This is a genomic window from Clostridium saccharoperbutylacetonicum N1-4(HMT) (assembly GCF_000340885.1).
Taxonomy (GTDB): domain Bacteria; phylum Bacillota; class Clostridia; order Clostridiales; family Clostridiaceae; genus Clostridium; species Clostridium saccharoperbutylacetonicum.
Map to the genome: position 1 here is coordinate 5,534,060 of NC_020291.1, position 115,343 is coordinate 5,649,402.

A 115,343-nucleotide genomic window follows, 5' to 3' on the forward strand; every position below is an offset into this window, starting at 1 on the left:
GAGTTTGAATTAACTCAAATGTACTGCTTTTAGGCCACGAATGAGCTTGACATATCTCATTTAATGTCAAATGATTGTTGCTGCGAGCCATTAGTATTAGTAAATCCACAACTCTTGCAGCTGATTTATTTTCTTTTGAAATAGCCATTTAACCGCCTCCAGTTCATATACGCGAACATAATTCACATCTTTAATTAAATTTAATTATCTGCCTACACATTTTTAATATTGAAATAATATATTTCCTAAGCATAATATTAAAATATAGGCTAATTTTATTATACATTTTTATTTTTTAATTACTAGATGTTTTCTAATTTGACTTACTTTTGAATACTATACTAGTATTTATATCGTTAGATATATTCGTATATACGAACCAAATTCGCTATTTGCATGTTTATGTTTTCATTATAATCAAACAGCATGTATTTGTAAATATTTTTTTATATAATATATATATAAACTCTATGTAATTTGTAAGAAAATAGGTAGCAATTTACTTTTTTAGATAGGTAATTATACTTTTTTCTTTTATTTAAATGATAGTCTTCTCCAAATAAAATCTCCTCTTACAAATAGGTTTGTCTTATTTTAAATATTCGCCACTCTAAAATTTTTTATAAGTGAAAAAAACCACGAAAATCCAAAAAAATGATTTTCGTGGTTTTCATGGTGGAGGCGAAGCGTGACCCTTAAAATCCACCAAGTACGTTAATTGTAATAGATATCTAAATCAACTTCTCATTAATAAATTTAGATGAAATTCTCTTTATTGATATATAATCAAGTATCAAGAGAACACCACCAGCTATAAACATTACAAGATTACTGAGCAAAAGCACACCTGTCATTTGACCTATTAATACAATAATCACTGGAAGTACAAGAAGACCGCTTACCTGCTGTGCCTCTTGGAAAGTTTCTGACTTTGCTGATACCCTCACAGTAAATACTAAGGATAATAAATTGATTGCAGGTGAAATCCAAAATATAATTATAAGCCATTCTACATCTGGAAAAATGAGTCCTCCAAAATACATAAAGCCACCTATATTACATATAACTCCAAAGACTGCGAATGAAATCAAAGTTATGATATAAGATGGTATAAGCACGCCTAAAATCTTAGCTCTAAGTAATTGTTCCATGGATATTGGAGTGTAAAGAAGAGATTCTAGAGTTTTATGCTCCTTTTCTCCTACAAAACTGCTGGCTCCAATTACTCCTGAACACATTATAGGAATTATAAGAAAATATGATGGAAACATAAAATTTATCATTACTTTTATTAAAAGTTGAGCTTGAGAATATGATCCATATTCAGAAGGCAATTTTTTTATAAGAGGTGCCATCTTTGTAATCATACTTGAATCATTTCCAATAAAACTTACACCTATAAAAAGCGCAATTGGCATAATTATAATTAAAATTATTGGTACTATAGTCATAGGTAAAATAACACGTTTGGAACTTGTTATTTCATTTATATCTTTATATATCAATGCTTTTTCACTTCTATTCATATTCAACCCCCTCCAAACTTATAATGTTATATCATTGGACTGACCTTTTATATATTTAAAGTACAGTTGTTCCAAAGACCATTTCTGCTGAGTTGCCTCAAAGATCTCCCCACCACTTTTTAGTATGCTTTGTATTAGATAATTTACCTCTTCATCTCCTGAAATAGATTTAACATATACATCATTACCTTCATGGATAAAATTAAATTTCTCTGAAATATTATTGCCTCTAATTTTTAATTTAAGAGTTGCATTTTTCCTTGAAGCCAGTTCATCAAAGGTACCTAAACCAAGGATATTGCCATTATTAATAAAACCGTATAAAGTACAGATATCTTCAGCATATTTTAATTGATGAGTACAAAGAAAAATTGTAACCTCATTTTCCTCTGCAAGTTCTTTTATAAGTTTTGTAACATTCAGAGCATTCTCTGGATCTAAACCTGAAGTTGGTTCATCGAGGAATAACACTTTAGGATTATGGATTAATGCCACTCCTAGTGATACTCTCTTTTTCATTCCTGTACTTAAAGCTTTCACCTTTTTATTCTTTACCTCTAGTAACTCAAGTCTTTTCAAAATAAAATCAGCACGTTCACCAAGTTGATTTTCATCCATTCCATGCATTTTCCCAAAAAATATTAGGTTTTGTTTCACAGTAAGGTTCTCATAACAGGAGGAACTTTCAGTCACAACTCCACATAATCTATGAATCTCAAGATTATTTTTTCCAATAGGTATCCCTAAAATATCAGCATGACCTGATGTTGCTAAAAGAATTCCATTAAGAATTCTAACGGTTGTGGTCTTACCTGAACCATTTGGGCCCAGAAAGCCAAATACCTCACCTTTTGGTATACTAAGACTTATATTGTTCAAAGCATCAATCTGTCCATCATAAGATTTTTTAAGATTCTCAATATTTATTGCATTCATCTTCTCCATCTAACTTCCCTTTCAATTTTTTAACAAGCAAGTTATATCGTTCATCTTCTTTTAATGATATAAATGCAGGATTTTCAGTAATAGAACTAACAAGTTTTTCCTTAATGGTTTTCTCGTCAACTGGAGTATTTGCTCCAATAAAATTACTTTCCTCAAGCCATTGATTAACCTTAGTAAAGTATTCATTTCCTTTAAACGTTAATGGGAACTTAATATTACAAACAGCATTTACATATTGCTTTAGTGCATCTATGGCCTTTTCTTTCTTTTCTTGAATTAAATATCCTTGGGCAGCAACAATATGAATTCCTAAAACATCATTTGTAAAAATCTTATTAAGCATAAAAGAATCAATAATTTGAATGCCTTGAGAATAAATTTTTTCAAACAAATCTAGTTCCTTTATATTTAAATAAAGATAATTGTTTAGCAGCGTCAATATATTTATTACCTTATTGAAAATCAGTATTTGATTCACTTCATTTGCCTTAGAGGTTTCTCCCTTCATTTGATAAGCATTAATCAAAATGACATCATCGCCACTATACGGTAATAATTTATTATCTAATAGTTGAATAACTTTCTCGTTATTTCCAAGTGTCATCTCTGCCAATGCTTCCATAGTATTTGCATTTTTTATGTCAGAAATGCTATCCGATTCTTCCTTTATTCTTTTACTCAACACAATACATTGCTTAAGGATTTCTTTTCTTATTTCACAATCTTTTTCTAAGATTGAATAATTTAATAACAATTGAATCATAGAAAGCAAAAATGGAAAGCAGGAATAGTATTTTTTTATTAATTCTTTACACTGATTAACTACTTCATCAAATGGCTTTACAGCAAATTCATATGAAAGTTCATTATAGATTTTTTTAATATATTCCTTTGTAAGCTGAGGAGAATAACCCAATAATTCATCTACTGAAATGTTGAAATATGTTGCAAGCTCTGGAAGAAGTAAAATATCAGGGAAGCTTACTCCTGATTCCCATTTTGAAACAGATGCTTTAGAAACTCCAATGTAGTCTGCCAGCTGTTCCTGTGTTATTCCCTTTGCTTTTCTCTTCTCAATAATGCATTTGCCTATATTTAATTTTTTCATATCTATCACCTACCTCTAATTACATTTTATGATGCGACCTACTCTGTGTAAATGGATTCCTAGTTGATATTTGTAGAAAAAGTTAACTAACAGGAAACTTTATTTTAAAATTAAAGCCTTGCTTATTTTAATTAAGCAAGGCAACAATCATATCTTTGTTGAATTATCATTACAACTTATATTGCAAAAATGTATATATTCAAATTTAATCTTTATCAAGGTTGTTTATTAGATTTTATATAATTCTCTCCCCAAATATTCATAGAATCTAAAACTGGCTTTAGGCTCTTCCCTAGCTCTGAAAGTGAGTATTCAACCCTAAGTGGCACTTCTGGGTACACCTTTCTAATAATTAATCCATCAGCTTCCATTTGTCGAAGTTGTTGAGTTAACATTTTTTGGCTTATCCCATTAATTCCTCTTTCGAGTTGGTTAAACCTTTGTGTTCCATCATCATGTAGATTTCTTAAAATAAGAACTTTCCACTTGTGACCAATAAGTTTAACAGTCTCTTCAATTGGACATAACTTACCGCAAGTCATTAGCATTCACTCCTATCATATATATATTAATACTTACTATTTAGTTAGTACAATACAAAATAGTGCCTTCTTGTAAAAAATTAATAGTGCTTATATTATAATACTATAATTCATCAAAACATAGGAGGAAAGTTTTTATGAAAATTTTAAATGTGTCTTTACCATAAAGTAGAACTTTAATAATTAACTTAAAATAAATATCATAAATTAAGGAGACGTATGACTATGAAAATTTTAAACATTAACGCTATTACAGAAAAAATCAAAAGGAAAGCACTATTTACAGAGGGCACAATGGACTCAGGCATTTTATTCTACGAACCTGGTGAAACAATGGTTCCTCACAAACATCCAGATTTAGATGAAATATTTTATGTGATTAGTGGAAAGGGAATAATAAATATAAACGGAAAGGATTTTTTAATTAAAGAGAAGGATGTAATGCTATCTCCACATGAAGAAAGTCATGGATTCACAAATAATGGAGATAAAAACTTAGTAATCTTACAAATAAAAAACACTATTATGATGTAATTTCAATATTTATAATCATTAGTATAAGGGATTTTGAAGCTTTTATTCTAATGATTACTACTTCAAAACATATAAGAAAGGATGTATTATTATATGTACTATATATCTATGATAATCACAGTTTTAGCAACTGTAATATATAATATTAGCCAAAAATCTATTAATCAATCAATAAATCCATTTATATCAATGATAGTCACGTATATTACCGCAATAATATTCTCTATATTGGCATTAATTATTTTACCAATAGACCGAAATATTATAAGCTCTCTAAAACAATTAAATTGGGCAAGTTATGTATTAGGGCTATCTGCATTAGGCTTGGAGATAGGATATTTATATATCTATAGAAGTGGATGGAATATAGCTGTTGCTCCTCTTTTTGTAAGTATAATTTCAACAATAGTGCTAATTGTCGTTGGTATTTTTATTTATAAAACAAAAATATCCCCTATGAATACTCTAGGAATATGTTTAAGTATAGTTGGATTAATTCTAATGAATAAAAAATAATTAACTTCTTTTTTCATTCAGTTAATCGTATTTTTAACAACTATATCTAAATCAACAATTTGAGTACTTTATAAATTTGGTTCTAATTCTTATCAATTAAAAGCATAATTAATAGACTTATTATCAATTGATAATAAGTCTATTAATTATGGAGGTGTATTTTATGAATACAAAATCTAAAGTTGCTAGACTATCTTTATTATCAAATAGTACTCTAATAATTCTTAAATTATTTGTTGGACTTGTTACTGGTTCAGTAAGTATAATATAAGAAACTATACATTCAACTATGGATTTGCTAGCGGCTATAATAGCATTTTTTACTATAAGAATATCAGATAGACCCGCTAATGTTTATTTCTTCTGCAGTTAACTTAATAGTATCTAAAAAATTATATAAAGTAGCTAAACAAGAATTATCATAAGTACCTTTTAATTTTAATGATCTAAGTCCTTTAACAGCATCTTCTAATGTGTTATTATCAACTTCAAATGTAAGGTATGCATAGTCTAACCCTAATTTGGGAAATGTTGCATTATGCATTGTTTTAATGACGAATTGGGTAATCCATAATCCCTATAAGTCCGTATATCCCATAATTCTTTCTGCCATAATCCTTGCCTCCTACTTACCTTGTTGTTCAAAAATATTTGCAAATGCTTGTAATCCTAATGTATAAACTTGTGATCCAAGACCTACAATGATTCCTGTAGCTAGAGGCGAAATAACTGAATGGTGACGGAATTCTTCTCTTGCATGTACATTTGACATATGCAATTCAATAACTGGCACTTCTAAAATTGCAAGAGCATCAGCCATACCATAACTATAATGTGTCCAAGCACCTGCATTTAGCATTAAACCATCATAACCTTCAAAATATGCTTCATGAATTTTATCTACAAATTCTCTTTCACTATTTGTTTGAAAATTAGTTACTTCAATACCTAATTCTTTTGCTAAAGTATCTACACCTTGATTAATTTCATCTAAAGTAATAGTTCCATATTGCTTAGGATCTCTCTTTCCAAACATATTATGATTAACACCGTGTAATAACATTACTTTTTTCATTTTAACCATCCTTTCTTTTATAACCATGGATCAATATCCAAATATTCTTGTACTCCATTTTCTTTTACTTGAATTACTTCAATACATAATCCGTCTGATACCTGAAACCAATTATGCCCTTGAGGTAATTCTTTTACATTTCTTGCATAAGCTTTATCTAAAACTTCTTTTTGATTTTCTGTCATAATTCCTAAATGAGCACATCTTCCTTCTGGTCCATCAAAAGATAAATCTTCAATAAGCTGAAGCCCTCCATATAACCACACTTGTCTATTAGGTGCTTCCTTCTGATTTGTCATACGTACATCCATTCCTAACACTTCCTTAAAAAATTCTAAATGCCAGTCTAGATCTTTAACACGTAAAGCCATATGTTCTAAATAAGATGCCATAAAAATCCTCCTTATTGCTTATTAGCATAATCTTTTAACCAACGTTCAATTCCTGTTACACAAGCTACAAGAGTTTCATTTACAGGTGTTGGAATTCCATATTTTTTACCCCATTCAACTACTGATCCATTTATAAAAGTAACTTCTGTAGGACGTCCCATTTCAATACTTTGTAAAATAGATGCTTTAAATGTAGGTGGTAATCCTTCACTTGCTGCATTCCATGCATATTCTGGATCTTCACTTTTTAGTTTTACTCCTGCTGCCTTTGCCACATTTATGCCTTCCTGTACTGCTGCAACTGCACAAGCTTTTATTCTAGGTTCATCATAAAGACCACCATATGGCAACCTTGTTATACCACTTAAAGCTCCTGTTGCTACATTTATAAGAAGCTTATCCCAAATCATACCTGTAATATTATCACTAACTTCACATAAAAGTCCTGCTTTATTAAATTCATCTGCAACTGCTTTTACACGCTCTGTCATCTTACCATCTAATTCACCGATATAAGTGTATTTTCCTTTCACTCCTGCACTTACATATCCAGCTTCTAGTAGAACGCCGCCTACATAAGTTTTCCCCCCTAATACTCTTTCTTTTCCTACTACTTCAGCAATAACTTCTTCATTACCAAGCCCATTCTGTAAAGACATAACAAGTGTATTTGGTCCTATAATTGAGGAAGCATTTTCAATCGCTGTTTTTGTTGCAAAAGATTTTACTAATACAATAACTAAATCTGCATACCCGATTCCCTCAGGACTTGTCTTACCTTTTACATTTACAAAATAATCTTCTTTTCCGTCAGTTAATTTCAATCCATTTTCATTAATCTTATTAATGTGTTCTTCCCATTGATCAATAAAATAAACTTCTGAACCACCTTTTGCTAAAGTACCTCCTATTGTGCTACCTAAGGCTCCTGCACCTAACATACAAATTTTCATTTATTTATTCTCCTCTCTATACTTTTAATCTTTTTAATACATGTTTATCCTATCAAAATCTACATTATTTAAATAAATCTCCAGATAACGTTTTCACTAATTAAATCTTATATTTTAAGATTTAGATAACTATTACAATAATGTAAACTTAAGTGAAATGAAAAATTGTTTAATAAAGCTATTATTATTTATTTTCCATTAGTTATTTTACGTTTTTTTCACAAATATAGTTATGCTCTTTCTTATTCTGATAACTAAAATCACACTCCCGTTATCAATTTATATTATACTTATTACGTTAATGTTTTAACATAAAACAAATTGATTTGTATTCAAATTATCTTGCTATTTTATTAATAGGTTTATGGGCTTTTTTGAGCATTCTTTATAAGACACCATAATTATATTGCTTTTTCCTCAAATTATATTGTTGTTTAATAAAAGTATCTTGTTATAATTAAGTTACCTAATCAAATAAAGCAGGAGGTTATCATATGTTTTCATATAACTTTGACCAGAAGTTTGAAGATATTTTTGAAGATAATAAATATCCTCAAATGGTAAGACTATGTCATAATTATAATAATCCTGGCTGGACTTATAACTATCACATTCATAAAGATGCAACGGAAATTGTTTATATTGCTGACGGAAAAGCAGAATATACAATAGATATGACAAAATATACTTTAGAAAAAGGACAATTACTTATTCTTGAAAAAGGTATATTGCATTCAATTGCTTCTGATAAAAAAGAACCTATTGATGCCTGGACATGTATTATAAATAACTATAAATTAAAAGCTTTTACAGATGATACACGAATGTTATTTTCAGATATGCACCAAATTATTTCAGCTGGTTCAAATGAGAACTTTATAAAAAGTGTAATGGAAGAAATAAGTTTTTTATGTTTACAAAAAACTCCTTCTGCTAATTTTATATGCAATCTTCTTGCGACTTCATTAGCCTCTGTAGTCTTTGAGCTATTGCCAAAAGAAAAAAAATCTGATAGAAAATTAGAATCTTCTTTTGTAAGAGATATCCTTATATATATTGGTGAACATTACAGAGAGACTATCACAATAAAGCAATTATCAGAAATTTTTCATATGAGCCCAGGACACATAAGCCACTCATTTGCAAAGGAGTATGGAATTTCCCCTATTAATTACTCAATTGATCTTAAAATGTGTGAAGCCAAGTGGTTATTAATTAATACAACAGAATCCCTCACTTCTATATCTGAAAAAATTGGTTACGATAATGCTACTCATTTTACTAATATGTTTATAAAGCGGCTTAATTATTCACCTTTGGAATATAGAAAACTATTTTCATCACAAAATGCAATAAGCGAATCTTATTGTAATGTATAAATATTTAGTGAAATTTAAAATATAATATTAAAAAACTTGTAAATGAAAAGGGTTACTCATTTTATTAAAAGTAACCTTTTTCATTTACAAAAATAATATTAGATAAAGAACAATTCAAATATGACTTATTCTGGTAAATCAGTAGATTTTGCAAAATTTTCTCGATATTGTAATGGTGAATAATTCGTTCGTTCCATGAAAAGATTTGTAAAATGATTAGGATTTTCATATCCTACTTTATTTGCTATTGAAATAAGAGAATCTTCTGTATTAATAAGGAGCCATTTTGCATCACTTAAACGACGTTCAATAACATAGTTAATTGGAGAAATTCCATAAACCTTTTTGAATTCATGGCTGATATGATAACTACTTATATGAAATTGCTCTGACAGTTTCTTTAAAGAAATATGTTTTGAGTAATTTTCATTGATATAAATAATAATGTCCCTAATAAAAGATGATTTTTTCTGAGCTTTAATTTTAGATGAGTCTTTAAATATATCATAGTATATAGTAATTAAGGTAGAGGCAATCATGTTACATACACATGAAGTGTAAGGTGATTTTTGAATTCGTGCCAAATTCATTTCCACCATGGATCTATGAATAAATTCCCCATGTTTACCTGCTTGAGCAACTGGATGAGTATCCATATGTAAAAGTTGATTAACTTCATTTATGTCTTTAATTGTATAGTCAGTAACACCGCATGTCCATGCATCAATTGGAAATTCATTATTAGAAGCAATTGAATGAATGCATCCACGATCAATTACAAGCACATCTCCTTTTTTCACAGTGTAAATTTCATTATTGATTGAATAAATTCCCATTCCATTTAGAATATATACTAATTCCGTTTCACATTTATGAAGATGATAGTTATAAGTCCAGTTAGGATTGTCATGACTGTGTGATAACCAAATTGCTTTTGGAGATGAATTGTCTTCGAAAATATTAACAATTTCTTTATCAAAATTATATAAAAACATACTTCCTCCTATCATAAATAACAATATAATTAGTAAAAATAGCAAGATAATTTACTAGATAAATGAATTCTATAGCTTAAATAATATATGAAGCAAAAAGAAATAGCAAGATAATTAATAAAGTTAACAAGTCACCTTGTGGTTAATATATTAAATAAATTTATAATTATATATAACAATCCAAAAATTAATTTTTTTAGATTATCCAACAACTAAATCAAAACAAATTATTTAATAGATTAAAAAAACTTATCAAGGAGGAATTAGAGCCATGAAAAAACCAACTAAGATAGAAAAAAAGGTTCCAATTTTAACTGCCGAAGAAGCTGTTTCATATATTAATGATGGAAATACATTAGCAATATGTGGTGCTGGTGGTGGTATTATTGAAGCTACAGAACTAATATCAGCATTAAGAAAACGTTTTTTAGAAACTGAATCACCAAAAAATTTAACTCTTTGGCATTCTAGTGGATTAGGCGATAGAGGAGAACGTGGAATGTCACCTCTTGCAATTGAAGGAATGGTAAAACGTGCTATTGGTGGACATTGGGCACAATCTCCTAGATTAGCTGATATGGCTCAAAACAACTTAATTGAAGCTTATAACTTTCCACAAGGAGTTATGAGTCAGCTTTCTAGAAGTATTGCTTCAGGTCATCCTGGAATTCTTACTCATGTAGGTCTTGGAACTTTCATTGATCCTAGACAAGATGGTGGAAAATTAAATGAAAGAACCACAGAGAATTTAATTAAATTAATGGAAATTAACGGAAGAGAATATTTATTTTATCCATCTATTCCGCTAGATGTTTGTTTCATTCGTGGAACAACAGCTGATGCAGAAGGCTATATTTCATTAGAAGATGAAATATGTTACATGGATGTACTTTCAACCGCTCAAGCAGTTCATAATTCTGGTGGAATTGTAATAGCACAAGTTAAAAGAGTGGTAAAAGAAGGAACAATTCATCCAAAGAAAGTTAAAATACCAGGATATTTAGTTGATGCATTAGTCGTTGTATCAGATCAGAATCAAATGTATAACGGTTCTGACCGTTTCTTATCAGGTGATTATATTGCCGTTACTGGAGAATCAGAGCCAATAAAGCTTGATCAAAGAAAAGTTGTTGCAAGAAGAGCTTTAATGGAAATATTGCCTGGTAATGTAGGTAATGTTGGAGTAGGAATTGCTGATGGAATTGGAGTTGTAGCTAAAGAAGAAGGTATAGATAAAGAATTTACACTAACCGTTGAGACAGGACCTGTAGGTGGAACAACTGCTCAAGGTATTTTCTTTGGAGCTAGTATCAATGCTCAAGCAGTAATGGATATGCCAGCACAATTTGATTTCTATGGTGGTGGTGGATTAGACGTTGCCTTCTTAAGCTTTGCTGAAGTGGATATGAATGGTAATGTAAATGTTCATAAATTTAATGGCCAAATTGTAGGTACAGGTGGATTCATTGACATTTGTCAGAACTCTAAAAAAGTAGTATTCTGTGGAACATTAAGAGCAGGAGGATTAAAAACTTCCATTGGAGAAGGCAAAATGATTATTGAACAAGAAGGTAAGTTCGAAAAGATGTTAGCTAAGTTAACAGATATTACGTTTAATGGTCTCGATGCTGTAAAACGTGGACAAGAAGTTGTGTTTATTACTGAACGTGCTATTTTCCACCTGGAAGAACACGGTTTAGTATTAGCAGAAGTAGCACCTGGTATAGATATGGAAAAAGACATCATTGAACAAATGGGCTTTAAACCAATTATCTCTGAAAATTTAAAAGAAATGGATAAAAGAATATTTATAGATACACCTATGAATATACGTGATGAATTTATAAATCGCTAACAATTAAAATTTTAATATAAAAAGGATGAGGAGAATAGCTATGAATAATTTAAAAGTACCTTTCGAAATTGGAGACACAATATCTTATACAAAAACAATCAGTGAATCAGATGTATATCTTTTTGCTGGTATCACTGGTGATTTTTCACAAATGCATATGAATGAAGAATTCATGAAGACTACAATGTATAAAACAAGAATAGTACACGGAGTATTAACTTTTGCTCTTGGTTCTACAGCATCTACATTAATTCAAACACAAGCAAAAGCTGAGATTCCAAGTGTATCTTACGGATATGACAAGCTTCGTTTTATCAAACCTGTTTACATGGGAGATACTGTAACAGCTGTATACACAATTAAAGACATTGATAATGAAAACTTAAAATCTTATGCAACTGTTGAAGTATACAATCAAAATAAAGAAATAGTAGTTGCTGCAACACATATTTTAAAATTCTTTCCTGTAGAAGGTAACTAGATATAATATGCCATTATTGAACAAGCGTTGTTAAAAAACTAATTAATTAGTTCTTTAACAACGCCCTTTTGATTTATAAATAACTATCTAGCGACAATAATAATTAATCCATAATATGTAAACATAAGTTTTAAATCTAGATATATAGAAATACTTATAATATAATATCCTTATACGAACTAAAATTTGAAGTAAATGAATCATAAAGTTCATCATATTGTTTATCAGCACTAGACCACCATGGGCTTAAAGCTTCCTTATCAAACCTTCCTGATTCATTTTTGTATTGCATATTCTCTGCTGTATCTTTGCTCCATAACCATGAAGGTAAAGGTATATTTACTGTATCACCTGCATTACCACCACATTGATGGGTAGATATTATAGGTACCCACTTTAACCCTGATGCTCGTACTACATCTGCATAAGTCTTATAATAACTCCAATCAAACTGGTTATCCCCTTTACTCTCAACATCTCCCCACCATACATCTGTTGTAATTCCATAAACTCCACTATTCTTTAAAGTTATTAATCTATTTTTAAAACTATTCCAATCCGTTATTTTTTCTAATGGTGCCATTACAAATGATTTATAATCAGACTTTATTGTTGATGCACTTACTTTTATATTAGAAGCTACCACTAAAGTAAATGTAAGCAATATAGCTAAAAAGGCACTTCCATATCTTTTAAGGCATTTACTAAGATGTTTCATAAATTCCCCCCCTTTTATTTTGTTTTGTTCAATCATTTACATAAAATTGTTTAAATCTTTTCTACAACTGAAATAATTTTGCAGATATGTTTTCTGAAGATAAGTAATGATTATGAATCAATTACTTAATAACTACATAATTTAATTTATGCAAATTTCCCTCGTAGTATGTCTTTTTCTTCTTGAATAAGTTTAATTTTATAATTGGGCCTGAACAACTAGGTTGTTGTTTAACTTACTAAATATATCAGTATATTCCTAGCTTCTTTTACAAAGATAATACACTTGAGAATATTATGAAAAAAAGAGTTATAATCAGAAATTAATGAAATGTTAAGTATCTTAAAAGAGAAGGATAGAGAATTGTTTTACAAATTGTATATAGAAGAAAAAGATATAAGTTTTGAAACTGGACTTAAAAGAGATGTTATCTATAATCTTAACTAAATTAAAATAATGTAAAAATTATTTTCCAAAATAAAAGACCCACGAAAATAATGATTATATTTTCGTGGGTTTCATGGTGGAAGCGAAGCATTACCTTTGAAATCCACCAATAATTATTTGTACATTTCGTATTTTCTTATTTATCAATATTAGATATTATATCTGTTTCATTTTCTTCATATGCAGTACCATTAAAGCTATCATTTGGATTATGCTAATAACTTACCTTCTAAATACGAATACTTTAAATATTCTGGACTACTGTAATATACTGATGAATTAAAATCTGAGATTTCATCACTAATAAATGACTCAAATACTGAATATAGTACATCTATTACATTATTTTCTTCTGAAAGAACATCAATTATTAATCTCTGATATTCTTTACCTATAGCTTGAACACTAGGAACAGCATATTTACACAAACCTACCGAATCAAAACTGCCTTCCTTAATATTAAACTCTTTTATTATCTCATCTGACACCTCTTCAAATGATAAGCAATGATTAACTTCTGCAAGTTCTAGCTGTCTTTTTAGTTCCTTCTTTCCTATTATTTTCACTATAGTTGATCGTCTATTTTTAGTTTTCCTCCCCATAAACTCTATAAGTGAGCAAACATAAAATAAATCATTTTTTTGAATTTCATTCATTTATAATTTCACTCCTCTCAAACTTAAGACAATCTAACGCCTTTAAAGTATGAAAACTAATTTGATGGGTAGGATATTTAAATTTTGCTAACTCCCAAAAAATACTTCTAGTAATTTCACCAGCTAAAAAGTCATTTACATAATTCCAAACAGTATCATCAGCCATAGGCCCTTCTACTATATCATAATCATGAATAAGTCCTTTTCTACAAGCTGCAATAAAATCCAACCATTCATCTGTCATATTTTCAAATCTTAATATATTTAAATTTTTATTTTCTGTGTAAGTATAATGATTAACTGTAGCATGCTCTCTATTTCTTTTAGCCCATTTTTTAGCTTGTTCAAAATCATTTGTACAATAAAATCCCCATGAAAAATCTTTAGTATATTTACTTTTTCTTATCTCTGGAAATTCTACAACTTCTCCTGATGCATGATACAACATAAAATACTCACCTTACTTTCTCTAATTTTGTACTATAATTATATCATTTTCAAAACTTTTCTTCTATCAATATAACCATTTCATCAGCATTTATTCTATACTATTCTCTATTTTTATTATATTATTTCTGCTAAAAGGTGCACACCCCAACTAAAATATACATCCCTAATTCAAAAAACTCTTGTTCTTTAGTCTATTACACTCCTATTTGTTATGGCACCTTCACTAAACATTCAGCATATACTAATAAATAACAAAATCAGAAAATATTATAGTGATAATTCTACCGTAGGTAATAAACAAACTGGAAAATACCATATGATATTTTCCAGTCTAGGTGATACTATTAACGACTATAGTATTAATACCGAAAATACACCTGACGGGATACTAGGATATCTATATGATAGTTCTACAATTATTATTACAACTGCTGATCAATATATTAATCACCAAGTGCGAAAGGCTTTAATTAATGCAGGATTTAGCTCTGATATCATGAATAATGATAATATACCAAAGTATCTTGTAAACCTAGGACTCGAAAGAGGTAAAGACACCTTTGTCATACTCATGAGAGCATCAATATGGGAGAATAAGGAGATTGGGCAAGAGTATTTAGATCATATGTAAATCAAAAAATATTAGTTGGTCCAGCACCTTATGATATCATTTGGGATCAGGCTATTTTGTTTAAGAAAAAGAGAGAGTGTCAACATTAATAGCAATATCAAAAAGTTAGAAATGTAGAGCAATTTACATTTCTAACTTTTTGATAGTACTTAAATTAACATCAAGAAAATCTTCTAATTCTCTTTGTGGTGGTAATTTATCTCCTGGTTTTAATATCCTTCTTTTTATGTCTATTTCTAATACACTCACTATTTCAATATATAGACTTATTTTTTTCAATATCTTAGCTTTCCATGACATTGGATAATTTAAAAGTAAAGAATCCTTGATATTACTTTAAATGTAACATCTAGGATTTATATGGTGGAGGCGAAGCATGACCTTTTAAATCCACCAAAAATCTTATCATATTTTAATTCAAAATAGATTACATATTAACAACTTTACTTATAAAATCAACCTCATTATTTATCAATGTATATGGAGAATACTCATTATAACTTTCTAAGTCATTTAATGTTACTATTTGAACACCACGTTCTAATGTTGTTAATGTTAAATATTTAGATATTGAAGCTAATCTTTGTCCTTGCTAAGCTTCTAATACTAAACTACCTTCTTCATTAAATTTCTTTGCTATTAGATAACACATGTTCTAGTACCTCCTTAAAATCTTCTTCATCTTTAATCTCGCCATTATCATATTTTTCTCTTAATAATTTTCCAATATTATTATCTTTAATATGTTTATATAAATGTATGTGAAGCCAATCATTTATTATTCTATCGCTTTTAGTATTTACTTGTATTTAAATCGGATAATGCTTATTACTATTTTGATAATATAGATGTACTCCCCTATATCCATCATCATTAACTTTTCCATTTCTCATATCCGCAACTTTAAAGATTTCTAAGTCCTGATCTAAAATTTCTTTATAGTTTGAAATAATTATCCTAATTCCCAATAAATCATTATAGCACTTATTAACTTCTATGCTTGGATAATATTTATTATATTTTAAAGTACATGAATGTAGTGACTTTATTCTATAACTAAATTTAACACCTTTAAGCAAATCAGTACTTTCGTAAAATTCTTTTAAATCTAATATTTCATTAATAATGTCATCTTTTTCAAATTTTCGTAATGTAATCTTTAAACTTTTACCTAGCTTACTTTCATAGCTTAAATTCTGCAATAATTCTTGAGTTATTCCATAAAATTCAAAACTAATTTATATCACCACTTTCATCACTCTTAATTTCATCTGTGAATTCTGGAATAATGTCCTTCAAAATCTCACTTTGAATTGATTTTACTTCCTCTTCATTATCAATTAGTATCACATAGCCACCTAAATCTTCATCTACATTTCCAAACTCCCCTCCGTAATTTTCATTAAGTACTGTAATAACCTCTTCAATACTTTGTAACACCTCTTTTTCATATTTTGATTTCACTTCTTCTAACTGCTCTAATTCCCATAATTTTTTTATGATTAACTCCTCCTTTAAAATAAAAAAGGAATATCTAAAGCCTTATATTGCTCTAAATATTCCTTTTCTTTGTTACACAAATATAATATATATTTAACTTCTGTTTTGATTCTTTATTATTTTTACTAGAATTCCTTTATTACCTATGGTATGCTTCTCCGTATCAGTATTAAGTGATACCCCTTTTTATCGAAAAAGCAATGCACAAAATTCTTATTACCTACTGAAAAATAATCATGGCAACTTTTGACTTGTTATTTATTTTCATGTGCTTTACTGTAGTTTATATACTACTACTTACTTAACAATTACTTTTATCTGTTTTTACTTATCACCTTGATATACAATCTTTCCTCCAACAATAGTTGTAATTGCTTTAATCGATGGTATTTCCTCAGAAGAAATTGTTAACAAATCTTTTGATAAGACAACCAAATCTGCAAGCTTGCCTTTCTCTATAGATCCTAATTTTTTCTCATTACCTTGAGTATAAGCACTTCCCATTGTCCAAAGATATAAAGCTTCTTCACGAGATATAGCCTCCTCTATGCCTTGTACTTCTCCATTTACAGTAGCCCTAGTTATCATCCACCAAATTGAGATAAATGGATTCCATGGAACTATAGGAGCATCTGTTCCTCCACCCATAATTATTCCTTTATCAAGCATTGTACGCATAGGAATGGCAGCATTTGCACGTTTCTCACCCCAAAAGCTATTCATATTTTTCCCTAAAAGGTATGGATGATTCTGAACAGTTGTGAAAATCCCTAATTTCTTAATCTTATTTAAACTTTCTTCTGTTGGGTACATAACATGCATGGCAGTCCATCTTAAGTCTTTAATTGATGTTACTTTATTAATTTCTTCATAGCTATTCACTACAAATTCTATTGCAGCATCTCCTGCAACATGTACTTGAATCTGAAACTTATTTTCTGCTGCTAACTTCAATATATCAATAAATTCTTTTTCTCTTGCTGATCCTTTATAAATTGAAACTCCACGATATTCAGGGTCTAGCTGCATACCTGGAACTATTTTATATGGTTCTTTCATCCAAGCTGCTTCCACACCACCATCTGCCATAGTCTTAATTCCACCAATACAGAAATAGTCATCTCCTTCTAACGGCTTGTATTTTGAAACTGCATGTAATGTCTGCTCTAAATTCATTACTGGATATAATGCTTGGGTACGTACTGTCATTTTTTTATCTGCATTCAATTTAAAGTATACATCAATATCACTATCATCCGCCCAAGCATCAGTTATTCCTGTAATTCCATATGAATTCATTTGCTCCATAAAATCTATAGAATTTTTAACTATTTCTGTTTCTGTATAATTAGGTATTAAAGATTTAACTAAAAATGCAGCATTTTCTAATATAGCTCCTATGGGTTCGTTTGTCTCTGCATCTTTTATAATAACTCCCCCCTCTGGATTTATTGTATCTTTAGTAATATTAGCTAATTCTAAAGCCTTTGAATTTGCAACTACCACATGGCCACCACGAGGTATCATTACAGGATTGCTTGGAGATACAGTATCCAATTCCCATCGAGTTGGGATGCGGTTTTCAACTAATTGGCTTTCATGCCATGCACTTGAAGAAACAACCCATTGTCCTGCTTCAACCGCTTTGACACGATTTCCAACTGCTTTTAATAATTCATTGATAGTTCAAACTTCTGAAATATTAAGATTATTAATTTCTTTTGCACACATGCTCGCGTGGAGATGACTATCAATCAGTCCAGGAATCACAGTTTTTCCTTGCAAATTAATTATTTCAGTTTGAGGACCTTCAAATAATTTCATTTCCTCATTTTCTCCAACAGCCAATATAGTATCTCCTATAATAGCAACAGCTTCAGCTATTTTAAATTCATCATCAACTGTAACTATTTTTCCATTACATAAAATCATATCTGCATAAGTTGGACTTTGAGTCGATTTTTTAATACTCATAAATTATCTCTCCTTCAATATTAATTAATTATAATAATCTTATAAATTATGTATATTTCTATTATATTCTTGATTATAAATAATAAAAAATATATAATTTAATATAAATTAATATCAAAATTGTTATGATTGCTAGGAGGATTGTAATGGATTTGTTACAGTTACAATATTTCAAGACTGTCGCTAGATTAGGGCACATGACACATACTGCAGAAGAATTGCATGTTGCACAGCCAGCATTAAGCCGCACAATATCTAAATTAGAAAAAGAACTAGGTGTCACTCTCTTTGATAGAGTAGGCAGACAAATTAAATAGTTTTGGAGAAAACTTTCTATCCCATGTTGATAAAATATTCAGTGAATTATCTGAAGCAAAACGCGAACTTTCAGACTTATCTGATATTAGAGAAAGCACACTTTCATTGGCTGTTAATACAACTATTTTTATGCCAGATTTGCTAAAAAAATTCCTTTATCAATATCCACATATTAAAGTTCATCAAACATTTGCTACTACTTTAAATATTCAGCATTTACTAGAAACTGAACAAGTAGATTTCGGAATATCTGTAACTTCTATTATTTCTTCTGAATATACTAATATTCAAGGTATTCCTATAATTACAGCAGAAACATTCTTAGCTCTTCCTCCTCAACATCATTTGCTTAAGCATAAACATATCTCTCTTTACGATGTAGTAAATGAACCTTTTGTTAGTATGCCAGTAGGATATGGCCTTCGTGAAATGACTGATAATTTTTGCAATCAAGCTGGTTTTAAACCCAATATTGTTATTGAAAGTAATTAACCTCACTCAATTATTAGTTATGTAGAATATGGATTAGGACTCGCTTTTATTTCTCCATTAGTATTAGAAATAAATTCAAATTTAAAAATGCGTCTTATTCAAGTTGAAGATGCAATTTGCGAAGGAACAATTAATTTATATTGGAAAAAAAATCGATATATATCTAGAGCATCGCATCAGTTTAAGGAATTTCTTATTAAGTATTTTAATGATTTAAAAGACTGTCAATTGGGAAACTCATTATAAATTTTATTAATCTTGACACTTTTCATAATAACTGTACAAATATTATACTTTTTGACTTTATAATAATACATATTAGTGAAGCTACCAGCAACAATAAATCTCTTGTTTCCATTCCGTATTAGCTCTAATTAGATTTAGTTTCAATACAGATACTATAAATAAAATCCTTTGATTTACCGTGCGATATCATAAAAACAAGTATTTCTCCCACTGTTCCTATTCCTGTAAAAATAGCATAAACGTTGAAACTAGCAATTTTTTGTAGCTTCAAACAACAATAAAAATGTCAAGCAGATAAGAGCTCCAACACCAATCCATCTGATGAAACTATTTGAGTGTTTGAATCCTGTAGCTCAAAATACTTCTATAATTACTGCAACAATTATAAATGTCCAACTTCTATTCATTAGATTTAGCTATCTTAATATATTTTATGTTATATATTTCTCATCATTAAAGTATAGCTTCACATTTCATTAATTTCATAAAATTAATAGTTAATTGATAAAACTTTTGAATAATTGTTTAATGAACTACTATAAAAGAAAATTTAATGTGTTACTTGCCATATCACTCCTAATAAATTGTTTTAATAAAGACTACTTTCATTAAAAATAAAAGAACCCACGAAAATCCAAAAATTAGATTTTCGTGGGTTTCATGGTGGGGACGAAGCGTGACCTTTGAAATCCACTATAAATTAACATTTACAACTACCATCAATAGAACAGCTATTTACAACCTTCTTAGGGTTTTCTATATCCAAATGATCAAATATGTCTAAAGTTTTTGTTCCATCTTCTAAAATAAAAAATGGGGTAATTATACCCAATTATATATCCTTTAATTTTTTCTTATCTATTTTTCCAGAATCATTTAAAGGAAGGCTTTTTACAAAAAACACCTTTTTAGGAATCTCTACTGGCATAAGCTTATTTTTTAACTTATTAAGAATATCTTCTTTATTAATATCTTCATCGATAATTATAAATACAGCTATTTCATTCCCCTTCAAAGAATTATCATAAGAAGCAGCTACACATTCTATTATTTCTTTTATTTTTTTTATTTCTTGTTCTATTTTTAAAAGGCTAATCTTTATCCCATTCTTATTTATTATATCTTCTTTTCTCCCTTGAAGAAACAAATATCCATCCTTATCAATATATCCCATATCATTAACAGTGCACGGAACTTCTACTCCAAAAACATGGTATTTTGTATCGACATAAATACAATCCTTTTTGATAAATACTTTGATTCCTGGGAATGGCCTTCCGACACTTAGTGGCTTTAAATTCATTTCTTCATATGTTATATATGTAATAAAACTCAACTCACTCGCACCATAATAAAGTATTATTTCAGATTTAGGGAAATTATTTTTTAAATTATGTGCTATATCATTAAAAAGTAATTCTGACCCTGTGAATATACTTTTAATATTACTTATTTCTTCTTCTGCCACTTGAGATAACAGTTTTAATTTAGAAGGAATAAGATATATATTAGTTACAAAGTTATCTTTCATTGATTTTATCCATCTTCTTGGTGATAAACTCTCAATTGTGACTATTGTTCCTCCTTCATATAATACTGACAATAATGTGTTTAAATTTCCTGTAAAACTTAGACTTCCATTCATAAATAATATGGACTTTAAATCTATCTTAAATATATTGTTTTGTGTATAAAAATAATCTGTCCAACTTTCATATGATCTATACAATACTTTAGGTGTATTAGTTGAACCTGATGTAAAAGCTCCAAAACATATATTTTTATGATTTAATATTTTATCTTTTGAATTGAATTTATATACATATATGTGTTTAATTTCTTCAGATAAATCTTTTACAATTTCTTCCTCATCGAATTCTAATTTTTCATCACTAATAACGTAGTTTATATTATTTTTTGATATTATCTCCTTAAGTAATTTATAAGATAAACTGTGGTGGCATATAATAGGAATATTATTAAGTGCATTAGAAACAAAAAAACTTATTACCTGAAAATAAAAACTCTTAGAAAAAATCAATATATTATAGCCATCAAATTTAATACTATTTTTTAATATTCTTTGTATGTTGTCAATTTCTTTATAGATGTAATTATAGTTATATACCCTTTCATCTATGATTAAAAAATTTTTATTTCTGTTATTTTCTCTAATATCACATAATAAATTAAAATAGTTCATCCTTAGCTCCTTTTAATTAATATTGAAGATCCTATTCCACCCGCTGCTGCTACTGTTGTAATTCCATATTCTCCATCTACATATTCTAAACTTTTTAGAAGATGTAGCATTATTATTGCTCCAGATGCGCTATATGGATGGCCGTATGCTAAAGCTCCTCCTAAAGTATTATATCTATCTATTAATGTAGGATTTTTTCTTTGAAACATGACATCAATAACAGCAAAGGCTTCATTAAATTCAAATGCTGAAATATCACTATACTTCATTTTTCGTGATTTTAGCAATTCATCTGTCACTATTATTGAACTTTCTGGACTATATAAAGGATTGGCTCCCTTTAATGCAGTTTGTACTATTTGTGCTTTCTGCGTTATTTTATTATTTTTTATGTATCTTTCTGAACATAAAATTACAAATGCTGCACCATCATTAGTCAAACTGGAATTTGCTGCAGTAATAAATCCATTTTCACTTACTAGAGGTTTTAATCTGTCAATAAGTCTTTGGTTAATCCTATTTCTTATACCTTCATCATAATCACTTTCACCTATAGAACAAATAATGTCATTTAGAATTCTTTTATTTCTTGCCTTAGCTGCTCTTTTATGACTTTCTAAAACCCAAAAATCAAGTTCTTCCTTTTTCATATTGTACTTTTGTGCAACTCTTTCTGCTCCCATTAACATCACATTTTCTTGATCTTCATAAGGTGAAAACTGTGCTACTTGAAAATATGGTTTTTCATCACTATATCGTGGATCATTTTTATTATAATATCTTAATGGTTGTAATGAACTACTTTCAAATCCACCTGCAATAATTAAATCACACATACCACTTCTTATTTTAGCAAATGCCATGTCTATACTCATACTTCCAGATCCACATTGCATATCAACAGTATATGCTGGAACTTCCTCTGAAACTCCTGCATATAAACTCATCAGTCTAGCAATATTTCCTCCTGTACCTACTGCATTTCCACATATTATTTCATCAATATTATGAAGGTTATATTTAAAAATTAACTCTTTTAAAACTTCTGCTCCTAATTTTTCTGGTAATATATTTTTAAAAACGCCATTTTTAATTCCTATATGACTTCTAAGTCCACCTAAAATATATACACTTTCCACTTATAAAACTCTCCTTAAAATTGCTGTGATTTTACAGATGTATATAAAACATTATTTAATTTTACTGCTAAATAAGAACCCACAAAACACTTACAAATATCACCAAATACAAATGGAACCACTGCTAAACCTAATGCAGATATAAGAGTAATTTTTAATACTAAGCACATAAAAACTGCTCCAAAAATATATAATATAGGTATTCCAACAAATATTGTTATAGCTAAATATCTTTTAAAGCTATTGTTTTTTCCTTTTAAATAGCTCATTATTGGGGCAATAGCTAAAAATCCTAATATAAAACCACCTGTTGGTCCAAATATTTTACCAAATCCAGATCCCCCTCCTGAAAAAACAGGTAATCCAAATGCCCCTAATAAAATATAGCCTAAAACAACTATAAATGATTTTTTAGGTGTAAGTATTAGTGCTGTTAGATTAATTATAATTGTTTGTGCAGTTATCATTGCAGGCGTAAAAGGTAGTGGAAAAGAAATATATGCTGATATACAACTCAGCGTTATACAAAGAGACATCTTTGTTAATTCTCTTGTTTTCATTTTAATTCTCACCTTTCCATATATTTTGTAAAATTACATTTAAAACATAATGCATTATCAACATATCCTAAAATAGTATCATGTTCTTTTTTTATATAAATATCTTCATCTGAATAAATAGGATTAATAAATTTTATTGTAATCTCACTTGATCCTTCTACTAATCTAGATAAATGCATTAAAATAATAAGACCTTGAACAATAGGTTTATCATTTAAGTGAATCAAATTTTTATCATTAGTATATTTACTAAATTCAACTATTTCTTCTTTAGAAACAGTTCTGCAAAATTCTAACGAATCTATTCTTTCCTCCTTCCTAGTTATAAATTTGCCATTATTATCTTTAAAATTAACTAAATTAATAGTTAAACTTGCTATAAGAATATTATTGGAATATGCTTCACTTATAATTTTTGAAAACCTATAATTAGATTTCTCAACATACACTTTGTAATCATATTTTCCATTACATTTATTAAATATTTGTAATTTTACTTTTACCATATAGCATTTTCTATATTTCTCATCGTCTATTTTTGTTAAAGATCTCGCAAAATCTTTTACCATATAATCAAACATATTTTATATAATAAGCTTTATCTTAATAATTGTCAACCAGACTTAAAAACACAGGTTAACAATAAAGGTATCATTCATGCTATCATATTTACTTACACTATCCATTTATAACACTGATTTTTCACTTTATTTATCATTACTTATTCTAAATCCTTATAAAATGAAAAATCCTCGACAATACTACATTAGTATTGTCAAGGATTTGAATGGTGGAGGCGAAGCGTGATCTTTCAAATCCACTAATCCATTTCTATTTATTACCAAATATACAACTACTAATCCAAGGTCTATAATATCTTCATAACTAGATACTAGTTCAATTCCGTTTACATCTAGAAACACCATCATTACGAAAATTCTTATTCTCTTGTTTCCATCTAAGAAATGATGGTTATTAATAATAAACCCTAATGTTACAGCTTTAGACTGTATATATGGATATAATTCTTCGCCTGCAAATGACTGAAATGGAGAATTTAAAGTTGGCTCCTATAATCTATTAAAACATACCTTGGCGCATTATTTTTAAGAGTTATATTTCATTATTTCTCTCGAAGATGATAATTTCACATCCTTTAAATGATTACTCTATTAAATTTAATTCTTTTGCCTTAACGACTGCTTTTGTCTACTATGAACATCAAGCTTTGCATATATGTTTAAGATATGAGTTTTAACCGTATTTATGGAGATAAATAATTCTTCAGATATCTCAAAATTCGAAGCGTCCTCCTGTATAAGCTTAAGAACTTCAATTTTTGTAAGTCCACTTGGTATTCCTCATATATACTAATAGGTCTTTAAATTCCCAACCTAACTCTCTTGCTGCAATCATCACTAAGCTATCTTGATCTCTACGATGACTGCGACTTGCTCCTGTCATATTTGGCTTTAAATTAACATCAAACAAATAGAACTTACCAGCTTCATCTGCCCTACAATCAATTCTAATTAAAGATTTCACATTTAATATTTGAGCTGCTTTAGCACACTGTTCACAAAGGTTATCTAGAATTTCATTTTGCTTCATAACCCTACTATTTTTTACTACTGGTACTGTACCATTATATGGAGCTATTCCATTAATATGATCAAATCGTTCTACAACTGGCAAGCACCAATAAGCCTCTTTTTTCACAGCTACTCCATTAATATCATATGTGCCAGGTAACATAACAGCAATTGTTACTTCTGTACCTGTTAGATATGGTTCTAACATAAAACTTGTACCATATACCTTTGCATTAGTTAGCTCTTGTATTTTTTTATTATATTCCTCTTTATGTTTAGCAATAAAGACACCTTGACTTCCTCGTCCTAAAATTGGCTTAATAACAATAGGAAAACTTGGTAAATCATTTTTAAGTGAAGAGGTTAAACCTTCTTTTACCACATCTAAACCACCTTCTCTTAATATCTGATTTACGAAATATTTGTTATCATATAAGCTAACAGCTTTTGGATCTTGTCCAATCACTTTATATCCCTTAGAAAGAAATTCTTCAATTGGATGTCCATCATAAATAACAGTATTTAACCAAAAAGTATCTGCGCCTTTTGCAATTGCTGATAAAATACCTTCCCTATCATCTGGAAAAACCCACTCTAAATCTTCTGTTTCTCTCGGAGCATCTGATGGAGTAATTACGTTTATTTCAGCTTTTTTTAATGTAAAAGCAATATCTGCTCCACTGTCACTATAACCACCTTTTTTCATTGGTTTGCGAAGACCATCTCTTTCAGGTGGTTCTTTAATTTGATATAACACCGCACAATTCATATATCTTTTCACCCCACTAATTCTTTTAAATTTTCACCAAAGTTTTGCTCATATCTTGTACATCCAAATCGTTTTTCAAACCATTCCCCACATATACAAGCTACCACTACTATTTGTTAATGCTCAAAAAAATGCCAAGCAGCTAAAATCAAATAATCCATTATACCCAAAATAACAAAATATGCAAGTAATAATGGTACTATCATTTTTTCTCTTGGAATTTTCTTTATTTGCTTTAATAATTTCATTTTTTCTCTGCTCCTCCTACTTGACTAGTCTTCGAAATTAGTATATCATTCCAATACATAATAATCTAATTTATATATTTATATATATAGTATTAGCTTTTACTTATATAATTATTTTCTTTATAAAGTCGAAAGGAAGAAAAAGCTATGACAACACAGCAATTAAAATACGTACTAACACTAGCAGAAACAAAAAGTTTTTCTATGGCAGCAAAAAGACTATATATTACACAACCTGCCCTTAGTCTTTACATTATGAATTTAGAGGTGCAGTTAGGCGTAAACTTATTTGATCGAAGCTCTTCCCCAATTAAGCTAACTAGTGTAGGAGAAGAATATATTAAAACAGCTCAAAAAATATTAGATTTAGAAGCAGAATTAAACAATAAAATATCTGATATTTTACAATTGAAACAAGGCTTGTTATCCGTTGGAGTTACTCCTATAAGAGGCTCCTATCTGATTGCAGATGCCCTTGCTCTATATAATCAAAAATATCCTGGCATTAAAATAAATATGATTGAATATGAAATGTCAAAGTTACAGGATTCAGTATTGGATGGTAGTATTGACTTTTTTATTGGTAATGCTCCCATTCAAAATAACCTGTTAACTACGACCACTATCGGAACAGAACATCTTTTTTTGGCTGTACCAAAAAATAATCCAAATAATAAATTCTTAGAGCAATATCAAGTACCTTTACAAGAAATTATTAATAACAAATACACTGCAAGAACTCCTGTTGATTTTTCTATCTTTTCTAATGACCCTTTTATTGTATTACAACCAAGCCAGCGTATTCATACTCTCATGTTAGATTTGTGTAACAATTCAGGATTTGAACCAAATGTTGTTTTGCAGACCAACAAACTAGAAACTGCCTATTCTGTTGCACAAAAAGGATTAGGTTCTACAATTGTTTCTGATACTTTGATTCGTCATGCAGCTTTAAAAGAGCACCCTATTTACTATGCTTTGCCCGAAAAATCATCTGTTAGAAATATTATTGTAGTGTATAGAAAAAATAGATATATTTCTCATATGGCAGAAGAATTTATTTCTATTTTAAAAAAGAATTTGGTTTAGAATATATTTAAATATGCAAGGAAGAAGCATGAAAGGTATTTTAATATACAATACTTATCATGCTTCTTCAATATTTTCCGTCTCATTTTCACTGATTTTATTTTGAAATTCCTTTATCTTATTATCATTGATTTCATCTTTTAATTTTCATTTACTTGAACTTCTAGTTTTCTTATATTAATCTCTTTATCTTCGGTTTTATTTTTCCCATTAGCCTTTATATTTTGGTGCTTTGCAAAGTTGTTCACGCTATAAATATTATGTTCAAAAAGCTCAACCATTTTTAATTCCATTAATACATCTAAGACTAATTATATTTCTGCAAAATAAAAGACCCACGAAAATCAATTTTAGATTTTCGTGGGTTTCATGGTGGAGGCGAAGCGTGACCTTTAAAATCCACTATCATTAAATTTTATGATATTTGTGCTGTGGTCTACCCACTTTACCGTATTCCACCAACCTTTCAACTTTATGTTCCTTTCCCATATATTCAAGATATCTTCTTACTGTTACTCTTGCTATCCCTAATTTTTCTGCTAGATTCTCCGCTGTAAAATCCTTGCACCTACTTTTTTCTATTTCTCCCCATATAGCTCCATATGTATATTTATTAAGCCCCTTAACAAAATCATCTTCCTCTTGAGAAATATTAGCGCTAGATATCATTTTATCTAAATCCTTTTGTTCAATTTCATAATTTCTTTCAAACTCATAATACCTATTTTTAAATTGAATAAGTGCTTCTTTAAATCGTTTGAAACTAAAAGGTTTTATTAGATAATCCACAACCCCATATCTAAAAGCTTCTTCTATTCTTTTAATAGACTTGTCTGCTGTAATTAAGATAATATCGGTATCAATCTCTTGTGCCCTTATCCATTTTAATAAGTCAATTCCGTTTTCTTTAGGGAGATATACATCAAGTAGTATTAAATCTGGCTTATTAATTGATATGAGTTTTTTTGCTTCATTAAGATTTGAAACAGCTTTATATAAAACAAATCCTTCAACTCTTTCTAAAAACCTAGAATTTATTTCCCTAACCATAGGATCATCTTCAGCAATGATTACTTGAATCAACCTTCTCACTCCCAATCATTGGTATTGTTATATTCCAAAGAACACCATCATTTTCCTCAAAATATATTGTACCATTAAACTCATCAATTATTTTTTTTATAATATACATACCTTGACCACGTTGGCCTTCCTTCGTCGAAAACCCTTGCTCATATATTTTTTCTTTATATTCTTCTGGAATTTTACCACCGTTATTTTTCACTTTTATATTTAAAAAATCATTATTTTCAACTATTTTTATAAATATATATCCGTTTCCATCATTTTCAACTGCATCTATAGAATTTTCTATTAAATTTCCTACAACTGATACAATTTCTTCAGAGGTCATATGCTGTGGAAGTTTTGTAAGTGTTGAATTTTCATCTATTTTGAGCTTAACCCTAAACTCCTCAGCTTTATTATATTTTGACAATAACAGTGCTGACAAAGAAGCATCTTTTATATTCTCTGTTAATATATTATTTATATTGTTTCTTACCTTTGCCACATGTGATATAAACTGTAATGCTTCTTCATACTCTTCTAGCTGTATAAGTCCTGCTATAGTATGAAGCTTATTCATAAATTCATGATTTTGAGCTCTTAATGACCAAGCCATCTTTTGAGCTCCAGTAAGTTCTTCTGCCATTCTTGTAACCTCGGTTTTATCTCTAAAGCTGGCAATAGCTCCTACAATTCTTCCTCTACTTATTATAGGAACTCTATTGGTCACTATAATAGTATTATTAATTCTTTGCTCTTCCTCAAACTCTGATTTCCCAGTTTCTAAAACATTAATTAAGCGGGTATTGGGAATAACAACTTCTGCGTTCTGCCCTATAATCTCTTCCTTATTAATATTATTTTCAAAACGTAGTATATTTAAGGCAGAATCATTTATAAGAGTTATTCTAGCTTCATCATCAACAGCTACTAATCCTTCATGAATAGCATCTAACATTCCAATTTTTTCATTATAGAGCTTCGAAATTTCATCAGGCTCAAGTCCAAGTAAAGTGTTCTTTATGTTGCAGGCTAATAAAAAAGCTCCTATTACACCTGCCATAAGCCCTCCAAGAGCAATTAAAGCTATATATAAAACAGCTGTTTTCTTAGATGTCTCAATGCTTTGTGTAAGTGTGCCCACACAAACAAAGCCTATTCTTTTACCATTTTCTGAATCATATATTGGTGTAAAAGCTCTCAAAGATTTCCCTAGTGTCCCAGCCGCCTCAGAAATATATGTTCCTCCATTTTCGACTACTCTATACTCATCTCCGCCCTCAAACTTTTCTCCAATCATTTCAGGATTTGGATGAGCATATCTAATTTCTTCGTTATCTGCTACAATTATATATTCAACTTGTTCTAACTCCTTAAGCTGCATATTAACATAACTTTGAATCTCTCCACTCGTATCTCTACTCTCTAGAGCCTTTACTATCTCAGTAGAATGCGCTTCCATCTCAGCTACATTCATAATATTAGTCCTAGCTTTACTTTCAATATTTCCAGTCATCCAAGGAACAACGAAAGAAACGATTATAAAGATAGAAATAAAAACTACTGTGATAACTAATAAAGTAATTTTTGTTTGAAGTTTCATTGCTTTTTCCATATTCTTCATCTCAACCTTAATATATCTAAATTTAAGTTTTAAATAATGTAATTCTAGCTAATTACTCATAAAAATTATGATAAAAATTTTTATGTTCATCTTATAATAAAAAACTATAATACCAAAACCTTTAGAATAACCTCTATAAATATAGAAACAATAATGTGGGAATGATACATCTTAAGCTATTATATATCACTCCTTGATTATTGTCTTTCATTTTTTTGTATTTAATTCAATCTCTGTTATTAATAAATGTATAAGCTCCTCTTAATCGATAGTCCCTTTTATTACGCTACAGCCTCTTTGTTTAACTGTTTAATTTTACTCTTTTTAAGAAATCTAAATGCATAAGTAACAACAAACGGACAAACAATAGCTGATATTACACAAGATGCTGCCACTTGTGCTGTAGCTGCTGTAGCAATAGCAACTAGCGTTGGGTCAGTCGCTGCAACTGCAAGCGGTGTCGCTACTGCATTTCCCGCAGTCGACCCTGTTGCAAGTCCAAGTACTGGATCCTCTTTGAATAACTTCATGAGAACAAAAGAACCTATTCCGGTAAATGCTGCTATCACTCCTAATAATATACCAGGACCTCCAGCAGTCACAATATTTTCAAGATTCATTCCTGCACCTAATGGAAATGAAAAGAATGGTATTAATAATAATTTACTTCCGCCAAGAAATTTTCTCATGTCAGCATCAAGATTTCCAAGTATCATGCCTATCAATATTGGAACTAATACCGCCACAAGTGCCATAAAAGGAATCTGGGCAAGCCCTGATGCACCTAATGCAACTAATGTAAAAAATGGGCCATCTTTTATGGACAAAATAGCATACGCCCCTACATCAGTTTCGTCACCATATTGTGAAGCAAGTGATGCATACAGTCCACCATTGCAATTTGTTAATGCTGCAAGAATGGCAAGTGGTGACAACCCTAATACTCCGGCAGGTCCAAAAACTTTACCTACAAATATACCAATACCAGCACCTACTATAAATTGTCCTAATACTAATAACACACCTTTTTTTATTGCCTTTGGTGCTAATTTGAAATTAATCTGTGAACCAATTAAAAACATGAAACAAGCCAATATTGTTGATGATGCTTTCGGTCCAAATAACGCTGTTGTAAATCCGCCAATCTGTAAAAATTGTGGGCAAAAGGTATTAACTAAAACCCCTAAGAAAAGTGGAACAACCATCATTCCTCCTGGAATTTTATCAAGTGTCTTCTTAATTGGAATTTGCATTTTTATACCTCCATTTCTTTTTATGTGCATGAAAGAAGAAAATACCTAATCCTAATGGTGTATTATTTTCTCTTATTATGTATTAATCCTTGAGAACATTTAGCACAATTTTTATATTCTTGCTGCTCCGCTTTCTCTTGCTGCTTTTTTTATTGCTTCAGCTACATTAGCTGCAACAGTTCTATCTAATGCGTAAGGAATTACATTGTCTTCATTTAAATCTTCATCTTTTATCATAGAAGCTATAGCATAAGCTGCTGCAATTTTCATTTCTTCATTAACTTCTTTTGCTCTAACATCTAAAGCACCTCTGAATATTCCTGGGAATGCAAGAACATTGTTAACTTGGTTAGGAAAATCTGATCTTCCTGTACCTATGACTTTTGCTCCAGCTGCTTTAGCTTCATCTGGCATTATTTCTGGAGTTGGATTTGCCATTGCAAATAATATGGCATCTCTATTCATAGATCTAACCATATCTTGGCTTACTATTCCAGGCGCTGAAACCCCTATAAACACATCTGCACCAACTAGTGCATGCGCTAAATTTCCTTTAATATTATCCGGGTTAGTTACCTTTGCAAGTTCCTTTTTAGCATCATCTACCCCTTCAATCCCTCTGTAAAGAATCCCCACTTTATCACATGCAATTAAATTCTTTACTCCTGAAGAAAGTAATAATTTAGCTATAGCTGTTCCTGCTGCCCCTGCCCCATTTACAACTACCTTTAAATCTTCTATTTTCTTATCAACTACTTTCAAAGCATTTATAACACCTGCAAGTACAACTATTGCTGTTCCATGTTGATCATCGTGGAATACAGGTATATCAAGTTCTTTCTTTAACCTTTCTTCAATTTCAAAGCATCTTGGTGCTCCTATATCTTCAAGATTAATTCCACCAAATCCTGGTGCTATAAGCTTTACAGTTTTTACTATCTCATCAACATCTTTTGTGTCTAAACATATTGGAAATGCATCAACATTTGCGAATTCCTTAAATAATACTGCCTTTCCCTCCATAACTGGAAGTCCTGCCTTTGGTCCTATATCTCCCAATCCTAATACTGCTGTTCCGTCAGTCACAACTGCAACTAAATTTCCTTTTGAAGTATACTTATATACATTTTCCTCATTTTCATAAATCTTCCTGCATGGTTCGGCAACTCCTGGAGTATAAGCTAAACTTAAATCATCTCTTGTTTCAACTTTCACTTTTGATACTACTTCGATTTTTCCTATATTTTCTTCATGTAATTTTAAGCTTTCCTCAAAATAATTCATTTTCATGACTTCCCTTCATTATTAGATATATTTGTACTGATTTCCTCAATTTTTATAATAGCATCCAATTTTATAAATTAAATCTTATGGACTTAAAAAATGTATTATGGTCATAAAAAATAATTTGTTATATATTTAACAAATTATTAAATCACCTATATTTACTGCTTTCCTTCTATTTCGTTGTTTCTTTCAATAATTTCACTTCTACTATCTGTAGAAGTTCCCCATGATTTTTTATTATTATCCTTTTGAGGTATGTAAATTATATTACCACCCACATATTTTTGTATCTGAAGAGCTAATTTGGATACCCGTAGCAATAAAAAAAACACGACCACATGTAAGCAGCTATTTAAGCCACATACAAATGGTCGTGGATTTTATGGTGGAGGCGAAGCATGACCTTTAAAATCCACTTATTTTTCCACAAATTACATACACCAATTTTGTGGATTATAAAATTAATTTATAGATTCAAATAAATCTATACACCGATTATATATTAATCTTGTTCTTTCTTGATCACTCAAGTTATTCCTTTCAATTAAATTCATTGATATCAAATTCTCATAACTGTTTAATAAATCCTTATTTATTTCATTTTTATAAAAATATATTACTATATCTACTAACCCATTTTCTTTCAACTGTTGTATTTCATTTATATGTAATACCTCTGTTATTAGAATATCTGGATTTGTAAATTTATATAGCATTTTTACTTTGTCTAGTATGTATATATCTGAATCATTTCTTTCTAGCACATAAATACCATTTTCAATAGAACTTTCTCCAATCCTTGATATAGCAATACTATTATAGTTATCTTCTATAAAATAAGTACGCAATGATTCTATTATTATATTTATATTTATCTCTGCTTCATTATATATGACTATATTAGGCATTTGTATTTCCTCATCACTGTCCAAACAATAATCTTCCCCTAAAATTATAAACTTATCTATAGAATCATTTATATAATTAGCATTAACCAACAATTCATGTTTAATATCTTCTACTCCTCTTATTCCTCTTTTGATAAGTTCACATACCTTTGCTGTAATAAATGGTGCTGTAAAGCTATTACACTTAGTCATCTCACTCACTAATAAACTCCCATCTGTTAGTTTATGCTCTAATTCTTTTCCACCATAAGAACTAAAAGCTATAACTTCAATACCATCTATAGCTTTTACATTATATATATATTCATTTGGTCTTAAGCCAACGCCTCTTGAACATCTAACACCAATTACTTTAGGCAAGCATGCTGGATATGTTAATCTGTTCTCATTACTCTCTGCTGCTACAATAATTGCTCCTTGTTTTACGAGTAATTCTATAGCTTCCTCTATTATCTTAAAATAGGCAAAATTAGTAGTACCTATACTCATATTAATTACCTCTACTTTGTTCTCTATGCACCATCTAATTGCCTCTAATAAATTGTCTATAATATTTATTTCACCTTCGCACTCAAAAATATTTATACTATATAAATCATATTCATATGTATGTACAAAATGTGCAAACACTTCCTCGCACAGCGTTCCATGCCTAAAACCTGTTGAACTTCCACTTATTTCTTCTCCATGTTTTCCTAAATAACTAATTTTTTTGTTTTTTACGTTGTAGCACTCTATAATCCTATCTTTATTAAAATCTACCCTATCTATTCCGTCATCAATTATAACAACTTTTATTCTTTTCATATTTCCACCTAAATTATATAATTAAAACTCCCTTTAATTTAAATTAAAGGGAGCCTAACACATATAAGTAACTGTGTATTAAATTACCAAATTAATTTCTTAACTTAATTAATGTAAATTTAATTTTATCTACCGTTGCCTAAATGTGAAGCACTAATACCTCTTCTTAATGATAGCATAGCATTACTTCCGCAGCTACAGCTACAGAATAAGCCATACATTTCAATTGTATTTTTTGATACTTGATTTTTTTTAACTAATTTCTTCATTCTTAATCCCCCCATAATTTTTGAAAATATTTTATAAATAAATATAGTTTACCTATATGTGCTTCATACTGCCATATGCTTTTTTATCCCATCCGCTAAATTACTAATTGTCATGATACCAATATCTTCTGTTTCAAATACAGATACAATCTCTTTTCCTAACTTCTTTTCTATATCAAAAACAATATATGTCATATCTCTTGGTGTAATGTGGTATTCATCACCAAATAAATTTAAATTTCTATCAGTAATATTTATATCTACTATATCTTCAATAACATTAATTATAATATTCTCAATTTGCTTTTTTTCCATTGCATTTACACTCCTTTTAAATTTGTACAATTCCTTCTGTTAAGTCTGAAATTATGCACTCATAACCACCAACAAACGAATTTTCATCTAATATGCTGAACAAATTTAAATTATGTGCCTTATATATATCCTTTTTTTCAGAAATAAATTCCATTACTTTACGATTAGATATAGTTGTAAAGTAAACCTCTCCTGATGAAGACTCTCTTTCATATTTTATATTGGCTAAATTAAAATAATCTACATCACATTGCAACGCATATTTACAATATTGTTTAATATCATTCAATGTTTTTATTTCAATTTCTTTTGTATAATATATACTGAGAATGCCAATATCAATTGGTACAGCCTTACTCATTATAAGTGCCAACTCACCAAAATAATTCGTATACTCATTTGACAATGGCATAATCCCACCTGGTATTCCTAGTATTATAATGTCTGGCTCTTCATTTATTTCAATATTATGAATATAATGATTAAAATTTAATATTTTATTTTCCATGCTCATATCAGAGGCAAATAGAAATTCTGGCAGGTTGTAAATTCCAAATAATTCACTATACTGCTTTGTACCCAGCTGACTTACTTTATAACCATCTTTTTCAAATTTACTTCTAAGTCCTAATTGAATATCAAATTTATTACAATAATCCCCTACCCCAAAAACACCTAAAATTGGTGTATCAATCTTATATAATTTATGTTTAAATTCTCTAATTACAAATTCACTAAAATCAATCATTGTTGTATTTATAAAATTTACATCCACATTTATATTTTCTTGTAAAGACAATTTTTTATATAACTCCTTAGTCATTACAATTTCCTTATTCTGTCCATTTGCCATATTTATTTTATTTAAATATGTATCAAAAAGAGATTGTTTTTTAGTATCAGAAAAAAATACAGCATCACACTTTTTTAGTGCATCTTCAAATTCTTCTGAAATTATCATTCCTGTTTCTTTACCACCATCCAATTTATTTGAATCCTTGCCATTAAGTCCCCATCCCTTAGGTGATACTACATTTATAAGCTGATAATTTTTTAGATTTTCTCTATATCTTGCAATATCTGTTACTTCTTTATCAAAAGGATATATCATTAATTTTTTCATCAAAAACATCTCCATTAAAATCAAATTTAAAATTCTTTAACATACAAATATCTTTAAAATCTTCTAATATACTATTTCTGCTGTCTTTACATTTAGATAATCTCTTACTCTTTGATATTTCATCAATATCATCAGCAAATGCAGCGCACATATCGCAATAATGAAAAGCCCAGCAACTCTTGCATTCATTTTCAGTTAATTTTCCTATATTAATCAACTTAACAGCTTTTTCTATATCTATTCCTTTTTCTAAATTACCTATATTCATTGGTTTAGAACTTTCGCTGACACGCTCGCATGGATAAATATCTTCATTAACATTAACAAATATGCGATGAACCCCTGGTATACATGGACCTCCTGGGTGAGCTCTTCTAGGCATCTCCCCCTTATCAACTAACCCTTGATAAGTTTTTAGAGTATGGTTAAATCGCTCTTGAAATATTTTAGACGCAAATTTTTTATCTAATCTTCCTAAAACAGCCAGCAACAATTTAAATTCACCATAACTATTTGCAATATAAAATTTTTCATCATAATTGCTGTAATCATTTGAAGTATATAAATCATTAACAGTATTTGCACTTACAAAACTATTTCCTATAACCTCATCATGCTCTAAAAAGTTTTTTACACAGCTAAAATCACTTTTAGGAGCTATTACTGTATTAAACATTATTCTATTTGCAAACTCAGGATACCAGTTTTTAATGTCTTTAATATTATCCATTATCATATCAAAAGAACCTTTACCATTTACAAATTTCCTGTTTAAATCATGCATTTCCTTCGTTCCATCTAGACTAATTACTATCTGAAAATCGTATTTATCAAATAATTCAACTACTTCTCGATTAAATAAAGTGCCATTAGTAGTCATACTATATGTAATCTTCTTTCCCTCTACTTTTTCTTCTGCGTACTCAATACATTTTTTTATTAAGTCAATCTCTAATAGTGGTTCTCCTCCATAAAATGATATGTATACATTTTCTAAATTACTTGAATGATTTAATATATAATCTATTCCTTTTTTAGCTGTTTCAAAACTCATTCTTTTGCTACTATGTGTCCGATTATTATAATTACCTTGTCCATAAAAACAATAACTACATCTTAAGTTACAATTTTGTGTCACTTGAAGAATTAATTGTTCTGCTCTATTATCTATAAGTTCTTCTATACTATCAGTTAGAGGATGTTCAATTTCAAATAATTTTGTCCTTTTAAAAAATCCTTGTTTAATATATTTATCAAGCTTATCAATATTTTGTTCAAATGATTCATCATTTCTTATTGTAGCTAACAAATCATGGTCGCACCTACTTACTTCAAATATTGTATTTTCTTCTCTATCATATACATAATACTTTTTATTAACTTGAAAACATTTATATACTCTATTCATCTAATATTAACTCCTTTGTAGACAATTGTTTTGCAATATCTCTGGCATTATCTGATCACTTTTTAATAAATTCTTATAACTATCTACGCAAATAATATGCCCTTGATCTAATACAACAATCTTATCCATATGTTCTAAAATTTCTGGTCTATGCGTAATAATAAATACAAATGGATATGTATCATAATCACTAACTAATCTATTAAATAATTGCTCAGATTCCATATCATAATTGGAAGTAGCCTCATCTAGCACTAGTATTGGACTATTTTTTTTAAGTAACGTTCTTATGAGTGCAACCTTTTGCTTTTCACCACCAGATAATTTGCTGCCCCTAATTCCTGCATCTGTTTGAAATTCCTTAGGCAGCTCTTCTATAAATTTCAAAAAGGATTCAATCTTTTTATCAATACATTGCTTTTGAATTTCTTCAACACTCAACGTATTTTGAAGTGATATGTTGTTCTTAATTGTAGTATTAAATAAATAACTATCTTGACTCATTACAGCAAATAAATCTCTATATTTATCAATATCTATTTTTTGAATATCTAAATCATCTATGTAAATTGCACCCTCTGTTGGATCATAAAATCTTAACAATAAATTAAACAATGAACTTTTACCACTTCCATTTGCACCTACAAATGCCACTTTTTCACCTGCAGTTAACTCTAAATTAATATGTGATAGAACTTTTTTTGAGTCATAAGTTAAGCTAACCTCATTAAATCGTATTACCTTCGGTTCTTGTAAATTTTTTAACTCTTTGATATCTTGATTTTCTTCTATGCCACTTATAAACTTAAAGTAATTTTCAAAAGCAGGTTTTATATTAGCTATCTCATATTTAATTGTCATAAATAATGAAATAGGTGTAATTACAAATTCACTATAGGTTACAAACGTAATCAAAACGCCAATTGTAATTTCTTCCTTAATAATTAAAGCGATTCCTAATATATATAAATAATTAAATATTATATTTTGTAAAAGGCTTCCACTATTTTCACTTATTTGATCTAAAACTTGAAATTTATTACTAAGTTTAAATCTTTCACTTTGCAATTTTCTATATTCATTTTTCTTAATTTGATATAGGTTCCATAACTTTATTTCCTCTACTCCATTCATTATATCCCCATACCACATACCTATTTTTTCAGTAACTAACAAAAACTTATTAAATACATTAGTCTTAATCTCAGTTAACTTGTTTATTATTAAATACTTTACTGGAACTATTATCAAAATGAACAATGTCAATTTATAGCTAATTAGCATCAATCCAATAATTCCACCTATAACCTTAAAAATTTGCATTGCTAAAATTAAAAAACTCTTGTTAGCTACTTGAGCAATTGTGTCAATATCACATGATATAGTACTAAAAATTGATGCAAATCCTTCATTTTTTAGATACTGAACTTTCATTCTAAGTATTTTGGAAAAGGATTCCACCTCTAAATCAAGATGAACTTTATTTTGCATATTTATATGTATAATACCTTGAATGAAACTTAATCCTTCTTGAATTAAAAATAGTATTATTATGTAAACAACATATTGTGTTGTTACTTTTATATTTAATAGCATGACTCCTTTATCCATCAAATTTTGAGTTAAAATAGGCGCACATATGCTAGCCAATGCTAATATAAAGGTACAAGCAAAAGAGAATATTATAGATAATTTATGTGAACTTAATAAAATAATTATATTTTTCATAATTCCATTTTCTTTATTTATTGCACTCACCTCTTTTTACTTCATATGCATTAGCATTACATTTACCCATAAATGTTTAATAATAATGAATTTTAAAATTAAATTAATTTGTAATTTATATGATATTTATGTCATCTCTAATAACATGACCCAATTTTACCTTATTTTATTTCAATAGTTAAATAAAGTAAATACATATTTCACTAAATGTATACAATCAGTCATAAAGACAAAATTATATACAGTATATACTTTTATTCCCAAAAACTTACTTTTTACGATAATACACTTGACTTTTATTAAAGATTCGACACATTTAATAAAAAATACTCCATCATCTCCTTATAAATAGACCTAGAGTATTTCTTATAACACCTTGTATATAATAAAAATAACCCAAGACAATTAAACATAATTGTCTTGGGTTTCATGGTGGAGGCGATGCGTAACCTTTAAAATCCACTAAAATATTACTTCTTCTATTGCTTCCTTACATATTGAAACTGCTTTATCTATTTCTTCCTCATTAATGATTAATGGAGGATTAAAATATAGCACATTGCCAAGCGGTCTTAGTATTAACCCTTTATTTAATGCCTTTTTATACACTTCATACCCAATCCTAATCTTAGAATCATAACTTTTTTTGTCTTTTTTATTAGTTACAAGTTCCATTGCATTAATTAATCCAATGTGTCTGATTTCACCTATATGTGGATTTTCTATTAAAGCATTATTTAATTTATTATTTAAATATTCTGCTCTTACTTTTGCATTTTCTAAAATTGCTTCTTCCTTTAAAACCTTTTGAACTGCTACAGCTGCAGAACAGCCAAGAGGATTTCCGCTATAAGTATGACTATGCATAAATGCTTTTCCTTTATTGTAATCATCATAAAATGCATTATAGATTTTATCTGTTGTAATTGTTATTGCCATAGGCATATAGCCTCCTGTTAATCCTTTTGATACACACATAATATCAGGACTGACACCTGCATGTTCAAAAGCAAACATTTTTCCTGTCCTTCCAAAGCCAGTGGCAATTTCATCTGCAATAAGAAGAACATTATATTCATCACATAGTTTTCTCAATTTTTTTAAATATACAGGAGGATAAATTCTCATTCCTGCACTACCCTGCAATAGCGGTTCAACAATTATTGCACAGGTCTCTTCACCATACTTTTCAAAAGACTTTTCTGCATTCTCAAAGCATTCTGCATTGCAACATTCTCTGGCTTTACCATAAGGACACCTATAACAATCGGGAACTTCCACATGAATTGTATCCATTAACATTGGTTTATAAATTTTTGCATATAGATCCATACTTCCAACAGATAATGCTCCAATAGTCTCTCCATGATAACCTTCACTTAAACACATAAACTTTGTTTTCTTCTTATTTCCTGTTTGATATTGATACTGAAAACTCATTTTTAAAGCACATTCAACAGACGCAGAACCATTATCAGAAAAATTAAATTTTGTAAGACCTTTTGGAATGATTTTGCTTAACTCTTCACAAAGTTTTATTGCTGGTTCATGAGAAAAATTAGCAAAAATAACATGTTCTAAATTATTAAGCTGATTTTTTATATACTCATTTATTGTCGGATTACAATGTCCAAGCAAATTGCACCACCACGAACTTACTATATCTATATATTCTTTACCATCTTTATCATATAAATAAATACCTTTTCCATGATCAATTATGATAGGCTTCAAATCTTCATAATCTTTCATCTGAGAGCATGGATGCCATATATATTTTAAATCTTTTTCAACTAAACTCATATTCATTCTCTTCTCTCTTTTATTTAACGCATATTCAAAAAATAATAAGTCAGTATTCTAGTCTATTTTCCGTATAAGGAAGCTCGACTCGTATACACTCCCTGAGTAAGTGATCCACACAAAATCATATATTATTTCATCATGGCTTATTATTTTCTTTAATATGCCTAAAAGTTTACTCATATATTTCTAATAATTTATTAATATCAATATTTAATTCTTTATCATTTTCTTTTACTACTCCTATTACCGGGATTTTTGTAATTGCCTCTATCATTTTTTTATTATCTTCATGCAGCAGATTACCTTCATTATAATAATTTAATATAATTCCTTTTACTGATATATTTCTATTCTTTAAATATTCTGCAGTAAGAACCACATGATTAATTGTTCCAAGGCCTGCATCCGCAATAATTAATGTTGAAAGTCCTAATTCTTTTATAATATCTTCAAGCATGATTTTTTTATCATCATACCTTATAGGACATACTATTCCACCACTGCCCTCCATAGTTAAATAATCATACTTTAATAAAGAGTTATTAAAAGCTTCTATAACTTTATTCATATCAACAGGATTTCCTTCTATTTTTGAAGCTAAATGTGGTGATACAGATTCTTTATATACGTATGATACAAGATTGTCCATAGTTTCATTAATATTAGCTATTTTATTTACATAATAAGCATCACCTGGTATAAGTCCATTTTCTGAAATTTCTGCCCCGCTTAATGCTGCTTTATAATAACCTGCATTATATCCTGCATCTCTTAATTTTTTTACTATAAGTGCTGTTACAAAAGTTTTTCCTATATCGGTTCCTGTTGCAGTAATAAAAATCTTCTTACTCATTCCAAAGTTCCACCTCATATCCAAGCTCATTAATCATTTTCATATCTGTTTCTATTGATATTCCAGATGTAGTTAGCATATCTCCTGAAATTGCTGCATTAGCACCTGACAAAAAACATTTTCTACCTTTATCAGACAATAGTCCTCTTCCACCTGCAAGTCTAATTGATGCATTAGGTACTAAAAACCTAAATATTGCAACTATCCTACACATCTCATCATTAGTGAGTTTTTTATTATTTTCATATGGTGTACCTTTAATTGGATTTAACATATTTACAGGAATTGAATGTATACCTAAATTTCTTATGTCAATAACCATTTCAATTCTGTCTTCCATAGTTTCTCCAAGTCCCATAATTCCACCACTGCAGATATTTAACCCAGCACTTTTTGCGTCATTAATTGCATTTATTTTTTCATCATATGTGTGAGTTGTACATACATTTTTAAAATTATTTCTTGAAGTCTCTAAATTGTTATGCACTCTTGTTAATCCTACTTCTTTAAGTTTTTTGTATTGTTCCTTGTTTAAAAGTCCAAATGATCCACAGACAGCTATATTGGTTTCTTTTCTTATCTTTCTTACGCTTTTACATACATTATCCACTTCATCATCATTTAATTTTTTTCCTGAAGTTACAATTGAATATCTAAGTACTCCTCTATCATCGTTATATTTTGCCTGTTTTAAAATTTCCTCCCCATCTAGCAAAGAATATTTCTCAATGTTTGTATTATAAAACGAAGATTGTGCACAAAACTTACAGTTTTCTGAACACTGACCACTTTTCCCATTTATAATTGTACATATATCAAAAATATTACCGCAGTAATGCTTTCTTATTTCATTTGCTGTACTGCATAAATTTTCTAATGGCTCATTAACTAAAAGTAATGCTTCATCTTTTCCTATCATTTGTCCACTTAATACTTTATTTTTTATTTCTTTTAATGTATCCATAATACAATTTTCCTTTCATCATAAAAATTCTATCTAATAAATTTAATTGTAGGAATAAGACGCTTATAAAGAAGTGCACTTAATATACAAAGTAAAATATCTCCTGGAACTGCTAAAATAAAACAATATAAAAACAGTGGCCATACACCTATTGGAGTGTTAATTACAAAATTGCAAATTATATAATAATAAATCATTCCCAGACTATAAACAATGGCTAGTCCAATAAAATTAGCTGTTAAGATCCTTTTATATGTTGGATTAGATTTTTCATTTGCAATTTTTCCAGTAACATAGCTTGCAATCCAAAATCCAATTATATAACCAAACGTTGGTTTAAATATATAACCTAATCCTCCCCCTTCAGTAAATATAGGCAATCCTATAAACCCAAGCAGAATATATATTAAAACACTGTATGCACCCATTTCCCCCCCAAGTAGAAGACCTGCCATCATAGTAAATAAAAACTGAAGCGTAAATGGCAATACTGGTATTGGAATCTTAATAAATGCTCCCACTGCAATTAATGCTGTAAAGAGCCCACATAAAATTAACTGTTTTGTTGTCATCTTTTTTTTATTTCCCACTATGCTTATTTTTTCATTTTCCATTGTTTTCCCTTCCTTTAAAATCCAATATATACCTTCATTCTAGAATTGTCAACCTTATTTTTTTCATCAAGTTTACAATATAGTTTGCAAATATTTATTTAAGATCTAATTAAAATTGTACATTTTATACATAAATTAAAAATAACCCACAAAAATCTAATTTTTAGATTTTTGTGGGTTTCATGGTGGAGGCGAAGCGTGACCTTTCAAATCCACTATTAGTTCTATCCTTTAATTTGTCAACTCTTCTACAAACATATAAAAATAGCCTAAATGTTTTTCTATACTTTAGGCTATTTAGAACACTTATTTATAAATTTAAATTCTAACTCTTAACAAATACTCTTTACATGTAATTAAATTATAATTTTAGAGTGTACTCTAAATAAACATTCTTCTCATCTATCATTTTTTATACTATCTACTTCTTTAATATATTTTATTTTTATTTACATAATTCCACTCTTTTATGCGAACCTTATGTGAATCATACATTTATCGTCCAAGTATTCAAATATATACTTTTTACATTTTCTACTCCTTTATTTGTGTACACTTAAATACCAGTCACTATCACATAATAATTAATTCATAAAATTTCACCTTTTACTATTTTATCCCTAATTTCTATTGACTTCTGTGCAAATTTATATTATCATTTTCATAACGAGACGTTCTCGTTTTAAAAAACGAGAAGTATAAGGAGGTAATATTTATGTATCAAGAAAGTTTATTAACATCTGATATAGATGTTAGTTTAATAAAAAATTGGGAAGTTAATTCTAATACTAGTGACTATAATTTAGATAGAATACGCTACGAAATTGAACTAGGCAATAAAAGTCAAGGCGGTATAAACTTAAAGCCCTTTTATCAAAGAGAATATAAATTCACAAAAAAAGACGAATCATTATTGATTGAATCTCTACTAGGTGGTATACCTATACCTGTTATATACTTAGCCTCTGATACAAGTAAAATACCTCATGTTAGCAATGTAATAGATGGGCAACATCGATTAATGGCTGTATATAGATTTCTGAACAATGAATTTGCTCTTACAGGATTAAATAAATTTACCCAATTAGATGGTCTCTTTTTTAAACAATTGCATCCTACAATTCAAAATAAACTTTTATATCAAATTAGTCTAACTCTTGAATTTATACACGTTCAGGATGATCCTGAATTAGAACTTGAAATATTTACAAGATATAATCAAGGCACTAATCCATTAACTCCGCAGGAAATACGCCATGTTGTCTTTACCTCTATATTCAATGATTGGCTGGTTAATAAACTTGATAATTGGAAAGACCTCAAGTATATGCGAGAAATTTTTAATTTATCTTCTAAAAGATTTAATGATAAGAGTACTCACCAAGAATTCTATGTTCTACTAGGTATATATAAAAACTTAACTGAGCCTAATTACGGAATTAAGCTATCTAAAAATAAAAAAACCCATGTACTACAAGTTGGCATTAATCAAGATTATTATAGCTCTACTTCTTATGTAATAGAATTTATGAGTTATGCTAGAAAGCTTGATGAAATTGAAAGCCAATCACTAATATCTGAATGTGAATCTTTTATTAATAAATTCTCGGCATTTCTTAAAAGTGTATATTATGATACTGGATTGTATTATCCTTTATCAAAAGAAATATTTCAAATTGAGAAAACTAGAAATTATAAAATGCAGACAAGCATATTGATGATTATGACATCTGTTTTTAATTGGATTTTAGAAAATAATATATCATATTTTTCTGAATCTGATAAACTTAAATTAAAAGCAGTTATTTCAAAGGGATTTAATAATAGTGAATTTCCTACTACCACAAGTTCTACTACAGAACCTAAATTCCTTGTTAGAACTATTTCAACAATAATTAACGAAATAGAGTTAGCTTATTCTATAAGATAATTTACTAGAAACATATATAAAAAAAGAAATTGCAAAAGTTATGCAATTTCTTTTTTAATATTAAAATAAATTTTTGACTTCTTCTTAATTTAATGTTTATTCAAAAAAATACTCTTATTCTCTGCCATTAACCTCTTTTCACTAAAAAGTAAGAACCATGTTCAATAATTACTCCATTATCTCTAAACATAGATAATTTTTTCATTGCATAATTTTGAATTTGAATTTCCTCGAGTTTCGAATTTAATTTTTTATAAACTTCTTTGCAAATATCTTCTATTGTAAAATCACTTTCTCTATTTAAAATAGCAGTAAATATTATATAACTTGGACTTTCTATTAATTTTTCTTTCGAAATTTTTTCAAATTTACACATGTAAATCCTCCCCATTATATTATATTTGTTTTATTATATTATATTTTAATTAGTCACATTTTCAAAAAAATTGTTTAATTCAACTGCAATATATCTTGCTAACCTATCTATAAATTCACTATATTTAAATTCCTCTTTCTTCTTTATATATATATGTACTACTGGGAAATTTAATCCATCGCTTTGTAACATACTATGAATATTAGAGACTTCATCTAATATTTTCACATCCCCATCTATAACTATATATGGCATATTTGCTAACCCATAATTGGGTGATTTGAACTCTATAAAATAATGTTCTACTTTATCTTTGCACTCCGTGGTAAAAAAGTCATTTATAATTTCTTGCATTATACTATTAAAATCGCACACATCAGCAAAAAATGCTTCTATTAACATCTTAACATTAAACAAAAAAGAACCTTTTTTCATGTTGTCTTTATCTTTACATTTTTCTTCTATGTTACATACTAAATGATTAAAATAACTATTCAAACCTATACCATATTCTTTTAATTTTTTAAAATCAATATGTATGTTTTCTACTATCTTTTTATCCATTCTTATAAAATGATTTGCATCTTTAACTATTGAATAAAATTGTTTTTTATTAGAAAGTAACTCTTCTAATTCATATTTTAACTTATTTTCAGTTTTATAACCTTCTAAATAAAAATATTGTTTCATTATTGATAATAACCATCCATCATCCCATTGTATTAATGCATTAAAATATTCTCTATTTGAAATAGTGATTTTTAATGGTTTCCATAATCCTGAAATATCATTCGCCAGTCTATAATCTCCAGCTGGAACAATCGTTTCTTTTTTACGACTTCTTAAATAATTCATTATCATTTCATATATGCTATCTTGTAATAAATGATCAGTCTTTATTACTCTATTTTAATATATCAATTCCCTTATTAATATATAACACAACCATAACACAACATGGGTAAAATTTTATATAATAATACACAATCAAATAAAATTAAGAAACCTTCATACCTAGTAAAATAAAGCCTTCAAAAGCACTATAATATATGTTAAAATTCAAATCCAAGAACTCCAGGAACTTCAGAATTTTAAAAACAGTAATTGTTATTTTATGTATATTGTGCATTATCATCTAATTTAAATTCATTATTGGTGGCGCTACCCCGTAACAACAAAAAAACACGACCACCTGTAAGCAGCTATTTAAGCCACATATTACTGATATCTTTTATTTTATGTACTCTTAATAGAATTAGCAATTTTGTTCTTTCGATGAACTTCTAAATTTTTATTATTCTAGTAATCAATGCTGTTATCAAATAAGTTAGTATAAATCGTTATATTTTTTATTCGTTAATATATTGCTAAGTGTAATATCCCTAATATTATCCTCACATATACTTCAGAAAATTGAGATAATTATAATCCTTTAGGAATTACTTTGGTAATAATCTCCAAATAATTGTTATTAAAACTCAAATCATTTTCTAACCCATTAGGATTTTCTATAATATATTCTGGATCATATATAAAACAATATAATTTCTTACAGTCAGGATGAGTTTTATATCTCTCAATATCTATTATCAATTGATCTCCAATTTCTTTTGCTCCAAGACCTATTCTTGTTTTTTTAACCTCTATTACTGTACTTTCCCTCTTAAGTAAAAAATCAACTCTTGAACTTTTTCCAGCGTAACTTGGAGTATATTCCTCTACTCTAATATCATCATAAGCCAATTTTAAAAATGCATGTAATAAGTCTTGTACATCATATTCATCCCTAATATTAAATTTATCTCTTGAAGAATATCTATTTTTCATTTGATTTGCTGCAATATGAAATCTAGACATTATTCTATCTAATGTTAAATCAACTTCATTATACGAATAGATCTTATTGGTATCTATATTTTTTATTTCTGAATTATTATTTTTTTGATTATTTAACAATTTATTTTTTTTCAAATCAACTAATGGTATTTTTATTCCATCTCCTGCACTAATTAAAGAAAGTAAACATTCTCCCATATACCATTTTAATTCAGTATAATTATCACTTGATAATCTCGTTTTTATCCATTGTATTCCACTTTCAACAATTGGATCTTCCCTTCCACATACAGCACCTATTGCTTGTACTGCTAAAGCTGTATTTATTTCTTGCTTATAATCGCATTTTATACATCCATTTATTCCAAATCCCTCTTTTAGATCATTCGCATATCTTTGTAGTAACTCTTCATAATCATAATAATTATATTCAAATAATGATAATATACCTATTGCATTTTCTACATACTCTTTTGGATTATAATTTTCAATAAAATATTTAACTGCAAGTTTTGTATATTCTGATTTTGGTTCTATCTCTATTAAAACTCTCATCGGTCCAACATGATCATAATTATTACTATGAATATATCCACTTAGTCTTTGTTCATTCTTTATGAATTCATCGAAAGCATCTTGGAAAAATTCATATCTTCCTAATCCCATTTTACTTAGATAATACAACTTATGAGAATCCTCAAATAACCATGTAATATTATATGCATCCATCTTTTTAACTTCCTCTATAAAGTCATCGGTAATATTATTTTCTAATTCAAACATAATATAAAATTCCTCAACATAACCAAGAATTATATCTATGTCCTGTTTATTTCTACTTTCTTTTATAACATTTTTTAATTCTTGTTCAAGGTATTTCACTGCATTTTTTAATTCAAAACCGCAATACTCGATATTTTTAAAAAAATTATTCAAAACTATACTCCTCTACTAAAAAGTCTTATACTATATTATTTATTATTGATTTTCTAAATTTATTTTTAATATAAGAAACCTTTAATACTTATACTTTAAAATGTTTAGTTATTTATACCATCTTGAAAATCCTCTAAATATTTTAAAATCACTCAATTCTACACTTCTTTAATCACAGGAATTTTAAATAGTCTTACATCCATTCCCAATTCTCTAATTCTTTTGACATGTTGTAATAAGTTTACCTTACTAAAAAAAGGAATAATGTTTCTAATGTCTCCCTCTTTACTAGTAGAAATTGCATAAACTACAATTGATTTATCAAATGGGAAATTATCAATACTATAAGATTTATCACTAAATTTATTCTTAATATGCTTTATAAGCTCTCCCCTATACTCTGGAATATTTTTTAGTAAATCCATTGAAACTGACCCTTGTGAAAAAAGATGACTTAAAGTAGCAGATGAAGTATCTTTTTTTACACAAACAAAATGATTTTCTCTCGAAAATAAATCACAAATTTCTATCTTACTTCTAGAATTTGGCACTTGAAAATTCTTTTTATCCATTAGTATAAAAAAATCATTACGCTGCCTTTCATTATAAACTCCCTCACTCTCACCTTCTTTAATAGGTTCTAAAAAGCTCCCTTCTATTAATTTTATTTGATTTACACTTTCCTGGATCATATTGTAGTAATTATCCTCAATGTAATACCAATTGTTCAATGTAAATATATATAATTTACCATCATAATTGATTTCACACACGATAAATTCTTTTATACTTACAGACGTGGTAATAGGATTTCCGAATTCATCCAAGCCTATTACCTTTATCTTTTCATAATTATTAATATGGAAATTGTCCAGAAAATCATATAATTTTAGTATATCTAATTCTTCAATTTCTTTTATTTTAGAGTTATATACTATTCTAAAACTATTGCATCTTTCATATTCAATCATATCTGGATATGTTAACACTATATCCTCTTCTCTTTTCTCTATTTTTTTCCATATCGTTTGGAATAATGTATTTTTTATTTCTTTATTCTTTATTAATGTCATATTATCAACAAAATCAAATTCATCTTTATAATCTTTACTAAAATATAGATCTAATAAACTACTACATTTCTCACCTAACTGTACAAATGTAGTATCGCTGTCTAAACTTAATGATGATGTTCCCCTTAAGTTTTTACCAATCTCCTCTATCTTACTTTTTCCTGACACTAAATTAATAATATCTTGTTGAAAGTCAAAATCAAATTCCCCTATTCTACTCCCCTTATTAATATGAATTCTTTTTTGTCTAGTCTTAGTGTCAATGTTTCTTACATCTAAAGCTTTTAATTCCAATGGATTGACACAGTTTAACGTTACCTTTAATCCAAAATCATTTTCTAATTTATCCTTATTAATTCCTGTAAACCCCATGCCTCCAGTAATCCCAAAGAAATATGCATCATTATCTTTATAAATCTTTATTAAAATTATAAATGAATTAACTGTATTTTTTAATTTTTCTTTATCTACAATTTCAACATCATTCTCAAGAAATTTTAGCCATTTTTGTTCTCTAGTTTTATTTCTTTGAATATACACTTTAGTTTCAAAATTTAAATTTTCATTTAGTATATTTAATTCTTCATAATTATTCTCACTATTAACTTTTTTATCAATTATAATCTCTTTAAAATCTTCTACTGTATTCTTAAATAAATAATATGATAATTTCACCCAATCTCACCTTCCCTTATATTCCATCTTATATAATAATTATACAGCAAAATACTATTTTTAAAAAAACTATTTTGTATTAATTGATAAATTTCATTTTTATTATGACACTCTTATATAAAAGCTCTGACTATATCTATCATACAAATCATACCTGCTGATTTCACTTACAACTTTAACTCCTTGGCTGTTTTTGAGCAAAGAAAAAGACACATTGAAGATAACTTCAATGTGTTCTTTATACACTATAACTTCTTTTACAAAGTCTCTTATGAACTTTTTGCATTCAGGAACATTCCTGCTAATTACATAGCCACTAAAATTGCTTAACAGACTTCTTACATCTGTTTCTGTTACTAATTGATTAATATCCTTAGCTTCAATTTCTGACAGCTTAGCTTCTAATTCACTCTTACAATTCTTAAGCTCATCCATTTTAGCTTTAAATTCTTCTTGAACAAATCCGTTTGTTATAGCAGTTACTATATTACTAATTTGCCCTTCAACTTCATCTATTTGTTTTACTAATACTAACTTCTTTTCATCATCAACTTTATTTTGCTTTTGAAGGTTCTTATTAATACCTTCTGCTATATAAATTATTGCCCTATCATTAAATGTTTTTCTTTCTAATTCAGACAATACATATTCTTCAATATACTCCTTACATATTTCTTTATTGTCACAAACCTTAGAGCTTGTCTTTTGTCTAAATGAGCATCTATAAGACACATACATAGGCTTATTTTTAGCATGTCCACGATTTCCTTAATAAGCATCCACAGCGTATTAATCCGGTGAGTAAATAATTTTCCTTTGCCTTATTAGTTCCTGGTTTCTTTCTACGCATTTTTAGAATTTCTTCAAAGTCTTCCTTAGAAACTATTGCTGGTATGCCACCTTCTATTCTTATTATTTCACTTTCATCTTTATAGGCGTGCGATTTTTTTCCCGAAAGCATACTTCTTCGCTGTTTTATTGTAAGTATACACTCCAGTATATTTTTCATTAGTTAATATGCTATGGATGCTATTCACTTTAAACATTGTACCAGCTTTAGTCTTAAAGCCTCTTTCATTTAATTAAATGAAACTTATTTTAATATCTACAATTGTATCTTATACTTTTCATTTTAATCTCTTTTTTAGTTCATTCGCAATTTCATTCAAAGTTAATACTGAATTTATTTTTCTTTCTAGCTTCTTAAATTTAATTTTACGTTTATGTACATAGTTTAAATATCTATCAATTGAATTCAAATAATTTAATCCTTCTATCCATCTAACCCTAATTACATTTTGAACATTTTCTATAAGTTCACTACCTTTATAACTTTCAAATTCTCTATTAATGGATTCAACTACCTCTGTTTTATCTACGCAATAAATTTGTTGTAATGAATTAAATTTCATACTGCTGTTTGCTATATATAGTTCAATAAAATCTCTCCATATATTTTTATGATATTCTATATAAGCATTTCTTCCGCCTAAGTCTTCTATTACCTCAATTTTTCTTTTTATTAATTCCATTTTATCTTTATAAGATTTCAATCCATCTAAATATCCATAAATGTCACTTCTAATCTTAAAGTCATTATGTTTATATAACTTTTTATCAAATTCTAACCCCCTTACCATTCTTCTCAAAACCTCATTATTGTTGTAAACTATCACAGCAATTTCACTAATTATATTTTGAATGTCATTTAACTTTTCAGCTACTTTATTTACATTTTCCTTTTCCTTATTTTCCCAAACCTCTTCAATAGTCAATTCTTTTTTCCTTTTATTTAAATTAATTCCATATAGCAATACGGTAATAATTATTATTATTAGAATTAAGTTTTCATATTTTTGTAAAAATTCCATAAAAGCTACAAAATTATCTTTCATGGAGTAAACCACATCTTTTATATTTACTAAATTAAGCATAATATAATTAATTATTAAATCTTTATAAAAACATATAACCATATATATACAAAACAGTATGTAAATAATTCTTATTTTTAATATATATTTTACTATTGAAATAATTCCATTAATAATCATCCACACTTTTTCTCTTATATTTGGAGAACATTTAAATTGATTTGAATACTCACTAATTATATCTCCTAAAAGTTCGTAATTATCACATATATTTTTATTATTAAAAAACAAATACGGTGTTTTTTCTAATATTATCAAAAAAATATTTAAAATTTTTAGTGCTCTTTGTACAGTGTTATAATTGAAAGTCTTAATACTATAAATCACCTTATAATAAGAATATATCTTCATTCTCATATGCACATAATCCATAAAAATAGACAATATTAAAAACACTAGAAATTGCATAATATAATTCATTGAGCCCTCTCTTTTACATCCTAATTATACATATTACACAAAATTATACCATAAAATACAATCTACTAAAATATATTTAATAAATTAAAATCAAACTATAATTTTTTATAACAAAACAACCCACGAAAATCAATTTTAGATTCTCGTGGGTTTCATGGTGGAGGCGAAGCATGACCTTTAAAATCCACTAAAGCATAGCTTTCTTCTCCATATTCCTTAAAAGATTTTATAAGAGTTCACTATGTTTATTTTAAGTTTTCTAAATACCTTAAACTTAGCTAGATTCTATTTAAATTCTATTAAAGGACTTTCCTTTGCTTTCATATCTTTTCCAACATTGAAGTTCGTTATTTTATTATCATTGGCATTTGATATTATAAGCATAGTAATATCATCCAATCCTTTTTCTTTAATAAAGTTCCTGTCAAAGCTTATGAGAAGATCACCTTTTTTTACAGCTTTTCCTTCTTCACAATGCAGTTCAAAACCTTCTCCATTTAAAGTTACAGTATCAATACCTACATGAATAAGAGATTCTACTCCATCTTTTGTTTTAATACCAACTGCATGCTTACTTTCTTTCATAACTACAACGATAGTTCCATCACAAGGAGAGTATATTTTTCCTTCACTTGGCTTAATTGCAATTCCTTCCCCCATCATCTTCTGTGAAAATACTTCATCCTGTACATCTTTTAAATCTACACTTACACCAGTAGCAAATGCATACAACCTTTTATTCTTTTTTTTATTAAATATATTAAACATAGATTCACCTATTTTAAATCTGGCCAATATTCTTTATTAGCCTCAATCATATCATCTAAAATCTGTTTTGCTACAAATGCAGATGGAATTGTTTTATTCATAGTAAATGCCATAAGTGCTTTTTCATATGAGCCTTCAATAGCAGCCTCAACTACCAGTTTTTCTGATGCTTCTTGTTGTTCAATTATTCCTTTATAGAAAGTTGGGATTTCTCCTACACGCACTGGTTCTGGCCCATCTTTAGTTATATATGCAGGCACTTCTACCATGGCATCGTCAGGTAAGTTTTTTATTGCTCCATTATTTTCTACCATAACTAAGTGTCTCTTTCTTAAATCAAAAGCTAAGCTCATAGCAACTTCAACAATAAATTCTCCATGCACTCCAGTAAAGAATTGTGTAAGATCAATTTGCCCTGTAGCATTATATTGATCTACAGCATCAAATATCTTCTTCTCTCTTCCTTCCATTACTTCATTAGCTCTAGTATGATTTTTATCTGCTTCTTTTACAATTCTATCTCCTAAAAGATAATATTGCATATACGTATTTGGAAGATATTTAGGGAACATTTGCACTATATGTTTAGCATTATCAAATGTATGAAGCCATGATGCATCATTATGTCTTACTTCACTTCTTGAATCAGGTGGAATATAACCATGTTCCTTTACATATGCTTTTAACTCCTCAGTTTTATCTTCACCACTAACTCTAATTTTTGTAAACCACCCAAAGTGATTTAATCCAAAATAATCTGCTTCTATATCATGTCTATCACAATCTAAGATATTAGCCATATTTCTCATAATTGCAACTGGCATATCACATATATTTAAAATCCTTGCATTTGGTCTTAACTTATACATAGCTTTTGCTACAATAGCTGCTGGATTAGAATAATTAACAATCCAATAATTTTTATTTGCATATTTTTCGCAAAAATCTATCATTTCAACCATAGGATATATTGTTCTTAATCCATATGCTAATCCTCCAGGACCACATGTCTCTTGACCAACCACATCATATTTTAGTGGAATTTTTTCGTCTTGTTCTCTCATTTTATATAATCCAACACGCATTTGAGCAAAAACAAAATCTGCATCTTTAAATCCTTCTTCTGGATCAGTTGTAAGAACAAGTTTTACCTCTGGATCAAACATTTCTACTACTTTCTTTACTATCACTCCTACTTTATTTTGACGTTCCGCATTTATATCATATAATCTTAATTCTGATATTTTAAAATCCTCTTTCTTTGAAAGTAAACTCTTTACAATCCCTGGTGTATATGTGCTTCCTCCGCCTACTATTACTAATTTAAATTTTTTCATTTTAATAATTCCTCCTTAATTTTATTCTACTCTGTCTAATGCTTCATCTACTATTGTTCTAATTTTATTAATTGAAAGGCCATATACAACTTGTATATTATTTCCTTTTTTCACAACACCTGCTGCACCTGTTCCTTTTAAAGCTTCTTCATCAATTAAGCTATTATCTACAACATCCACTCTAAGTCTTGAAAAACAATTTTCTACTGTAACTATATTTGCTTTTCCACCTAATGCTTTAATTATTGTTAACGCCTTTTCATCATCGTTATTAGCTTTGCTATTATTTTTATTTGCTGATTTCATATCTTGCTTAACTTTTGCTGCATTCTCATTTAAATCAATTACAGCATCTGCATCATTCTCTTCTCTTCCAGGTGTTCTTAAATTCATCTTCTCAATCATAAATTTGAATACTAAGAAAATCACAACTATTTCAACTAATCCTACTAGTATATACACAGGCCAATGAGTTTTGCCTATACCCGCTGGCAAGTTTATTACTAGAAAATCTAATATTCCATTAGTTGCACACACTCTTACATTTAATAGGTATACAAACATTTGGAATAATCCATCAATCACTGAATAAACAAACCATAATAATGGTGCTGCAAAAATAAATGTAAATTCTAATGGTTCTGTAATACCTGCGATTACGGCTGTTAATGTTGATGGTATTAATTGTGCCTTTAAATTACTGCGCTTTGCTTTTTTAGCAGTGAAGTAAAATGCTAAGGCAACTCCAATTACACCAAAAGTTTTAACTAATCCATATGTTAAAAATCTTGCTGAATCAGGCATAATAGAGATTGTTGAATCATTAAGCAATGCTAAGAAAACTGGTTTTGCTCCAATTACATTTTGGCCATTTATTATCATCTGATCACCAACTGCTGAATATAGGAATGGAGACCAAATTAAATGATGTAAGCCTGTTGGAACTAAGAATCTATTTAAAAATCCATAAACAAACACGCCAGCTGCCCCTGCAGAACTCATAAATCCAGTAAGAGCTGTGATTCCAGCTGCTATTGTAGGCCATACATATGTAGTACCAATACTTAATATAGCTACTACAGGAATCATGATAACGAATACAAATTTACTATTACCATATGGAGCCATAGCGCCACTAAATTCTTTATCTATATATTTGTTATGAACTATAGCAACTAGTACTCCTAGAATCATTCCTAGAAACACTCCCATATCTGTCACATGGAATCCTAGTTGGATTGTCTGCCCTGTTCCATATAAAGCTGATGCTGTATCACCTTTAATTATTTTTCCAGATAGCTCTAACCACTTACTATTCGCACCTAAAAATAGAATATATGACATAATAGAAATGAATGCTGCTTCCGCTTTTTTCTTCTTTGACATCCCCATAGCTATTCCGACACAAAACAAAATACTCAAGTTCCCCATAATCGGTGATAACATTCCATTAAAGAATTTTCCTGTTACCCAAATTGCTCCGCCTTCTTTTACAAATGTTGTATTAGTGAAAACTGCTGTTAATGCAATCAACATACCTACAATAGGTAAGAATAAGACCGGTCCAATCATAGCTTTGGCAAATTTCTGCATACTATTTAAAATCTTATCTTTCATTTAAATATTCCCCTTCACTATTTTATAATTTTCTTTGGGTAATTACCTGTGAGAATAGGATATCATTATTAATAGATATTGTTAATAGTTTTAAACGTTTCAGCAACATGTTGACTCAAAAGTAAACATGTTTACCTTTACACCAAAAAAAAGCTATCTCATTAGTTAACCTCGAGATAGCTTTCTATATATTTTATAAATTACTCATTACCTTGTCTAGCAAATATTCCATTACAATCATTACCCTAGAATAAAAATAGTTCGCAGTAAGATTTCTATCATCTAATTCTTTATCATCTAATATCATAAAATTTAAGGTTGCCTTTTTAGCCATATGATTCTCTGACTTGCCAGTAAAAGTTATGATATCCAATTCATTTTTTGATGCATAATCAATCACTTTTGTTATACTTTCCGTTTCTCCACTTTTAGATATTCCAATAACTAAGGCACCTCCTATTTGATTGCTGTCATATACTCCATACGAATTTGTTTTAATGCATTTAAATCCAAGCACTAACATCTTTCTCCAAAAGAAATCTGCAATCGAATCAGAGAATCCAGTGGCTGTTATAAAAATTATATCTTCTCTATGTTTAATTAGCATAGAAATGAAATCTTCTATTTTCTTATTTTCAATTTCTGATATGAAGCTAGTAATATCAGAGGTATGTTCTTGATTGTTTTTATGATTTTTTACTATGAAGTTTAGGCGATATATCATATCTACATAGCCTGTATAACCTAGCTTCTTTGATAGCTTTATTATTGTTGCCGCCGATGTATAGTTAATTGTTGCAACATCTCTTACACCTTTAGTTAAAACAGAATCAATATTAGTCAATATGTATTGCAAAACCTGTCTCTCTGTCTCTGAGAGCTTATAATTATCAGCTATTTTATAAATATCAAACTTCATATTATACCTCCACAATTATAAATCCATTTTAATATACTTGCTTTTTATATCTTAATTCAATTTATTAGAAATAAACATAATAGAATCAATAGATAGCATATATGTCACAAATTGATTTCCACATTCGAACGCGTAGACTTTCTATTGTTTGAGTAAGAACCATATTTATCGTTTTGATAAACTTTTGAACTTCAATTCTAACACTTACCAAAGAATCATAAAACACATTATTGATCACAGAGGGTTTTAACCATTCTCATACCCCTCTATTAAATTAATTTCTGGATTATATCATGGTAAATTAATTCAAATCTATCCTCATTAACTTCATCTAAAAACGGTTATATAAGCTTTGCATAATGAATTTCAACAGTATCTAGAATTACAATAAATTTCCAGCTAGGATGTTCTTATAATATGTTATTTAAAAAGTTCTGAAATACTTGTTCATCATATCTCTCGCGCTCTTCACAATAAACTTTACCAGTAGCATAGTCCAATATACATATAAGTTTCATACCTACAATTTTACCGTATGTAGGTATTTTTCTTTGATGACCTTTTATAAATCAATTTTTTTGTATTGCTTGATAATCTCTAATCATTGACTCATCTTCAAATAAAATAGTATCAATTAAGCCATTATGGCATTTTTATACCCCATTGTCTTACTAATTCAATATCCCATCAAGAGTTTTTATGATAATAATTCTAATATTATACTTTCTTGTTCTTCATTAATTTTTATACTAGCTCCGCCGCCGTAGCCAATAGTTAATCCATGAATACATTTAGACTTATTTGTTTTTTTATTATTTTTATTTATATTATAGATTGAGAAAGTGTCCATAGTATATACTTTGTATTCTCCCGAAAATATAATTTCTTAATTGCTGATTCTTTTCTGCTTTCTAAATCTATACATATTTAACTTAAACTTTCTGAAAGGTTATCCTAATGCTAAAATAGTTTTAATGGAACTTTAGCAAAGTTTACTGCTGTATTTCTCCTGCAAAACATACTGTTATTGCCCGTTAAGCTTGAAACCAACCTTACCTGAGCATCACATTCTGCTTACTTTGTATATTAATATGTTATGTTATATTGAAAATTTCTTTTCTCAATCAAATTTAACCCCTTGTTCTACTTGACTTACTTGTGAAGCTAAGATAAGAATTTCTTCTAAAGTTAAAAGTATTTGTTCTTTTTGATGTAATGGTAACTTTTTAATATCTTCTAATATAGAATCCACGCTTGGAATAATGCAACATCCTAAAACCTATTCCATCTATATTATAATCTATTTCTTTAATACATATCAATTTTCAACACAGTTTCAAAACCTATCCATTTTTTAACTTGTATTACATAAAAAATTAAAATAACCCACAAAAATCCAAATTTTAGATTTTCGTGGGTTTCATGGTGGAGGCGACGGGTGTCGAACCCGTGTCCGAAAGCAGCTGAATTTATCTTTCTCCGAGTGCAGTCTAAGTTTTAAGATTCCCCCAAAGTATCGCCCTTAGACAGGCTATACTTCTCGGTAGCTTCATAAATACCCCTCTAGCTCAAAGCTTTGCTAGGCTTCGTTTCCTACTTAATGACACCAGTGATCCAGGCCGTAGGCAACCTGGGCTGATGAACAGCTTTAAACTAAGCTGCTATTGCAAAATTATCTTCTGCGTTTACATTTAATGCATACTTTATTAACGAGGCACCATGCTTCCCTCGACTCGCTTAATAAACTCATCCCACCCCCGTCGAAGCCAAAACGCCCCCATAGTTTAAGATGGTTTAATAACATATTCTATTTTCAAAGAATGTTCATCTTGCATAGTCTATTCTATCTCAATCAGCTTAGACTGTCAACTGGAACATTGTAACTCTATATGAAATCACTAAACGCATTATAATACTTCAATTGCGATCATTGTTGAATCATCCTTTAGTTTACCAACTTCTAATATAGTGTCTTCTAAAAATTCATTAATATAATTTTTAAATTCTTTTATTCCAACGTCTTCCATATACTTCTCTACAACCTTATCTTCATCTAATATAAAATCTAAGCCATCTGTAAAAAAGTAAATTTTATCGCCTTTATCAAAGGAAATTACCTGTTCAGAGAATTCACTGTCTTCAAACATTCCCAAGAAAGTTCCTTCTGCAATTTTTTCTTCTGCTTTTTCTCTTTCAAAAACAAACTGATTTATTCCTGCTCCAACTACCTTAAGTTCTTTCTTTTTAAAATCCATACTAAAACAGCATACTGCAATATAATTTTCTTCATAATAATTTACTAATTTCTTATTTAAATTTTTCACTATTTCCATTGGCTCATGGGTAATAGCTATTTCTTGAAAACATAATACATCAAAGGCAGATATACTTAAGGCTGCTGATATTCCTTTTCCTCTAACATCAACAATCATACCAACAATTAAATGTTCATTTATTTTATATATACGATAAAAATCCCCACTGATTGTATTTGCAGGCACATATACTGTTTCAATATTAATAAACTCTCCTGCAGGGAAATCCTTTTGAAGAGTTTTTCTTTGAAATTCTGCTGCCTTATTTAACTCCTGCTTAATATCAGTTATGTCCCTAAGCACTGATATAATTGCTGGCTTTCCTCTGTAAGATATATAACTATTTGAAATTTGTAATGTAGCTGCTTTCCTATCAGAAAGAATAAATTCATATTCAGAAATATCTTTAACTTTTTTATTAGCTATTATATTTCTAAATCTTTTATGCAGCATCTTTACATATTTCTCTTGAAAATGCTTATATATATTGCTTCCAATAAGTTTATCATAGCTTAAATCAAGCAAATTACATGCTTCTCGGTTTCCTAAAACTATAATATTATCCACAATTATTACTACTGCATCTGGTATACTGTTGATAACTTGTTTATATCTGTCTTCATTTTCTTCAAGTATTTTATGAAGGATTCTTTTTTCCGTAATATCACTTAGTCTTTCAACAATATATATCATTTTACCATTATCATCAAAGACAGGATTATAACAAACATCCATAAACTTATTTAATTCAGCCACATATTTTTCCTGGCATATCATCTTTTTTGTCTTAATAACTTCATCAAAGGCACATTCTGGGCATTTTTCATTTCTACCCAGAACTTCATAACACATTTTACCTTTGACTTCTTTTGCTTCTTTTCTATAAAAATTATATCCAGCTTCATTAAAAAAGCATATCGAATAATCCAAATTATATACTTTTATTACATCAGGAATTCCATTTAATATTCCATTAAGCTCTTTTTCTAATAGTTTATGTTCTGGTTTATCTATTGTAACTTTGTTTAAAATCATATTATTTTGCAACATTTCTACTACTTCTTCCTCTTTATACATAAACTGAAACTTCCATTCATTTTTAATAACTATTTATATAAGTTCTAATTTAAATTCTAAATCTCAATTGAAGAAATCCCGAAGGTATTCCCCCATTAATTAAAAATTTATAATTAAATCTTATAGATATCAAATTTAAGAATCAAACTTATAAATGGAATATACATGCATCATTAAGAAATTATAATCACAACACCACACCACACTAGAAATCCGATACATTTTTCTGGAGCAGGCATGTGAAATTGAGCTGATGAAGGTTCTTAATGGGAGCTTGTTTCATTTAAGTTTGTCCAAAAGTGAATGTCCAAATTTTATATTTGGAAACATGAACTTTCTCCTTGGGGATTTTACATCTGGAACACGCTAAAATAGTGATAAGCTCCCATCTAGAACCTTCCAGCGAAAATTTCACTAGTCCTGCAGAAGACAAATGCATTGGATTTCGGTAAGTTACCACATAAGTCTAATTCTCGCTTTGGATATCTATATATATTCAAAAATTAAAAACTATATTTATGAGCCACTTATGGATTTATTTCAAAAACCTTATCTAATCGTGTTAATTTAAATAACTTTTCCACTTCTGGTTTTAAGGCTTTTAATTTTATAGTTCCACTTTTTTCAACACATTTTTTGTAAATGGCAACTAATGCCCCAAGGCCTGTACTATCAATAAAATCGCATTTGCTAAAATCAAAAGTAAAGTTCCTTTGACCTTTTTCTATTAATTTGTTTATCTCTAGCCTAAAAACTGCTACTTCATCTACTGTAAAATCTTTTGCTATGCTAATAGTCGTGTTATTTTCCATCCTCATCACCTCATACTTTAAACTTTTCAACAAGTCTAGTTAATTCTTCTGCCATAGCACTTGTTTCTTGTGCTGTTGCTGTGAAGTTGTTTATTACATTTGCTTGCTCTTCCGATGCAGCAGATACATTTTCACTACTTGCAGTATTAGATTCAGTTATTGTTGCTATTTCATTAATTAGCTTAACAACCTTATCTGATGATGCAACTTCATCTCCAGTAATATCAAGTATTTCATTAACATGCTTAACTATATTTTCTATTGCCTTCATAATATCAACGAAAGCTTTATCTGTTTCTGATACTATCTTAACTCCATTATTAACTTCAGATTTTGACTTATCCATTGATTTTACTGCATTTTGTGTCTGTTTAACCATTTCACTAACTAATTCAGCAATTTCCTTTGATCTTTCATTAGTTTCTTCTGCTAATACTCTTACTTCCTCAGCAACTACACTAAAGCCTTTTCCATGTTCCCCTGCTCTAGCTGCTTCTATTGAAGCATTTAATGCTAAAAGATTTGTTTGTTCTGCAATTTCATTTATGGTGCTTACAATTCCATCTACTTTTCCAGACAATGCATTTAAAGCATCTAGCGCTTCTGCAGTCTCATCACTTCCACTGCTGATCACATTAATAACTTTTACTGTTTCTTCTACTTTTTTTCTTCCGAATTCAGCTGCACTCATTGTATTTCCTGCATTTGTACTTGTTGCATTAGCTCTGTTTTGTGCTAACTGCACAAGGCTTGATAATTGCACTAATACCTTTGAAATATCGACTATAGATTCATTTTGCCTTTCTGCATCTACAGCCACTTGATTTATAGTTGCACTGATTTCCTCTGTAGTTGCACTAATTTCTTCTGACGAAGCTGCCATTTCTTCTGAAGCCGCTGTTAATTGTCCAGAAGCACTTAGTACTTTTCTAACTATTTCATCTTGATGTTCTATCATATTATTAAAAGATTTTCCAAGTTCACCAATTTCATCTTTTCTCTTTAGTTCAAATCTAACTGTTAAGTCTCCATCTCCAGCACGTTTCATTAATTTTTCTAATTTCTTAATTGGATTACTAATTCCCTTTGTCGAATATATAAATGCACATACCATTGCAATTATAATTGATATTAATACTATGACCATTGTATAATTTCTTATACTTATTGCTGGTGACATATAATCATTATAATCTGCAGTTGCTGCAATTGCCCAATCACCAACGGGTTGATAAACTACATATTTCTTCACATTGTCATAAGTATAAAATCCTTCTGAAGCTTTTCCTGCTTTCATATTTTCAATTATATTCTTAAGTTCTTCATTTGTTGTATCTCCAGCATTATCCTTTAATATTTTCGAATTATCTGGATGGTAAACAAATAATCCAGTTTTTCTATCAATCATATAAGCATATCCACTTGTACCAAGTTTAATTTGTGCTGCATAAGATGAAATACCAGCAAATTTTATACTTCCAATTAAAGTACCAATAACCTTAGTTCCATCTTTAATTGGATAAGCTATAGAAATTCCAAGATTTCCTGTAGTTCTAGAAACCAGAGCTTCACTAACACATTCGCTTCCACTAATAGCAGTTTTAACATAATTTCTATCACTCAAATCTATATCAGGGGTTTTAGTTTGATTATTTATAAGCTCCTTACCAGTCATATCAGTTACAATTAAAACTTCCATATAATCTTGATTCTTGTTTTGAACCTTCATTATATAATCAAATGCTTTATTCATATTTTCAGTATTAGAATTTGCAATTGCATCTTTAATATCGCCATTTAAACTTGCTACTTCTAAAGTGCTTTTCAACGATTTGATTCTAGCATCAATTAAATTAGCTGCTGCAAAAGACTGTTCTTTCAATTGTTGTTCAACAGAACTTTGTATTGCTCTGCTAGACATTGTGTATGAAATTGCTCCTAAAACACTCATTGGTATTGAAATCACACAAAAGAAAGTAATCATTAATTTTATTTTTAAAGAAAATTTCATAATCTGTCCTCCTGTAGTTTTTAAACTTTATTATCCCTCTTTATCCTATTAAATGTTTTTTTCATAATTATAGAATTTCCTTCTATTATTACTTCATCAGTATAAGATCTTATAATATATAAACCTCGTCCACTTTCTTCTAAAAGATTATCCTCATCAACTTCTCTGAAAATGTCTTCCCCAGCAATTCCTTCTCCGCAATCTGTTACCGTTAACGTTAATATCTCTTTACTTAGATTCCACTGGACATAAATAGACTTCTCCTTATCACCTTTATTTCCATGAATAAATGCATTATTAATAGCTTCAGATAGAATTAATTTTGTTTCAAAAGATTGCTCTTTTAAATTTAAATCTTTTAGAATATTTTCTAATTTGCTATTTATATCGTCCACTCCATAGAATACCACTTCCCCTTTGGTATTTTGCATAATCAAAATTCCCCCTTTGTTGTGAAATTAGTCGCAATAATGGAAGCCATCATATTAATATGCAAATAATTACTTTTACATTATTGCATTTTTTCCTCTCTTTTTCAACATGTGCATCCTCCATATAACGAAAATTTAATGCATAAACTTAAAATAAAATAGCTACTTAAAGATAAATAATCATCTCTAAGCAGCTTATAAAAAAATCGAGTAAAAATTAAATTTTATTAACTAAATTATGCAATAACAGTAGCCCCATCATTTTCTTCATTATTATTTTCACTTACCAATAACTTTACAAACTTTTCTCCATAAGGAAGACAAACTTGAATGAATGGTCCTGTTGATAAAAGCGCTAAGATTGTTCCTAGCCCAATTGTTCCGCCTAAAATAAATCCTATTATTAAATATCCTGCATCAAGTCCAATTCTAATCCAACGATATTGTATTTTTGTCTTATCTTGAATAATAAATGGAATTATATCATTAGGAGCAACGCCTAAATTAGCTGCTGATTGTATTGAAAAACCAATAGCAATTATAAAGCATCCAACTAAAATTAATACTGCTTTTAAAACATAATTATAAGATTCAACAGGAAAATATGAAACTAATCTTACTCCAAGATCTATTATTGGTCCTACTCCAACAACACAAATTAAAGTTCCAATATTTATTTTCTTTCTGTCAACTACAAGTATTATAACAAATAATGTTATCAAAAGAATCATATTAGCAACTCCTGGAGTTACTTGAGCTGAGCCTGCTATCCATTTAACTAAGAAAAAATCTTTTAAACTTGTCTTATCTAAAGTTGCTGCTAAGCCTTGAGTAAAAACAGTAAAAGTGTCTGAACCTATGCTTGTCTTTAAAAATAATGCCACTCCAAATTGAATAATACTCATACCTACAAAAAACAAAATTAATCTTTTAATTAAATCAAATGCTTTGTTCATTTTTCATCATCCCTTACTACATTTATTTCTGCAAATCTTACTTCAAACATATTTCGCTAACTTTAACTCTAAAGGTTATAAAATAATAAAATTTCACCTTAAATAATTTCTAATAGGTATTTTATATTATAATTTGAATTTTGTCAAAAAAATCATTCAATTTCATTCAAAATTATTCATTTTCATCCAAAGTATTAAAAAAGGATATTTATTCAAGTGGTTTGAAATAAGCGACTTTCTTATACTTATTTAAACTCTTACTAGAATAAATATCCTTTAAATTTTTATAAACCAATAATTTTCTTAATTAAATATTATAACCCACAATTAGTAATTTATATTTTATAATTAAGCTTCTATTTTGCTTGTAAATATTCATCTATAGCTTTTGCAGCTTTCTTTCCTGCTCCCATAGCTAAGATAACTGTTGCTGCTCCTGTTACTGCATCTCCACCAGCATAAACTGCTTCTTTAGTAGTAAGACCAGTTTCTTCTTCAGCTACTATACATCTTCTCTTATTAATTTCTAAGCCTTTAGTTGTTGAAGAAATTAATGGATTTGGAGATGTTCCAAGAGACATTATTACTGTATCTACGTCCATTACAAATTCTGAACCTGGGATTTCAACTGGACTTCTTCTTCCAGATGCATCTGGTTCTCCAAGTTCCATTTTTACACATCTCATACCTTTAACCCAGCCCTTTTCATCAACTAAGATTTCATTTGGATTAGTTAATACATCAAAGATTACTCCTTCTTCCTTAGCATGATGTACTTCTTCAACTCTTGCTGGAAGCTCAGATTCTCCTCTTCTATAAACGATATGGCTTTCTGCTCCAAGTCTTAATGCAGTTCTTGCAGCATCCATAGCAACATTTCCGCCCCCAACTACTGCTACTTTATTTCCAGCTCTAACTGGTGTATCATAACCTTCAACAGCAGCTTTCATTAAGTTTACTCTTGTTAAGAATTCATTTGCTGAAGAAACACCATTTGCATTTTCCCCTGGTATTCCCATAAACTTAGGAAGTCCAGCTCCTGAACCTATAAATACAGCTTTAAAGCCTTCTTGTTCAAATAATTCATCTATTGTTATTGTTCTTCCTATAATAACATTAGTTTCTATTTTAACACCAAGTTTTTTAATATTTTCGACTTCATGCTTAACTACTTTTTCTTTTGGAAGTCTGAATTCTGGAATACCATATTCCAATACTCCTCCAGCTTTATGTAAAGCTTCAAAGATTGTAACCTCATATCCCTTTTTAGCTAAATCTCCAGCACAAGTTAAACCTGCTGGACCACTTCCAACAACTGCAACTTTAATTCCATTCTTAGGCTCTGTTTGACTTAAATCAACATCATGCTCTGCTGCCCAATCTGCTGTAAATCTTTCAAGTTTACCTATAGAAACAGAATCCCCTTTAATTCCTACAACGCATTTTCCTTCACATTGTTTTTCTTGTGGACATACTCTTCCACATACAGCTGGAAGTGAGCTATATTTTGAAATTTCAATTGCTGCATCTTCAAATTTTCCATCTTTAATATGTGAGATGAAACCAGGAATATTAATTGAAACTGGACATCCTTCAACACATTTAGGAATTTTACAATTTAAGCATCTTGCAGCTTCTTTTGTTGCTTCTTCTTCATTATATCCAAGGCACACTTCTTCAAAGTTTGTAGCTCTAACCTTTGGATCTTGTTCTCTTACTGGTATTCTAATCATTCTTTCTTTCATATCCATTATTTATCACCTCTGCAACCACAGCCCCCATGGCTATGAGTATTTCCTTCTTCAACTTCTAATTGAGCTTTTCCTTCTTCAGTTTTGTACATAGCTTGTCTTCTCATTGATTCATCATAATTTACTAAATGACCATCAAATTCTGGACCATCAACACATGCAAATTTAACTTCTCCTCCAACAGTTACTCTGCAAGCACCACACATACCTGTACCATCAACCATTATTGGATTTAAACTTACTGTTGTTGGAATATTTAATTCCTTTGTTAACATAGATGTAAATTTCATCATTATCATTGGTCCAATAATAACAGCATGATCATATTTCTTTCCTTGATTATTAACTAAATCTTTTAACATATCTGAACCTGTTCCTTTAAATCCATATGAACCATCATCAGTTGTTACATATAGGTTTCCAGAAACTTTTTTTAATTCTTCTTCATAAATTAATAAATCTTTATTTCTACTTCCTAATATAACGTCTACATTCACTCCATGCTCATGCATCCATTTAACTTGTGGATATACTGGTGCTGCACCAACTCCACCTGCAATAAAGATAAGTTTCTTTTTCTTTAATTCTTCTAAATTTTCATGAATAAATTCACTTGGTTGTCCTAATGGTCCAACAAAATCAGCTACAAAATCACCTTCATTAAAAGTAGCTAACTGTTTAGTTCCTTTACCTACTGTTTGAAAAACTATACTTATTGTTCCTTTTTTTTCATCATAATCTGCAATTGTCAAAGGAATTCTTTCACCTTTTTCATCATTTTTAATAATTATAAATTGTCCTGGTTTTGCAGATTTCGCAACTCTTGGAGCTTCAATATCCATTAAGAATATGTTGTTTGTAAGCTCTCTCTTATTAACTATTTTATACATGCCATAGCACCCCTTTATAATATCTTAAGTAATTTACCTACTTAATAGTTTACACCATTATTCTGAATTTTTAAAATACTTTTTATGGTTTTTTAAGATGTTTTTAGGATTTTATAATTTTTAATACAACAATAGGGTAGTAATATACATATATTACTACCCTACTATGGCTTTTAATTATAGATATCCAAATTAATAATTCAACTTATAAATGTAATATATATGTATTATTGAGAAATTATAATCGTAATACTACACTAGAAATTAGATACATTTTTCTGGAAGCAGGCATGTGAAATTGAGATGATGATGGTTGTTAAGCAGATAAGTGAAAGTCCAAATCTATGATTTGGTTTCTTGAACTTAGTTAACTCATTCATGAGTTAACCTCCTTTAAAAAACTGATTTGGTGTGAATCGCTTACTCAGCGAGCGAACGTGAGTCGAGTTTCCTCTATGGCTTGTTCCATTTTAGCATGTCCAGATTTTACATCTGGAACACGCTAAAATGGTGATAAGCTCCCATTTAGAACCTTCCAGCGAAAATTTCACTAGTCCTGCAGAAGGCAAATGCATTGGATTTCGGTAAGTTACCACATAAGTCTAATTTTCGATTTGGATATCTTTATTGAATTGGCAAAATTATTTTAAACTCAGTAACCGTTTCATTACTTCTAACTTTTATTTTTCCATTATTCTTTTTAACTAAATCGCTTGCTATACTTAACCCATATCCATGGTTTTTATCACTATTTTCTTTGGTTGTAAAACCAATATTAAAAATATTTCTCAAATGATGCTCTGGTATTTTAGGTCCATTGTTTTCAATTTTTATTATCACATTTCCTAAATATTCATAGCTTTTTGCAATTATAAGCCCTTTCCCATTCAAAGCTTTAACTGCATTGTTCACTATATTAGATACAACCCTAAAAAGATCTAACTCATTCATATTTATTAATGAAAAATCACACTTATCTTCTATTATTACATGTATTCCTTTATCTATAGCAGGTCTTAACGCAGCTGCTAACAAAGACTTTTCATTATTAGTCACAGTTACAGCCGTAGGTGTAGCATCATTATTACTTATAATATCTTTTAAAGATTTTTTCAAATCATCAAAACGCTTCATAAGACAAAGTCCATATAAGTATGAGATTTGTGCACCATAATCATGCTTAATTTTCCTAAGTTCATTATTTTTAATTTCTAAATGTTCATTTAACTGATATATTTGCTCTGACTTTTTTTTAATTCTTCCAAAATAAGCTATAATGACCATACAAAATATTGAAAATAATATGTATACAATGTTTTGTAAAAACAAGTTCTCGACATTCATTGATAATACATAAGACATTAATATACAATCCATAAAATAACTTATTATTAAAAATATATTGGAGAATTTTTCATGCAAAATATAGTTATGAATTTGTTTTAAGTTATCTTTATACTTCTTTATTCCAAATATCATTAATATTAGTGGAATAATCTGAACTAGTATCTTCTCATAATAAATATATTTTATAGGTAAACTCCCTATCATATCTTCAAAAATCAAATTGCTAAATATAATAGTATATATTCCAAATATAATATAGATCATGCTATGTGCTGCCACAGCCTTTTTTATATTATTTTTATAAACCCCAATAGTCGTAAGTAATGTTAGCGTGTGAATTATAAGTATATTTAATGCTGAATCTAAGACAACGAATTTATTAATGACTTGTCCTATAATAAAATACAATATCACCAAAAAAATTATTTTTATATAATTTTTTGATTTCTCCATACAATGGAATACTGCATAAGACAATATAATTGCTTGTAATACCTCTGTAATCATATTTATAATAACCAATGTCAATTTGCCCCCTCCTAACTTGGTTATAAATATACTCTTCTATCAATTTTTCTTAGTATATATTCCATTTTTATTAATTGTTATTTTTTTCTATTAGCTAACATACTCTTATTGCTTTTTGGCGAAATATATTTTACCATTTTTCTCTCTCTTTTATATATATTTGTCAACTTACATATTATATTCTAATCTTCAATTTGTTAATTTTCAACATTTTTTTTACTATTCAGTATTTTTTAGCCCGATTTTTTTTACAATTAAAAAATCCAAAATATATTTGAAATTAATTTCAAATTATATTTATATATAATATTTTTCAACAAAAATTACGTTTTATTTTTCAAAAATGTATGTAAATTATTAAACTCTTTTCAATGATAGAGATAAATTATAAAATTAATTATTTATAGTATGAACTTATTGTCATGAACGTTGAACAATGATATCATAACATCGTTCAATAATTGAACTTAAATTTCAAAATTATTACTGAGTTTTCAATACTTATAAATTATTTTTTAAATTTAGGAGGGAAAAATTATGGAAGATATGACTTACTGGAAAGAAGTTTGGGAAAGAAAAGGTAACAGCAATACTAGTTGTTTAGAAGAATTAGATGGTTATGAAGATACTACAGCTAATGTAAAAGAAATTGCTGCTCAAATTGTTAAAGAATTGGATATAAAAGAAACTGACAGGGTACTAGAAGTAGCTTGTGGTGCTGGTGGACTAGCCCAATATATAAATTGTGGTGAATATGTTGGTGTAGATTATTCTACTTCCCTTGTAAAAAAACATATCCAATTTCTAAATAATTCTGTTTTACATGGAGAAGCAAATGACTTGATTTTCAAGGACAAAACTTTTGATAAAGTATTCTGCTTTGGTGCATTTCACTATTTTCCAAATCAAGAATATGCAATGCAGGCAATTAATGAATTAAAAAGAATTGCAAAAGAAGCTGTATTTATTGGCGATTTGCCTGTAACTTCTCATAGAGAGGAGCATCTACTTTATAATAAAAAAGATTTTAAAGATTGGAACATCACAGATGGATATTATAATCCATGCAGATTTAACGTTTCTCTAAAATTATAACTAAGCAAAATATTATTCAAAGTATATACACATATTTTAAAAATATTATTACAAGAAAACACAGATGGAAGGAAGCTTTTCACTTTCTCCAAATTTTATTTGGAGATGTTAAAGTCTAGCCACCTTCCATCAAATGTTTATTTTTAAACTCCAAAAAGCTCAAAAATTTTAATATGCTATTTTACTCCTGTAGTACCAAAGCCACCACGATCAGAATTTCCAAAGGCATCTACTTCTTCAAATTCTATTTCTGGCATCACTTCCACTATTCTAAATTGTCCTATCTTATCTCCTTTTTTTATCCAAGTTCCATCACACTCTACTTCGCTTGAAGATTCATCCAAACATTTTTCTGAAGCTTTACCTTGTAGACAATATATAGGCATATGCCATTCATCATTATCTCCTATATATGTATCATCTACTACACCTACAGAATTTGTTTGAATAATTCCCCAAGTTTTAAACGTCGAACTTCTAGGAGCAATGTGTGCTTCCCATCCCTTTGGTAATTCTAATGCAAAGCCAAGCGGAATCATAGCTCTTTCTCCAACCCTAACAAATACATCCTTATTGGCATAAACATCTATCCAATTACCTTTTTGTATTTTTATTAATTTAGTTGCACCTTTAAAATATTTAATTCTAATTTTCATATAAACTGTCTTCCATTCTATTTTAATTATTGTTTAAACTGATAATATTTATGATTATAGCTTAAATTAAATATAAAAATCTACTACTTTTAATAAATATATATGTTCAATTTTCATTTGCCAATTATCAATGTTCAGTATCAGTCAACAATTATCAATTAATGCTTGAACTTATATATAATCTTTACTTTGCGGAATTACTCTTAATTTTATTAACTATCATTATTTTTTGACTTTTATTAGTACTATCAATTATTATTTCATTCCAATTTATATACTTAGGTTTCTCGTAATGATTTTTGTCTATAATCTCTATCACCCTATAGCACCCATCTTCAACTTCTGAAAAAACAACTTGGCCATTTTTATCTGTTACCATGGATTTAATTAAAATTGGAGACAAACCATTAATCCTGTATAAATTGATTTTTACACCTTCCAAATAATTCTGTTCTTCATAATCCAAAGTTGCTACTACTACAATCTCGCTATCATTAGAAACTATATCCTCCATAAAAAGCTCCTCAAACTATTCCTTCTATATTCTATAATATGTTTTTAGCTATTTATGTGTGATTATCATTACATATCTTTATTCTTCACTTAAAAAATTGAAACACCAACTTCAGATAGGAAAGTTAACAAATTATAATCACTACAACTAAATTCTTTTTTGTTTACAGATACCGAAAGATATATTACTGAAAGAATTTCTCCGTTACATATAACTGGAACTACACAGACAGATTTCCAATCTGGAATACCATGGTAAGTATAATTATCCATATTAACCCAGTCTATTAAGAATACTCCATTTCCATCCTCAATAACTTTGTATATGAGTTTAAAATTAAATTTTTCGTCTGCATCAACATTTTCATCATTTCTTGATTTACTATACATATTTGTTATTTTATTATGGTTGATACAAAATACTGTAGCTGAATCACATTCAATAATTTCCATAACTTTTGAAATAAATTTATTTATTTTAACTTCTTTATCTTCTTTAGCTTTAACTATGTTTGCTATATCCTTAAGAATCACTGCTAAATGGTAATCTTTTGCTGCATTACCTGACATAACACCTGTTAATTCATTATTAATATTATTCTTTACTCCATAATTTTTTTTCCAAAGAATAACTCTATTTTTCCCTTCGTGTTTTGCTTGATATAATGCTTGATCAGCTCTTTCTATAATCTCTTCGCAATTTATATCTTCATTTGCGCTCATTGCTATTCCAATACTTATTGTGACATTTCTTTTATCTCCTAAAATCTTTGCAACTTCCACAGTATTTCTAATTTTTTCTGCAATGCTAATAGCTTTTTCTTTATTAACATTCGGTAATAATAATATAAATTCTTCCCCTCCATATCTTCCAATTACATCTTTTTTATCCATGCACTTTTTAACTTCTTTTATTAATTTAATTAATACCTCATCACCTGTTTGATGACCATACTTATCATTTATTCCCTTAAAATCATCAATATCAAACATAATAACAGCTAGTTCACTTTTCTCACTTCTAGCATCTTCTAATAAAAAAATCAATGCTTCCTCAAAGTACTTTCTGTTATATGTGCCTGTGAGCTTATCTAAAGTTGAAGTTATAGTAAGATTATGTTTTTCTAATAAATAAATCAAAAATGGTTTTAGTTCTTGAATAATTTCTACAGATCTAGGGTTAATATTATTAATTGCATTATTAGTAGTCAAAATTAACCTTGCATTAATTTCTGAATTACTATTAATATGCTTCTCAGTATTTCTAATTTTCATATAAAGAAAAGCTTTTATTCTACTCTTCAAAATTTCATTGTCAAATTGATAAAGCCTAATATCATTATTAGAAATTATAAAAATATCATCTTCTGAATCAATATTTACAGAAATATATCTATTTATCTCATCTTCCTCATTAACTCTATATGTGCAAATAACATTATTCATATTTTCATTATTTTCTGTCACAATCATTGCCTTATCAGCTAATGTTACTCTTGCCATATATTTAAGTACATTTTTTATATTACTAATAGTATCACTTGAAAATTGCTGAAATACTTTAAATACGTCATTTAGATCATTATAATAACTTTTTTCATATAGTTCTTCAGCTAACTTAAATACTGCTTCATTACTTAATATATTACTTATTTCTAATTCATTTAATATTTCAACTGCTGCTTTGCCTTTGTTAACTTCCTTAAACTCCTTAAACTTATTTTTCAAACCCAAATTCATATTCAGGCATTCTAAAAATAAGCGACGAGTCTTTAGAAAATTACTTTTATTTATATATGATAATTTATCACTTTTAGGTAAAGAATTAATTGAGTTAATATATCCTGTTATAGCTTCATAATAGTAATTCATTGCTAATAGATAACAATTAAGTTCATTATATTTTTCTCCAATTACAGAAAATAAATCTGCTTTTATTTCTTCATTGTTAATATATGAACATATCCTTAGACCTTTATTTATCAAATAATTATAAAAATTCTTATTTTTAAAATTAAGTTCTAAAAATATATATAGCCCTTCTATATTATAATCTTTAGGGTAATTATCTATTTCAAAAAATAACTTTTTGGCAAACTCTATATATCCTAAGGAAAAAATTCGTTTTATTGTTCTTACCCTTATTTCAATTTCTAATTCCGAATTCCCTAAATTATTAATTTTATCATTTAATTTCTCATACAAAAATTTGATACTTCTTTCATTTTTGCACTTGTACAACATAATTTCATAGCATTCACAGATCATAACTTTATTCTGCTGATTTTTAAGATTATATATTTGTTTATATATTTCTTTTAAATATTTATATGAAGCATCATAATTACAAATCATAGAATTATACAATGCATAAGTATAATTAGCTCTTATAATATCTTCTCCTAAAAGTTTCAATCCCTTCTGCATTTGCCTTGTTAGCCTATAGTATTTTACAGCTAAATTTATTTTTCCTGATTTTATATATACTAAGCAAAGCCTATTACAAATGCTAAACGAATATGAATAAATTTCCTCTTCTCTTTCTCTCCTTAATGCTTTTAATAAATATTCCTCTGCCTGCTCATATTTCTTTTCTTCCGCATATATTTCAGAAATATAAATTAAACTTAATATTTCCTTCTTATAACTTTTAAATTTATTACTTAATTTTGATATCTCCAAGTATTGCTTAAAAACCTCTTCATTAGGATATCCTTCTTCCTTGCAAATAGTGGCATAATACAATTTACTATACAATTGACCATTAATATTACTATTATAAATAAATATTTCATTTGCTTGTATACAAATTTCTTTTGCCTTAGCAAAATCTCCTTCTCTAATTTTAACTGTCACAAGAGTAAGTGTGATCCATCCATATACATCTTCTTTTATTTTGTTTTCCTTACATATAAATAAGGCTTTTTCTACATTACTTACTACTTTTAGAGTGTTATTTTCCAACCTATATTTTAAAGCAAGTGCAAAATAGTAATATACTTCTCCTTTTGCATAGAACTTTAAATTAAGTAACCTTCTTATACATTTTAAAGAATAATCTATACTTGTATCCATATCAGTAATATTATTTATTTTTATGATTATCATTTCAAGTAATGTATAGATTTGATCTTCCATTTCATCATTTTCTATTGCAAACTGATTTGCTTTATCTAAATACTCGAAACTTTTTATATGGTCTGAATTTTTTTCATAAATCATTGCAATATTTATTGCTATCTTAGTATTATTGATAGAATTAGGATATTTTAAAATTTTTTTATAGTATGAAATAGCCTTCAAATGATCTCCTGATACCTCTAATGCTTTAGCATATTTTACTGCATAAAAGTATGCTTTTTCAAAATTATTACTTCTTTCTAAGTGTATTAAAAGTTCTTCAATATAATAATCTGTATTGAATAAAATCTTTTCAAGAAATACAGATGCATTTTTATGCATTTCTACTTTCTGATCTTCTTCTAATTTTAAATATAATATATTCCTTAACAAATTATTTGAAAACCCCACAAGTATCCCTTGATCGCTTATCTTATCTATAAAAAATCTTTTAAATTTTAGAAATCTATATATATTTATTTGATTTTGCTCTGTAATTATATTTTCAAGTATTATCTTTTCAGATAAAGGATTTTCAAATATTGATAATTTCTTCAAAATATCAATTTCCGCTTCATTCAGTATTGAAATATTCTCTTCTAGTTTTTGTTCTAAATACTTTGGTATTAGTATATCATTAACACTTACATTAATTTCCCATCTCCCAAGTGTTTCATCAAAATACAAATTATGATTATCATAAAGTTCTTTTATTACTCCACTAATGTATTGTGGATTACCAAGTGTTTCTGAGTATACCTTTGTCTCCAATTTACTAAATTCCTGATTAGTATTCAACATTCCTTTAATCATTTTAGTTGTGTCATATTGATTAAAATAGTTTATTTTATATTCTTCATATTCTCCCAATTCTCTTAATTCTTTAATATAATCTAAAAACTTTTTATCACTTCTACTCTCATTCATAGAAAAAAGTATAATAACATTTTGCAAATTATTTTCTAATAAAGTAATATACCTAATAAGTAATTTAAAAACATCATCTTTTTGATCTAAATCATCTATCAATACTATAAGAGGCTTTGTCATTGTATATTCATAAATAAATCTTCCAATTCTATTTATTAATTGCAACGTCTGCCTATTTTCTTTATTTGTTGTTTCTGTTTCTGATAAAATTGATATAAATTTTTTAATGTAAACTTCATATTTATCCTTTAAATTAGTATCACTTTTACTTAATAAATTATTTAACAGATTATTATATAATTCTTCTTTACTTATACTTGAATTATTTATATTTTCAATATATACTGCATCAATAAAATATTTGTTTTCAATCCTATACTTAATTTCCCTTAAAAATCTACTTTTTCCACTTCCATCTTCACCATTAAAAGATATAATTTTATTATTTTCTTTTCTCATTAATACTCTTTGTAGATTTTTTTCTATAATCTTGATTTCTTCTTCCATTCCTATTAAATCTAAATTAGTATTAATAGTATTTAAAGCATCTTTTACAAAGAAGCTGTAATTTGTCTTCATTTTATTGTTAATATCATTCATTATATATTTTATATCAAAGGCTATATTTATTTGATTATTAAGGGTTTGTATATATCTTAACTCCCTCAATTCGTTTTCAAAATCCTCTTCTGAAAATATAGCATTGAACAAATTTATAACTTGTATAGTATTATTTTTCTCTAAACTTTTCTTATTATTTTTATCAACATTATATTTATAGGGAAAATAATTAATTAAATTAAATTTTTTCAATTCATTTTGCAATAAATTTTTAATCTTAATTTTAACGTTATTATTTGGAATAGGGATTAATTTTATATCTTTTAATGTAATATCATCAAATATATAACCTTTCATATTCAACGTATTAATAGCCGAACATATTTCCATGAATATATTTAACTTTTCTCTAGTATTACATTTTCTAATATAATTTTGTGTATCTATTTTTGTTCGTATATTCTCCATTAAATATCCATATTGAGGTTTATCTAATTTTATACCATTCATACCATAAATTATTTCAACTTTAATAACATTGGTAACATTTTCAAAATTCAATTTTTTTATAGTTTCAAATTTACTTAATAAATAGTCTCTTGTCTTTTCATATGTAAAGTCATTTTTCAAAACACATAAAACATAGTTTTCATTCTTCTCTAAATGACTTACTATATAATTAGAAAAGTTCTCCTCTGAAGGCAATTCATCTTCAATTAGATACTTATTGTTTATCGTTCTCATTATATTCCCATCCCTTTTCTTAATAACTATCAACTATGCATAACCAAACATAGTATACCATATTTTTACATAGCACTAAAGTATATTCTATCAGTATAATATTAATTTAATTTTCGGGAACACTACTAATAGAAAAAACATTTATAGGAAAGTGATGATCACATGAATTTATCAAATTATCTAAAAAAATTTATTTCATTTACTCTAATTCTAATATTTATAATCAGTTATCAAAACATAACTGTTTCAAAGGTTTATGCTACTGAGAAAAAAGTAATTTATTTAACTTTTGATGATGGCCCTGCTGGAAAAGTAACAAAAGACACTTTAGATATATTAAAAGAAGAGTCTGTACCTGCAACCTTCTTTCTAATAGGAGAACAAATTAAAGGTCAAGAAGATTTAATCAAAAGAATTTATTCTGAAGGCCATGCGCTAGGGCTTCACAGTATGAGCCATAACCGTAACCACCTTTATAGATCAAATGATTTATTTCTAAAGGAAATGCTTGATACTCAAGATGTAATAAATTCTATAGTTGGATTAAAACCTCAAATAGTGAGATTTCCTTTTGGTTGTAACAACAATTGTTATAAAATTTCACAATCTATGGTTGATTTATTACATAAAAATAATTTAAAGATATATGATTGGAATACTGATAGTGGTGATGGAGCACATCCAAGTGCTAATCCTAATTTGTTTATTAAAAATTCTAAAAGTGATAAAGACACTGTAGTATTATTAATGCATTGTGCCTATATGAGTAAAAATTCTGTAAAAGCATTGCCAACTATAATTAAATACTATAAAGATAATGGTTATGAATTTAAGAAAATTGATGAAAACACACCAGAAGTGTATCATATCATGAAAAAGTAACTTATTACTATAATCTATTTTAACTTGCACTTAAAATTAAAAAGGTGAATCGAGTTATTATTACCCAATTCACCTTTTCATCTAAATCACATAAATATTTATTCTATATTCTTTTCTATTTAATAGCATAAGCTCCAGTAACTCCAACAGTTCTATCAACAATCTTAAACAATACAACACCAATTATTACATTCAATACTGCTGTAGTAACAACAACAGTTATAAATAAAGTTCCAAACTGGCTCATTGGTAATCCTCCAAGAACCATTAATAATGATAAAAATACTGTACCACTAATCAAAGTACCAACCGGTAATAATATGCTTATTTGAGTTAACTTATTAAATCTTTCTCTTAATGGAATTAACATTAGGTACACAATATTAGAAGTTATTAATTTATCTAATATATTTGGTAACTGTCCACCTGGCGTTTTAGTAGTTAATGCAGCAAATACCCCAACTATAATACCACATACTAAAGTAGTTTTATAATCCTTATTATATACTATTATAATAAATAACATAGCTAAAGATAAATCAGGTTGCATTGGTACTCCTAATAAAGGAGTAAGTTGATGTAAGATTGCACCTACTGCTATTAAAATTGCATTTGTAACCATTTTTCTTGTATTCATTTTAAAAATCCCCTTTTCATTATATTTTGCTTATTTCAGAATTTCATCTATATAATTATTCTATTAAAATTATTTCCTTTCACAACATACTAATCACACCCCACATATAAATGAATATAAAAAAACTCCGTCCTATAATTAATAGGACGGAGATTATCCGCGTTGCCACCTAGATTGCATAAAAATGCCTCTCAATTCAGATACAAACATATCCTATTCGCTATAACGTGCGACACACGACTTAACTACTCTCAAATTGATTTCATCTCGCTCCTCAAAGGCCCATTCATCACAAACTACCGTACTGAAATCTCACCATCTTCAGCTCTCTTTAACATTGCTTTATGATTACTATCCCTTTTCTTCGGATTTAATACTTTCTTATATAATATATTCATATTATAATTTTGTCAATACATTTATGAAATTTCTTTCCCAATTATATTTATTATCTGATTAAACATTCTGGGTTTACTAAAATAATATCCTTGAACAACATCACATAATATTGCTCTTAAATATTCAACCTGTCCTTTATCTTCAACACCTTCTGCCACAACTTCTATACCTAATTGATGTGACAAGTTAATTATATTTTCAACTATACATTTACTTTTAGGATTATCCATAAGATCAATTACAAAACTTCTATCAATTTTCAGCACATCTATCGGTAACTTAGTTAAGTAATTCAAAGAAGAATATCCAGTTCCAAAATCATCTAGTGCTATACTTACGCCTAGCTTTCTAATCTCTTCCAAGATTTCTACATTTTTATTAAAAGATTTCATAAGTACACTTTCTGTAATTTCTACTTCAATGTATTTTGGGTTAATTCTATATTTCTTAATTAAATTTTTAAACTCTGACACAACTACATCTTCTCTAAGCTGCATTTCTGATAAATTAACTGCAATTTTGAAATTATCATTACCTTCATTCAAAAGATATTTGATTTTTTTAAAGACTTCCTCCAAAACAAAACTTCCAATAGGAATTATCATTTTTGAATTTTCTGCAATAGGAATAAATTCTACTGGACTTACCAATCCAAATTCTGCACTCTCCCATCTTGCTAATGCCTCGAAGCCATTTACTTTAGAATCGTCCAAGGCCACCTTAGGTTGGAACATAACATAAAACTCATTATTTTGTAATGCGGTTCTCAAACCCTTTTGTAAGCTATATATTCTATTTAATTCAATTGAAATATTATGATCAAAAAAATTGCATTCATTTTTTCCATTCTTTTTAGCTTCATACATCGCTGCATCAGCATTTTTAAGCAATGTATTATAATCTATACCATGATCTGGTGATAGAGAGACTCCAATACTTGCAGTTAAATAAATCTTCTTTTCTTGCACAACATTAGGATTTTCCAAGGATTTGGCTATAACATCACATAGCTCTAATACTTCTTGAATGTCTACTATATTTGATTTAAAAATTAAAAATGTATCTCCACTATATCTTGACATCAATATTTCTCCATCAATTGCTGCCAATAAATTATAACTAACTTCTTTTAAAAGCAAATCCCCAAAATCATGTCCAAAAGAATCATTTACATATTTAAAGTTATCTAAATTGACAACTATCATTGCTGTTCTTGTATTATTTTCAATACTCTTTTCCAATATACCTGACACAATATCTTTAAATAAATATCTGTTAGGTAAGCCCGTTATTCTATCAGCTTGAATAATTGAACTTATTCTATTATTTAAAACAGATTCCTTCCAACATTCCATAAATGAATTTACGTCATTAAACCAATTGTTTTTATCCTTTGAATAATAGATTGTCCCTATCAAATAATATTTGAAGTTATTTTTAATTATTCTACCGATAATAATAAATTCAACATTTCCTTCACAACTTTTATATTTGTGTACTTGTTGAATTTGTTCTCTGTTTTCATAAGTTTTCTCTAGATCTTGAGTAAAGAAATTTAAAACATTTTCTTTATCATCTTCATTAATATACTTTAATAGCTGCTCTAATTCATAATTCTCAATATCAAATTCATATATAATATCAACTATTTTCTCATCAACTATTAACTTAGCTTCTGATGGATCCCAAATGATATTTATCCCCGAATCGCTATCAAGATTAATAATATTACTATAATTTAACTCAAGTTCTGTCATAATCATATCAATACAATCCTTCACACTATCATTAATTTAAACTATTATTTTTCCTTTGTGTTTTTGTCTTTTTTATCATTTACCATTGATGCAATAAATGCTGCTGTTGCTGCCACAACAGTTATTAATTTTCCTGTCTTTTTTAAATTCATATAGCATGCTCCTCCTAAATATGTACTAAAAATCCAAACTATTTAAACTGATTTTCGCCTTCAACATAAAAGTATCCAATATTTCCTAATTTTCTTTTTATATCTTCCTCAATAATGTCTAAATCATCGCAAAGTAAATTCAAAGAAGAATATTGATCTCGTAACTTCATATTTATTATACTTAATAGTATATTAGAATCCATACTGGCTATAGAATCTCTTGTCATTTTTCCTTCATCCTTTTTACATAATTGTTAAAAATATCATAACATATTTTCCCATATTAATAAATACACTGGTATACATTTAATTTATTCTTCATCATAAAAGTCTAAATAAGAGTATTTATTTTCACCCTTTTGCCATCCTAAAATTGAATCCATACTAACATTTTCTGCGGCCCTAAATATTGATTTTTCTACTCCATCAAAATTTTTCTTCAGTTCTTTAATCAAATCTTTTATCTCATATCTTTTATTACCTATTCTTTCAGCTGCAACCATACACGCACAATTCAATGGCCATATACCACTATTGTTTATAAATTTCTTTATGTAATCTTCCTCTATATAATACATAGGTCTAATTAATTCTAAATTTTCAAAATTCTTTGCTTTCAATTTTGGTAGCATTGTTTTAAAATTTCCTGAATAAAGTATATTTAACATTGTTGTTTCAATCACATCATTATAATGGTGACCTAAAGCAAGTTTATTACATCCAAATTCTTGTGCCTTTGCATAAAGTGATCCTCGTCTCATTCTTGCGCATAAATAGCATGGATAATCCTTCGCCATTTTATCAACCACATCAAAAATACCTGACTCATATATATGTATAGGAATATTTAAGTGTTCACAATTTTCTATTAATAATTTCTTTATATCAGGATGATATCCTGGATCCATAGCCAAAAAGACAATTTCAAAATTCACCTGACCATGCCTCTGTAGTTCCTGAAATAATTTTGCCATTAACATACTATCTTTACCACCAGATATACCTATAGCAATTTTATCTCCTTCTTCAATTAATTTATAATCTTTAACTGCTCGAATAAATTTTGCCCATATGTGTTTTCTATAAGTTTTAAGGATACTTCTTTCAATATCTTTTAATGGCTTTTTTTCTCCTTCTGGGATAATTCTTGGACAGCCTTCCCCTGCAATTGTACTCATTATTTTAGTTCTCCTTATTATATAAATAGTATTACAATAGTATATACTATTTATGTATATTTATCTTTCTTTAATGAGTTTATAATGAACATTTATAATTTACAAGTACTTTTGCTATTAATTTTACTTTTTAGAAATCTTTTTTATATTTTTATCCAGATATTATCTATGTAATTGATATTATTAACACTATTAATAATATTATCCATGGATATTTTAATAATTTTAGCTCTATAAAAGAAAACTTTTATTGAACTTTTTTTTAAAAGTGGTAAAATACTATTTGTCGGTATTCTATTTGAAACTGAACGGAAATTCGTATTTGATTTTTCCGAATTATATCCACAGAACGGAATAAGAACGGAGGTATTTTTTATGGAAAGAATTAATGTAAAACCCAAACTATCGGTTAGACAGATAACTATGATTGGTATGTTATCTGCAATTTCTATTTTCTTAGGAGTAACAGGCTTAGGTTTTATTCCTATCCCACCTGTAAAAGCTACAATTATGCACATTCCAGTGATAATTGGTGCAATTGTTGAAGGCCCAATTGTAGGTGCCTTTGTTGGATTAGTTTTCGGATTATTTTCAATGTATCAAGAACTCACTACAATGCTACCAACAGGATTTATGTTTTTAAATCCCATAATTGCAATAGTACCAAGAATTTTAATTGGAATTTCAGCATATTATATTTACGTTTTCTTTAAAAATAAATTTAATAAACCTGGTATTAGTATTGGAATAGCATCTTTATGTGCAACTTTAGTTAATACGATTGGTGTTTTAGGCTTCACTTACATTATATATGCTGAGAGATTTGCGAATGTTATTGGAGTTGATCCTAGTACAATAGGTTATGTGATTTTATTTACAATTGGAATTCCAAACGGAATACCAGAAGCTATAGTAAGTATGTTATTATGTATTCCTATTATACTTACGGTTTTAAAAATAAAAAAATAATGTAATAAAATTTATTATTATGATAATGGCCAGTGATTATAAAGCATTTTATTATCCTTGGTCATTTATTTATATATTTTTATATTTATATGTTGCAAAAAAATTGTCCAAAATTGAAAGAGTTTCAAAGGAACTCAACCTTCATTGATCCTTGCGTATTGAAAATTTGTAATTAAATATATGTTGCTATAGTTTATATTTTGATAATTAAAGGAGTTTTATACTTATGAAAGAAATTAAATTTTGTGATATAGATGGAATAAAACTTGGTCATGCTGAAAATAAAGAAGGCGGAACTGGCTGCTCAGTAGTTATATGTGAACAAGGAGCAACAGGAGGTGTTGACGTTCGTGGAGGAGCCCCTGGTACTCGAGAAACTGATTTATTAAATCCAATGGAAATGGTCGATAAAATCCATGCCGTAGTCTTATCTGGCGGAAGTGCTTTTGGACTAGATGCCTCAGGTGGAGTAATGCAATATTTAGAAGGTAATGATATCGGATTTGATGTAACAGTTGCCAAAGTTCCAATTGTATGTCAAGCGGTATTATTTGATTTAAGTTTTGGTGATCCTAAAGTAAGACCAGATAAAGAAATGGGCTTCAAAGCATGCTTAAACTCAGAAAATTATAAGGATAATATAAATGGAAATATTGGTGCTGGATATGGTGCTACAATTGGTAAATTTCTTGGTACAGACTATTCCATGAAGGGTGGACTAGGCACCTATGCAATAAAAGTTGGTAACCTTGAAGTTGGTGCCATCGTTGCTGTAAATTGTCTTGGTGATGTAATTGATCCTTCAAACTTAAATATAATTGCTGGCGCATATGATCATGAAAATAATGAATTTCTAAATACTGAAAGATTAATAATAGAAAATCTCGAAAATCCTAAAAATCCTTTTAAAGGAAATACAACAATAGGCATTATAGTAACTAATGCAGATTTTACAAAAGCTGAAGCAAACAAAGTAGCTTCTATGGCTCACAATGGCTATGGAAGAACTATGCGACCAGCTCATACAATGTTTGATGGAGATACAATCTTCACAATGTCTACAAATAAAGTTATTGCAGATGTTACAACTGTAGGAATGTTGGCTGCAACTGTTATGGAAAAAGCTATTATACGTGGTGTTAAATCTGCACAAGGATTATTTAACATTCCTAGTTGCTCAGATATAAACAAATAGAAATTATAAATTAATAAATTGTAAAAAGGTAGCTTAAGTAATTATGCTGCCTTTTATTATTTATTAATACTCAACTATCTGTTATTAATGTTCAATGATCATTACGCATCGATAAGTGTAATATATATCTTGAATCCTTATTTAAATTTTAGTATAATGTTTACAATAGATAAATGAGTGATTACTCACTTAATTTCATTAGAGAGGAGTTTTCCTATGGAAGAATCAAAAATTTCAACTATGTCTTCTCCTATATGCATTAAAATTGAACATGTTAATAAATCTTTTGGAAAGAAACAAGTTCTATTTGATATTAGTATAGATATACCATATTCTCAAATCTTAGGCTTGCTAGGTCCTTCAGGTTCAGGAAAATCAACTCTTGTAAAAATGATAGCTGGAATAGACAATGCAACAAATGGCTCTGTGTTTTTATTAGATACAAAAATGCCTCAGCTTTCAGTTATGAATAAGATTGGTTACATGGCTCAATCTGATGCTTTATATGACGAACTTACTGCCGAAGAAAATATAAAGTTCTTTTCTTCCATGTATAAAATCGGTAAGTCAAAACAAAAGCAAAGAATTGCAGAAGTAATGGAGCTTGTAAATTTATCTGAACATCTAAAAAAACAAGTTAAAAATTATTCAGGAGGCATGAAAAGGCGATTATCCCTTGCAATCGCCCTTGTACACGAACCACCTGTTCTAATATTAGATGAACCTACAGTTGGAATCGATCCAGTTCTTCGTAAATCTATTTGGGCCGAATTATACAAATTAAAAGAAAATGGGACAACCATAATAATTACTACACATGTAATGGACGAAGTTGAAAAGTGTGACAATCTAGGAATGATTCGTGATGGTAAATTAATTGCTGTAGGTTCACCTAATGAAATAAAACAAGCTTCCAATTCAAGTACAATTGAAGATGCATTCTTATATTATGGAGGTGCTTCAAATTGAGAATAAAAGCAATTATGATTAGAATTTTGCTTCAGCTAGCCCATGATAAACGTACTATAGCTTTAATGATTCTTGCACCAATATTAGTACTAACATTAATGTCATTTATTTTTGATGGGTCTGATTATCATCCAAAAATCGGAATAATTAATGCTCCTCTTAAATTTGTAAATAAGTTAGAGGATAATGACGCAAATGTTATAAGATATGATGAAAGCTCTGCTCATGCTGTTCTCGAAGCTTCAGAAATTGATGCTTTAATTAATTTTGAAAATGGAATTCCAAAAATAACCTTGGAAGGTAGTGACCCAAGTAAAAGTCAGGCTGTTCTTAAACTTACTCAAAATGCACTTTCTACAACAGGTTCTTCTGCAAAACCTGATATAACGTATTTGTATGGTTATGAAAATATGTCTTCCTTTGATAACTTTGGCCCTATACTTATTGGCTTTTTTGTATTCTTTTTTGTTTTTCTAGTAGCTGGGGTTGCCTTTCTTGGTGAAAGAAAATCCGGAACCCTTGAAAGAATACTTGCTACTCCTTTACGAAGATGGGAAATAGTTATAGGATACATACTTGGCTTTGGTGTTTTTACTATAATTCAATCTACACTTATCGCATGGTTTTCAATTAATATTCTTAATATTATGATGATTGGTTCCTTCACACTTGTAATTCTAATTACAATATTAACCGCACTAGTGGCTCTTTCTATAGGAACCTTTATATCTGCCTTTGCTAATAATGAACTGCAAATGATTCAATTTATTCCAATAATTGTAGTACCACAAGTTTTTTTCTCAGGTCTTTTTGATTTGAGCACAATGGCACCTTGGCTTCAATCTTTTGGACGATTTATGCCTCTGTGGTATTCTGCTGATGCTCTTAGAAATGTTATGATTAGAGGCAAAGGTTGGAATGATATAGTGTTTGATGTAATAATTCTAATTTTTATTTGCGTATTATTTATATTTGCAAATATAGTTGCTCTTAAAAAATACCGTAAAATATGAGGTGATTAAATTGACAGAAAAAAAATCCTTAAAAGAACTTATAAATCTATGCAATCCTGAAAATTCTATGACTGAAAGACAACTTAACATTCTTGTTTCAGCTATAGAACTATTTTCAGAAAAAGGTTATGAAGCAACTTCTACTAGCGAAATTGCTAAAAATGCAAAAGTTGCAGAAGGCACTATTTTCCGTTATTACAAAACTAAAAAAGACCTTTTATTTGCTATTCCTTATGCATTATCAAATAATTCATTGTTTGAAGTCTTCCTTAATGATTTTAAAGAGATTTTAGATGATGATCCTGCTGATTTTGAAATCTTTTTAAAGAAACTTATTTTAAATAGGCAGAAATTTATTTGTGAAACAGCACCTATTATAAAAGTTGTTATTCAAGAAGTTCCCTTTCATCCAGAACTAAGACAAAAGATATTAAATACAGTAATTCTGCCATCTGTTAAAAGAATTAAGATTATTATTGATAAGTTTAAAGCTCAAGGTAAACTTATTGATATTCCAAGCAATTCTATTGCAAATCTAATAGCTACTTCTGTTTTTGGGTATCTATTCTTACATTATATTGCTTTGCCTGAATTACCCAATTGTGAAGAGGATATAGATTATCTAGTTCATTATATTATGAATGGAATTTCAAAAACTAGCACAACTACAAATTAACCTACTTCTGTAAAATTACAAAAATAAATTGCAAAGGGTGATTTTATGAGAAAATTATTTATGTTTGGATCAATTATTTTTTTCCTTGCTATTACTACTGGATGTTCTTCTAATTCAAATATATTAACATTAAAAGGCGATATTCAAAATAACATTTCTCCTGCTACAAGTACTGTTTCAGGAAAAATTATAGAAATGAAAAAAAATCAAGGTGAGACTGTAAAAAAAGGTGATATCATAGCAGTTATAGATAATACTAATCAAAAATTCAATGTTGATCAAATGCAGGCTCTTGTGAATATGAAAAAAGCAAAACTTGAAGAACTTCAAATCGGAACTCGTCAAGAGCAGATTGATCAAGCTGAAGCACAAGTTCGTGCTGCTAAAGCGCAAGTAGAGCTTTTAACTTCTGGTAATAGAAATCAACAAATTGAACAAGCAAAAAATGAGGTATCAATTGCTCAAGATGCTGTTAATTCAGCTCAAACTTCTTATGATTACATAAACACTCAGTATAACAATACAACTCAGTTATATCAAAGTGGAGCAGTAGCAAAAAGCACCTTAGATGATGCAAAGTATAAATTAGATACTGCTTCTACACAGCTTTCATCAGCTAAACTTAAATTTGAAAGCGCTAATGAGCAGCTAAGTTTATTACAAGAAGGTGCTACCTCTCAAGCAATCGATACTGCAAAAGCAAATTATGATGCTGCAAATTCTCAATTGACCTTATTAAAAAATGGTTCTACTAAACAAGCTATTGCTGCTGCTCAAGGTGACTTGGATCAAGTTCTTGCTCAATTAAATCAAGCTCAAAACAACTTAAACAACTGTAATCTTGTTGCTTTAAATGATGGAATAATAATAAGCAAAAACTATGAGCTTGGAGATGTTGTAAATATAGGAAGTGATGTGGCTGATATAGCAATTTCGAACGATTTATATGTACTATGCTATATACCTGATCAATATCTAGATAAAATTTCTTATAATCAATCTCTAAACGTAACAACTGCAATAGGAAATCAAACAGGAACAGTTAACTATATAGCATTAAAACATGAATATACGCCTAAGGACAAGCAGTCAACTTCTGATAGCAAGCATATAGCTACTAAAATTAAAGTTTCTATCACTGATAGTGATGGTACATTGAAATCTGGAATGACTGCTAATGTTGAAATTCCAATCAAATAATCCAGACATATACTATAATTATCAATGTTTATTTATTAATTTAAAAAACAAACACAACAGGCGGCCCAATTTGGACTGACTGTTGTGTTTATATATTAATAATTTATTCTAACAGAACTTTCAAAACTATATCTCATTTTCACATACTCAAACTATTGCTTATCTGGTAATAAGACAGGTTCTATAGTAATTTCTTCACCATTCCCATCAATTCTAACCTTAGAACCATAAATCAAATCACCTTTTATTATCATTCTTGCAAGTCTGTTTTCTAATATATTTTGGATATATCTCTTAAGAGGTCTTGCTCCGTAAACTACATCATATCCTTCTCTTGCCATTATTGTCTTAGCTTCTTCTGTGACTTCTATTTCTATATTTTTATCTTTTAATCTTAAGCCTACATCTCTTAAGAATATATCAATAATTTTCTTGATGCCTGATTCTGCTAATGGCTTAAACATTATTGTATCATCTACTCTATTTAAAAACTCTGGCTTAAATCTTGATTTTAAAACACTCATCACTTTAGCTTTAATGTCTTCTTCAACATGTTCATCATTTTTATTTTCTAGTAAATATTCACTTCCTATATTTGAAGTCATTATTATTATAGTATTTTTAAAATCAACGGTCTTACCTTTATTATCTGTTAATCTACCATCATCTAAAATTTGAAGGAATATATTAAATACATCCTCATGGGCCTTTTCGATTTCATCAAATAAAATTACACTATAAGGACTTCTTCTTACTGCTTCAGTTAATTGACCACCTTCATCATAGCCTACGTATCCTGGAGGCGCTCCAACTAATCTAGATACAGAATGCTTTTCCATATATTCTGACATATCTATACGAATAATACTTTCTTCTGAATCAAAAAGGTTTCTAGCCAAAGTCTTAGCTAACTCTGTCTTACCAACTCCTGTTGGTCCTAAAAAGATAAATGATCCTATTGGTCTATTAATATCTTTTAGGCCAGCTCTTGCTCTAAGAATTGCATTAGTTACAGCTTCAATTGCTTCCCCTTGGCCTATAACTCTTTTACTCATATCATCTTCTAATCTTAAAAGTTTTTCTCTTTCTCCTTCAAGCAAATTAGTCACAGGAATTCCAGTCCATTTTGAAAGTACAGCTGATACTTCTTGTTCTGTAACTTCTTCTTTCAATAATGCACCTTCATAGTTATCTCTTAGTTCAATTTCTTTTTGCTTTATTTCTTCTTCCAATGCTGGGATTTTACTATATTGGATTTCAGCTACTTTATTATAGTCAAAATTTCTTTGAGCAGCTTCTATTTCTCCTCTTGCATCATCCAATTGACTTTTTAAGGTTTTTATAGCTGTAATTTGTTCCTTTTCTTTTGTATATTTAGCAGTCATTTCATCATTTTTCTCTTTTAATTCTGCTAATTCCTTTTCAAGATCCTCTAATCTATTTCTTGAATTATCATCCTTTTCTTTAGCAAGAGCTTCTTTTTCTATTTCTAATTTAAATATTTTTCTTCTTATAACATCTAATTCTGTTGGAAGAGAGTCAATTTCTGATCTTATCATGGCTCCAGCTTCATCAATCAAATCAATAGCTTTATCTGGCATAAATCTATCTTGAATATATCTATCTGAAAGCTTTGCAGCAGCTACTATAGCCGAATCATGAATTCTGATTCCATGATGAATTTCAAATCTTTCCTTTAAGCCTCTTAAAATAGCAATTGTATCATCAACCGAAGGCTCATCAATAATTACAGGTTGGAATCTTCTTTCTAAGGCCTTGTCTTTTTCAATATACTTTCTATATTCATCAAAAGTAGTAGCACCAATGCAATGTAATTCTCCTCTAGCTAATAATGGCTTTATTAGGTTTCCTGCATCCATTGCACCATCAGTTTTTCCTGCACCAACTATAGTATGAATTTCATCTATAAATAATAATATTCTTCCATCACTGCTTTGAACTTCTTTTAAAACAGCCTTTAATCTTTCTTCAAATTCACCCCTGTACTTAGCTCCAGCTATTAAAGCTCCCATATCAAGGGAAAATATAATTTTATCTTTTAATCCTTCTGGAACATCTCCTCTAACTATTCTCTCAGCTAATCCTTCAATAATAGCAGTTTTACCAACACCTGGTTCTCCTATTAGGACAGGATTATTTTTTGTTCTTCTTGAAAGAATTCTTATAGTTCTTCTTATTTCCTCATCTCTTCCTATTACCGGATCAAGTTTATGCTTTTTAGCAAGATCAACTAAATTTGTTCCATACTTAGCTAACGCATCATATGTTCCCTCTGGATCTTGAGTTTCAACTCTTTGGCTTCCTCTAACTTCTGAAAGAACTTTCAAAAAATTATCTTTAGTTATATTGTATTTATTTAATATTTTTGAAATTTCACTATTATTTTTGATTTCCATAATAGCTAACATTAAGTGTTCAACACTAACATAAGAATCTTCAAATTTCTTTGAAATCTCTTCTGCTTTAATCAAAACCTCTTCAACTTTTCTAGTAATATATACATTTCCAACGCCTTCTCCTAATACCTTTGGCATTGAATTCAATTCATTATTTACAGTATCTTTTAAATTCTTTAACGGAACTCCCATTTTAGTAAAAATGTTTGGCACTAATCCATCTTCTTGCTCTATAAGAGCAGAAAAAAGATGTATTAAATCTATTTGCTGATGATTATACTTAACTGCTGCAACATTTGCATCATTTAATGCTTGTTGAACCCTTAATGTCATTTTATCAATATTCATATATATTCCTCCTTATTTCTTATATCCATACCTTTATTAATTTCCATAAGTATTTTTTTAAATCATACTTTACGATTGCAATATAAATAACTATTCTTTACTTATATAATAATATATAGGTCAAAGAAAGTCAAAGTTTGTTTTTAAATTTTCTTTAATTTTTTATTATAAACTTTTATTTTAAAATTTACTATTTTGTAGTAAAATATTATTATATATATAAATTATCAAAAATTTTGGTTAATAAATATTTTGCTGTTAAATTTATAAAAGAGGTGATTTTATGAGAGTAGATTCTATTATCAACAAAAATTTTCATATTATAAATGTAAACGATACTATTGATAAAGCTTTAGAATTAATGCATGACCTTAATATTAACGGTATGCCTGTAGTAGATGATAGTGAAACATTGGTTGGAATGATAGTTAAAGCTGACATATATAGATTTATGATACATCCTGGACATTATGTTAGCTGCCCTGTTGAATGGGTTATGTCAAAGTCTGTAATACTTTCGCAATCTGATGAAGATATTATAACAGTCGCTAAACGTTTGAGAAAAAATGATATTGTCGCAATGCCTGTAGTAAATAATGATAAAATTGTTGGTGTTATTACTATTGATGATATATTAGATTATTTTCTAGGTAAAAATGAAGATAATGATGATTAGTTAAATATAGTGTATCTTTTATTTTTTAGAATTGTATAAATATTTCTTAATGCATAAAGCACTTTGAGTTAGATGACTCATACTTTACTTGGCTCACCTCTTCAGTTTGGCAAGTTAAAGTAGAAAAACTAGCTTAAAGTGCTTTTAATATACACAGAATTGTACTTTATTAAATTTTTTTATCTACAGCCAATGCTAAATTGTAATACTTTATAGAATCCTCTATATCTCCAAGTTTATAATACAATTTTCCCATATCTACATATCGAGCTTTCCTTTGCTCCCTTGATCCAAATTTATAAAGTGAATCCAAAGATAAATTCATATATTTTTCTGCTTCACTATATAAATTCATATTTTGAAGAATTGTTCCCTTCAGATAATATGATTTTTCAATCAACTTTATGTTATTGGTAATAATAGCTGCATTTAAAGCTTCTTCTGCCATTTTATCAGCGATTTCATATTCCTTATTATCAATTAGTATTCCAGTACAATCATTTAAAAATTGAACGTTCTTTTCTACATTATCTCGTGGGAATATTTTAATTCCTTCTTGTATTTCAGCAATTGCTTTTTTTCTTTCATCAGCTTCAAAATAGTATTTTCCATAATTTCCATGAGATAGTGCTAATGAAATAGGATTATGTTTTTGATATTCAAAGGCTTTCTTTTTATATTCATCAACACAGTCCTTTTTTAGTTTGATGCATACTGTTGCGTATATATGATAAACCTTACCTTTACTTTCATCAGTTTTAAGGCTATTAACGTATTCTATAATTTCAGATAAAATACTATACGCTTCCTCTGATTTTCCTATATTTTGATAACACAAAGCTTCATTATAACCTATTAGGCAATACTCCGTCTTATCCATTTTTTCTTTTTGCTGCTGAAACATTTCTCTAAGCTTACTGTAATATGAAATTGCTTCAATATATTCTCCATTTTGAGAAAGATATCTTGCCATATCTTTAAAATATATAACAGTATTTTTATGTTTATTATTTCTTTGATATAAATCATAATATTGTGAAACTATTAATTGAATATTTTCAACTTTATTTTCTTCTACATAATAAGAAAATAATATATGAATTAACTCAAATGCTAAATCATAAAATTTATATTTAATCGCATAACTTAAATTATCTTTTAATTTATTTTCTGAATCATCATCACAGGCAATATTTTTTCTTATAATTTTTAAGTTATTTAATATTTGCTCATAAACATCTTCTGTTAAATAGTCTAAATCTATTTCTATTTTTTCAGCTATATATTTAAGTAACTCTTTATCTGCCTTAATTTTCCCATTTTCTATGCAACTCATTTTAGCAATTGAAATTTTGTGTCCACACAATTCTTTTAATGTAATACCTTTAAATATTCGAGCTCTTTTTATCTTTTCTCCAGTTGATAGTATTTCCAAAAATATCACCCATTTACTTAAAAATTTTTTAATTTTCTAGTTGTTCTGCTTCGTCAAACAATTTTACTCCCTGATCTAAATAATACGAAGCCTTTTCTACGTCCTTCTTAGATATAAAGTATTTTCCAAGTCTCATGGATAATTCTCCTGCCTTAGTTAATCTTCCACTATTTTTTGCCAGTATATATGTATCAATTAATACATTTTCTGCCTGCTCAAAATTTTCATCAATATTACACATAGTATATTCAATTAGCTTACAGTTAATAATCCTATCAACATCTTCATTTTTTATACTACTTTCAATATCTTTTAATATTTTGCTACATTCACCTGTATTTTTTAGTTTTAAATAACTTTTACAAATATCCATTAATATATCATTAACATGTCCAACTTTATTATAAATACTTACATTTCTAGATATCTCATAATGCTTAATAGATTCTTCTAGATCTCCTAATTCATAGAACAATTTACCCAAATTTTGTTCTATATTTACAATACTCTTATTGTATTGTATTTTTTTATATACTTCCAATGTTTTTTGGGAATACTTTAATGCATTTATTAAATCTCCCTTTTTATTAAACTCTTCTGCTAATTCAAATAAATTTCTTGCGTAGTCCTCATCATTATATATTTGTTGAAAACGCTTTTTTGACAAGTATGAATACTCTAATGCAGATTCCAAGTCTTCTATATTAAAATAAGTTCTAGCCATATTATAATATATTTCCCCTAATAAGAACTCATCTACAATATTATTGTCTAAATATACTTTTTCTGCTTGCTTTAAATAACTACTAGAAGAATGGTATGCTTTAGATTCTAATGCTATGTTAGCTAAATTTAGAAAGGCTTTAATTATTTGCTCATAATTGTTATTTTTAACAAATATTACGTTCGCTGATAAAAAAAACTTCTGAGCCATTGGGAAATCTTTTTTATACATATACGACTTTGCTGTTATAAAATATATAATTGCTTTTCTATACTCTAAATTGTATTTTTCGCAATAATATAACGCATTATCAATATATCTTTGTCCCTTTTCATAATCTCCTTGTAATATGCAGGATTCCCCTACCTGCTCATAATATAAACTTATCTTTTCAGCTTGGCTTTCTTCTGATTCCATTAAATACTCAACAGTAGTATTTAATGAATTAGCTAAATATTCTAATAAATCAACCGATGGATTTGAACGACTTGATTCTACCAAGCTTATCTGTCCTGGAGTTATTCTGTCCTTAGCCAAATCCTTTAATGTCATATTTAATTCTTTTCTTCTTCTTTTAATTTTTTCTCCTAATGATAGAATTTCCATTTTTTAATCCTTCTCTATTCAACAAATTATTTAAATATTTTTTTGCTTTTTTCTTATTATATCATAAATTTATAAAAAATTGCATAAAAATATAAACATACCATAAATTTTATAATATCTCCTATATTCCTAATGTTTTATTTATAAAAAAGCAAAATAAAAGGGTATGAAATTATTTCATCCCTTATATTTTGCTTTTTTATTTTTCAACTTTTTATTTCATCCAACCTTGAATCCCATGATAAGTTGACTCAGCCACATCTCTCATTCTTCTTCCTGCTCTTTTCATTGTTCGTTGAGTTCTTCTATCATGATATGGCATCATGGCCATATCAACAGCAACTCCTATTAAAATCCCTGCTACCATTCCCTTTGAAAATCTTTCCATAAATAACACCTCTTTAATAAAATTAATTCATTTTCTACAAGTAGGTTGTGTATTAATTATGAAGTTATTCAAGTTAATTTTTCCCAAATATATTTATATCCAATAACTTTAATTATAATTATTTAATAAATATAAAATTAAAGCTTCTTTTTCCTTACTTAAAAGTTTTGAGATCGCCTTTTTCCCATCCTTACAGTTATTTTTATATAAATCTATAATTTGATTGAACTTAATTTCACGATCAAGTTCTTCATTATTTTTTTGTACACTAATATCTTGATTTAAATCACTATCTTCATTATTACCAATAAGAATAATATTATCTGTACAATTTGGCGCTAAGCTTAAAATTTCAGTTTTTGCATTGGCATTAGATACTTTTATTGTATTTTTCTTCAACCATTTTTCAACAACCCTATCAGAAGTTATCCCTAAACATTCTTTGCACTTTTCATCAACTAGTTCATTAAATAAATCACCAGTATGACTATCTACCTTTACGAAAATAATATCAATTCCAGATTTCATTAAGGTCTGCATTTTCTCATAATATCCAACTGAGGATTCTTCCTTTCGTTCCCATGCACCAGTTGCATGATGAGCAATCCCCTCATAGTCATGAAATAACACAATTTTAGTTTGGCCTTGACTTAAAGCATATTCCACTGCTCTAACAGCTCCTTTAAGTTCCCCTGCAATCTGCCTTATATTCCTTTCTGATGTATCATTTTCTGCATTACTTTCTATATATTCCACAACATCATTATTGACGCAAACTATTCCATATGAATATCTTCCATCTGAAGAGTTATAACTACCATCTACATAAGCATGAAGACAATCTTTAGGATAATTTTCATCACTCTTTTTTAACATTCTATTGCCTTCATTTAAATATAACTTTGCATCATCAATACTTTCAAAGCTCTTATATTTCGCTCCCTTTACCCCTTTTACATATTTTAAACACTCATCCCAGGTGTTAACTATAATATTTTCTATCTTTTTATTATTTTTTGCATCAAAGCCATATTGTATTGCATAAACTTTCTTTGCCATTCCCTTCTCCCTTTCACTTCCTCTTTTAATTCACAAAAATACTTTATCTACAAGTATATCCGATTTTCTTATACATAAACTTTCTGTATTTTATAATATATATTTATAATGTAGATAATTCTGACACCACTTGACATAATTTATCTACATTTTTTGCCTTTGTAAAATTAGCTAAATAATCAACACCACTTTTTATTACTAAAATCAACTCATTCTTTCCTTGCCAATTTTCTACGATAACATTTATAGGAACATCATTAAAAACTTTATCTAATGCAAAAAATGCAGCTCCAATTTCATCAATTGCACCTATAAATGGTATTTTATTAGGTATTATGTCCGTCGGAAGTGTTATATATCCAATTGATATCGACATTATTAACTTCGTCTTTATAGGCACTCGCTTATCTTTCATCAATCTATAAATAAGAGAAATTATATCTGGTAATATAAAAATATAATCTTTATATATTTTTGTTTCATCAGGCAACTTGTCCAATAAAATTTCTCTGCCTTTAGAATAATTATCCTCAACTTTACTCACAAGTTTTAAATCAAAATCTTCTTGTTCTTGACTTTTTTCTACAACTTCTGCTTCAACTTTTTTTACTAATGTTCCCGCTATTGAAATATTAAGATCCTTTGCTTCGACAAATACTTCTGTTTTTTTAATAAATATATCCTCAACAATTAAATCTACAAATGGTACATCCTTAAGGATGGTACTTATATTTATTGTTACTTTATCCTTATTGCTACTTATTCCATATTCTTTAAATGCTTTTACTAATTGCTTTAATGCAAGACTTCTAAAAATTCTAAAAACTCCACAATTAATAATTTTCATTTTTGATATTCTTGCAGTAATTTTATTATGAACACATTCTATCAATTCAGCTTTTACATAAAAATCCATTGTTATGCCTTTTTTAAAGGTTCCTTCTAATATTATTCCATCATCAATAGATACTTTTTTCAAATCTAATCCATTTATTTTAACAAACTCGTTAATAATACTCAATATGTCATTTCCAAGTAATTTAACTTTTACTTCAGATATGTTCATGATATTTTTGTCTCCTTTTATTTACGCCAAAAATTATTTCCTGATATTTCAAATTAATCCGAATTTAAATTATTCATCATAATTTTTCTAATCCTATTAAAAAGTATACCTTATTTTTATAGATTATTAAAGATATTCTCCAAATAATACTTATAATCCAAAGCAATAAAATTAGCAGATTATAATAATTTCAACTAACTCTAGATATAATCTATAAGTACGTATCAATTAAAATAATCTGCCATCAAAAATAACTTAAAATCTTATACTAAAATACTGGTATTACTGAACCATTGTATTCTTTTTCTATAAAGGCTTTAACTTCAGGTGAAGTCATTGCTTTTACTAAAGCTTTTATCTTATCTTTATCTTGATTTCCGTCTTTTACAACAACAATATTTGCATAAGGTTTAGCAGCATCTGAATTCTTATCTTCAATTATTATTGCATCTTTTGCAGGATTGAATTTAGCTTCTATAGCATAGTTTCCGTTAATTACAGCTGCATCAATATCATCTATAGCTCTTGGAACTGCTGCTGCTTCTAATTCATTAAATTTTAATTTTTTAGGATTTTCTGTAATATCTTTTGGTGTAACTAATTCACCATCTTTGATTTTTATTAATCCTTTTCCTGCTAATAACTTTAATGCTCTAGCTTCATTTGAAGGATCGTTAGGAACTGCTATTGTAGCACCTTCTTTAAGATCATCTAAGCTTTTTATTTTCTTAGAATATAAGCCCATTGGTTCTAAATGAATAGCTCCAACTGAAACTAAGTGATATCCTTTTTCTTTATTTTGTGTATTTAAATAAGGTGTATGTTGGAAGAAGTTTGCATCTAATGAACCTTCTTCAACTGCAGTATTTGGTTGATTATAGTCATTAAATTCTGTTACTTCAACAGTATATCCTTCTTTTTCAAGCAATGGTTTTGCTATATTTACTATTTCTTCATGTGGCTTTGGAGTAACTCCAATTTTTATTACCTTATCATTCTTAGAATCTTTACTTGCTGATGTAGATGCGCCCCCACATCCTACCAATCCTAATGCGACAACTCCTGCTAATACTACTGATATAATTGATTTTTTTTTCATATTTCTTTCCCCCTATTTTGATAATTTATTATAAAAATAATTGCCTAAAACTTGTAGTCCTTGTACTACTATAATTAAAACAATACATGTTACTACCATATAATCTGTTTGGAATCTTTGATATCCATAGCTTATAGCTACTTGACCAAGTCCTCCACCACCAATTGTTCCTGCCATTGCAGAATACCCAACAATACTTATTATTGTAAGAGTAATTCCTGAGGCTATTGAAGGAATTGCTTCCTTAAGCATAACCTTAAAAATAATTTGAGTATTTGATGCTCCAAAAGACTTAGCTGCCTCAATTATTCCTTTATCAACTTCTCTAAGAGCTGATTCAATAATTCTTGCTACAAAAGGAGCTGCTGCAATTGTAAGTGGAACAATAGCTGCTTCTGTACCTATTGATTTACCAGCAATAAACCTAGTTAAAGGTATAATAGCTACCATGAGTATAATAACTGGGAAACTTCTTAATATGTTAATTATTAAATCTAAAACTGAATAAACAATTTTGTTAGGTTTTAATCCATCTTTTGCAGTAACCGTCAATATTATTGCAGGTATAAACCCTAAGATTAATGAACCAAGAGTTGATGCAAAAACCATTTCTAACGTCTCAATCAAAGCTTTTCCTATTACATCACTCATTATTCAATCACCTCCAATAGAATATCTTTATTTTTAAGGTATTCCATAACCTTATCTTTATCTTTTTCATTTATATTTATTACAAGCCCACCTAATACTTCACTTCTAAATTTTTCAAGTTTGCCCCAAACAATTGAAAAATCTATTTCCAATTCCCGTGCCATCTTTGTAATTAGTGCATTTTCTGAAGAATCACTTGGGAAAAATAATTTAATGTTAACTCCTTCGTTTGGCAATATTTCTTCATCTTCATCATCCTCACCCAAGAATTTCTTCAATGATTTTCCTGGTTTTAAGAATAAATCTTCTGCTCTTCCTTCAGCTTTTATTTTACCGCCATCTAATAATGCAACTTTTTCACAAATTTCCTTTATAACTTCCATTTGGTGAGTAACTACTACTATAGTTATTCCCAATTCTTTATTTATTTTAGAAAGTAATGCTAAAATGTCTTTTGTGATTTTCGGATCTAAAGCTGAAGTTGCTTCATCACAAAGTAATATTTTTGGATCTAGTGCTAATGCTCTTGCTATTGCTACTCTTTGCTTTTGCCCACCACTAAGCTCTGATGGTTTACTATCTTTTTTATCTTTTAAGCCAACTAAATCTAGTAATCTCGATACCTTGTCCATAATTTCATTCTTACTGTATCCCCAGACTTCCAGAGGAAGCGCAACATTATCAAATACATTTTTTCTTTGCATAAGATTGAAATTTTGAAAGATCATACCTAAATCTTTTCTAAACTCTCTAAGACTTTTACCTTCTAATGAAGAAACTTCTTTCCCCATTACATTTACTGATCCTCCATCATAAGATTCAAGTCCATTTATACATCTAAGCAAAGTTGATTTTCCTGCACCACTATGCCCTATTATTCCATATATTTCGCCTTCTTTAATATCTAATGTTACATCTTTTATAACTTGTGTTTGTCCATAATTTTTAACTACGTTTTTAATTTCTATCAAAACACATTTTCCTCCTTTGACTTTGTTTTGTTAGTATCCGGATAACTAAGGTATTTAAATCAACAAATATTTAAATACCTCAAAACAAAAGCGCCAGAGAATAAATCTCCAGCGCATAAACATCACTTAAATTTATCCTCTCATCTATCAGCTAAATTGCTGCTGGAATTAGCACCATATAAATATTGATTATAAACCAATATTTCGGTTGCCGGGTTTCAAAGGGCCAGTCCCTCCACCACTCTTGATAAGATATCAGATTATTTTATTTAGTTACTTATCTGATTATATAAGTATTCTTTCTTTTTGTCAACTTCTAAATAATAACCTTCAAATCATTTTAATCCATAGTATATTAATCGGATTAGTATTATTATAAACAATTTTCATTTCTATTGCAATATCTTATTAATATTTTTAAGTAATTAACAACAATAAAAGTGTCAGAAAAATCATTCTAACACTTTTATTTTAATAATAATATTTTAAGCTGCTTTTTGAATAAGATTACTTACTGCTCCAGATAAATTAACCATTCTTGGAACATCTTTATTAGTTATTGTATTGTTACCATTTCTGTTCTTATTATATTTACACCAATCAATTAGTGCATCTCTAACTACAACATGAGTATCATTTTTAACATCTAATCCACCATACTTTGTGAATGCAGTAAAGGAATCTCCACCTTGCGCTACGAAATCTGGAACTGCTACAGTTAACATCTCATTATCTTTAATTGTTCTTCCATTTTCTCTTGTAATATCTTTCACTCTTTGACCTGTTGGAAGTTTTGAATCATAAGTAAAATTAATACCAGATACTTGCAATCCCTTGCTATTATCTGCTACAGCCTGCTCTAAAACTTCTTTTATTTGAGCCTTTGTCATTTTTAATTTATAAAGTGTATTATCAAAAGGCATAAATTGCCACATTGTTCCTACTGTTATATTTCCTTGAGGTATGTCAATTCTAAGACCTCCATTATTTTGAAAGCCTACATCAGCTCTAACTGCATCTTTTGTAACATCAGATGCCCAATTTCCTAAAACTGATGACCCATATGGAGTATTGTTTAATTTTCTTGTTAATTCTTTATCTGTATTGTATCCAATAACTTCACTTGTAATTGGATCTATTAGTTTATTAGCATCATTTACAATTTTATCAACATTAATATCTGTTTGTTTTACAACAGCTTTATATCCTTTTTCATTATCTAAAGCTACGTAACTTGTATCAAGCTTTGGTGCTTCAAATGCAATTTTTTTATCACTAGTTATATTAAATTTAGCATCAATATATCCTTTACCATTAGATGCTCCAATATATACTGGAATTTTAGTAGTTGTAGCTATCGCTGCAGTTTTTGTATGACTATGTCCACCAAATACTGCATCTACATTTTGAAGCTTATTAGCCAAGTCAAATACTGGTCCTGTTGCATTATCCCCTTTATCTCCTTCATGAACTAATGCAATTGTTACATCTGCTAATTTATCTTTTTTAATTTGTGCTGCAACTGAATTAATTTCATTTGCAAGATCTTTGAATTCATAATCTTTTACATATTTAGGTGATACACTTGTTTCTGTTTCAAGTGTTATTCCTCCAATAATTGCTATTTTAACCCCATCTTTAGTTATGATTTTATAAGGTTCAAATACTCTCTTACCAGTTTTATCATATAAATTACTACAAACTATCGAATAAGCTGCCCCCTTCATAGTTGTATCAATAGTTGTATCTAATCCCCAATCAAATTCATGGTTTCCAAGGGCTGTTACTTCCATTCCAACCTTTGACATAACTTGTTGGACTGGAACCCCTTTCATAATGTTCGATACAGCAGAACCTTGGTATAAGTCTCCACCACCTATGATTAAAGTTCTATCAGGATTTGATTTTTTTACATTTTCTATTCTATCAGCTAAAACTCCTGCAACTGGATTTCCAGAAGAATCCTTTAAGGTTCCGTGAAAATCTGTTACTTCAATAATATCAAATGTTTTTCCATTATCCGCAGCATAACCTATAATTGGAAAAGCACTGAACAATGTAATTGCCAAAAATAAACTAGTTATAAAAGCTATACTTTTTTTAGTTATTAATGTTTTTCTCATTTTAACTCCCCCTAAATGCATTAGTATATTATATTCATAATATGAATTATATACCAGTTAAGGTTGTTTTTCCATACATTTTTATTAACTTTGTTGCCTAATATTCATACCGATATAAACATTAATCTTTATTTAACAAGTATTTATCATATTTACTCTTGCATTTTATCTTCAAGTCTACTCTTAACATTTTATTAACTAAAAAATCACCCTTAAAATTTAAAAGCTGCCTAAAAATTATTTATATAATTTTCTTGGCAGCCATTAATTACAAACTTCTCAAATATATTTATTGCTAAGTTCGTTCCTTATAATTTACTATTTATATTTTTCTTTTATTGCTCTATCTATGTCTCTCTTATGTGCTTTTTCAAGCATAGCATCTCTCTTATCATAATTCTTTTTACCTTTACAAACTCCAAGAGCAACTTTTACTTTACCTTCTTTTAAATATAGAGATAATGGTACTAAGGTATATCCATCTTGCGATACTAAAGCATCAAGCCTTCTTATTTGATCTCTATGAAGTAATAATTTTCTTTCTCTTAATGGATCTACATTGAAAATATTACCTTGTTCATATGGTGAAATATGCATATTTTTAATAAATATTTCTCCATTGTATACATCTGCATAACAATCTTTAAGATTAACTCTTCCATTTCTTATGGACTTAACTTCAGTTCCTACTAAAACTAATCCTGCTTCCATTGCTTCTTCTACAAAATAATCATGTCTTGCTTTTCTATTTTCTGCTAATGAATTTTCATTCTTTTTTCTTGCCATTTTATCACCCACTTTTGTCAGTTAACAGTTTATGCCCTTTAGGGTACCCTGTGGGCAGTTATCAGTTAACAGTTGTTGAGGAAATTCCTTTGGAATTTCTATATTTTTAGATTCATTTTCATTTTGGATTATGATTTATAGACTACAATGAAGAAAATATATATACAATCACACCATACTGACCTTTTATTTCCCTCATTGTTTCTTAAGCCTTATATACTAGCATTATATTATACATATCTTTGTAAATCAACTAGTTAAAAACTCTCCCACTATACTGGTTGTAGTGTTTCATTCGCTGCCTCTTCGGCTTCTTCTCTTTTTGGTTCTTGTGTAATTTTAAAGAATACTTCCCTATTTGTAATATCTACATGAACACATTCAACTTTTACTTTATCTCCAAGTTTATATATCTTCTTAGTTCTTTCACCCATCAAGCTAAGATGTGATTCATTAAATATATAATAATCATCATCTAAGTCTGTAATATGAACTAAGCCTTCAACTGTATTTGGAAGTTCCACAAATACTCCAAAGGAAGTAACTGAAGATATGATTCCATCAAATTCTTCACCAATTCTTTCTTGCATATATTCAGCTTTTTTAAGATCATCAACTTCTCTTTCAGCATCTTGTGCTTTTCTTTCCATTTCTGAAGACTGTTTAGCTGCATATCCAACAGTATTTTTCAATTTATTTATTCTCTTTTCATCCAATTCTCCATGAAGATATTCTTTAATAATTCTATGAATTTGTAAATCTGGATATCTTCTAATTGGTGAAGTAAAGTGGCAGTAGTACTGTGCTGCAAGGCCAAAATGTCCAGTGCATTCTGGTGCATATCTCGCTTGCATCATAGATCTCAATAATAAAGTACTTACAACAGTTTCTTCATTTTTGCCCTTAACCTTTTCTAATATTTCTTGAAAACTCTTTGGGATAATTTCTTCTGTCCAGTGAACATTATATCCTAGGTTATAAACAAATTCCTTGAATTTTGCTAACTTTTCTTCATCTGGATTTTCATGAATTCTATACACAAAAGGTAAGTGAGTCCAGAACATATGCTCAGCAACTGTTTCATTTGCAACCAACATGAATTCTTCTATAACTCTATTTGCAATTTCACGATCATAAGGTTTTATCTCAATTGGTTTTCCAAGGTCATTTAACGTTATTTTTGCTTCTGCTATTTCAAAATCAATAGCACCTCTTCTAGTTCTCTTTTCTCTTAAAATATTACAAAGCTCTTCCATTAATTTAAAGTCTTCATAAAGATAATCGTATCTCTTTATTAGTTCTTCATCATGATCCTTTAGAATCTTAGTAACATCTGTATATGTCATTCTTTCATTAGTTTTAATTATAGATTCTACTATTTCATGATTTACAACTTTACCACTATTATTTATTTCCATAAAACAAGTAAGTGCTAATCTATCTACTCTTGGATTTAAAGAACATATACCATTTGATAATTTTCTTGGTAACATTGGTATAACTCTATCTATTAAATAAACTGAAGTTGCTCTTTTTAGGGCCTCTTTATCTAATGGATTATTTTCTCTTACATAATGACTTACATCAGCAATATGCACTCCTAATTTGTAATTTCCATTACTTAATTTTTCAATAGATACTGCATCATCTAAGTCTTTTGCATCTTCTCCATCTATTGTTACCATTCTTAAATCTCTAAGATCTCTTCTGCCCTTAATCTCTTCTTCATTAATTTCCTCGGAAATACCTTCAGCATATTTTAATACTTTTTCAGTAAACTCTTCTGGAAGTCCAAGTTTTTTGATTATAATTAAGATATCAATCCCTCTATCGCCTTTTCTTCCTAAAATTTCTGTTACAACACCTTCTGCTTTTCTATTTCCTTCTGGCCATTTTGTTATCTTTACAGTAACAACATCTCCATTCTTAGCAGAATTTCTATCCTTTTTAGATATAAATATATCCTTTGAGATTCTAGGATCTTCTGAAACTACAAATCCAAAATTTTGAGAATCTTCATAGATACCTACTATTTTGGTTGTATTTCTTTCAATAATCTCAACAACTTCGCCTTCTCTTTTTTTAGTATTTGTGTCTTCTCTGGTTACCTTAACAGCTATTTTATCTCCATTCATTGCACCTTTCATGCAGTTGCTTGGAATAAATACATCTTTTTGCCCCTCTTCATCTGGAAGCAAAAATCCAAAACCTTTTGAATGTAGCTGAAGTGTTCCTGAAATCAGCCCTTCTTCTTTATTGTTTTCATCTGCAATCATATATCTATCTTTCTTCGTCCTAGTAATAATACCTTCTTCTTCCATCATTCTTAAAGTCTTTTTAAATGCATTATATTCATTTTTCTTTATATCAAATATAGCTATTAATTCTTCAATGTCCATTGGTCTATAAGCTGGTTCACTCATAAAACTTGCTAATGTTTGTTTTATTCCCATAATGTTTTCCTCCATTGTGTTATCATTATATAATATTCCTATATATCTATATACTACCACAATAACTTCAGACAATATAGATTTTATCTTATTTAATATTAGTATTGACATTAATTCATTAATTTATTTACCTTAAAATTATGCTTTATAAATTATCCCCCAATTTTTAATCATGAAGTACATTACATATACTAAGTATATAATCCATGCAATTATGATAAGTCTAATTATTTTTTCAGCTTTGGATTTTATTCTTTTCCCTTTTACGATAGTTGAACAATCTTTTAATAAATCCATAATCATTTCAAATCTATTCATATGATATTGAATTGTTTTCTTATTTTTATTCTTATCTTCAATTATCAAATAGAAATATTCTTTTTCTTTGACCACCCCTAATTCTTTCTGTATTTCATAATGCTTTGAATATTGCAGATATCCAGTTACCTCTATTAATAGTAATCTTCTATTAGTTTTCACTAAAATACAATTGAAACTCCATCCAACTACAGGATGTGCTACAGCTGATAATCCAATTGTTGCGGCAAATGCAAGTCGTACAGAATCACTTGTATAATCTCTTCCTGAAATATAAAAGTCTATTTCTTCATCTTCATCTAACTTTTCTTTTATAGTCTTTAATAATTCTTTCATTAGAACTTCCCAAAGTATATTATTTTTTCTTTCTTTTACCCTTTCTAATAATTCATCCTCAACTTTTACTTCTTCTATTGCTTTTATCTCATTTTCTGAAAGAAATTGATTATCACTCATATATATTTTCCCCTCCAAACTTCATATTTTTAAATAATTCTCTTAACTTTTTTCGAAGCCTGCTCAGTCGCTTATATAGTACCTCTTCACTTATAAAGTAATATTCACATAACTCTTTTGTTGAATTTTCTAACACATATTTTTTAACAAATAATGTCTTATCAACAGCTCCTAATTTATTTACAATTTTATTAAATTCGCTTATAGATTCCTTCTGTATGTATTCATCTTCTAGGCAACTATCTTCTCTAATATTCTCATTAAGTTCAATAGTGCTATAATATTTTTTTATTCTCCGCTTATAATCTAATGCCTTATTTTTAGATATACACATAATCCAACCTTTAAAAGAACATTCAAATTTAAAGGTATTACTTTTCTCCATAATCTGCATTACAACATCATCAAAACATTCTTCAATATATTCTTTATCTTGAGAGTCTCTTAAAACATAAGATATTCCCTTCAAAATATCCTTCGAATATACATTAATAAGTTCATTAAAGCTATCTACATCTCTCAATATTAGCCCTTTTACTAATTCGTCGTCTTTCATATATCCTCCTAATACATCATTCTCTATAACATAAATTCAAATTTTCTTATATATTATAATTGACGTTAAAATTTATAATTTCTGACCTAAATATTATTTTCTATAAAAAATAATATTTCACAAACGTTTACATTTTTAGATGCAAATATCTTATTAGATATCCAAATTAATAATTAAGAATATGCATACATTCTTGAGAAATTATAATTGTAACACTACACTAGAAATCAGATACATTTTTCTGGAAGCAGGCTTGGAATCGGTTATGAGTTATGAGTTACGTATGAAATCTCTTTAAAGATTTCGAAAATGTATAATTTAAGAAAAGCTATTAGCTTTTTTTCCTCAACTGATAACTGTAAACAGATTTAAGTCCTGTGGACGATAAATTAATCTGATTTCGGTAATTGTTGCATAAGTCTAATTCTCACTTTGGATATATAGATATCCAAATTAATACTCAAACTTATAAATGGAATATATATGCATTATCGAGAAATTATAATCGTAACACTACGCTAGAAATTAGATACATTTTTCTGGAAGCAGGCATGTGAAATTGAGCTGATGAATAGTGTTAAGCAGATAAGTGAAAGTCCAAATCTATGATTTGGTTTCTTGAACTTAGTTAACTCATTCATGAGTTAACTAAGTTCAAGAAACTGATTTGGTGTGAATCTTGTGCTTAGCGAACGAATGTGAGTCGAGTTTCCTCTATGGCTTGTTTCATTTAAAACTTGTCCAAAAAGTAAGTGTCCAAATTTTATATTTGGAAACACGAACTTTCTCCTTGGAGCTTTTACATCTGGAACACGCTGAAATTACGACAAGCCGCCATTTAGAACCTTCCAGCGAAAATTTCACTAGTCCTGCAGAAGACAAATGTATTGGATTTCGGTAAATTACCACATAAGTCTAATTCTCGCTTTGGATATCTTTAAATATAAAATAAAAAAGCTACTTAATAAAAAGTAGCCTAAATTTATTATTTTATTAAATTTAATACAATTGTATTTATTGCAAATAATATTGAAAAAATAACTGTTAATCTTACAAGGATTACTTCCTTAGTTCTTGATTTGTTTTTTGCAAAGAATGTATCTTTTGCAGTTCCTTGTATTAATCCACTTAACGCATCTGCTTTACTAGGCTGCATATATACTGATATAATAATACCTAATCCTAATAACACTTCAAAAGCCATAAATATGTTTTGCATAGGTAACACCTCCATAATTATCGATAACATCTACATTTTATAATAACATACTTGTTAACTTATTACAACTTTATGTCAAAAAAATTCATTAGCAATTACTCTCAGCTTTTGCTTTTCCATTAAAACTCAAGCTTGATATTTGCTTAAGTCCAGCATTAATTAATATTAATATAATAATCCATGCAACTAATGTAAGCATAACTTGAATATAGGGTATGCTGCTTTCAATATATATAGGCATATCCCAAATTGAATGTAATATTATTGCAATAATAAAGTATTTAAGGAATTTAATATTTAAAAAATGTTTAACTTTTAATCTATCATCTTCTTTTACCATTACTAATGCTGCTCCAGACATAGCAGCCCAAGCAATATGACCACCAAAAGCTAATGCTCCTCTAGTATATATTATTTTCATCATAGTATGAACTTCAAATCCATAAGCAAATACATATCCTGCCGTCTCAAAAACTGCAAAACCCGCTCCTACTGCTGCTCCTAATAATAAGCCATTTAATATATATTTCCTCTTGCTTCCTCTCGCAAAATATGCAACTACAATAAGTTTAGCTAATTCTTCTGTAACTCCAATTAATATTGCACCATAGAAATCCACTTCACCTACAGTTATTGCACTATTTAATATCATAGTAATAAGCAAAGAAGAAATTCCTCCAAGAAAAAATATCTTAACCACATCAAAAATATTAATATTTCTTGGTGCATTTACTTCCCAAAAAAACACAAGTAATGAGAACGGAACTATTAATGCACCTATAAATACAATTCCTGGATAAGCCAATACATTTCTAAAGACTCTCAATAATGCTACAAGTCCTATAAAAGTTATTGCAAATAAAATAAATACTCTTGAATATAACCATGGTTTTGGCCATTTAGAACATATTTCATTTTCCTTAGGTGATGTTAAGGCCGTTCCACAAATAAAAGTATTTTCTCTCTCCTCTAATGTATGTTTCTTAAACACATTAACTATTAAATCTGTTAATTTTAATTTAATTGCAATACCTCTGGGTGTAACTGTTTTTGGATTATTTAAGAAACTTTCAGATGTATTTTCATCTTGATTACAATTTCCATTCATCCCTCCAACAACTCCTTAGTTATTTTCTTTGACAGTTGTCAACTTTTCTATCTTTTTTAATATTTTACCCAATCTTTTTTTAGTAATACAAAAAAAAATAATCAATAACATAAATTTTTGTTTTACGTTATTGATTACAATAATTCAAGCATTATTTTACATTAAAGAATGCCTTTTTTCCTCTATATTCAGCCACCTCAAACAATTCTTCCTCTATTCTCAACAATTGATTATATTTGGCTACTCTTTCGGATCTTGCTGGAGCTCCTGTTTTTATTTGACCTGCATTAACAGCAACAACTAAGTCAGCAATAGTTGTATCTTCTGTTTCTCCAGATCTATGTGATACTACTGCAGTATATCCTGCTCTATTAGCCATTTCTATAGCATTTAAAGTTTCTGTTAATGTACCAATTTGATTTAATTTAATCAATATTGAGTTAGCTACACCAAGTTCAATACCTTTTTCTAACCTTTCAGTATTAGTAACAAATAAATCATCACCAACCAATTGAACTTTCTTCCCTAACCTTTCAGTTATGAGTTTCCAACCTTCCCAATCTTCTTCTGCCATTCCATCTTCAATAGATATAATTGGATATTTATTAACCCAATCTTCAAAGAAATCTACCATTTCTGCAGCTGTAAGTGTTCTTCCTTCATGTTCTAATACATATTTTCCATCCTTATAATATTCTGATGAGGCAGCATCAATAGCTATGAAGATTTCTTCTCCTGGTTTATATCCTGCTTTTTCTATTGCTTCAATTATAACATCAAGAGCTTCTTGATTTGATTTTAAGTTTGGAGCAAATCCACCTTCATCACCAATGCCTGTTGCATACCCTTTATCATTTAAAATTTTCTTCAATATATGGTATACTTCTGCACACATTTTTAGAGCTTCACTAAAGCTTTTTGCTCCAGCTGGCATAATCATAAATTCTTGTAAATCCACAGAATTGTCTGCATGAGACCCTCCATTTAAAATATTCATCATAGGTACTGGTAATACTTTTGCATTAACTCCTCCTATATATCTATATAGTGGCATTTCCAATGCATTAGCAGCTGCATTTGCAACTGCCAATGATACACCTAAAATTGCATTTGCACCTAACTTGCCTTTATTTTCAGTTCCATCTAAATCAATAAGCATTTTATCAATATATGTTTGCTCAAATACATTGCAGCCTATTAACTCTTCAGCAATAGTTTCATTAACATTTTTTACTGCCTTTAACACACTTTTACCTAAATAATTATCCTTATCCCCATCTCTTAATTCTACTGCTTCATACATTCCTGTTGACGCACCTGATGGAACAGCCGCTCTTCCTATAGTTCCATCTTCTAAATATATCTCTACTTCCACCGTTGGGAAACATCTAGAGTCAATAATTTGTCTTGCAACTACATCTACAATTTCTAAATAATCTTTCATTTAATATTACCTCCTCATTTTTATACAAAATCGAGGTAAATTATTAAATAACCTAGCTTATACTTGGTTATTTAATAATTTTTAACCTACCATAATATTATTTGAAATTATTTTTTTTATATGCATTTTATTTATATACACATAATAATAAATAACAAGTAAAAAATTGCTATATTAAGTTCCGATGTTGCAGCATAGCTGCTCTTTTTAGATGTGTATATTCATTTTATTTTTAGGTACATGATAATAAATAACAAGTCCAAAATTAAAATTGATCCGTATTGCAGCAAAGCTGCTCTTTTTAAAGAATTGATCCTAATTACAGCATAGCTGCTCTTTTTTAAGGTGTATATTCATTTTATTCTAGGCACCTGATAATAAATAGCAAGTCAAAAATTTCTATATTAAGTTCCGTTGTTGCAGCATAGCTGCTCTTTTTAGATGTGTATATTCATTTTATTTTTATGAACATAAGAATATAGATATCCAAATTAATGCTCAAACTTATAAATGGAATATGTATGCATTATCGAGAAATTATAATCGTAACACTACACTAAAAATTAGATACATTTTTCTGGAAGCAGGCATGTGAAATTGAGCTGATGATGGTTATTAGTGGAAGGTTGTTTCATTTTCTGCTTGTCATAAATTTACTTTAGGAACATGCAGAAATGGGTGCAACCTTCCACTTAGAACCTTCCAGCGAAAATTTCACTAGTCCTGTGGAAGATAAATGTATCTGATTTCGGTAATTGTTGCATAAGTCTAACTCTCGCTTTGGATATCTATACATAATAGATCTAAAATTTAAGATTGATCCTTATTGCAGCATAGCTGCTCTTTTTATAATTGATCCGTATTGCAGCATAGCTGCTCTTTTTAGATGTGTATATTCATTTTATTTTTAGGCACATGATAATAAATAGCAAGTCAAAAATTACTATATTAAGTTCCGTTGTTGCAGCATAGCTGCTCTTTTTAGATGTGTGTATTTTCATTTTCACAATATCTTAGAAATTTTAATTCCCATAGTGTTGCTTTCTTTAAATTTATTTTTCTTATTTCAGTCAAAAATTCATCCAATACTCCAACTTTATATAATCCCTTCATCAGATGCCTTGGATAATCAACATTTCTACTATATGCTTTTTTAGGATCTATTATCATTAACTTCTCACTATCTGAAACATAAACATCCTTACATCTAACATCTAATTTTTTGAATTTTAATTTTTTGAATTCAAGCAGCAATTCGTAAATATTTTTAATTAGCTTTTCACTTAACCCATTTTGTCTAATATACTTATCTAATCTCTTACCATCTACCAAATCTCTTATTACATATAGATTACCTCTCTTGTATAACCGTGGAAAATATTTAGACCCATTTGTTTTAGCAAGGATACTACCTTCATCATTACATACTTTTTTCTTTAAAAATATTTTGATAGCTTTTCTATTGGGTAATTCATATACAACACCATTATTCCCTTCACCTAAGTAAACAGCTTCTCTAAATAGTTTTTCTGTAACCTCATCAAAATCAGCAGAGTATGCAAAATTTTTCTTCATATTATCAACCCTAAATCTTTTTTATAAATATATTAATTAGGAATTTAGTTTATGCAAATTCACTTAAACAATCCTCTAAACTTCCATAAATCTAATTTTTTCATAATATTTCAATACAACAATTTTCTTTAAAATCTCAAAATCTTTATACATTTTAATTTATTATGTAATTATAAACAATCGAGTAGGAGGAAAACAATTATTTTGTTTTCCGACCTCTCACACCACCGTACGTACCGTTCGGTATACGGCGGTTCATCAGAATTTAATGTCTCATTTGATATGTTTGTGTTAGACTAATAAATCCTAGAGATTCTAGGTATTTATTGTTTAAAGACTTGCTCAAAATTGGGCTTTTGGATATTCTCCAATAGCCTTTTCTTGTATTTGCATATTCCCATGCTTTGTATTTATCGATTCCTAATTTAGCCAGATTTCTTTGTTTAGTGCTGATCTTCTTCCATTGTTTCCATATGCAAGCTCTTAGTCTTCTTCTAATCCATTTATCTAGTTCAATTAGCTTTCCGCGTGCGTTAGCAATTCCATAGTAATTAATCCATCCTTTTGTGATTTGATTTAATTTGTGTAGCCTGTATTCCATACTAATTCCTTTATTTCTGTTAGTATAGAATTTGACCTTTTCCTTGAATTTCTTTATAGATTTCTCATGGATTCTTATTTCTGCTCCGCTTTTCGAGAAGTAAAACGAAAATCCTAAAAACTTTCGTTTTGATACAAAGTCTACTGCACTTTTATCCTTGTTTACTTTAAGTTTCAAATTATTTTCAATTATATTGGTTATAGATTTCATTACTCTAAACCCTGCTCTTTTGCTTTTAACATATATGTTATTATCATCTGCATATCTACAAAATTTGTGACCTCGTCTTTCAAGTTCTTTATCCAATTCATCTAACATTATATTAGCTAATAGCGGACTTAACGGACCACCTTGTGGTGTCCCTTCTTCACTTGCTACCGAGACCCCATTTATGAGAATTCCGCTTTTAAGATATTTTCTTATTAGAGATAATAACCTTTTGTCTTGTATCTTCTTTTCAAGTTTGTTCATGAGAATATCATGATTAACTTTATCAAAGAATTTCTCTAAATCCATATCTATAACCCATCTATTTCCTTGAGTTATATACTGTTTTGATTTCGTTATAGCGTCCTTTGCTCCTCTATGAGGTCGGAAACCGAAACTATTTTCGGAGAATAGAGGTTCATATATTTTAGATAATACTTGAGCAATTGCTTGTTGAATTAATCTATCTTGTACAGTTGGTATTCCCAAAAGTCTAACTCCACCATCTGGTTTAGATATTTCTTTTCTCCTTACAGGTGACGGATTATATTTACTTTCTAGTAGTTTAACTTTAATTGTTTCCCAGTGTTTCTTGATATGCTCACGAAGTTCATCGGTCTTCATTCCATCAACACCATGACTACCTTTATTGCTAATTACTCTTTTAAGTGCTAAAAGCATATTATTTCTTTCTAGAACTTCTTCAAGTAATCTACTAGTATCAAATGCTCCATCGTTTACGCTTTCTCTATTTGGTAAAACCCTAGAATTACTCGGCACCTTTGATTTACCTTGAAGTTCCACTTCTACTTCCATCAATTGGTCTCTATATTGAGTTTTCTGCTTTCTTTGATTTATCCAAAGTTGTAAACCTCCTAACGTTCAGTCCTTCATCCGCTATCGCGATTAGCGGAGTTACTATGACTTCTGCTGACTTCTGATAGTTCAGCTATATATCACTATATAGGTTGTGACCTAGAAATTTAATTCTTATGGTACGTATCTATCAGATCTCCCCAGGTAAGAACACGCACTTTCACCTCATCCATCTGCTACATTTACTCAAGCTACTTCGGATAGTTATAGGGCTTTACTTTGTTTTGCAAGTTTACCCGTAGCTTTGAGCCTCAAATGTAATTCGTGTACCTCAGACCAAGGCTTTGCCGCCGACTTCCTTCAGATTCCATCTCACGATGGACACCCTTGTCTTAGGCTAATGGTTGGCACTATCAGCCCCCATTACGGACTTTCACCGATTAGTACGTACCCATGCTGGGCACACAAAAAATACTGCCCTAAGACACATTATCTTAAGGCAGTTATATATCTACTATTTAGATACTACTAGATTTTCTCCAGTCATTTCTTTTGGAACTTCAACTCCTAATTGAGTTAACATAGTTGGTGCTATATCAGCTAATTTTCCATTGTTTACTTTTTTACCTTCAGTATGATTTGATACCCATACAAATGGAACCTCATGAGTAGTATGAGCTGTGTATGGAGTTCCTGTTGAGAAATCTATCATAGTTTCTGCATTACCATGATCTGCTGTAATAAATAAGCATCCATCCATTTGAAGAATCTTATCAGCAATTTTTCCTACACATTCATCAACTGCTTCAATTGCTTTAACAGCAGCTTCAACAACACCTGTGTGTCCAACCATATCTGGATTAGCAAAATTTAAAATTACCATGTCGTATTTATCGCTATCTAATCTACTTAATAATTCTTCAGTTACTTCATAAGCGCTCATTTCTGGTTTTAAATCATAAGTTGCAACCTTTGGCGATGGTATAACTTTTCTATCTTCACCTGGATTTTCTTTTTCTACTCCACCATTAAAGAAGAAAGTAACGTGAGCATATTTTTCAGTTTCTGCAATTCTTAATTGATTTAATCCCTTGCTGCTTATATATTCACCAAGAGTATTAGTTAATGTTTGAGGACTATATGCAACATGTACTCTTTCTAAAGTTTTATCATATTGAGTCATTGTTACAAAAGTAAGATTTAATGTTTCTCTATTAAATCCAGCAAATTCTTTATCATTGATTGCTCTTGTAATTTCTCTTGCTCTATCTGGTCTAAAGTTAAAGAATATAACTGAATCTCCATTCTTAATTTGTGCAGTTGGGTTACCATTTTCTGTTACTACTGTTGGTAACACAAATTCATCTGTTTTATTATCGTGATATGATTTTTCTATTGCTTCTACTGCGCTATTAGCAGTTTCACCTTTTCCTAAAACTAAAGCATTATATGCAAGTTCAACTCTTTCCCATCTATTATCTCTATCCATTGCATAATATCTACCACTTACAGTTGCAATCTTACCTACTCCTACTTCAGCTAACATCTTTTCAGTAGTTTCAATAAATTCTTTTCCTGATGAAGGTGGTACATCTCTTCCATCCATGAATGCATGAATATACACATTTTGAACGCCTTCTTTTTTAGCAAATTCTAAAAGCCCTTTTAAGTGTTCTATATGAGAATGAACTCCCCCGTCTGATAAAAGTCCCATTAAATGAAGCGCAGCTCCTGTCTTTTTAGCATTTTCCATTGCTAACTTAAGAGCTTCATTTTCAAAAAAGTCTCCATCTAATATTGCTTTAGTAATTCTAGTTAATTCTTGATATACTATTCTACCAGAACCTATATTTAAGTGTCCAACTTCTGAATTTCCCATTTGCCCTTCTGGTAATCCAACTGCTAAACCACTAGCTTGCAATTGTGAAACAGGATATTTTTCAAATAATTTATCTAAATTTGGCTTTTTTGCTAAACTAACAGCATTTCCTTCTGATTGTGGTGCAATACCATAACCATCTAATATCATTAACATAACTGGTTTCTTTGACATTTTCATACCTCCAAATACTTTAATCTAAATTAGTATCATATACGTATTAATAATCAATTTCTCTATATTTAATTTAAATTTATAAATTTAATATATAGATGGATTTTTTCATAATTCATATATACAAAAAATATAATTTGTCGTGCTTTTAATACCTTTTACCACTTAAATTATATTATTTTTTCATGCTTATTGCAACTTATAACACGCTTAAAAGCAATAACAAATAATACCTATTATTTA

108 protein-coding genes, 1 other RNA gene, 3 pseudogenes, 1 riboswitch and 1 other annotated feature (1 of these 114 cut by a window edge) are annotated in these 115,343 nt (G+C 28.7%); of the genes and pseudogenes, 19 read left to right on the forward strand and 93 right to left on the reverse strand.

What is annotated here, in order from left to right; all coding sequences use genetic code 11:
- The 5 genes from CSPA_RS24340 to CSPA_RS24360 all read right to left on the reverse strand — a co-directional run.
- A protein-coding gene (locus CSPA_RS24340; protein WP_015395066.1) for an IclR family transcriptional regulator crosses the window boundary here: on the reverse strand, nucleotides 1-148 show its 5' portion. The gene continues 644 nt to the left of window position 1, outside the view; only the first 148 of its 792 coding nucleotides appear in the window; the start codon lies at nucleotides 146-148; its stop codon lies beyond the left edge, outside the window.
- Between the two features lie 583 nt (nucleotides 149-731).
- Nucleotides 732-1,526, reverse strand: a complete 795-nt coding sequence (locus tag CSPA_RS24345; RefSeq protein WP_015395067.1) for an ABC transporter permease subunit — start codon at nucleotides 1,524-1,526, stop codon at nucleotides 732-734.
- An 18-nt stretch (nucleotides 1,527-1,544) separates the two neighbouring features.
- Nucleotides 1,545-2,462: an ABC transporter ATP-binding protein gene (locus CSPA_RS24350; protein ID WP_026106324.1), complete on the reverse strand. Its 918-nt coding sequence runs from the start codon at nucleotides 2,460-2,462 to the stop codon at nucleotides 1,545-1,547.
- A complete protein-coding gene (locus tag CSPA_RS24355; RefSeq protein WP_015395069.1) occupies nucleotides 2,443-3,579 on the reverse strand; it encodes a helix-turn-helix domain-containing protein in 1,137 nt (378 codons plus the stop codon). Before CSPA_RS24355 ends, CSPA_RS24350 begins: the two co-directional genes overlap by 20 nt.
- Before the next feature lie 215 nt (nucleotides 3,580-3,794).
- On the reverse strand, nucleotides 3,795-4,121 hold the full coding sequence (locus tag CSPA_RS24360; protein ID WP_015395070.1) for a winged helix-turn-helix transcriptional regulator: 327 nt from the start codon (nucleotides 4,119-4,121) through the stop codon (nucleotides 3,795-3,797).
- 225 nt (nucleotides 4,122-4,346) lie between these two features.
- Here CSPA_RS24360 and CSPA_RS24365 point away from each other — a divergent pair, with 225 nt between their 5' ends.
- Nucleotides 4,347-4,655, forward strand: coding sequence for a cupin domain-containing protein (locus CSPA_RS24365; protein WP_015395071.1), 309 nt, complete (start codon nucleotides 4,347-4,349; stop codon nucleotides 4,653-4,655).
- Nucleotides 4,656-4,748: 93 nt separating this feature from the next.
- Nucleotides 4,749-5,171 carry an EamA family transporter gene (locus CSPA_RS24370; RefSeq protein WP_015395072.1) on the forward strand — a complete coding sequence of 141 codons (423 nt, stop codon included), beginning with the start codon at nucleotides 4,749-4,751 and terminating at the stop codon, nucleotides 5,169-5,171.
- A gap of 334 nt (nucleotides 5,172-5,505) precedes the next feature.
- Here CSPA_RS24370 and CSPA_RS31035 read toward each other — a convergent pair whose 3' ends face one another.
- From CSPA_RS31035 to CSPA_RS24390, 4 genes are all read right to left on the reverse strand, one after another.
- Complete coding sequence (locus tag CSPA_RS31035; RefSeq protein ID WP_015395074.1) at nucleotides 5,506-5,715, reverse strand: shikimate 5-dehydrogenase; 210 nt, start codon at nucleotides 5,713-5,715, stop codon at nucleotides 5,506-5,508.
- Between the two features lie 81 nt (nucleotides 5,716-5,796).
- Nucleotides 5,797-6,246: a type II 3-dehydroquinate dehydratase gene (gene aroQ / locus CSPA_RS24380; protein WP_026106323.1), complete on the reverse strand. Its 450-nt coding sequence runs from the start codon at nucleotides 6,244-6,246 to the stop codon at nucleotides 5,797-5,799.
- A 17-nt stretch (nucleotides 6,247-6,263) separates the two neighbouring features.
- Nucleotides 6,264-6,638 carry a VOC family protein gene (locus CSPA_RS24385; RefSeq protein WP_015395076.1) on the reverse strand — a complete coding sequence of 125 codons (375 nt, stop codon included), beginning with the start codon at nucleotides 6,636-6,638 and terminating at the stop codon, nucleotides 6,264-6,266.
- 11 nt (nucleotides 6,639-6,649) lie between these two features.
- The gene (locus CSPA_RS24390; protein ID WP_015395077.1) at nucleotides 6,650-7,591 is read right to left on the reverse strand and encodes a ketopantoate reductase family protein; all 942 of its coding nucleotides are present in this window, start codon (nucleotides 7,589-7,591) and stop codon (nucleotides 6,650-6,652) included.
- Between the two features lie 494 nt (nucleotides 7,592-8,085).
- Between CSPA_RS24390 and CSPA_RS24395 the strand changes: the two genes are divergently transcribed.
- The gene (locus CSPA_RS24395) at nucleotides 8,086-8,970 is read left to right on the forward strand and encodes an AraC family transcriptional regulator (protein ID WP_015395078.1); all 885 of its coding nucleotides are present in this window, start codon (nucleotides 8,086-8,088) and stop codon (nucleotides 8,968-8,970) included.
- 125 nt (nucleotides 8,971-9,095) lie between these two features.
- On the opposite strand, the gene CSPA_RS24400 is transcribed toward CSPA_RS24395, so the two are convergent.
- Nucleotides 9,096-9,965 carry an AraC family transcriptional regulator gene (locus tag CSPA_RS24400; RefSeq protein ID WP_015395079.1) on the reverse strand — a complete coding sequence of 290 codons (870 nt, stop codon included), beginning with the start codon at nucleotides 9,963-9,965 and terminating at the stop codon, nucleotides 9,096-9,098.
- Between the two features lie 271 nt (nucleotides 9,966-10,236).
- On the opposite strand from CSPA_RS24400, the gene CSPA_RS24405 reads away from it, so the two are divergent.
- Entirely contained in the window at nucleotides 10,237-11,820 is a 1,584-nt protein-coding gene (locus CSPA_RS24405; protein WP_015395080.1) for an acyl CoA:acetate/3-ketoacid CoA transferase, read from the forward strand.
- Nucleotides 11,821-11,860: 40 nt separating this feature from the next.
- Nucleotides 11,861-12,301 carry a MaoC family dehydratase gene (locus tag CSPA_RS24410; protein ID WP_015395081.1) on the forward strand — a complete coding sequence of 147 codons (441 nt, stop codon included), beginning with the start codon at nucleotides 11,861-11,863 and terminating at the stop codon, nucleotides 12,299-12,301.
- A 154-nt stretch (nucleotides 12,302-12,455) separates the two neighbouring features.
- Here CSPA_RS24410 and CSPA_RS24415 read toward each other — a convergent pair whose 3' ends face one another.
- The 3 genes from CSPA_RS24415 to CSPA_RS24425 all read right to left on the reverse strand — a co-directional run bounded on the left by CSPA_RS24415 (nucleotide 12,456) and on the right by CSPA_RS24425 (nucleotide 14,570).
- Nucleotides 12,456-13,019, reverse strand: coding sequence for a family 14 glycosylhydrolase (locus CSPA_RS24415; RefSeq protein WP_015395082.1), 564 nt, complete (start codon nucleotides 13,017-13,019; stop codon nucleotides 12,456-12,458).
- A 656-nt stretch (nucleotides 13,020-13,675) separates the two neighbouring features.
- Nucleotides 13,676-14,122, reverse strand: coding sequence for a hypothetical protein (locus CSPA_RS24420; protein ID WP_015395083.1), 447 nt, complete (start codon nucleotides 14,120-14,122; stop codon nucleotides 13,676-13,678).
- Entirely contained in the window at nucleotides 14,115-14,570 is a 456-nt protein-coding gene (locus CSPA_RS24425; protein WP_015395084.1) for a DUF3990 domain-containing protein, read from the reverse strand. The genes CSPA_RS24420 and CSPA_RS24425 overlap by 8 nt, the downstream gene beginning before the upstream one ends.
- Before the next feature lie 213 nt (nucleotides 14,571-14,783).
- On the opposite strand from CSPA_RS24425, the gene CSPA_RS24430 reads away from it, so the two are divergent.
- The gene (locus tag CSPA_RS24430; RefSeq protein ID WP_241393367.1) at nucleotides 14,784-15,203 is read left to right on the forward strand and encodes a hypothetical protein; all 420 of its coding nucleotides are present in this window, start codon (nucleotides 14,784-14,786) and stop codon (nucleotides 15,201-15,203) included.
- A 123-nt stretch (nucleotides 15,204-15,326) separates the two neighbouring features.
- Here CSPA_RS24430 and CSPA_RS29305 read toward each other — a convergent pair whose 3' ends face one another.
- The 6 genes and pseudogenes from CSPA_RS29305 to CSPA_RS24450 all read right to left on the reverse strand — a co-directional run bounded on the left by CSPA_RS29305 (nucleotide 15,327) and on the right by CSPA_RS24450 (nucleotide 18,677).
- Complete coding sequence (locus CSPA_RS29305; RefSeq protein ID WP_081603998.1) at nucleotides 15,327-15,503, reverse strand: GntR family transcriptional regulator; 177 nt, start codon at nucleotides 15,501-15,503, stop codon at nucleotides 15,327-15,329.
- 127 nt (nucleotides 15,504-15,630) lie between these two features.
- Nucleotides 15,631-15,795: pseudogene (locus CSPA_RS30925) on the reverse strand (DUF6718 family protein); the annotation flags it as partial.
- 217 nt (nucleotides 15,796-16,012) lie between these two features.
- Entirely contained in the window at nucleotides 16,013-16,405 is a 393-nt protein-coding gene (locus tag CSPA_RS24435) for a nucleotidyltransferase family protein (protein WP_015395086.1), read from the reverse strand.
- A 31-nt stretch (nucleotides 16,406-16,436) separates the two neighbouring features.
- Nucleotides 16,437-16,667 (reverse strand): hypothetical protein, encoded by a 231-nt coding sequence (locus tag CSPA_RS24440; RefSeq protein WP_015395087.1) that lies wholly within the window; start codon nucleotides 16,665-16,667, stop codon nucleotides 16,437-16,439.
- A gap of 360 nt (nucleotides 16,668-17,027) precedes the next feature.
- On the reverse strand, nucleotides 17,028-18,386 hold the full coding sequence (locus CSPA_RS24445) for an amidohydrolase (RefSeq protein WP_081603999.1): 1,359 nt from the start codon (nucleotides 18,384-18,386) through the stop codon (nucleotides 17,028-17,030).
- Between the two features lie 3 nt (nucleotides 18,387-18,389).
- The gene (locus CSPA_RS24450) at nucleotides 18,390-18,677 is read right to left on the reverse strand and encodes a metal-dependent hydrolase (RefSeq protein WP_015395089.1); all 288 of its coding nucleotides are present in this window, start codon (nucleotides 18,675-18,677) and stop codon (nucleotides 18,390-18,392) included.
- A gap of 146 nt (nucleotides 18,678-18,823) precedes the next feature.
- Here CSPA_RS24450 and CSPA_RS28980 point away from each other — a divergent pair, with 146 nt between their 5' ends.
- Both CSPA_RS28980 and CSPA_RS28985 read left to right on the forward strand, forming a co-directional pair.
- Nucleotides 18,824-18,994, forward strand: coding sequence for a LysR family transcriptional regulator (locus tag CSPA_RS28980; protein ID WP_015395090.1), 171 nt, complete (start codon nucleotides 18,824-18,826; stop codon nucleotides 18,992-18,994).
- A 106-nt stretch (nucleotides 18,995-19,100) separates the two neighbouring features.
- On the forward strand, nucleotides 19,101-19,487 hold the full coding sequence (locus CSPA_RS28985) for a LysR substrate-binding domain-containing protein (RefSeq protein ID WP_015395091.1): 387 nt from the start codon (nucleotides 19,101-19,103) through the stop codon (nucleotides 19,485-19,487).
- Nucleotides 19,488-20,433: 946 nt separating this feature from the next.
- Here CSPA_RS28985 and CSPA_RS30840 read toward each other — a convergent pair.
- From CSPA_RS30840 to CSPA_RS30845, 9 genes and pseudogenes are all read right to left on the reverse strand, one after another.
- Nucleotides 20,434-20,565 (reverse strand): hypothetical protein, encoded by a 132-nt coding sequence (locus CSPA_RS30840; protein WP_017810369.1) that lies wholly within the window; start codon nucleotides 20,563-20,565, stop codon nucleotides 20,434-20,436.
- Nucleotides 20,566-21,936 carry an AMP-binding protein gene (locus CSPA_RS24460; RefSeq protein ID WP_015395092.1) on the reverse strand — a complete coding sequence of 457 codons (1,371 nt, stop codon included), beginning with the start codon at nucleotides 21,934-21,936 and terminating at the stop codon, nucleotides 20,566-20,568. It abuts the gene before it with no gap.
- Nucleotides 21,937-21,938: 2 nt separating this feature from the next.
- Nucleotides 21,939-23,075, reverse strand: a complete 1,137-nt coding sequence (locus CSPA_RS24465; RefSeq protein WP_015395093.1) for a thiolase family protein — start codon at nucleotides 23,073-23,075, stop codon at nucleotides 21,939-21,941.
- 14 nt (nucleotides 23,076-23,089) lie between these two features.
- On the reverse strand, nucleotides 23,090-23,635 hold the full coding sequence (locus CSPA_RS24470) for a biotin transporter BioY (protein WP_015395094.1): 546 nt from the start codon (nucleotides 23,633-23,635) through the stop codon (nucleotides 23,090-23,092).
- Between the two features lie 8 nt (nucleotides 23,636-23,643).
- Complete coding sequence (locus tag CSPA_RS24475; RefSeq protein WP_015395095.1) at nucleotides 23,644-24,216, reverse strand: hotdog family protein; 573 nt, start codon at nucleotides 24,214-24,216, stop codon at nucleotides 23,644-23,646.
- A 180-nt stretch (nucleotides 24,217-24,396) separates the two neighbouring features.
- A pseudogene (locus tag CSPA_RS30930) lies at nucleotides 24,397-24,684 on the reverse strand (hypothetical protein); the annotation flags it as partial.
- A gap of 129 nt (nucleotides 24,685-24,813) precedes the next feature.
- The gene (locus CSPA_RS30935; protein WP_081604009.1) at nucleotides 24,814-24,993 is read right to left on the reverse strand and encodes a LuxR C-terminal-related transcriptional regulator; all 180 of its coding nucleotides are present in this window, start codon (nucleotides 24,991-24,993) and stop codon (nucleotides 24,814-24,816) included.
- Nucleotides 24,968-25,996 carry an ATP-grasp domain-containing protein gene (locus CSPA_RS24480; protein WP_015395096.1) on the reverse strand — a complete coding sequence of 343 codons (1,029 nt, stop codon included), beginning with the start codon at nucleotides 25,994-25,996 and terminating at the stop codon, nucleotides 24,968-24,970. The genes CSPA_RS30935 and CSPA_RS24480 overlap by 26 nt, the downstream gene beginning before the upstream one ends.
- A 116-nt stretch (nucleotides 25,997-26,112) precedes the next feature.
- The gene (locus tag CSPA_RS30845; RefSeq protein WP_015395097.1) at nucleotides 26,113-26,244 is read right to left on the reverse strand and encodes a hypothetical protein; all 132 of its coding nucleotides are present in this window, start codon (nucleotides 26,242-26,244) and stop codon (nucleotides 26,113-26,115) included.
- 147 nt (nucleotides 26,245-26,391) lie between these two features.
- Between CSPA_RS30845 and CSPA_RS24485 the strand changes: the two genes are divergently transcribed.
- Nucleotides 26,392-27,333, forward strand: coding sequence for a LysR family transcriptional regulator (locus tag CSPA_RS24485; protein WP_015395098.1), 942 nt, complete (start codon nucleotides 26,392-26,394; stop codon nucleotides 27,331-27,333).
- Between the two features lie 140 nt (nucleotides 27,334-27,473).
- On the opposite strand, the gene CSPA_RS29320 is transcribed toward CSPA_RS24485, so the two are convergent.
- The 15 genes from CSPA_RS29320 to CSPA_RS24560 form a co-directional block, all read right to left on the reverse strand.
- On the reverse strand, nucleotides 27,474-27,626 hold the full coding sequence (locus CSPA_RS29320) for a phage replisome organizer N-terminal domain-containing protein (RefSeq protein WP_017810367.1): 153 nt from the start codon (nucleotides 27,624-27,626) through the stop codon (nucleotides 27,474-27,476).
- Between the two features lie 115 nt (nucleotides 27,627-27,741).
- The gene (locus CSPA_RS24490) at nucleotides 27,742-28,416 is read right to left on the reverse strand and encodes a response regulator (protein ID WP_015395100.1); all 675 of its coding nucleotides are present in this window, start codon (nucleotides 28,414-28,416) and stop codon (nucleotides 27,742-27,744) included.
- A complete protein-coding gene (locus CSPA_RS24495; protein WP_015395101.1) occupies nucleotides 28,394-30,016 on the reverse strand; it encodes an ATP-binding protein in 1,623 nt (540 codons plus the stop codon). The genes CSPA_RS24490 and CSPA_RS24495 overlap by 23 nt, the downstream gene beginning before the upstream one ends.
- Before the next feature lie 290 nt (nucleotides 30,017-30,306).
- Entirely contained in the window at nucleotides 30,307-31,278 is a 972-nt protein-coding gene (locus CSPA_RS24500) for a 2-keto-3-deoxygluconate permease (protein ID WP_015395102.1), read from the reverse strand.
- Nucleotides 31,279-31,389: 111 nt separating this feature from the next.
- Nucleotides 31,390-32,562 carry an NAD(P)-dependent malic enzyme gene (locus tag CSPA_RS24505; protein WP_015395103.1) on the reverse strand — a complete coding sequence of 391 codons (1,173 nt, stop codon included), beginning with the start codon at nucleotides 32,560-32,562 and terminating at the stop codon, nucleotides 31,390-31,392.
- 464 nt (nucleotides 32,563-33,026) lie between these two features.
- Nucleotides 33,027-34,280, reverse strand: coding sequence for a S8 family serine peptidase (locus tag CSPA_RS24515; protein ID WP_015395104.1), 1,254 nt, complete (start codon nucleotides 34,278-34,280; stop codon nucleotides 33,027-33,029).
- Nucleotides 34,281-34,405: 125 nt separating this feature from the next.
- Nucleotides 34,406-34,549, reverse strand: coding sequence for a CLI_3235 family bacteriocin precursor (locus CSPA_RS24520; protein ID WP_015395105.1), 144 nt, complete (start codon nucleotides 34,547-34,549; stop codon nucleotides 34,406-34,408).
- Between the two features lie 63 nt (nucleotides 34,550-34,612).
- Nucleotides 34,613-34,864 (reverse strand): hypothetical protein, encoded by a 252-nt coding sequence (locus CSPA_RS24525; RefSeq protein ID WP_015395106.1) that lies wholly within the window; start codon nucleotides 34,862-34,864, stop codon nucleotides 34,613-34,615.
- A 16-nt stretch (nucleotides 34,865-34,880) separates the two neighbouring features.
- Nucleotides 34,881-35,987 carry a TIGR04066 family peptide maturation system protein gene (locus CSPA_RS24530; protein ID WP_015395107.1) on the reverse strand — a complete coding sequence of 369 codons (1,107 nt, stop codon included), beginning with the start codon at nucleotides 35,985-35,987 and terminating at the stop codon, nucleotides 34,881-34,883.
- The gene (ccpM, locus tag CSPA_RS24535) at nucleotides 35,959-37,395 is read right to left on the reverse strand and encodes a Cys-rich peptide radical SAM maturase CcpM (protein WP_015395108.1); all 1,437 of its coding nucleotides are present in this window, start codon (nucleotides 37,393-37,395) and stop codon (nucleotides 35,959-35,961) included. The genes CSPA_RS24530 and ccpM overlap by 29 nt, the downstream gene beginning before the upstream one ends.
- 6 nt (nucleotides 37,396-37,401) lie before the next feature.
- On the reverse strand, nucleotides 37,402-39,153 hold the full coding sequence (locus tag CSPA_RS24540) for an ABC transporter ATP-binding protein (RefSeq protein ID WP_015395109.1): 1,752 nt from the start codon (nucleotides 39,151-39,153) through the stop codon (nucleotides 37,402-37,404).
- A gap of 432 nt (nucleotides 39,154-39,585) precedes the next feature.
- Nucleotides 39,586-40,926, reverse strand: a complete 1,341-nt coding sequence (gene bioA / locus CSPA_RS24545; protein ID WP_015395110.1) for an adenosylmethionine--8-amino-7-oxononanoate transaminase — start codon at nucleotides 40,924-40,926, stop codon at nucleotides 39,586-39,588.
- A gap of 175 nt (nucleotides 40,927-41,101) precedes the next feature.
- Entirely contained in the window at nucleotides 41,102-41,782 is a 681-nt protein-coding gene (gene bioD, locus CSPA_RS24550; RefSeq protein ID WP_015395111.1) for a dethiobiotin synthase, read from the reverse strand.
- Nucleotides 41,775-42,746 (reverse strand): biotin synthase BioB, encoded by a 972-nt coding sequence (bioB, locus tag CSPA_RS24555; protein ID WP_015395112.1) that lies wholly within the window; start codon nucleotides 42,744-42,746, stop codon nucleotides 41,775-41,777. The genes bioD and bioB overlap by 8 nt, the downstream gene beginning before the upstream one ends.
- 29 nt (nucleotides 42,747-42,775) lie before the next feature.
- A complete protein-coding gene (locus CSPA_RS24560; RefSeq protein WP_015395113.1) occupies nucleotides 42,776-43,360 on the reverse strand; it encodes a biotin transporter BioY in 585 nt (194 codons plus the stop codon).
- A 715-nt stretch (nucleotides 43,361-44,075) separates the two neighbouring features.
- Between CSPA_RS24560 and CSPA_RS24565 the strand changes: the two genes are divergently transcribed.
- Nucleotides 44,076-45,290, forward strand: a complete 1,215-nt coding sequence (locus tag CSPA_RS24565) for a DUF262 domain-containing protein (RefSeq protein ID WP_015395114.1) — start codon at nucleotides 44,076-44,078, stop codon at nucleotides 45,288-45,290.
- A 127-nt stretch (nucleotides 45,291-45,417) separates the two neighbouring features.
- On the opposite strand, the gene CSPA_RS24570 is transcribed toward CSPA_RS24565, so the two are convergent.
- The 22 genes and pseudogenes from CSPA_RS24570 to CSPA_RS24660 form a co-directional block, all read right to left on the reverse strand.
- Nucleotides 45,418-45,666: a hypothetical protein gene (locus CSPA_RS24570; protein WP_015395115.1), complete on the reverse strand. Its 249-nt coding sequence runs from the start codon at nucleotides 45,664-45,666 to the stop codon at nucleotides 45,418-45,420.
- 45 nt (nucleotides 45,667-45,711) lie between these two features.
- Nucleotides 45,712-46,521 (reverse strand): hypothetical protein, encoded by an 810-nt coding sequence (locus CSPA_RS24575; RefSeq protein ID WP_042314885.1) that lies wholly within the window; start codon nucleotides 46,519-46,521, stop codon nucleotides 45,712-45,714.
- Nucleotides 46,522-47,088: 567 nt separating this feature from the next.
- Nucleotides 47,089-48,438, reverse strand: coding sequence for a PD-(D/E)XK nuclease domain-containing protein (locus CSPA_RS24580; RefSeq protein WP_015395117.1), 1,350 nt, complete (start codon nucleotides 48,436-48,438; stop codon nucleotides 47,089-47,091).
- Between the two features lie 158 nt (nucleotides 48,439-48,596).
- Nucleotides 48,597-50,186 carry a DUF6119 family protein gene (locus CSPA_RS24585; RefSeq protein WP_015395118.1) on the reverse strand — a complete coding sequence of 530 codons (1,590 nt, stop codon included), beginning with the start codon at nucleotides 50,184-50,186 and terminating at the stop codon, nucleotides 48,597-48,599.
- 102 nt (nucleotides 50,187-50,288) lie between these two features.
- On the reverse strand, nucleotides 50,289-50,918 hold the full coding sequence (locus CSPA_RS24590; protein WP_242832566.1) for a hypothetical protein: 630 nt from the start codon (nucleotides 50,916-50,918) through the stop codon (nucleotides 50,289-50,291).
- Nucleotides 50,919-50,934: 16 nt separating this feature from the next.
- The gene (locus CSPA_RS29855; RefSeq protein WP_241393439.1) at nucleotides 50,935-51,195 is read right to left on the reverse strand and encodes a recombinase family protein; all 261 of its coding nucleotides are present in this window, start codon (nucleotides 51,193-51,195) and stop codon (nucleotides 50,935-50,937) included.
- 118 nt (nucleotides 51,196-51,313) lie between these two features.
- Nucleotides 51,314-52,540, reverse strand: coding sequence for a hypothetical protein (locus CSPA_RS24600; RefSeq protein WP_015395119.1), 1,227 nt, complete (start codon nucleotides 52,538-52,540; stop codon nucleotides 51,314-51,316).
- A gap of 285 nt (nucleotides 52,541-52,825) precedes the next feature.
- On the reverse strand, nucleotides 52,826-53,308 hold the full coding sequence (locus CSPA_RS24605; RefSeq protein ID WP_015395120.1) for a PTS sugar transporter subunit IIA: 483 nt from the start codon (nucleotides 53,306-53,308) through the stop codon (nucleotides 52,826-52,828).
- Nucleotides 53,309-53,316: 8 nt separating this feature from the next.
- A complete protein-coding gene (locus tag CSPA_RS24610) occupies nucleotides 53,317-54,645 on the reverse strand; it encodes a 6-phospho-alpha-glucosidase (protein ID WP_015395121.1) in 1,329 nt (442 codons plus the stop codon).
- Between the two features lie 21 nt (nucleotides 54,646-54,666).
- On the reverse strand, nucleotides 54,667-56,262 hold the full coding sequence (locus CSPA_RS24615; protein ID WP_015395122.1) for a PTS transporter subunit EIIC: 1,596 nt from the start codon (nucleotides 56,260-56,262) through the stop codon (nucleotides 54,667-54,669).
- A 193-nt stretch (nucleotides 56,263-56,455) separates the two neighbouring features.
- Nucleotides 56,456-57,181, reverse strand: coding sequence for a MurR/RpiR family transcriptional regulator (locus CSPA_RS24620; RefSeq protein ID WP_015395123.1), 726 nt, complete (start codon nucleotides 57,179-57,181; stop codon nucleotides 56,456-56,458).
- A 697-nt stretch (nucleotides 57,182-57,878) separates the two neighbouring features.
- Nucleotides 57,879-58,031 (reverse strand): hypothetical protein, encoded by a 153-nt coding sequence (locus CSPA_RS29860; RefSeq protein ID WP_017810360.1) that lies wholly within the window; start codon nucleotides 58,029-58,031, stop codon nucleotides 57,879-57,881.
- A gap of 279 nt (nucleotides 58,032-58,310) precedes the next feature.
- A pseudogene (locus tag CSPA_RS29610) lies at nucleotides 58,311-58,442 on the reverse strand (IS1595 family transposase); the annotation flags it as partial.
- 162 nt (nucleotides 58,443-58,604) lie between these two features.
- Nucleotides 58,605-58,960: a transfer-messenger RNA gene (gene ssrA / locus CSPA_RS29330) on the reverse strand.
- Nucleotides 58,961-59,088: 128 nt separating this feature from the next.
- On the reverse strand, nucleotides 59,089-60,573 hold the full coding sequence (locus tag CSPA_RS24625) for a SpoIIE family protein phosphatase (RefSeq protein ID WP_015395124.1): 1,485 nt from the start codon (nucleotides 60,571-60,573) through the stop codon (nucleotides 59,089-59,091).
- 527 nt (nucleotides 60,574-61,100) lie between these two features.
- Nucleotides 61,101-61,385, reverse strand: a complete 285-nt coding sequence (locus CSPA_RS24630) for an STAS domain-containing protein (RefSeq protein ID WP_015395125.1) — start codon at nucleotides 61,383-61,385, stop codon at nucleotides 61,101-61,103.
- 10 nt (nucleotides 61,386-61,395) lie between these two features.
- Nucleotides 61,396-63,396, reverse strand: coding sequence for a methyl-accepting chemotaxis protein (locus CSPA_RS24635; protein ID WP_015395126.1), 2,001 nt, complete (start codon nucleotides 63,394-63,396; stop codon nucleotides 61,396-61,398).
- A 20-nt stretch (nucleotides 63,397-63,416) separates the two neighbouring features.
- On the reverse strand, nucleotides 63,417-63,827 hold the full coding sequence (locus CSPA_RS24640) for an ATP-binding protein (RefSeq protein WP_015395127.1): 411 nt from the start codon (nucleotides 63,825-63,827) through the stop codon (nucleotides 63,417-63,419).
- Nucleotides 63,828-64,063: 236 nt separating this feature from the next.
- Nucleotides 64,064-64,783 carry a YczE/YyaS/YitT family protein gene (locus tag CSPA_RS24645; protein ID WP_015395128.1) on the reverse strand — a complete coding sequence of 240 codons (720 nt, stop codon included), beginning with the start codon at nucleotides 64,781-64,783 and terminating at the stop codon, nucleotides 64,064-64,066.
- A 356-nt stretch (nucleotides 64,784-65,139) separates the two neighbouring features.
- Nucleotides 65,140-66,534: an NADPH-dependent glutamate synthase gene (gltA, locus tag CSPA_RS24650; protein WP_015395129.1), complete on the reverse strand. Its 1,395-nt coding sequence runs from the start codon at nucleotides 66,532-66,534 to the stop codon at nucleotides 65,140-65,142.
- Entirely contained in the window at nucleotides 66,534-67,424 is an 891-nt protein-coding gene (locus CSPA_RS24655; protein WP_015395130.1) for a sulfide/dihydroorotate dehydrogenase-like FAD/NAD-binding protein, read from the reverse strand. The genes gltA and CSPA_RS24655 overlap by 1 nt, the downstream gene beginning before the upstream one ends.
- Nucleotides 67,425-68,048: 624 nt before the next feature.
- The gene (locus CSPA_RS24660; RefSeq protein ID WP_015395131.1) at nucleotides 68,049-69,299 is read right to left on the reverse strand and encodes a sensor histidine kinase; all 1,251 of its coding nucleotides are present in this window, start codon (nucleotides 69,297-69,299) and stop codon (nucleotides 68,049-68,051) included.
- 537 nt (nucleotides 69,300-69,836) lie between these two features.
- On the opposite strand from CSPA_RS24660, the gene CSPA_RS24665 reads away from it, so the two are divergent.
- Nucleotides 69,837-70,394: a class I SAM-dependent methyltransferase gene (locus CSPA_RS24665; protein ID WP_015395132.1), complete on the forward strand. Its 558-nt coding sequence runs from the start codon at nucleotides 69,837-69,839 to the stop codon at nucleotides 70,392-70,394.
- Between the two features lie 176 nt (nucleotides 70,395-70,570).
- On the opposite strand, the gene CSPA_RS24670 is transcribed toward CSPA_RS24665, so the two are convergent.
- The 3 genes from CSPA_RS24670 to CSPA_RS24680 form a co-directional block, all read right to left on the reverse strand.
- Nucleotides 70,571-71,050 (reverse strand): dUTP diphosphatase, encoded by a 480-nt coding sequence (locus tag CSPA_RS24670; protein ID WP_015395133.1) that lies wholly within the window; start codon nucleotides 71,048-71,050, stop codon nucleotides 70,571-70,573.
- Nucleotides 71,051-71,234: 184 nt separating this feature from the next.
- Nucleotides 71,235-71,564 (reverse strand): prealbumin-like fold domain-containing protein, encoded by a 330-nt coding sequence (locus CSPA_RS24675; RefSeq protein ID WP_015395134.1) that lies wholly within the window; start codon nucleotides 71,562-71,564, stop codon nucleotides 71,235-71,237.
- An 89-nt stretch (nucleotides 71,565-71,653) separates the two neighbouring features.
- Complete coding sequence (locus tag CSPA_RS24680) at nucleotides 71,654-76,918, reverse strand: diguanylate cyclase (protein WP_015395135.1); 5,265 nt, start codon at nucleotides 76,916-76,918, stop codon at nucleotides 71,654-71,656.
- Nucleotides 76,919-77,080: 162 nt separating this feature from the next.
- Between CSPA_RS24680 and CSPA_RS24685 the strand changes: the two genes are divergently transcribed.
- A complete protein-coding gene (locus tag CSPA_RS24685; protein WP_015395136.1) occupies nucleotides 77,081-77,800 on the forward strand; it encodes a polysaccharide deacetylase family protein in 720 nt (239 codons plus the stop codon).
- Between the two features lie 115 nt (nucleotides 77,801-77,915).
- On the opposite strand, the gene CSPA_RS24690 is transcribed toward CSPA_RS24685, so the two are convergent.
- The 4 genes from CSPA_RS24690 to CSPA_RS24705 all read right to left on the reverse strand — a co-directional run bounded on the left by CSPA_RS24690 (nucleotide 77,916) and on the right by CSPA_RS24705 (nucleotide 81,923).
- Entirely contained in the window at nucleotides 77,916-78,437 is a 522-nt protein-coding gene (locus CSPA_RS24690; RefSeq protein WP_015395137.1) for a tryptophan transporter, read from the reverse strand.
- A 139-nt stretch (nucleotides 78,438-78,576) separates the two neighbouring features.
- Nucleotides 78,577-78,811, reverse strand: a binding site (T-box leader).
- A gap of 45 nt (nucleotides 78,812-78,856) precedes the next feature.
- Nucleotides 78,857-80,617 (reverse strand): putative bifunctional diguanylate cyclase/phosphodiesterase, encoded by a 1,761-nt coding sequence (locus tag CSPA_RS24695; RefSeq protein ID WP_238917968.1) that lies wholly within the window; start codon nucleotides 80,615-80,617, stop codon nucleotides 78,857-78,859.
- A gap of 166 nt (nucleotides 80,618-80,783) precedes the next feature.
- Entirely contained in the window at nucleotides 80,784-80,972 is a 189-nt protein-coding gene (locus CSPA_RS24700) for a DUF4250 domain-containing protein (RefSeq protein ID WP_015395140.1), read from the reverse strand.
- 84 nt (nucleotides 80,973-81,056) lie between these two features.
- Entirely contained in the window at nucleotides 81,057-81,923 is an 867-nt protein-coding gene (locus CSPA_RS24705; protein ID WP_015395141.1) for a tRNA 2-thiocytidine(32) synthetase TtcA, read from the reverse strand.
- Between the two features lie 375 nt (nucleotides 81,924-82,298).
- Between CSPA_RS24705 and CSPA_RS24710 the strand changes: the two genes are divergently transcribed.
- From CSPA_RS24710 to CSPA_RS24735, 6 genes are all read left to right on the forward strand, one after another.
- Nucleotides 82,299-82,892, forward strand: a complete 594-nt coding sequence (locus tag CSPA_RS24710) for an ECF transporter S component (RefSeq protein ID WP_015395142.1) — start codon at nucleotides 82,299-82,301, stop codon at nucleotides 82,890-82,892.
- A 226-nt stretch (nucleotides 82,893-83,118) separates the two neighbouring features.
- On the forward strand, nucleotides 83,119-84,087 hold the full coding sequence (locus tag CSPA_RS24715) for a P1 family peptidase (protein ID WP_015395143.1): 969 nt from the start codon (nucleotides 83,119-83,121) through the stop codon (nucleotides 84,085-84,087).
- Nucleotides 84,088-84,303: 216 nt separating this feature from the next.
- Nucleotides 84,304-85,056 (forward strand): ABC transporter ATP-binding protein, encoded by a 753-nt coding sequence (locus tag CSPA_RS24720; protein WP_015395144.1) that lies wholly within the window; start codon nucleotides 84,304-84,306, stop codon nucleotides 85,054-85,056.
- Nucleotides 85,053-86,069, forward strand: a complete 1,017-nt coding sequence (locus CSPA_RS24725) for an ABC transporter permease (RefSeq protein WP_015395145.1) — start codon at nucleotides 85,053-85,055, stop codon at nucleotides 86,067-86,069. Before CSPA_RS24720 ends, CSPA_RS24725 begins: the two co-directional genes overlap by 4 nt.
- A gap of 1 nt (nucleotide 86,070) precedes the next feature.
- A complete protein-coding gene (locus CSPA_RS24730) occupies nucleotides 86,071-86,745 on the forward strand; it encodes a TetR/AcrR family transcriptional regulator (RefSeq protein ID WP_236907762.1) in 675 nt (224 codons plus the stop codon).
- 45 nt (nucleotides 86,746-86,790) lie between these two features.
- Nucleotides 86,791-87,945 carry an HlyD family secretion protein gene (locus CSPA_RS24735; RefSeq protein ID WP_015395147.1) on the forward strand — a complete coding sequence of 385 codons (1,155 nt, stop codon included), beginning with the start codon at nucleotides 86,791-86,793 and terminating at the stop codon, nucleotides 87,943-87,945.
- Between the two features lie 152 nt (nucleotides 87,946-88,097).
- Here the strand turns inward: CSPA_RS24735 and clpB are convergent, their stop codons facing one another.
- Nucleotides 88,098-90,710: an ATP-dependent chaperone ClpB gene (clpB, locus tag CSPA_RS24740; RefSeq protein ID WP_015395148.1), complete on the reverse strand. Its 2,613-nt coding sequence runs from the start codon at nucleotides 90,708-90,710 to the stop codon at nucleotides 88,098-88,100.
- 283 nt (nucleotides 90,711-90,993) lie between these two features.
- Between clpB and CSPA_RS24745 the strand changes: the two genes are divergently transcribed.
- On the forward strand, nucleotides 90,994-91,386 hold the full coding sequence (locus CSPA_RS24745; protein ID WP_015395149.1) for a CBS domain-containing protein: 393 nt from the start codon (nucleotides 90,994-90,996) through the stop codon (nucleotides 91,384-91,386).
- A 169-nt stretch (nucleotides 91,387-91,555) separates the two neighbouring features.
- Here the strand turns inward: CSPA_RS24745 and CSPA_RS24750 are convergent, their stop codons facing one another.
- From CSPA_RS24750 to gpmI, 20 genes are all read right to left on the reverse strand, one after another.
- Nucleotides 91,556-92,821: a helix-turn-helix transcriptional regulator gene (locus CSPA_RS24750; protein WP_017810355.1), complete on the reverse strand. Its 1,266-nt coding sequence runs from the start codon at nucleotides 92,819-92,821 to the stop codon at nucleotides 91,556-91,558.
- A 28-nt stretch (nucleotides 92,822-92,849) separates the two neighbouring features.
- Entirely contained in the window at nucleotides 92,850-94,151 is a 1,302-nt protein-coding gene (locus tag CSPA_RS24755) for a helix-turn-helix domain-containing protein (RefSeq protein ID WP_015395151.1), read from the reverse strand.
- Between the two features lie 214 nt (nucleotides 94,152-94,365).
- Nucleotides 94,366-94,539 (reverse strand): hypothetical protein, encoded by a 174-nt coding sequence (locus CSPA_RS29615; RefSeq protein WP_015395152.1) that lies wholly within the window; start codon nucleotides 94,537-94,539, stop codon nucleotides 94,366-94,368.
- A 108-nt stretch (nucleotides 94,540-94,647) separates the two neighbouring features.
- Nucleotides 94,648-95,598, reverse strand: coding sequence for a ribonuclease H family protein (locus tag CSPA_RS24760; RefSeq protein WP_015395153.1), 951 nt, complete (start codon nucleotides 95,596-95,598; stop codon nucleotides 94,648-94,650).
- Nucleotides 95,599-95,701: 103 nt separating this feature from the next.
- Entirely contained in the window at nucleotides 95,702-96,664 is a 963-nt protein-coding gene (locus tag CSPA_RS24765) for a YkvA family protein (protein ID WP_015395154.1), read from the reverse strand.
- 268 nt (nucleotides 96,665-96,932) lie between these two features.
- A complete protein-coding gene (locus CSPA_RS24770) occupies nucleotides 96,933-97,763 on the reverse strand; it encodes a MetQ/NlpA family ABC transporter substrate-binding protein (protein WP_015395155.1) in 831 nt (276 codons plus the stop codon).
- 12 nt (nucleotides 97,764-97,775) lie between these two features.
- Nucleotides 97,776-98,414: a methionine ABC transporter permease gene (locus CSPA_RS24775; RefSeq protein ID WP_015395156.1), complete on the reverse strand. Its 639-nt coding sequence runs from the start codon at nucleotides 98,412-98,414 to the stop codon at nucleotides 97,776-97,778.
- Complete coding sequence (locus tag CSPA_RS24780) at nucleotides 98,414-99,385, reverse strand: methionine ABC transporter ATP-binding protein (protein WP_015395157.1); 972 nt, start codon at nucleotides 99,383-99,385, stop codon at nucleotides 98,414-98,416. The genes CSPA_RS24775 and CSPA_RS24780 overlap by 1 nt, the downstream gene beginning before the upstream one ends.
- Nucleotides 99,386-99,522: 137 nt before the next feature.
- Nucleotides 99,523-99,639: riboswitch (SAM riboswitch) on the reverse strand.
- A gap of 231 nt (nucleotides 99,640-99,870) precedes the next feature.
- The gene (locus CSPA_RS24785; protein ID WP_015395158.1) at nucleotides 99,871-101,508 is read right to left on the reverse strand and encodes a bifunctional metallophosphatase/5'-nucleotidase; all 1,638 of its coding nucleotides are present in this window, start codon (nucleotides 101,506-101,508) and stop codon (nucleotides 99,871-99,873) included.
- Nucleotides 101,509-101,826: 318 nt separating this feature from the next.
- Nucleotides 101,827-102,294: an SsrA-binding protein SmpB gene (smpB, locus tag CSPA_RS24790; protein ID WP_015395159.1), complete on the reverse strand. Its 468-nt coding sequence runs from the start codon at nucleotides 102,292-102,294 to the stop codon at nucleotides 101,827-101,829.
- Between the two features lie 272 nt (nucleotides 102,295-102,566).
- Nucleotides 102,567-104,747, reverse strand: a complete 2,181-nt coding sequence (gene rnr / locus CSPA_RS24795) for a ribonuclease R (protein ID WP_017810354.1) — start codon at nucleotides 104,745-104,747, stop codon at nucleotides 102,567-102,569.
- A gap of 138 nt (nucleotides 104,748-104,885) precedes the next feature.
- Nucleotides 104,886-105,521: a hypothetical protein gene (locus CSPA_RS24800; protein ID WP_015395161.1), complete on the reverse strand. Its 636-nt coding sequence runs from the start codon at nucleotides 105,519-105,521 to the stop codon at nucleotides 104,886-104,888.
- On the reverse strand, nucleotides 105,514-106,077 hold the full coding sequence (locus tag CSPA_RS24805; protein ID WP_015395162.1) for a sigma-70 family RNA polymerase sigma factor: 564 nt from the start codon (nucleotides 106,075-106,077) through the stop codon (nucleotides 105,514-105,516). The genes CSPA_RS24800 and CSPA_RS24805 overlap by 8 nt, the downstream gene beginning before the upstream one ends.
- A 644-nt stretch (nucleotides 106,078-106,721) precedes the next feature.
- Nucleotides 106,722-106,856, reverse strand: a complete 135-nt coding sequence (locus CSPA_RS30850) for a hypothetical protein (RefSeq protein ID WP_278046207.1) — start codon at nucleotides 106,854-106,856, stop codon at nucleotides 106,722-106,724.
- Nucleotides 106,857-107,062: 206 nt separating this feature from the next.
- Complete coding sequence (gene secG, locus CSPA_RS24810; protein ID WP_015395163.1) at nucleotides 107,063-107,296, reverse strand: preprotein translocase subunit SecG; 234 nt, start codon at nucleotides 107,294-107,296, stop codon at nucleotides 107,063-107,065.
- A gap of 88 nt (nucleotides 107,297-107,384) precedes the next feature.
- Nucleotides 107,385-108,404, reverse strand: coding sequence for a PrsW family intramembrane metalloprotease (locus CSPA_RS24815; protein ID WP_015395164.1), 1,020 nt, complete (start codon nucleotides 108,402-108,404; stop codon nucleotides 107,385-107,387).
- Nucleotides 108,405-108,555: 151 nt separating this feature from the next.
- Complete coding sequence (gene eno, locus CSPA_RS24820) at nucleotides 108,556-109,848, reverse strand: phosphopyruvate hydratase (RefSeq protein WP_015395165.1); 1,293 nt, start codon at nucleotides 109,846-109,848, stop codon at nucleotides 108,556-108,558.
- A gap of 981 nt (nucleotides 109,849-110,829) precedes the next feature.
- Nucleotides 110,830-111,423 carry a hypothetical protein gene (locus tag CSPA_RS24825; protein WP_015395166.1) on the reverse strand — a complete coding sequence of 198 codons (594 nt, stop codon included), beginning with the start codon at nucleotides 111,421-111,423 and terminating at the stop codon, nucleotides 110,830-110,832.
- A 265-nt stretch (nucleotides 111,424-111,688) separates the two neighbouring features.
- The gene (gene ltrA, locus CSPA_RS24830; RefSeq protein WP_015395167.1) at nucleotides 111,689-113,047 is read right to left on the reverse strand and encodes a group II intron reverse transcriptase/maturase; all 1,359 of its coding nucleotides are present in this window, start codon (nucleotides 113,045-113,047) and stop codon (nucleotides 111,689-111,691) included.
- Nucleotides 113,048-113,561: 514 nt separating this feature from the next.
- Entirely contained in the window at nucleotides 113,562-115,100 is a 1,539-nt protein-coding gene (gene gpmI, locus CSPA_RS24835; protein ID WP_015395168.1) for a 2,3-bisphosphoglycerate-independent phosphoglycerate mutase, read from the reverse strand.
- Nucleotides 115,101-115,343: the final 243 nt, after the last annotated feature.

Excerpts from the sequence above, each read along its gene's own strand:
- gpmI (WP_015395168.1), bottom strand. The coding sequence starts at position 115,100 with ATGTCAAAGAAACCAGTTATGTTAATGATATTAGATGGTTATGGTATT.
- CSPA_RS24505 (WP_015395103.1), bottom strand. The coding sequence starts at position 32,562 with ATGAATTATTTTGAGGAAAGCTTAAAATTACATGAAGAAAATATAGGA.
- CSPA_RS24760 (WP_015395153.1), bottom strand. The coding sequence starts at position 95,598 with ATGGCAAAGAAAGTTTATGCAATACAATATGGCTTTGATGCAAAAAAT.
- CSPA_RS24765 (WP_015395154.1), bottom strand. The coding sequence starts at position 96,664 with ATGAACATATCTGAAGTAAAAGTTAAATTACTTGGAAATGACATATTG.
- CSPA_RS24705 (WP_015395141.1), bottom strand. The coding sequence starts at position 81,923 with ATGAGTACAATTGCAGGGGAAGGCTGTCCAAGAATTATCCCAGAAGGA.
- CSPA_RS31035 (WP_015395074.1), bottom strand. The coding sequence starts at position 5,715 with ATGCATAATGCAACATTTCCCAAATTAGGGTTAGACTATGCATACCTT.
- CSPA_RS24675 (WP_015395134.1), bottom strand. The coding sequence starts at position 71,564 with ATGGAGGATATAGTTTCTAATGATAGCGAGATTGTAGTAGTAGCAACT.
- CSPA_RS24620 (WP_015395123.1), bottom strand. The coding sequence starts at position 57,181 with ATGAAGTTTGATATTTATAAAATAGCTGATAATTATAAGCTCTCAGAG.
- CSPA_RS24405 (WP_015395080.1), top strand. The coding sequence starts at position 10,237 with ATGAAAAAACCAACTAAGATAGAAAAAAAGGTTCCAATTTTAACTGCC.
- CSPA_RS24685 (WP_015395136.1), top strand. The coding sequence starts at position 77,081 with ATGAATTTATCAAATTATCTAAAAAAATTTATTTCATTTACTCTAATT.
- CSPA_RS24520 (WP_015395105.1), bottom strand. The coding sequence starts at position 34,549 with ATGAAGAAATTAGTTAAAAAAAATCAAGTATCAAAAAATACAATTGAA.
- bioD (WP_015395111.1), bottom strand. The coding sequence starts at position 41,782 with ATGAGTAAGAAGATTTTTATTACTGCAACAGGAACCGATATAGGAAAA.
- CSPA_RS24615 (WP_015395122.1), bottom strand. The coding sequence starts at position 56,262 with ATGAAAGATAAGATTTTAAATAGTATGCAGAAATTTGCCAAAGCTATG.
- CSPA_RS29305 (WP_081603998.1), bottom strand. The coding sequence starts at position 15,503 with ATGTCATGGAAAGCTAAGATATTGAAAAAAATAAGTCTATATATTGAA.
- CSPA_RS30845 (WP_015395097.1), bottom strand. The coding sequence starts at position 26,244 with ATGAAATTATTAAAGCAAATAAAGAAAATTCCAAGAGAAAAAATGATA.
- CSPA_RS24745 (WP_015395149.1), top strand. The coding sequence starts at position 90,994 with ATGAGAGTAGATTCTATTATCAACAAAAATTTTCATATTATAAATGTA.
- CSPA_RS24775 (WP_015395156.1), bottom strand. The coding sequence starts at position 98,414 with ATGAGTGATGTAATAGGAAAAGCTTTGATTGAGACGTTAGAAATGGTT.
- CSPA_RS24525 (WP_015395106.1), bottom strand. The coding sequence starts at position 34,864 with ATGGAAAAAAAGCAAATTGAGAATATTATAATTAATGTTATTGAAGAT.
- CSPA_RS24640 (WP_015395127.1), bottom strand. The coding sequence starts at position 63,827 with ATGCAAAATACCAAAGGGGAAGTGGTATTCTATGGAGTGGACGATATA.
- CSPA_RS24370 (WP_015395072.1), top strand. The coding sequence starts at position 4,749 with ATGTACTATATATCTATGATAATCACAGTTTTAGCAACTGTAATATAT.
- CSPA_RS24600 (WP_015395119.1), bottom strand. The coding sequence starts at position 52,540 with ATGAATTATATTATGCAATTTCTAGTGTTTTTAATATTGTCTATTTTT.
- CSPA_RS24770 (WP_015395155.1), bottom strand. The coding sequence starts at position 97,763 with ATGAAAAAAAAATCAATTATATCAGTAGTATTAGCAGGAGTTGTCGCA.
- CSPA_RS24635 (WP_015395126.1), bottom strand. The coding sequence starts at position 63,396 with ATGAAATTTTCTTTAAAAATAAAATTAATGATTACTTTCTTTTGTGTG.
- ltrA (WP_015395167.1), bottom strand. The coding sequence starts at position 113,047 with ATGGAAGTAGAAGTGGAACTTCAAGGTAAATCAAAGGTGCCGAGTAAT.
- CSPA_RS24680 (WP_015395135.1), bottom strand. The coding sequence starts at position 76,918 with ATGAGAACGATAAACAATAAGTATCTAATTGAAGATGAATTGCCTTCA.
- CSPA_RS24410 (WP_015395081.1), top strand. The coding sequence starts at position 11,861 with ATGAATAATTTAAAAGTACCTTTCGAAATTGGAGACACAATATCTTAT.
- CSPA_RS24625 (WP_015395124.1), bottom strand. The coding sequence starts at position 60,573 with ATGTATAAAGAGGAAGAAGTAGTAGAAATGTTGCAAAATAATATGATT.
- CSPA_RS24575 (WP_042314885.1), bottom strand. The coding sequence starts at position 46,521 with ATGAATTATTTAAGAAGTCGTAAAAAAGAAACGATTGTTCCAGCTGGA.
- CSPA_RS24690 (WP_015395137.1), bottom strand. The coding sequence starts at position 78,437 with ATGAATACAAGAAAAATGGTTACAAATGCAATTTTAATAGCAGTAGGT.
- CSPA_RS24480 (WP_015395096.1), bottom strand. The coding sequence starts at position 25,996 with ATGAATTGTGCGGTGTTATATCAAATTAAAGAACCACCTGAAAGAGAT.
- CSPA_RS24495 (WP_015395101.1), bottom strand. The coding sequence starts at position 30,016 with ATGGAAAAAGCAATGAAACTTCAAACAAAAATTACTTTATTAGTTATC.
- aroQ (WP_026106323.1), bottom strand. The coding sequence starts at position 6,246 with ATGAAAAAAGTAATGTTATTACACGGTGTTAATCATAATATGTTTGGA.
- CSPA_RS24430 (WP_241393367.1), top strand. The coding sequence starts at position 14,784 with ATGGCACCTTCACTAAACATTCAGCATATACTAATAAATAACAAAATC.
- CSPA_RS24700 (WP_015395140.1), bottom strand. The coding sequence starts at position 80,972 with ATGACAAGAGATTCTATAGCCAGTATGGATTCTAATATACTATTAAGT.
- CSPA_RS24815 (WP_015395164.1), bottom strand. The coding sequence starts at position 108,404 with ATGAATGGAAATTGTAATCAAGATGAAAATACATCTGAAAGTTTCTTA.
- CSPA_RS24500 (WP_015395102.1), bottom strand. The coding sequence starts at position 31,278 with ATGCAAATTCCAATTAAGAAGACACTTGATAAAATTCCAGGAGGAATG.
- CSPA_RS24665 (WP_015395132.1), top strand. The coding sequence starts at position 69,837 with ATGGAAGATATGACTTACTGGAAAGAAGTTTGGGAAAGAAAAGGTAAC.
- CSPA_RS24355 (WP_015395069.1), bottom strand. The coding sequence starts at position 3,579 with ATGAAAAAATTAAATATAGGCAAATGCATTATTGAGAAGAGAAAAGCA.
- CSPA_RS24565 (WP_015395114.1), top strand. The coding sequence starts at position 44,076 with ATGTATCAAGAAAGTTTATTAACATCTGATATAGATGTTAGTTTAATA.
- CSPA_RS24735 (WP_015395147.1), top strand. The coding sequence starts at position 86,791 with ATGAGAAAATTATTTATGTTTGGATCAATTATTTTTTTCCTTGCTATT.
- CSPA_RS29855 (WP_241393439.1), bottom strand. The coding sequence starts at position 51,195 with ATGAAAAATATACTGGAGTGTATACTTACAATAAAACAGCGAAGAAGT.
- CSPA_RS24365 (WP_015395071.1), top strand. The coding sequence starts at position 4,347 with ATGAAAATTTTAAACATTAACGCTATTACAGAAAAAATCAAAAGGAAA.
- CSPA_RS24785 (WP_015395158.1), bottom strand. The coding sequence starts at position 101,508 with ATGAGAAAAACATTAATAACTAAAAAAAGTATAGCTTTTATAACTAGT.
- CSPA_RS24630 (WP_015395125.1), bottom strand. The coding sequence starts at position 61,385 with ATGGAAAATAACACGACTATTAGCATAGCAAAAGATTTTACAGTAGAT.
- ccpM (WP_015395108.1), bottom strand. The coding sequence starts at position 37,395 with ATGAATAGAGTATATAAATGTTTTCAAGTTAATAAAAAGTATTATGTA.
- CSPA_RS24515 (WP_015395104.1), bottom strand. The coding sequence starts at position 34,280 with ATGAAAAGAATAAAAGTTGTTATAATTGATGACGGAATAGATAGGGTA.
- bioA (WP_015395110.1), bottom strand. The coding sequence starts at position 40,926 with ATGAGTTTAGTTGAAAAAGATTTAAAATATATATGGCATCCATGCTCT.
- CSPA_RS24570 (WP_015395115.1), bottom strand. The coding sequence starts at position 45,666 with ATGTGTAAATTTGAAAAAATTTCGAAAGAAAAATTAATAGAAAGTCCA.
- rnr (WP_017810354.1), bottom strand. The coding sequence starts at position 104,747 with ATGGGAATAAAACAAACATTAGCAAGTTTTATGAGTGAACCAGCTTAT.
- CSPA_RS24425 (WP_015395084.1), bottom strand. The coding sequence starts at position 14,570 with ATGTTGTATCATGCATCAGGAGAAGTTGTAGAATTTCCAGAGATAAGA.
- CSPA_RS29860 (WP_017810360.1), bottom strand. The coding sequence starts at position 58,031 with ATGGACACTTTCTCAATCTATAATATAAATAAAAATAATAAAAAAACA.
- CSPA_RS24800 (WP_015395161.1), bottom strand. The coding sequence starts at position 105,521 with ATGAGTGATAATCAATTTCTTTCAGAAAATGAGATAAAAGCAATAGAA.
- CSPA_RS28980 (WP_015395090.1), top strand. The coding sequence starts at position 18,824 with ATGGATTTGTTACAGTTACAATATTTCAAGACTGTCGCTAGATTAGGG.
- CSPA_RS29615 (WP_015395152.1), bottom strand. The coding sequence starts at position 94,539 with ATGGAAAGATTTTCAAAGGGAATGGTAGCAGGGATTTTAATAGGAGTT.
- CSPA_RS24710 (WP_015395142.1), top strand. The coding sequence starts at position 82,299 with ATGGAAAGAATTAATGTAAAACCCAAACTATCGGTTAGACAGATAACT.
- CSPA_RS24560 (WP_015395113.1), bottom strand. The coding sequence starts at position 43,360 with ATGGAAAATGAAAAAATAAGCATAGTGGGAAATAAAAAAAAGATGACA.
- CSPA_RS24655 (WP_015395130.1), bottom strand. The coding sequence starts at position 67,424 with ATGTATAAAATAGTTAATAAGAGAGAGCTTACAAACAACATATTCTTA.
- clpB (WP_015395148.1), bottom strand. The coding sequence starts at position 90,710 with ATGAATATTGATAAAATGACATTAAGGGTTCAACAAGCATTAAATGAT.
- CSPA_RS24475 (WP_015395095.1), bottom strand. The coding sequence starts at position 24,216 with ATGTTTGATTATATGGTAAAAGATTTTGCGAGATCTTTAACAAAAATA.
- CSPA_RS24605 (WP_015395120.1), bottom strand. The coding sequence starts at position 53,308 with ATGTTTAATATATTTAATAAAAAAAAGAATAAAAGGTTGTATGCATTT.
- CSPA_RS24755 (WP_015395151.1), bottom strand. The coding sequence starts at position 94,151 with ATGGAAATTCTATCATTAGGAGAAAAAATTAAAAGAAGAAGAAAAGAA.
- gltA (WP_015395129.1), bottom strand. The coding sequence starts at position 66,534 with ATGGATATGAAAGAAAGAATGATTAGAATACCAGTAAGAGAACAAGAT.
- smpB (WP_015395159.1), bottom strand. The coding sequence starts at position 102,294 with ATGGCAAGAAAAAAGAATGAAAATTCATTAGCAGAAAATAGAAAAGCA.
- bioB (WP_015395112.1), bottom strand. The coding sequence starts at position 42,746 with ATGGATACATTAAAAGAAATAAAAAATAAAGTATTAAGTGGACAAATG.
- CSPA_RS24715 (WP_015395143.1), top strand. The coding sequence starts at position 83,119 with ATGAAAGAAATTAAATTTTGTGATATAGATGGAATAAAACTTGGTCAT.
- CSPA_RS24450 (WP_015395089.1), bottom strand. The coding sequence starts at position 18,677 with ATGAGTATTAAAAAATCGACTCAAAGTCCAACTTATGCAGATATGATT.
- CSPA_RS24720 (WP_015395144.1), top strand. The coding sequence starts at position 84,304 with ATGGAAGAATCAAAAATTTCAACTATGTCTTCTCCTATATGCATTAAA.
- CSPA_RS24420 (WP_015395083.1), bottom strand. The coding sequence starts at position 14,122 with ATGAATGAAATTCAAAAAAATGATTTATTTTATGTTTGCTCACTTATA.
- CSPA_RS24345 (WP_015395067.1), bottom strand. The coding sequence starts at position 1,526 with ATGAATAGAAGTGAAAAAGCATTGATATATAAAGATATAAATGAAATA.
- CSPA_RS24400 (WP_015395079.1), bottom strand. The coding sequence starts at position 9,965 with ATGTTTTTATATAATTTTGATAAAGAAATTGTTAATATTTTCGAAGAC.
- CSPA_RS24395 (WP_015395078.1), top strand. The coding sequence starts at position 8,086 with ATGTTTTCATATAACTTTGACCAGAAGTTTGAAGATATTTTTGAAGAT.
- CSPA_RS24610 (WP_015395121.1), bottom strand. The coding sequence starts at position 54,645 with ATGAAAAAATTTAAATTAGTAATAGTAGGCGGAGGAAGCACATATACA.
- CSPA_RS24530 (WP_015395107.1), bottom strand. The coding sequence starts at position 35,987 with ATGAAAAAATTAATGATATATCCTTTTGATAAAGAAGTAACAGATATT.
- CSPA_RS24360 (WP_015395070.1), bottom strand. The coding sequence starts at position 4,121 with ATGACTTGCGGTAAGTTATGTCCAATTGAAGAGACTGTTAAACTTATT.
- CSPA_RS24460 (WP_015395092.1), bottom strand. The coding sequence starts at position 21,936 with ATGAACTATTTTAATTTATTATGTGATATTAGAGAAAATAACAGAAAT.
- CSPA_RS24485 (WP_015395098.1), top strand. The coding sequence starts at position 26,392 with ATGACAACACAGCAATTAAAATACGTACTAACACTAGCAGAAACAAAA.
- CSPA_RS24645 (WP_015395128.1), bottom strand. The coding sequence starts at position 64,783 with ATGAACAAAGCATTTGATTTAATTAAAAGATTAATTTTGTTTTTTGTA.
- CSPA_RS24385 (WP_015395076.1), bottom strand. The coding sequence starts at position 6,638 with ATGGCATCTTATTTAGAACATATGGCTTTACGTGTTAAAGATCTAGAC.
- CSPA_RS24470 (WP_015395094.1), bottom strand. The coding sequence starts at position 23,635 with ATGAAAACAAGAGAATTAACAAAGATGTCTCTTTGTATAACGCTGAGT.
- CSPA_RS24415 (WP_015395082.1), bottom strand. The coding sequence starts at position 13,019 with ATGAAACATCTTAGTAAATGCCTTAAAAGATATGGAAGTGCCTTTTTA.
- CSPA_RS24825 (WP_015395166.1), bottom strand. The coding sequence starts at position 111,423 with ATGAAGAAAAATTTTGCATACTCTGCTGATTTTGATGAGGTTACAGAA.
- CSPA_RS29320 (WP_017810367.1), bottom strand. The coding sequence starts at position 27,626 with ATGGAATTAAAAATGGTTGAGCTTTTTGAACATAATATTTATAGCGTG.
- CSPA_RS24350 (WP_026106324.1), bottom strand. The coding sequence starts at position 2,462 with ATGAATGCAATAAATATTGAGAATCTTAAAAAATCTTATGATGGACAG.
- CSPA_RS24390 (WP_015395077.1), bottom strand. The coding sequence starts at position 7,591 with ATGAAAATTTGTATGTTAGGTGCAGGAGCCTTAGGTAGCACAATAGGA.
- CSPA_RS24805 (WP_015395162.1), bottom strand. The coding sequence starts at position 106,077 with ATGAAAGACGACGAATTAGTAAAAGGGCTAATATTGAGAGATGTAGAT.
- eno (WP_015395165.1), bottom strand. The coding sequence starts at position 109,848 with ATGAAAGATTATTTAGAAATTGTAGATGTAGTTGCAAGACAAATTATT.
- secG (WP_015395163.1), bottom strand. The coding sequence starts at position 107,296 with ATGCAAAACATATTTATGGCTTTTGAAGTGTTATTAGGATTAGGTATT.
- CSPA_RS24670 (WP_015395133.1), bottom strand. The coding sequence starts at position 71,050 with ATGAAAATTAGAATTAAATATTTTAAAGGTGCAACTAAATTAATAAAA.